The sequence below is a fragment of the Dyadobacter sp. BHUBP1 genome, assembly GCF_050587785.1.
In the GTDB taxonomy this organism is placed as follows: domain Bacteria; phylum Bacteroidota; class Bacteroidia; order Cytophagales; family Spirosomataceae; genus Dyadobacter.
In genome coordinates this window covers 230,687-346,029 of sequence record NZ_JBOBIH010000001.1, presented here as the reverse complement: position 1 = coordinate 346,029, position 115,343 = coordinate 230,687, and the positions used below count along the sequence as shown (strand labels likewise).

General features: G+C 49.6%; 93 protein-coding genes (2 of these 93 running past the window's edge). 33 read left to right on the top strand and 60 right to left on the bottom strand.

The window, feature by feature from the left end:
- From ACQ4MZ_RS01345 to ACQ4MZ_RS01320, 6 genes are all read right to left on the bottom strand, one after another.
- Window positions 1-1,044, bottom strand: partial view of a DUF3179 domain-containing (seleno)protein gene (locus ACQ4MZ_RS01345; protein ID WP_430842198.1) — the 5' portion only. Its footprint begins 99 nt before the window's first position; only the first 1,044 of its 1,143 coding nucleotides appear in the window; its start codon is at window positions 1,042-1,044; its stop codon lies off the left edge, out of view.
- A 229-nt stretch (window positions 1,045-1,273) separates the two neighbouring features.
- A complete protein-coding gene (locus ACQ4MZ_RS01340; RefSeq protein ID WP_430842196.1) occupies window positions 1,274-2,491 on the bottom strand; it encodes an MFS transporter in 1,218 nt (405 codons plus the stop codon).
- Between the two features lie 5 nt (window positions 2,492-2,496).
- Window positions 2,497-5,283: a TonB-dependent receptor gene (locus ACQ4MZ_RS01335; protein ID WP_430842194.1), complete on the bottom strand. Its 2,787-nt coding sequence runs from the start codon at window positions 5,281-5,283 to the stop codon at window positions 2,497-2,499.
- Between the two features lie 36 nt (window positions 5,284-5,319).
- Window positions 5,320-5,892: a carboxymuconolactone decarboxylase family protein gene (locus ACQ4MZ_RS01330; RefSeq protein WP_430842192.1), complete on the bottom strand. Its 573-nt coding sequence runs from the start codon at window positions 5,890-5,892 to the stop codon at window positions 5,320-5,322.
- Window positions 5,893-6,075: 183 nt separating this feature from the next.
- Window positions 6,076-6,696: a carboxymuconolactone decarboxylase family protein gene (locus tag ACQ4MZ_RS01325; RefSeq protein ID WP_430842190.1), complete on the bottom strand. Its 621-nt coding sequence runs from the start codon at window positions 6,694-6,696 to the stop codon at window positions 6,076-6,078.
- 97 nt (window positions 6,697-6,793) lie between these two features.
- A complete protein-coding gene (locus ACQ4MZ_RS01320) occupies window positions 6,794-7,351 on the bottom strand; it encodes a hypothetical protein (RefSeq protein WP_430842188.1) in 558 nt (185 codons plus the stop codon).
- Between the two features lie 510 nt (window positions 7,352-7,861).
- On the opposite strand from ACQ4MZ_RS01320, the gene ACQ4MZ_RS01315 reads away from it, so the two are divergent.
- From ACQ4MZ_RS01315 to ACQ4MZ_RS01285, 7 genes are all read left to right on the top strand, one after another.
- Window positions 7,862-8,296, top strand: coding sequence for a hypothetical protein (locus ACQ4MZ_RS01315; protein WP_430842186.1), 435 nt, complete (start codon window positions 7,862-7,864; stop codon window positions 8,294-8,296).
- A gap of 14 nt (window positions 8,297-8,310) precedes the next feature.
- Window positions 8,311-8,739, top strand: coding sequence for a hypothetical protein (locus ACQ4MZ_RS01310; protein WP_430842184.1), 429 nt, complete (start codon window positions 8,311-8,313; stop codon window positions 8,737-8,739).
- 14 nt (window positions 8,740-8,753) lie between these two features.
- Window positions 8,754-9,185: a hypothetical protein gene (locus tag ACQ4MZ_RS01305; RefSeq protein ID WP_430842182.1), complete on the top strand. Its 432-nt coding sequence runs from the start codon at window positions 8,754-8,756 to the stop codon at window positions 9,183-9,185.
- Window positions 9,186-9,199: 14 nt separating this feature from the next.
- Window positions 9,200-9,628 carry a hypothetical protein gene (locus tag ACQ4MZ_RS01300; protein WP_430842180.1) on the top strand — a complete coding sequence of 143 codons (429 nt, stop codon included), beginning with the start codon at window positions 9,200-9,202 and terminating at the stop codon, window positions 9,626-9,628.
- A 14-nt stretch (window positions 9,629-9,642) separates the two neighbouring features.
- Window positions 9,643-13,197, top strand: coding sequence for a M4 family metallopeptidase (locus ACQ4MZ_RS01295; RefSeq protein ID WP_430842178.1), 3,555 nt, complete (start codon window positions 9,643-9,645; stop codon window positions 13,195-13,197).
- A gap of 119 nt (window positions 13,198-13,316) precedes the next feature.
- Window positions 13,317-14,015, top strand: a complete 699-nt coding sequence (locus ACQ4MZ_RS01290) for a hypothetical protein (protein ID WP_430842176.1) — start codon at window positions 13,317-13,319, stop codon at window positions 14,013-14,015.
- A gap of 19 nt (window positions 14,016-14,034) precedes the next feature.
- Window positions 14,035-14,373: a cupin domain-containing protein gene (locus ACQ4MZ_RS01285; RefSeq protein WP_309989571.1), complete on the top strand. Its 339-nt coding sequence runs from the start codon at window positions 14,035-14,037 to the stop codon at window positions 14,371-14,373.
- 1 nt (window position 14,374) lies between these two features.
- Here the strand turns inward: ACQ4MZ_RS01285 and ACQ4MZ_RS01280 are convergent, their stop codons facing one another.
- The 13 genes from ACQ4MZ_RS01280 to ACQ4MZ_RS01220 form a co-directional block, all read right to left on the bottom strand.
- The gene (locus ACQ4MZ_RS01280; protein ID WP_430842174.1) at window positions 14,375-15,763 is read right to left on the bottom strand and encodes a Gfo/Idh/MocA family protein; all 1,389 of its coding nucleotides are present in this window, start codon (window positions 15,761-15,763) and stop codon (window positions 14,375-14,377) included.
- A 12-nt stretch (window positions 15,764-15,775) separates the two neighbouring features.
- Window positions 15,776-16,849, bottom strand: a complete 1,074-nt coding sequence (locus ACQ4MZ_RS01275) for a hypothetical protein (protein WP_430842172.1) — start codon at window positions 16,847-16,849, stop codon at window positions 15,776-15,778.
- A gap of 75 nt (window positions 16,850-16,924) precedes the next feature.
- Window positions 16,925-17,668, bottom strand: a complete 744-nt coding sequence (locus ACQ4MZ_RS01270; protein ID WP_430842170.1) for an SDR family NAD(P)-dependent oxidoreductase — start codon at window positions 17,666-17,668, stop codon at window positions 16,925-16,927.
- Between the two features lie 68 nt (window positions 17,669-17,736).
- Window positions 17,737-18,693, bottom strand: a complete 957-nt coding sequence (locus tag ACQ4MZ_RS01265; protein ID WP_430842168.1) for a dihydrodipicolinate synthase family protein — start codon at window positions 18,691-18,693, stop codon at window positions 17,737-17,739.
- 12 nt (window positions 18,694-18,705) lie between these two features.
- Complete coding sequence (locus ACQ4MZ_RS01260; protein WP_430842166.1) at window positions 18,706-19,644, bottom strand: DMT family transporter; 939 nt, start codon at window positions 19,642-19,644, stop codon at window positions 18,706-18,708.
- The gene (locus ACQ4MZ_RS01255; protein ID WP_430842164.1) at window positions 19,641-20,774 is read right to left on the bottom strand and encodes a mandelate racemase/muconate lactonizing enzyme family protein; all 1,134 of its coding nucleotides are present in this window, start codon (window positions 20,772-20,774) and stop codon (window positions 19,641-19,643) included. The genes ACQ4MZ_RS01260 and ACQ4MZ_RS01255 overlap by 4 nt, the downstream gene beginning before the upstream one ends.
- Window positions 20,771-21,715, bottom strand: a complete 945-nt coding sequence (locus ACQ4MZ_RS01250) for a 3-hydroxyacyl-CoA dehydrogenase family protein (protein ID WP_430842162.1) — start codon at window positions 21,713-21,715, stop codon at window positions 20,771-20,773. The genes ACQ4MZ_RS01255 and ACQ4MZ_RS01250 overlap by 4 nt, the downstream gene beginning before the upstream one ends.
- A gap of 29 nt (window positions 21,716-21,744) precedes the next feature.
- Window positions 21,745-22,125, bottom strand: coding sequence for a RidA family protein (locus tag ACQ4MZ_RS01245; protein ID WP_430842160.1), 381 nt, complete (start codon window positions 22,123-22,125; stop codon window positions 21,745-21,747).
- 107 nt (window positions 22,126-22,232) lie between these two features.
- On the bottom strand, window positions 22,233-23,018 hold the full coding sequence (locus tag ACQ4MZ_RS01240) for a creatininase family protein (protein ID WP_430842159.1): 786 nt from the start codon (window positions 23,016-23,018) through the stop codon (window positions 22,233-22,235).
- A 169-nt stretch (window positions 23,019-23,187) separates the two neighbouring features.
- On the bottom strand, window positions 23,188-25,251 hold the full coding sequence (locus ACQ4MZ_RS01235) for a glycoside hydrolase family 20 zincin-like fold domain-containing protein (RefSeq protein ID WP_430842158.1): 2,064 nt from the start codon (window positions 25,249-25,251) through the stop codon (window positions 23,188-23,190).
- A gap of 213 nt (window positions 25,252-25,464) precedes the next feature.
- The gene (locus ACQ4MZ_RS01230; protein WP_430842156.1) at window positions 25,465-27,009 is read right to left on the bottom strand and encodes a SusD/RagB family nutrient-binding outer membrane lipoprotein; all 1,545 of its coding nucleotides are present in this window, start codon (window positions 27,007-27,009) and stop codon (window positions 25,465-25,467) included.
- Between the two features lie 54 nt (window positions 27,010-27,063).
- Window positions 27,064-30,246 (bottom strand): SusC/RagA family TonB-linked outer membrane protein, encoded by a 3,183-nt coding sequence (locus tag ACQ4MZ_RS01225; RefSeq protein WP_430842154.1) that lies wholly within the window; start codon window positions 30,244-30,246, stop codon window positions 27,064-27,066.
- Between the two features lie 303 nt (window positions 30,247-30,549).
- Complete coding sequence (locus ACQ4MZ_RS01220) at window positions 30,550-31,188, bottom strand: GntR family transcriptional regulator (protein ID WP_430842152.1); 639 nt, start codon at window positions 31,186-31,188, stop codon at window positions 30,550-30,552.
- A 292-nt stretch (window positions 31,189-31,480) separates the two neighbouring features.
- On the opposite strand from ACQ4MZ_RS01220, the gene ACQ4MZ_RS01215 reads away from it, so the two are divergent.
- Window positions 31,481-32,698, top strand: coding sequence for a glycoside hydrolase family 2 TIM barrel-domain containing protein (locus ACQ4MZ_RS01215; RefSeq protein WP_430842150.1), 1,218 nt, complete (start codon window positions 31,481-31,483; stop codon window positions 32,696-32,698).
- On the top strand, window positions 32,695-35,643 hold the full coding sequence (locus ACQ4MZ_RS01210; RefSeq protein WP_430842148.1) for a glycosyltransferase family 2 protein: 2,949 nt from the start codon (window positions 32,695-32,697) through the stop codon (window positions 35,641-35,643). The genes ACQ4MZ_RS01215 and ACQ4MZ_RS01210 overlap by 4 nt, the downstream gene beginning before the upstream one ends.
- Here ACQ4MZ_RS01210 and ACQ4MZ_RS01205 read toward each other — a convergent pair.
- The 6 genes from ACQ4MZ_RS01205 to ACQ4MZ_RS01180 form a co-directional block, all read right to left on the bottom strand.
- The gene (locus tag ACQ4MZ_RS01205) at window positions 35,640-37,319 is read right to left on the bottom strand and encodes a glycosyl hydrolase (RefSeq protein WP_430842146.1); all 1,680 of its coding nucleotides are present in this window, start codon (window positions 37,317-37,319) and stop codon (window positions 35,640-35,642) included. The two genes, ACQ4MZ_RS01210 and ACQ4MZ_RS01205, sit on opposite strands and share 4 nt — an antisense overlap.
- 186 nt (window positions 37,320-37,505) lie before the next feature.
- Window positions 37,506-37,838 carry a hypothetical protein gene (locus ACQ4MZ_RS01200; RefSeq protein ID WP_430842144.1) on the bottom strand — a complete coding sequence of 111 codons (333 nt, stop codon included), beginning with the start codon at window positions 37,836-37,838 and terminating at the stop codon, window positions 37,506-37,508.
- Between the two features lie 215 nt (window positions 37,839-38,053).
- Window positions 38,054-39,226, bottom strand: a complete 1,173-nt coding sequence (locus ACQ4MZ_RS01195; RefSeq protein WP_430842142.1) for a glutathionylspermidine synthase family protein — start codon at window positions 39,224-39,226, stop codon at window positions 38,054-38,056.
- A 102-nt stretch (window positions 39,227-39,328) separates the two neighbouring features.
- On the bottom strand, window positions 39,329-39,940 hold the full coding sequence (locus ACQ4MZ_RS01190) for a hypothetical protein (protein ID WP_430842140.1): 612 nt from the start codon (window positions 39,938-39,940) through the stop codon (window positions 39,329-39,331).
- A 183-nt stretch (window positions 39,941-40,123) separates the two neighbouring features.
- Entirely contained in the window at window positions 40,124-41,410 is a 1,287-nt protein-coding gene (locus tag ACQ4MZ_RS01185) for an aminotransferase class V-fold PLP-dependent enzyme (RefSeq protein WP_430842138.1), read from the bottom strand.
- A gap of 66 nt (window positions 41,411-41,476) precedes the next feature.
- Window positions 41,477-42,241: a M23 family metallopeptidase gene (locus ACQ4MZ_RS01180; RefSeq protein ID WP_430842136.1), complete on the bottom strand. Its 765-nt coding sequence runs from the start codon at window positions 42,239-42,241 to the stop codon at window positions 41,477-41,479.
- A gap of 161 nt (window positions 42,242-42,402) precedes the next feature.
- Here ACQ4MZ_RS01180 and ACQ4MZ_RS01175 point away from each other — a divergent pair, with 161 nt between their 5' ends.
- The gene (locus ACQ4MZ_RS01175) at window positions 42,403-43,374 is read left to right on the top strand and encodes an aldo/keto reductase (RefSeq protein WP_430842134.1); all 972 of its coding nucleotides are present in this window, start codon (window positions 42,403-42,405) and stop codon (window positions 43,372-43,374) included.
- Between the two features lie 67 nt (window positions 43,375-43,441).
- On the opposite strand, the gene ACQ4MZ_RS01170 is transcribed toward ACQ4MZ_RS01175, so the two are convergent.
- Window positions 43,442-43,852, bottom strand: coding sequence for a DoxX family protein (locus ACQ4MZ_RS01170; RefSeq protein ID WP_430842132.1), 411 nt, complete (start codon window positions 43,850-43,852; stop codon window positions 43,442-43,444).
- A 177-nt stretch (window positions 43,853-44,029) separates the two neighbouring features.
- On the opposite strand from ACQ4MZ_RS01170, the gene ACQ4MZ_RS01165 reads away from it, so the two are divergent.
- The gene (locus ACQ4MZ_RS01165; RefSeq protein WP_430842130.1) at window positions 44,030-46,291 is read left to right on the top strand and encodes a TonB-dependent receptor; all 2,262 of its coding nucleotides are present in this window, start codon (window positions 44,030-44,032) and stop codon (window positions 46,289-46,291) included.
- A gap of 146 nt (window positions 46,292-46,437) precedes the next feature.
- Complete coding sequence (locus ACQ4MZ_RS01160) at window positions 46,438-46,746, top strand: isoamylase early set domain-containing protein (protein ID WP_430842128.1); 309 nt, start codon at window positions 46,438-46,440, stop codon at window positions 46,744-46,746.
- 175 nt (window positions 46,747-46,921) lie between these two features.
- Here ACQ4MZ_RS01160 and ACQ4MZ_RS01155 read toward each other — a convergent pair whose 3' ends face one another.
- Together ACQ4MZ_RS01155 and ACQ4MZ_RS01150 are read right to left on the bottom strand one after the other, a co-directional pair.
- Window positions 46,922-47,842: a hydroxypyruvate isomerase family protein gene (locus ACQ4MZ_RS01155; RefSeq protein ID WP_430842126.1), complete on the bottom strand. Its 921-nt coding sequence runs from the start codon at window positions 47,840-47,842 to the stop codon at window positions 46,922-46,924.
- A gap of 81 nt (window positions 47,843-47,923) precedes the next feature.
- Window positions 47,924-50,626 (bottom strand): PVC-type heme-binding CxxCH protein, encoded by a 2,703-nt coding sequence (locus ACQ4MZ_RS01150; RefSeq protein ID WP_430842124.1) that lies wholly within the window; start codon window positions 50,624-50,626, stop codon window positions 47,924-47,926.
- A gap of 175 nt (window positions 50,627-50,801) precedes the next feature.
- Between ACQ4MZ_RS01150 and ACQ4MZ_RS01145 the strand changes: the two genes are divergently transcribed.
- Window positions 50,802-50,993: a hypothetical protein gene (locus ACQ4MZ_RS01145; RefSeq protein ID WP_430842122.1), complete on the top strand. Its 192-nt coding sequence runs from the start codon at window positions 50,802-50,804 to the stop codon at window positions 50,991-50,993.
- A 10-nt stretch (window positions 50,994-51,003) separates the two neighbouring features.
- Complete coding sequence (locus ACQ4MZ_RS01140; protein ID WP_430842120.1) at window positions 51,004-51,249, top strand: hypothetical protein; 246 nt, start codon at window positions 51,004-51,006, stop codon at window positions 51,247-51,249.
- Between the two features lie 38 nt (window positions 51,250-51,287).
- Here ACQ4MZ_RS01140 and ACQ4MZ_RS01135 read toward each other — a convergent pair whose 3' ends face one another.
- On the bottom strand, window positions 51,288-54,371 hold the full coding sequence (locus ACQ4MZ_RS01135) for a PVC-type heme-binding CxxCH protein (RefSeq protein ID WP_430842118.1): 3,084 nt from the start codon (window positions 54,369-54,371) through the stop codon (window positions 51,288-51,290).
- Between the two features lie 126 nt (window positions 54,372-54,497).
- On the opposite strand from ACQ4MZ_RS01135, the gene ACQ4MZ_RS01130 reads away from it, so the two are divergent.
- The 5 genes from ACQ4MZ_RS01130 to ACQ4MZ_RS01110 all read left to right on the top strand — a co-directional run bounded on the left by ACQ4MZ_RS01130 (window position 54,498) and on the right by ACQ4MZ_RS01110 (window position 61,281).
- Complete coding sequence (locus ACQ4MZ_RS01130; RefSeq protein ID WP_430842116.1) at window positions 54,498-55,085, top strand: hypothetical protein; 588 nt, start codon at window positions 54,498-54,500, stop codon at window positions 55,083-55,085.
- Window positions 55,086-55,212: 127 nt separating this feature from the next.
- On the top strand, window positions 55,213-57,756 hold the full coding sequence (locus ACQ4MZ_RS01125) for an XrtN system VIT domain-containing protein (RefSeq protein WP_430842114.1): 2,544 nt from the start codon (window positions 55,213-55,215) through the stop codon (window positions 57,754-57,756).
- A complete protein-coding gene (gene xrtN / locus ACQ4MZ_RS01120; RefSeq protein WP_430842112.1) occupies window positions 57,746-59,050 on the top strand; it encodes an exosortase N in 1,305 nt (434 codons plus the stop codon). The genes ACQ4MZ_RS01125 and xrtN overlap by 11 nt, the downstream gene beginning before the upstream one ends.
- Before the next feature lie 52 nt (window positions 59,051-59,102).
- Complete coding sequence (locus ACQ4MZ_RS01115) at window positions 59,103-60,032, top strand: alpha/beta hydrolase (protein WP_430842110.1); 930 nt, start codon at window positions 59,103-59,105, stop codon at window positions 60,030-60,032.
- A 61-nt stretch (window positions 60,033-60,093) separates the two neighbouring features.
- The gene (locus ACQ4MZ_RS01110) at window positions 60,094-61,281 is read left to right on the top strand and encodes a glycosyltransferase family 87 protein (protein ID WP_430842108.1); all 1,188 of its coding nucleotides are present in this window, start codon (window positions 60,094-60,096) and stop codon (window positions 61,279-61,281) included.
- A 71-nt stretch (window positions 61,282-61,352) separates the two neighbouring features.
- Here the strand turns inward: ACQ4MZ_RS01110 and ACQ4MZ_RS01105 are convergent, their stop codons facing one another.
- Entirely contained in the window at window positions 61,353-61,769 is a 417-nt protein-coding gene (locus ACQ4MZ_RS01105) for a hypothetical protein (RefSeq protein ID WP_430842106.1), read from the bottom strand.
- A 221-nt stretch (window positions 61,770-61,990) separates the two neighbouring features.
- On the opposite strand from ACQ4MZ_RS01105, the gene ACQ4MZ_RS01100 reads away from it, so the two are divergent.
- The gene (locus ACQ4MZ_RS01100; protein ID WP_430842104.1) at window positions 61,991-62,212 is read left to right on the top strand and encodes an addiction module protein; all 222 of its coding nucleotides are present in this window, start codon (window positions 61,991-61,993) and stop codon (window positions 62,210-62,212) included.
- A complete protein-coding gene (locus ACQ4MZ_RS01095) occupies window positions 62,213-62,524 on the top strand; it encodes a type II toxin-antitoxin system RelE/ParE family toxin (protein WP_430842102.1) in 312 nt (103 codons plus the stop codon). It abuts the gene before it with no gap.
- On the opposite strand, the gene moaA is transcribed toward ACQ4MZ_RS01095, so the two are convergent.
- From moaA to ACQ4MZ_RS01070, 5 genes are all read right to left on the bottom strand, one after another.
- A complete protein-coding gene (moaA, locus tag ACQ4MZ_RS01090) occupies window positions 62,521-63,513 on the bottom strand; it encodes a GTP 3',8-cyclase MoaA (protein ID WP_430842100.1) in 993 nt (330 codons plus the stop codon). The two genes, ACQ4MZ_RS01095 and moaA, sit on opposite strands and share 4 nt — an antisense overlap.
- A 9-nt stretch (window positions 63,514-63,522) precedes the next feature.
- Window positions 63,523-64,431 (bottom strand): bifunctional molybdenum cofactor biosynthesis protein MoaC/MoaB, encoded by a 909-nt coding sequence (gene moaCB / locus ACQ4MZ_RS01085; RefSeq protein WP_430842098.1) that lies wholly within the window; start codon window positions 64,429-64,431, stop codon window positions 63,523-63,525.
- An 86-nt stretch (window positions 64,432-64,517) separates the two neighbouring features.
- Window positions 64,518-64,967: a molybdenum cofactor biosynthesis protein MoaE gene (locus ACQ4MZ_RS01080; RefSeq protein WP_430842096.1), complete on the bottom strand. Its 450-nt coding sequence runs from the start codon at window positions 64,965-64,967 to the stop codon at window positions 64,518-64,520.
- Between the two features lie 9 nt (window positions 64,968-64,976).
- Entirely contained in the window at window positions 64,977-65,216 is a 240-nt protein-coding gene (locus ACQ4MZ_RS01075; protein ID WP_430842094.1) for a MoaD/ThiS family protein, read from the bottom strand.
- A 50-nt stretch (window positions 65,217-65,266) separates the two neighbouring features.
- The gene (locus ACQ4MZ_RS01070) at window positions 65,267-66,457 is read right to left on the bottom strand and encodes a molybdopterin molybdotransferase MoeA (RefSeq protein WP_430842092.1); all 1,191 of its coding nucleotides are present in this window, start codon (window positions 66,455-66,457) and stop codon (window positions 65,267-65,269) included.
- Window positions 66,458-66,928: 471 nt separating this feature from the next.
- On the opposite strand from ACQ4MZ_RS01070, the gene ACQ4MZ_RS01065 reads away from it, so the two are divergent.
- Together ACQ4MZ_RS01065 and ACQ4MZ_RS01060 are read left to right on the top strand one after the other, a co-directional pair.
- Complete coding sequence (locus tag ACQ4MZ_RS01065) at window positions 66,929-67,708, top strand: lytic transglycosylase domain-containing protein (protein ID WP_430842090.1); 780 nt, start codon at window positions 66,929-66,931, stop codon at window positions 67,706-67,708.
- Between the two features lie 127 nt (window positions 67,709-67,835).
- Window positions 67,836-68,276: a peptidylprolyl isomerase gene (locus ACQ4MZ_RS01060; protein ID WP_430842088.1), complete on the top strand. Its 441-nt coding sequence runs from the start codon at window positions 67,836-67,838 to the stop codon at window positions 68,274-68,276.
- A 73-nt stretch (window positions 68,277-68,349) separates the two neighbouring features.
- On the opposite strand, the gene ACQ4MZ_RS01055 is transcribed toward ACQ4MZ_RS01060, so the two are convergent.
- The 3 genes from ACQ4MZ_RS01055 to purH all read right to left on the bottom strand — a co-directional run bounded on the left by ACQ4MZ_RS01055 (window position 68,350) and on the right by purH (window position 72,565).
- On the bottom strand, window positions 68,350-69,969 hold the full coding sequence (locus ACQ4MZ_RS01055) for a sodium:solute symporter family transporter (RefSeq protein WP_430842085.1): 1,620 nt from the start codon (window positions 69,967-69,969) through the stop codon (window positions 68,350-68,352).
- Between the two features lie 162 nt (window positions 69,970-70,131).
- Window positions 70,132-70,944, bottom strand: a complete 813-nt coding sequence (locus ACQ4MZ_RS01050) for a hypothetical protein (protein WP_430842082.1) — start codon at window positions 70,942-70,944, stop codon at window positions 70,132-70,134.
- Between the two features lie 85 nt (window positions 70,945-71,029).
- A complete protein-coding gene (purH, locus tag ACQ4MZ_RS01045) occupies window positions 71,030-72,565 on the bottom strand; it encodes a bifunctional phosphoribosylaminoimidazolecarboxamide formyltransferase/IMP cyclohydrolase (RefSeq protein WP_430842080.1) in 1,536 nt (511 codons plus the stop codon).
- Between the two features lie 177 nt (window positions 72,566-72,742).
- On the opposite strand from purH, the gene ACQ4MZ_RS01040 reads away from it, so the two are divergent.
- Together ACQ4MZ_RS01040 and ACQ4MZ_RS01035 are read left to right on the top strand one after the other, a co-directional pair.
- A complete protein-coding gene (locus tag ACQ4MZ_RS01040; protein WP_430842078.1) occupies window positions 72,743-73,531 on the top strand; it encodes an SDR family oxidoreductase in 789 nt (262 codons plus the stop codon).
- A 95-nt stretch (window positions 73,532-73,626) separates the two neighbouring features.
- Window positions 73,627-74,892, top strand: a complete 1,266-nt coding sequence (locus tag ACQ4MZ_RS01035) for a hypothetical protein (RefSeq protein ID WP_430842076.1) — start codon at window positions 73,627-73,629, stop codon at window positions 74,890-74,892.
- A gap of 3 nt (window positions 74,893-74,895) precedes the next feature.
- On the opposite strand, the gene ACQ4MZ_RS01030 is transcribed toward ACQ4MZ_RS01035, so the two are convergent.
- From ACQ4MZ_RS01030 to ACQ4MZ_RS01010, 5 genes are all read right to left on the bottom strand, one after another.
- Entirely contained in the window at window positions 74,896-78,198 is a 3,303-nt protein-coding gene (locus tag ACQ4MZ_RS01030) for a VCBS repeat-containing protein (RefSeq protein ID WP_430842074.1), read from the bottom strand.
- Between the two features lie 51 nt (window positions 78,199-78,249).
- On the bottom strand, window positions 78,250-81,588 hold the full coding sequence (locus tag ACQ4MZ_RS01025) for a VCBS repeat-containing protein (RefSeq protein ID WP_430842072.1): 3,339 nt from the start codon (window positions 81,586-81,588) through the stop codon (window positions 78,250-78,252).
- A complete protein-coding gene (locus tag ACQ4MZ_RS01020; RefSeq protein WP_430842070.1) occupies window positions 81,588-82,172 on the bottom strand; it encodes a hypothetical protein in 585 nt (194 codons plus the stop codon). Before ACQ4MZ_RS01020 ends, ACQ4MZ_RS01025 begins: the two co-directional genes overlap by 1 nt.
- Before the next feature lie 68 nt (window positions 82,173-82,240).
- The gene (locus ACQ4MZ_RS01015) at window positions 82,241-83,731 is read right to left on the bottom strand and encodes a RagB/SusD family nutrient uptake outer membrane protein (protein ID WP_430842068.1); all 1,491 of its coding nucleotides are present in this window, start codon (window positions 83,729-83,731) and stop codon (window positions 82,241-82,243) included.
- A gap of 12 nt (window positions 83,732-83,743) precedes the next feature.
- Window positions 83,744-86,812 carry a SusC/RagA family TonB-linked outer membrane protein gene (locus tag ACQ4MZ_RS01010; RefSeq protein ID WP_430842066.1) on the bottom strand — a complete coding sequence of 1,023 codons (3,069 nt, stop codon included), beginning with the start codon at window positions 86,810-86,812 and terminating at the stop codon, window positions 83,744-83,746.
- 410 nt (window positions 86,813-87,222) lie between these two features.
- Between ACQ4MZ_RS01010 and ACQ4MZ_RS01005 the strand changes: the two genes are divergently transcribed.
- A complete protein-coding gene (locus ACQ4MZ_RS01005) occupies window positions 87,223-90,198 on the top strand; it encodes an FAD-binding and (Fe-S)-binding domain-containing protein (RefSeq protein WP_430842064.1) in 2,976 nt (991 codons plus the stop codon).
- Window positions 90,199-90,255: 57 nt separating this feature from the next.
- On the opposite strand, the gene ACQ4MZ_RS01000 is transcribed toward ACQ4MZ_RS01005, so the two are convergent.
- Window positions 90,256-90,888 (bottom strand): NAD(P)-dependent oxidoreductase, encoded by a 633-nt coding sequence (locus ACQ4MZ_RS01000; RefSeq protein ID WP_430842062.1) that lies wholly within the window; start codon window positions 90,886-90,888, stop codon window positions 90,256-90,258.
- Window positions 90,889-91,156: 268 nt separating this feature from the next.
- Between ACQ4MZ_RS01000 and ACQ4MZ_RS00995 the strand changes: the two genes are divergently transcribed.
- Window positions 91,157-92,278, top strand: coding sequence for an ATP-binding protein (locus ACQ4MZ_RS00995; protein ID WP_430842060.1), 1,122 nt, complete (start codon window positions 91,157-91,159; stop codon window positions 92,276-92,278).
- Here ACQ4MZ_RS00995 and ACQ4MZ_RS00990 read toward each other — a convergent pair.
- The 5 genes from ACQ4MZ_RS00990 to ACQ4MZ_RS00970 form a co-directional block, all read right to left on the bottom strand.
- The gene (locus ACQ4MZ_RS00990) at window positions 92,268-95,039 is read right to left on the bottom strand and encodes a DUF5686 and carboxypeptidase regulatory-like domain-containing protein (RefSeq protein ID WP_430842058.1); all 2,772 of its coding nucleotides are present in this window, start codon (window positions 95,037-95,039) and stop codon (window positions 92,268-92,270) included. The genes ACQ4MZ_RS00995 and ACQ4MZ_RS00990 overlap by 11 nt on opposite strands.
- A 96-nt stretch (window positions 95,040-95,135) precedes the next feature.
- Window positions 95,136-97,046: an AAA domain-containing protein gene (locus tag ACQ4MZ_RS00985; protein WP_430842056.1), complete on the bottom strand. Its 1,911-nt coding sequence runs from the start codon at window positions 97,044-97,046 to the stop codon at window positions 95,136-95,138.
- Window positions 97,047-97,070: 24 nt separating this feature from the next.
- Window positions 97,071-98,300 (bottom strand): multidrug effflux MFS transporter, encoded by a 1,230-nt coding sequence (locus ACQ4MZ_RS00980; protein WP_430842054.1) that lies wholly within the window; start codon window positions 98,298-98,300, stop codon window positions 97,071-97,073.
- Window positions 98,301-98,434: 134 nt separating this feature from the next.
- Window positions 98,435-98,629 carry a hypothetical protein gene (locus tag ACQ4MZ_RS00975; protein ID WP_430842052.1) on the bottom strand — a complete coding sequence of 65 codons (195 nt, stop codon included), beginning with the start codon at window positions 98,627-98,629 and terminating at the stop codon, window positions 98,435-98,437.
- Between the two features lie 27 nt (window positions 98,630-98,656).
- Entirely contained in the window at window positions 98,657-98,869 is a 213-nt protein-coding gene (locus ACQ4MZ_RS00970; RefSeq protein ID WP_430842050.1) for a hypothetical protein, read from the bottom strand.
- A 585-nt stretch (window positions 98,870-99,454) separates the two neighbouring features.
- On the opposite strand from ACQ4MZ_RS00970, the gene ACQ4MZ_RS00965 reads away from it, so the two are divergent.
- The 3 genes from ACQ4MZ_RS00965 to ACQ4MZ_RS00955 are packed head-to-tail and all read left to right on the top strand — an operon-like array spanning window position 99,455 to window position 102,343.
- Window positions 99,455-100,228 carry a Ku protein gene (locus ACQ4MZ_RS00965; RefSeq protein WP_430842048.1) on the top strand — a complete coding sequence of 258 codons (774 nt, stop codon included), beginning with the start codon at window positions 99,455-99,457 and terminating at the stop codon, window positions 100,226-100,228.
- Complete coding sequence (gene ligD / locus ACQ4MZ_RS00960) at window positions 100,225-101,124, top strand: non-homologous end-joining DNA ligase (RefSeq protein ID WP_430842046.1); 900 nt, start codon at window positions 100,225-100,227, stop codon at window positions 101,122-101,124. Before ACQ4MZ_RS00965 ends, ligD begins: the two co-directional genes overlap by 4 nt.
- Window positions 101,125-101,176: 52 nt before the next feature.
- Complete coding sequence (locus ACQ4MZ_RS00955; RefSeq protein ID WP_430842044.1) at window positions 101,177-102,343, top strand: glycoside hydrolase family 18 protein; 1,167 nt, start codon at window positions 101,177-101,179, stop codon at window positions 102,341-102,343.
- Between the two features lie 174 nt (window positions 102,344-102,517).
- Here ACQ4MZ_RS00955 and nfi read toward each other — a convergent pair whose 3' ends face one another.
- The gene (gene nfi / locus ACQ4MZ_RS00950; protein WP_430842042.1) at window positions 102,518-103,258 is read right to left on the bottom strand and encodes a deoxyribonuclease V; all 741 of its coding nucleotides are present in this window, start codon (window positions 103,256-103,258) and stop codon (window positions 102,518-102,520) included.
- A gap of 82 nt (window positions 103,259-103,340) precedes the next feature.
- Window positions 103,341-104,519 carry a Na+/H+ antiporter NhaA gene (gene nhaA / locus ACQ4MZ_RS00945; RefSeq protein WP_430842040.1) on the bottom strand — a complete coding sequence of 393 codons (1,179 nt, stop codon included), beginning with the start codon at window positions 104,517-104,519 and terminating at the stop codon, window positions 103,341-103,343.
- 269 nt (window positions 104,520-104,788) lie between these two features.
- Between nhaA and ACQ4MZ_RS00940 the strand changes: the two genes are divergently transcribed.
- On the top strand, window positions 104,789-105,010 hold the full coding sequence (locus tag ACQ4MZ_RS00940; protein ID WP_430842038.1) for a hypothetical protein: 222 nt from the start codon (window positions 104,789-104,791) through the stop codon (window positions 105,008-105,010).
- 86 nt (window positions 105,011-105,096) lie between these two features.
- Here the strand turns inward: ACQ4MZ_RS00940 and ACQ4MZ_RS00935 are convergent, their stop codons facing one another.
- The 8 genes from ACQ4MZ_RS00935 to ACQ4MZ_RS00900 form a co-directional block, all read right to left on the bottom strand.
- A complete protein-coding gene (locus ACQ4MZ_RS00935; RefSeq protein WP_430842036.1) occupies window positions 105,097-106,398 on the bottom strand; it encodes a DUF5690 family protein in 1,302 nt (433 codons plus the stop codon).
- A gap of 20 nt (window positions 106,399-106,418) precedes the next feature.
- Entirely contained in the window at window positions 106,419-107,777 is a 1,359-nt protein-coding gene (locus ACQ4MZ_RS00930) for an aspartate aminotransferase family protein (RefSeq protein WP_430842034.1), read from the bottom strand.
- 34 nt (window positions 107,778-107,811) lie between these two features.
- Window positions 107,812-108,786, bottom strand: coding sequence for an alkaline phosphatase family protein (locus ACQ4MZ_RS00925; RefSeq protein WP_430842032.1), 975 nt, complete (start codon window positions 108,784-108,786; stop codon window positions 107,812-107,814).
- 10 nt (window positions 108,787-108,796) lie between these two features.
- Window positions 108,797-109,939: a TIGR03364 family FAD-dependent oxidoreductase gene (locus ACQ4MZ_RS00920; RefSeq protein WP_430843793.1), complete on the bottom strand. Its 1,143-nt coding sequence runs from the start codon at window positions 109,937-109,939 to the stop codon at window positions 108,797-108,799.
- 21 nt (window positions 109,940-109,960) lie between these two features.
- On the bottom strand, window positions 109,961-110,659 hold the full coding sequence (locus tag ACQ4MZ_RS00915; RefSeq protein ID WP_430842030.1) for an HAD-IA family hydrolase: 699 nt from the start codon (window positions 110,657-110,659) through the stop codon (window positions 109,961-109,963).
- Between the two features lie 305 nt (window positions 110,660-110,964).
- Entirely contained in the window at window positions 110,965-111,543 is a 579-nt protein-coding gene (locus tag ACQ4MZ_RS00910; RefSeq protein WP_430842028.1) for a helix-turn-helix domain-containing protein, read from the bottom strand.
- 137 nt (window positions 111,544-111,680) lie between these two features.
- Entirely contained in the window at window positions 111,681-112,505 is an 825-nt protein-coding gene (locus ACQ4MZ_RS00905; RefSeq protein ID WP_430842026.1) for an isocitrate lyase/PEP mutase family protein, read from the bottom strand.
- Complete coding sequence (locus tag ACQ4MZ_RS00900) at window positions 112,498-112,950, bottom strand: carboxymuconolactone decarboxylase family protein (protein ID WP_430842024.1); 453 nt, start codon at window positions 112,948-112,950, stop codon at window positions 112,498-112,500. Before ACQ4MZ_RS00900 ends, ACQ4MZ_RS00905 begins: the two co-directional genes overlap by 8 nt.
- 254 nt (window positions 112,951-113,204) lie before the next feature.
- On the opposite strand from ACQ4MZ_RS00900, the gene ACQ4MZ_RS00895 reads away from it, so the two are divergent.
- Both ACQ4MZ_RS00895 and ACQ4MZ_RS00890 read left to right on the top strand, forming a co-directional pair.
- Window positions 113,205-114,113, top strand: coding sequence for a helix-turn-helix domain-containing protein (locus ACQ4MZ_RS00895; protein WP_430842022.1), 909 nt, complete (start codon window positions 113,205-113,207; stop codon window positions 114,111-114,113).
- Between the two features lie 125 nt (window positions 114,114-114,238).
- The gene (locus tag ACQ4MZ_RS00890) at window positions 114,239-115,240 is read left to right on the top strand and encodes an aldo/keto reductase (RefSeq protein WP_430842020.1); all 1,002 of its coding nucleotides are present in this window, start codon (window positions 114,239-114,241) and stop codon (window positions 115,238-115,240) included.
- Here the strand turns inward: ACQ4MZ_RS00890 and ACQ4MZ_RS00885 are convergent.
- Window positions 115,237-115,343, bottom strand: partial view of a hypothetical protein gene (locus tag ACQ4MZ_RS00885; protein WP_309989783.1) — the end only. The gene runs 262 nt beyond the window's last position; 107 of the gene's 369 nt are visible here — the last part of the coding sequence; the start codon falls outside the window, past its right edge; its stop codon occupies window positions 115,237-115,239. The two genes, ACQ4MZ_RS00890 and ACQ4MZ_RS00885, sit on opposite strands and share 4 nt — an antisense overlap.

Below are 115,343 nucleotides of genomic sequence, written 5' to 3'. Positions count from 1 at the left end.
TTTGCCCAGTAGATTGTAAGTACTGGTTGGAGTGATAATGGTGTCGTTTCTTAGGGTGAACGGCTCGTTAATTCCCTTATCGAATGCGAAAAAGCTGTTGTTGTCGGCGCCGAGCACCAATGCTACCGGCACATTACCGACCTGGTTATTGATGATCCGCTCTTTTTTGAGACGATTCCAATCAAATGCCTTGGCCTTGCCACCCGCCTGAATACCTACTATCCAGGATTTGTCTTTCCAGGATAATGTATCGGTCTTGGTGAGCGCAGATTTTCCGCGGCCGGATTCGTAACGGCTCATGGAGTCGTATTTGACCTGGTACACAGGATCCGGCTGCATGACTTTACTATTTGGGTGCAGTTTCAGCCATTGGCTCAATGAAGTTTGCGTGCTGGCGAGTTCGGGAAGCATTTTGCCTTTCAGCGGACCCGCAATCGCTTCGCCATTAGCTTGCCGCCACCAGCTGCCTGTTTGACTATCTTCGAACATCGCATTGAAGTGGTCCATTCCTACCAGGCGGAACACCTCCGGTTTGCCATCCACCGTGGGCTCGAAAACCCGACCTGTGCGGCATACCGTACAATAAGTAACCATAATAGGTTTTCCCCCAAGGACATCCCGCACCTGGTGATGGTAACCAATATATTGGATCGGATACGCTTTGGCTTCACCATTGGCCTCCACGCCGATCACCAACCGATCCATAGCCACTTTGTTGGTAGCGGCATTGTGCTGGATTACCTGCGAGGGCTGGTAAAACATCGTATCTGCGGCCATTTCAAAGTTGGTCGCGTAGACAATACCTGCGGCAAGCAGCACCATAATGGCAGGCAGCCATTTCCTTTTACCTGAAAACACTGCGAACCCACCGGCGACGATCATCGCCCAGAACAATATCCGCAACGGCCAGCGCCAGGTATGCAGGATATAAGCGGCGTCGATACTATTCATCCGTTGGCTGCCCGGCATAGGCATGATAAAATATACCTTCGCTATCTCATAAAGGATAATGCCAACAATACCTAAATAGAAAAGCTTCTTCATATATAATACCCCAAATAATAGTCAGATCACAAAAAGGTGCAGAGCACCGCAAGATTTGTAGGTGCAAAGCACCGCAAGATTTGTAGGTGCAAAGCACCGCAAGATTTGTAGGTGCAGCGCACCGCAAGATTTGTAGGTGCAGAGCACCGAAAGATTGAAGAAATGGGTTCGCCAGGCGGCGAACCCGTTTGCCTAATATATTAACCTATGATAATACGCATAATCCAACTCATTTGCTTCTGAATGTGACAAACAAGGCCACCAGAAAAGGCAGTGAGAACACCAGCAACGCATTCCCAAAACCTCCGAGTACCGTCACAAGAGAGCCAATGAAAAACACCGCCGTAGCGGTAAAAAACCGGCCGACGTTAAAACAAAAACCGGTAGCCGTGCCACGCACCGCAAATGGGAACAGCTCGGGAATATAACTCGACAAAGCTCCCTGGCTGATCCCGAAACAGAATGCCAGCACGGCTGTTTCGATGTAGATAATATTGGAAAATGAGCGGTTAGTGATAAACAGCACTCCGCACATCACCACGCAGGTGGCAAATGTGGCCAGCAAGGTATTTTTCTTACCGAACCGGTTCATCAGAATCCCCGAAAACACCCCGCCGGTAATACCGCCCATTCCGAGCAGGATCATCAGCATGCCCCGCTCTTTCTGCCCGTCCTCCCCGCTTGCGAGCAACGACTGTGCCCACGTAGGAAGCCAGGAGAATATCCCCCAAAGCCCGATCAGTACAGCACCGAAAATCAGCGACCCGCGGATCACATTCGGTAGATTTTGAGCATCGAAGATTCCTTCCTGACCATTTCTGACTGTCCTGACACCTTTCCACCGGTCCGACTCCGGCAAAAGCAGGAAGATCAGCAATGCAGCGGCAACCGGGATGAAGCCAATGCCGAATGCCGTGCGCCAGTTTGAAAACAACAGATTAAGACTCCCGGTAGTAACAATACCGATGGGAAAGCAAACGGCCAGAACGCCCAGGACCACCGCGCGGCTGCGGTCCTCCCATATTTCGGAAATGTAAACCGTCGTGATCAGCAGAACGCCGCCCACGCCCATGCCGGCAGTGAAACGGATAGCCAACAATGAGTACCAGTCGGGAACAATGGTAACGAGGCAGGTCGAAATGCCATACAGCGCGGTAACGAGCGTCAGGGATTTCTTCCGGCCGATGCGGTCGCTTACCACACCGAACAGCAACCCGCCGCACATCCAGCCGTAGAGGTAAACTGCATTCACATAAGCACCTATTTCGCCCAGCTCCGCCTCGCTCACTGCCGAACCTTTCAGCTCCGGAATAGCCACCGGCAGGTACACCGACATCAGCGTCGATACCGTGCCGCTCAGCGTGTAGGCCACCACGCACAGGATGAACGCAAGCCATTTCTGGCTGACGCTGATCGGTTCCACACGTTGTATTTCCAAAGTTTCCATAGCCATTAGCGGAATAGTTCGTCGAAATTCAGACTTACATAATACAGTCCACCCACTGCCGGCGAGCCGTAAGCTTGCACGATGTATTTGTTGGTAATATTGGAACCACCCAGTTTTACAATCGTTTTCAGGCTGGGAATGCGGTAGCTTACCTGTGCATCGAGTAAATTATAGGCATTCACACGACCCGGACGCATTTCGGTGAACGTGCCGTACCAGTCGAAAGCCTCCTGCCAGTGCCACGCCACATTGAAACCGAGCCGGTCGGTCAGGCGCGCATTGCCGAACATGACGTTGGTTTTCCATTTCGGCGTATTAAAAGCCGGGATATTGTTCGGATCAGCATCGCCCATGTTGAAATCGATCCAGGTCGCATTGGCCGATACTTTGTAATTTTTAGGTAAAGAGTAAGTCAAACCGGCGCTGACACCCTGAATGGAGACTTTATCTTTGGCATTAGTATACAACTGGTACAACTGCCTCCCCGCCCCCAGCAATTCCATCGCAGCCGCCTGGTTCACCGAGCCGTCCGCCGCCAGGATATTCGAAGGGGCTGCCGCAACTACGGTATTGATAATGAAGTCGGTATACTGGCTGTAATAGTAATTGACATCGAATAGTAATTGCTTAGCGATCAAACCCTTGTAACCTACTTCATAACTTTTCACCTTTTCGGATTTGATATAAGGCACATCCGATTTTACCAGTTTGCTTTTGTTGTTGGCCACGGCCTGCGGGAACGGAATACCCTTTGCCATATCCGCTCCGAATGCCGAAGCAAATTGCGAAAACGAAGCGATCGTCACCGAATTGGTATACGCATTCATACCCTCCGAATTCACGGGCGCGCCGCCGAGGATGATGATCGGGCCGACATTCAGCTTAATATACTGATCGCCGATGGTCGGGTTACGGAACCCCGTCTGGTAAGATGCGCGGAAATGGTGGTTTTCATTGGGTGAGAAAACAGCGGATGCGCGCGGCGTGAACCGTCCGTCAAAGTTCTCATTCTTGTCGTAACGGCCCGAAACGGTCAGTTTCAAACGATCTTTCCAAAGGGATTTCGAAGCTTGGGCAAATACGCCGTACTCCTCGTTGGTGAGGTTTTTATCCTTATCGTCGAAAAGAGTCCCGCCCGTGTTGAGGAAATACTTCCGGTAGTTACCGCCGACCTGCAAATTGATCACTTTCAGCAGCGAACTGAAATCATACATTCCTTCTATGTGATTCAGGCTGCATTGGCTGAGAATGCCAGCACCAGCCAATCCGCGTGTTTTGATCAACTGATCCTTGGCCGAATCGAAAGCTTCGGCCCCTGGAACGATACGCCCCTCGTCGGCGAATGCGCGCGCTGCAGCGTGGTTCTGTTGCGTCACTCCGCCGACCGCGCCGGTGTAAGCAGCCGCATACCTTGCAAACCAGGTCGAATCGGCCTTGTTCGGCGCCACGGTGTTACCCGCCAAATCCTTCACCCACGTGCGGTTGATCTGTTGCCCCAATGCACGGGTGTTGTAAGAATTGGTCGAATACTCATGGTTCGTGTAGGCACGCACGTAGAAATTACTTCCGCGGAGTTCCAACCGGTGCTGGACGAATTTGAAATCGTTGATCACAAACCGGTTCGAGCCGGTGTATTGTGCCGTACCCTGATTGAAGTTACCCTGATAAATGGCTTCCAGCTTGTCGGTAAAGCGGTAATGCAATGCGCCGCTCAGTTTCAGGCTGTAAACACCGTAAGTAGCCAGGTCCTTTTCCTCATAACCCGTGCGCGACACACGACCGATGTTCGGCAATGTCTGCGCCACCTCGTCGCCATAAATGTTCAATGCGTTGCGTCCAGGGTTGTTCGGACCGCGGTTTTCAGGATTGGTGTTAGGGTCAATGTCGGTGTAATCATTGGCATACCAGTCGGTGCCTTTGAGGTACGATGCATTGACTTTGAATGCGAGTTTGTTGTTGAAGGCTTTCGCGTATCGGATGGCCAGGTCATAAAGCGGTTTCGCGCCAAGGCCGGTACCATCGCCGATGTGGTTGATGCCGAACTTGGTCTGTACGCTCACTCCCTGGTATTCAAATGGATTTTTGGTGCGTGTATTGAGCATTCCGTTGAATGCGATCGGGCCGTATAATGCGGAGGCCGCGCCGGGGATCAGTTCCGCGCTTTCGACGTCGACGTCGTGCGGACCGAACAGGTTACCCATCGCGAAGCCCAAACCGGAAGGTTGGTTATCCACGCCGTCCACCAATTGCAAAAAGCGGCTGTTGCCCGTCGTGTTGAACCCGCGGGTATTGATTTGTTTGTATGTCAGACTGCTTGTCACCATATCGAGCGATTTCAGATTGACCAAACCATCGTAAAAATTGGCGGAGGGCGTCTGCTGGATAGCGCGGGAATCCATTTTTTCGATGCTCACCGGCGACCGCAGAATGCTTTCTTCCACCCTTGAAGCCGTTACCACCACCTGGTTCAGCTCTTCGATGGCCGGTACCAGATTCACCCGCAGCCCCTCCGAAGAAGCCACTTCTTTTTCCTGCCTTGCGTAGCCCACGAGCGAGATGATCAGCGTGGTTGGTGTATTGGTTTTTAGTTCAAAATAACCTTCGGCATTGGTAATGGTACCGGTATTCCTGCCCTTGACAGAAACCGACACCCCCGAAAGCGGTTTCTGCGAATCGTTGTCAAAAATATGTCCCGATACTTTCGTCGCCTGCGCCAGCGCGCTCGGTGTCGCCATGCCCGCCGCGAAACACAGGTTCATGATGAGGTAGAGGATGGGTAAAATTCTCTTCATAGGTTAGGTTTTATAGAAGTTCGATTCAATAGGTCACTAAGGTTGGGTTTGCTTTTTCAAATGATCATAGCCGTTCGGCAATCGGTTGTAACCGTGGTCCACTAAACGTTGGCCCAGGCCGGTGTAAAATTGCGGGTCGGCCGGCGCGACGGTCGCCATACCATCGACATAGCGGTTGTAAAGACAAAAAAGTCCGGCAATCAGCACTGTGTCGTGAATTTCCGTATCCGAGGCGCCTTGTGCTTTCGCATTCGCAACCGATTCCGCCGTTACCGCTTTGCCGCTCACCTGTACCTGCTTCGCGATTTTCAGTAATGCTTTCATTTTATCAGACACCGGCGCGGCGTCGATATCCTGTTTCATGATCTCGCAGGTTTCGTTTTCTCCCAACAGCAAATCGGCCGCAGCCGTGTGCGCAGCGGTACAAAACCGGCATTCATTGTTATGCGACACAATGGTAGCGATCAGCTCGCGTTCCGCGGGCGACAGCGAATTCTCGCCCCGCAAAATGAATTGCGTCAGGTGGCGTATAGGCTCAGCCGTTACGCGGCTGTATTCCAGCAAGCCCGTAATCCCGGGCAAATGCTCCGGAAGTGGTATATGTGGCATGGTACATTGCTCCTTTTGTGTAAACGATCTGGTAGTTTTTTGTCAGGGATGGTCAGGGATGGTCAAGGATGGTCATGAGTTGTCAGGAATAGTCAATACATGACTACACATGACTATACTTGACTATACTTGACTACATTTGACTACACTTGACAACGCATGACTAAAAATGACCACACGCACCTACACTTCAACTGCATCTTGCTTGACCGGAAACCGCACATACCCCGTAAACGCCATGCGTTGCCCCATTTCGCGGTACGCCTCGTTTTCTTGCGGCGCCCAGGTACCGAGCCCATCCACATAGCGGTTGAACATGCAGAACGCCGCGGCGATCAGCACCGTATCGTGAATTTCCTTGTCACCGGCGCCCTCCGCACGGGCCGCTGCGATGTCCTCGTCGGTCACAGCCTTGCCGCTTTTCTGCACTTTGGCGGCGATGTTCAGCAATGCGCGCAGTTTGGATGAAATTTCGATTTGCTGAAAGCCGTTTTTGATGTCGTCGATCAGGCTCAGATCATAACCGAGGTGTGCCATCGCTGCCGAACCATGCGAAGTATGACAGAAATGCGTATCGTTGAGCAGCGACACATAGGAAGCGATCAGTTCGCGCTCGCCGCTTGTGAGCGGCGATTCGCCGCGCAGCAGCGTTTCCGCCAGCCATTGCAGCGGGCCAGCCGTTTCGGGCCGGAAGTTAAAGAGGCCGACGATGCCGGGCAGCGATTCATCGGGTAGAGCAATATGCGCCATTAGAAAGAAGATTTCTGGGTTAGTAAATCGGTCTTTCCTCCTGGATACGGGCATTCACGTATGCAACGGCATACATACACACATCACATCGACGCGCGTAACGTACACACATGAACGTTCTGCATTTTCAGGAAGAATAAAGAAAGATGAACTAAGCCAGGTCTGGCGGCGGAGATGGTATGGAGTAATATCTTTCAGGCAAAATAGATCTGACAGGAGATTGCAGAGCCAAATGTTTCGATGGCTCCCATTCCAGCACATAAAATACATACTGGCGACCGGCGGTCATATATTCTTTGAGGAAATTCTTCAAAATGGTCGAATGCGCATCGCTTTGCGAACCGGTTGCATGGCCCGTCACCTGATCGTTGATCTTCGAAGCGAGATCCGAAAAGCGGTCGCGGGCAGTCTGGTCGAACTCGCAATGCACGTACAATGTATCGTTGATCAGTTGCTGACTTTTCATTTGATAGAACTGCCCCTCATGCTCGATCTGCCCCTGGACAGGCTCCGGCGCGTCCCAGTTGGTCTGGTACGGCACTGCCACTGGCACTTTAATCACAATATCCGCAGAACCGGCCGCCTGCTCCACCAGGTCCTTCCCTGCCGCACTGATGGTATGCCGCTCCTCCGACAGATAGACTATCGAATAGCCCACCATGTTGTAAAGCAACAGCCCCAGCAGCAATATGGAAATGATCCTGCGCAATGTTGAAATATTAAAATTTTGTGCGGTTTGTACAAATGTAGGAAAACAAGTGAAAAAATCATCGGACCGCTATTTAAAAGTTTCAGCAATAACGGTTTCGGGCGTACCACTCATCTTCTGACGGAATTGCCGTATCCGGTTCAAGGAAGCAGGGATTACAGGAGGTACGCAGGAAGACGAATACCTATATGCACAACCGTTACATAACACCTCATTTCCTACCACTTGATAATCAGTCATGTACCTATGATCATTTCTCCGATTTTCATATTCAATTATTCAAATATCTCCTTGATATTGTCCCAAATATCGCACTCCAACACACCCGTCTGGGAAAAATAAACACAGGAATAAGGGGCAAAAACCACTGCCTTGTACGGTCATGTCTTGTCTGATATCAATGCCCGTCCGCGGGTGCTGATATCGGTGAATAGGACGGAAGAAAAGATGCAGGTCTTCCAAGCCTTACGTTGTGCATTGCTCGAAATTTTAACCAAACACACATTAACCATGAAAAGAAACATTATTTCCTGCGCCAGTGCATTGTTCTTCCTGGCTGTTTTCAGTTGCGAGCGTGATAAGCCTGATCCGGAATGCAGGGATGCTTCGTGCTGCGGACCAACTTACAACCAATATGTGGAAAGTATAAAGGATGTTTCGGTACATCTGATAGGATCCCCAAATGGTTCATCCGGGGCACTTCGGGCAGCCATAGCATATCCGTCCGACCCCAAAAACCCGTACAGATCAAGGTACTTGCAAGTTTGTCCAAATTCGAGGGGCAAAGTGAAAGGGTTCAGCCCGGACGCCGAATTTAAGGATACCACTGCCACGGAGTACATCTACCGGGTTTCAGGAAAGGTATTCGCCGACGTCGTAAATCCAAGGTTAACAGCCACCCCGGTCTTGTCCATTTACATCGACACATTTGAAAAAATCAACTAAAACACGCCTAACTCATGAAAAGAAAAGTGATTTCCTGCGCCAGTGCATTGTTCTTCCTGGCTGTTTTCAGTTGCGAGCGTGATAAGCCTGATCCGGAATGCAGGGATGCTTCGTGCTGCGGATATCCCTGGGAGTATGCACGATACATTCAGGATGAGCCGGTGTCATTAACTGGCCCTCCTTATTCCCTCTTTTATTCCGCTCGATTTACAAAACAATTGCCTAGTAAGGAGGCCGGTGCACCGTTTCCTACCAGTGAAGCTAGCATTTGTCCAAAGTCGCTTTACAGAATTGAAGGATTCCCATTGACACATCGAAGCAAGGCCACTCCAGATTCATTTCCTTACCGTGTGTCAGGTAAACTCCTGATACTTAACAACAGAGGACCTTTCTACAACCCAAGTTTTGCTCTCTACATAGACAAAATCGAAAAAATCAATTAAAACACACCTAACACATGAAAAGAAAAATGATTTCCTGCGCCAGTGCATTGTTCTTCCTGGCTGTTTTCAATTGCAAGCGCGATGAGCCAGATCCGGAATGTAGGGACGCTTCGTGCTGTCTTCCCTTTTTCAATGCGTATGTGGAATACATCCGAGACGAACCCGCGTCGTTGACAGGCCCGCCTTATTTTTCCAATTACGGTTTTCAATTTTCCAGAAAGTTCCCTAGTCGACCTCTACGCAAGGGTTATGTCACTGATCTATCTGACATCTGTAACAAGTCTCTTTATAAAATCCAGGGACTTCCATTAACGCACAAGAATGTGTTCCCAGCGGACTCGTTTCCGTATCGCGTTTCAGGCAAGCTTGTGGATTGGACTCAGGAAAAACTTGTCGATCTGCCAATCTTCACTTTATACATCGATAAAATCGAAAAAATCAACTAAAACACACCTAACACATGAAAAGAAAAATGATTTCCTGCGCCAGTACATTGTTCTTCCTGGCTGTTTTCAGTTGCGAGCGCGATAAGCCTGATCCGGAGTGTAGGGATGCTTCGTGCTGCAATCCCTATTCGTTTGATTACGTCGAATACATCGTAGATGAGCCGGTAGCATTGACAGGGCCTCCGTATTACGCCTTCTATTCATTCCGATTTACTCGAAAATTCCCTACTATAAGGCGCGAGCACTATTGGACTTACACTGCTCGCGTTTGCGAAAAATCTCTCAACAAACTCGCCGGGTTTCCGCTAACATACGGGGAGGTGAATGAATCCAATTTATCTCCATATAAGATTTCCGGCAAACTGTTGGATTGGAATAGCGAAAAACTCGTTGATCGTCCAATTCTCGCCCTCTACATAGACAAAATCGAAAAAATCAACTAAAACACATACTGAACATGAAAACATTTTTTAACACTATCCTATGCATAATGCTGGCGGCACTTGCCGGTACTACTTTGGCCCAACCCCAATACAACCCCTACTATCGGAGCAACCGGAATGCTTCATTTGACTCACTTTTTAGTAGGATGACAGATTATGGCTGGCTTTTTTTGAAAGACAACCCGGCATCACACATTGCGCCGGACACCTTCATTGTTCGTTATGCAAGCAACCTTGGCCTGTCGGAAGGATATGAACTGAGAGCGATTCAGGACGAGACAGAAACACCGGAAAGAACCACGGTGGCGATGCGACATCAGCTTTTTCAACTGTACTATAAGGACATACCTGTGGAGGGCAATGAGTTCAGCCTACATTCCATAGAAAATGTATTGAAAACTGCTCACGGAAGAATCGTGGCTGGGCTGGATATGACCTTATCGGGACTGATCGATATGGCCATTGCCCGACAAACCGCGCTGAACGAACAGAGACTTACACAGGATAATTTTGAGGGCAATATCCTACCGACCGGCTCATTGATCCTCGCACGGGAGAATGAGCATTTTTTGAAAGAAAACTACCGGCTGGCCTGGGTTTTTGACTTGGAATCGGGAAACATTCACGAGCCTTACCGGATATATGTGGATGCCCGGACGGGGGATATTCTGAAAAAGGTCCCGCTGTTCATGAACTGTTTAATAGACTCGCATAGGAAAATCCCCCAAGCGAATTTCCCCAAGGCTGGATTGACTGCCTACACTCCATTGGTAGCATCAATCATGATACCCAATTACAACCGCTACCTAAATGGTCAACCCAATATCACATTCGAAACCGAACAAGTGGGTGCTCAATATCGATTGAGTGCTTATAACAACCTGTTGAATACAAGAATCGCCACTTTTACGGTAGTGGTGAGTAATAATGCAACATTCCCTTGGCTTGTATATCCCGATGTCTTTAATCCCACGAATAACTGGAGCAATGCAAACCGAAATGCAACAACCGCACATTGGCTTGCGCAGAAAATGCACGAGATGTGCTGGCTGTTATTTCTACGTAATGGATATAACGGAAACGGCTCGCATCCGAAAGTTGTTGTTGGGACTGACGAAGTGAATGCAGGATGGATTAACGACCAAGTCCAGTTTGGAAGAGCCCCAAATTTCAATAGTCTAGTCACTATGGATGTTTTCGGGCATGAATATACCCATGGAATGATTGAGACTAGCGCAAAGCTTGTATACCAGGGCGAATCTGGCGCCTTAAATGAATCCATCTCTGATATCATGGGAGCCACACTCGAATTTCATCTCCTCGGCCCAAATGGAAATTATGGGATTGGCGAGGATGCCGATCAATTAAGGAGCATGTCGAATCCGCAGCAGCCCTTCCCAAACTGGGACAACGACCCTCAGCCGGATACCTACCTGGGCCCCAACTGGCTGCCAACAAATGATCTCTCGAATGACAACGGTGGAGTCCACACCAACAGCGGCGTCATGAACAAATGGTACTGGTACATGCGGACAGGCGGCCCCACCGGCACGCCTCTGGATTACGCGAAACCGGCCAAGGTGGTTTACCGGGCGTTGAAGTTCTATTTGCAATCCAACTCCACGTATTATGACGCGGTGGAGGCAACCATACAAGGAGCGATCGATACGTATGGTGCCTGCTCCGATGTCGCCCGCCAGGCGGCGTATGCGTGGACGCAGGTAGGGATTTCGCAGGTTACGCCTTGTACCGACTGCAACTTTACGATCACAACCAGCGCCTCACCGGCTGCGCCTGCGTGCGGGGCTCCGGTAACGCTCGCCGCCAACTGTTCGGGCTCAGGGTGCTCACACATCAACAGCTTTCAATGGACCGGCAATGGGTTGGTGCAGACCGGGAAATCGGTCACCATCAATGCACCTGCGGCACCGGGGTCGTACACCTACAATGTGAGTACAATCAAAACCGGCTGCCTGTTGAATGTCGTCCCGCTCAATCTCACCACCCAGAACAACTGCAACTTTAATGTGTCGGCATCGAATAGCAATGGCAACCCCGCTCCCGGCCAGGGTTTGCAATTACTTTACAGCTGCACAGGCGGCGATTGCGGCGGCGTCTCCTACGCATGGAGCGGGAATGGGGTCAATGGCAGTACCTCCCCGCTTAATATCAATGCGCCCGGTGCGACGGGCAGCTATACCTACACCGTTACCGCCACAAGAAACGGATGTGGTACCAAAACTGCCACAACCAGCATCAATGTCAGCAGCGGAGGTGCCCTGAATGCCTGCATCGAGTCGGAAAATGCCAATGGCAATGGCCCGGTAAGCAGCGACCCGAATGCCTCAAACGGACAGACGCGCGGCGCCGAGAATAACTACAACCATTACGTCGACTATGTGGTTACCGGTGTTCCCTCCAACGGGGTTTACGCCGTCAAACTCCGTTACTATTCATCCAGTGCACCGGTGGTGAGTGTGAGTGTCAATGGAGGTGGCGGGCAAACGGTCAATCTGCCCCATTCCGGGTCCTGGAACATCGTCTGGACTGAACAGTCTTTCAATGTCAATCTCAGCGCAGGCACCAATACCATCAAGATTCAGGGTATCGGAGGCGGAAGCTGCCGGCAAGACAAGATTTGCGTAACCGGCGGAGGCGGGTGTAACCCACCGAACCCGCCTTCCGTAAGCGCCAATCCTTCGACCATTAATGCCGGGTCGTCCAGCACGCTTTCCGCATCTAATTGCAATGGGACAATTACCTGGACCAATGGCCTCGGAAATAATAGTTCCGTGAATGTAGCCCCGGCGTCAACCACCACGTATTACGCGACCTGCACCGTTAACGGCTGTACGAGCAACCAGGCGGCGGTGACGGTAACTGTGAACGGCTCTCCCAACTTCAGTCAATGTAAAGAATCCGAATTGTCGGCAGGTACGGGCGCCATCACCAGCGACCCGAATGCGTCCAACGGGCAAACACGCGGCGAGGAAAACAACAATAATCATTATGTCGATTACGCGATTACAAGTGTTCCTGCGGCTGGCACGTACTATGTGAAGCTACGCTACTACTCTTCCTCCGCTCCCACGGTAACCGTGCAGGTAAATGGGGGCAGCGCCCAGACCGTCAACTTACCCCACTCCGGTTCCTGGAACATTGTGTGGGCGGAGCAGACGATCAGCGTTAACCTGGCCGCGGGCAACAATACCATCCGCATTCAGGGGGCAGGCGGCGGAAGTTGTCGGCAGGACCGCATCTGTGTCAATAGTAATGCCAATGCGAGGGTTGGTACAGAAGATCAGGAAGCCACACCAGCAATTGGTCTTTTTATTTCGCCCAATCCAAACTCGGGACAGTTCGAAGTTTCCTGTTATCTGAAAAAAGGAGAAAAGACCGAGCTCTCGGTGCTGGATATGCGCGGCAATGTGCTTTTCCGGCAGACGCTTTCCGGCGAAGGCATTCACCGTCAAAAGGTTTCGTTGTCCAATATCCCCTCCGGCACCTACCTGGTGCAATTAAAAGGAGAAAGCGGCAGCACGTCAACCAGGACGGTTATTCTAAAATAATAAGGCTGTCTGATTTGAACGGTTGGGGCACTTGCGCCAGCCGTTCAAACCTGCTATTCAAGCCGAATAAATCATAACGAAGTTGTTATCTGCAACCATCCATTTTAAACCCGTAAGCTATGAAAACGCTGCTGACAATCATTACAATGATTTTTATGTCCTGCCTATCCGAAAAGCTGGCCGCACAGAGCACTCCCAAGTGGGAATTTGGAATATCGGCTGATCTTGGACGCACTTATTATCACCGAAATTACTATGAAGATTCCCGAAAATTTAAAGACGACGGCGGCGGTTATATTTCCCACTTCAAGTCCAATTACGTATGGGGTGCGGGTGTTTGGCTCGAAAGGCATATCAATCCGAGATTTTCCGGGCTCGCGCAGCTGGCCTATCACCAAACGGACATTTTACCGGATCTTTTCAGCCAGTGGTACAGCTCAGGCTTTTGGTATGCGCGCGAAACCCATCACCATGTACGGGCAGAGGGCGGAATAAGGTGGTACATCAATCCACGGTCAAGATTCTTATTTTTCATGGAAGCAAGAGCAGGAGTTGAAAAGTTTTTATCCATCACGGAACATCCTTTCAATGAAGAAAAACTAGTAATCCACGACGCATTCGGCTATGATCGCATTTTGCCGGTTGCTTCGGCGACGGCTGGAATCAAATGGAGGAGGTTTGCACTCATGGCAGACTATGGGCGTGACCTTCTGGGCGCTCGTCGCGACGTTCCTGAAAAACTGGGTTTCATGCCAGAAAAAGCAAAAATTACGGCACAACGTATTGCTGCAAAAGCTACTTTTACCATTTTCAAATAGCATTCAAATTCATTTCACAATGCCTTTCGTCAATTTCAAAACCAATAAAGTAGTCAAAATCTGGGACGGTATTTATGGCACGCTGGGCCATTCGGAGCAGCAGACGTTCGGGCATTTTACGATCGTTGCCGGTACCGTGCTGCCGGAGCACAGCCATTTCCATGAGCAATGGTGCCACGTGCTGGAAGGAGAGCTGGAATTCACTGTCGATGGCGAGACAATGCTGCTCACGCCGGGTATGACGGCCCACATTCCCCCGCATGCGCCGCATTCCGCAATCGCGCACACGCAATGCAGGGTAATCGACTGTTTCACTCCTGCGCGGCAGGATTTTATCGAACTCGAAAAGGAATCCTGATTCAAAGCCTTACGCCCGTTGTACCTCCTTTTTCCATGGAAAGGTCAATGGGCGCATTGGTTTTCCAGCTATCGCGGGTGAAATCGGGGACATTGATGGAATTGGAACGGTGCGCTACCGACCACTCGCTGAGCGGGCCGATGGAACTCCACAACGCGGCATCATACACATCCTGATCGAGGGGCAGGCCGTTACGGAGGCAGTCGATGGTACGCCAGTCCATGAGGAAATCCATGCCGCCGTGCCCGCCGACCTGTTTGGCCGCCTCTCCTATTTTCTTTACAATAGGCGGCGTATGCTCGATTTCGAGCGCCTTGTATTCTTCCGGTGAAAGCCATTCGTGCCCTTTCGCAATGCGGGCCGGCTCGGGATATTTCAATGCGGCGCCTTTGGTACCGCTCACCAACTGAATACGAGAGTACGGGCGTGGCGACGCGACGTCGAACTGCACCATGATCGTCTTACCCTTTTTGGTACGGATAGTGGACGTGTTCATCATCCCGTTGAACGGCTTCCCAACAAACGGCTTAAAATCAGGATCACTAACGGCCAGATTCCTGGCGGTAGCAGCCATGACAAAATCACTGTTCGACATCGACACCAGGTAATCCATCGCGTCCCCGCGGTTGATATTCATTACCTGGCAAATGGGCCCGAGGCCATGCGTCGGATAGAGATTACCGGTCCGCTGCGAGAGCTCTTTCAGCTCCCACATCTGGTAAAAGCGCTCTTTATCAAACACATATTCCTGTAAATTGTGGATATAGGCGCCTTCCGCGTGGGTGATTTCGCCGAAGAAACCTTGTCGTGCCAGGTTTAACGTAAGCAGTTCCGTGAAGTCATAGCAGCAGTTTTCGGTCATCATGCAGTGCTTCCGCGTCTTTTCCGATGTTTCTACAAGCTCCCAGCATTCATCGATGGTTTTGGCCGCAGGTACTTCCACGCACACGTGCTTGCTGTGGTTCATCGAGAATACCGCCATCGGCGTATGCAATGCCCAGGGCGTCACGATGTACACCAGGTCTAGGTCGCCGCGTTCGCACAGTTTCTTCCAGGCGTCGGGATGGGTATGGTACCCTTGCGGCTTATGCCCGTTGCCTGCCACCAGTTGAACGACCTCGTTAACTTTTCCCTCCCGTAAATCGCATACCGCCTTGATTTCCACGCCTGCGATCTTGTTCATGCGTTCCACGGCCGCCATGCCGCGGTTCCCCAGCCCGATAAAGCCTATACGCACCGTTTCCAGCTTTGGCGCGGCGTAATTGCACATATTGAATTGCTGCGGACCGGCCGCGTGTACTGGCGGCACGCCGGAAGTGCCCTGTGATAATGCCGCCGAAGCGAGCCCCAGGCCCGCTATTTTGATAAAATCCCTGCGGTGCTGATCCATTGGAGGAGCGGGTTATGCATTTGATACAGATTCACTCAAAAACTGCGGCGTATAGCCATTCTCGCCCGCCCACTGCACGGCTGCGCGGATCTTGTCCCGGAAATCGGGCTGGTAGTTGAAATAGGACGGATAGAAATATTGCTCGTGCACCAACAGATCGAGGTAGGGCGGTTTGAGGCCGTTCTTTTCGTGCGAATCGAGGTGCGGTTTAATGTCTTCCAGTTTTTTAGTGTCTATGACAATGCTGGCCCTTACAAACGTGATATCCTGGGCTGTATCCTGCCATACGAAGCGCTTTTTGAGGTGCCTCCGCTGCGGCACGGTGAGGTAATAGGAAGCCGAAGGCAGGTTATCATCCACATTGAAATAGCCTACCTGTGTCACGTAACCCGCATCGCGCATCGCACGCGAGCCCTCGGAAGTAGCCTCTCCCCAATGTATCGTGGTGACCGAATGCATCACTTCCTCTCCGGCAAACCGCCGGATCTCGTTCATAATAAGATCGCAATCCCGCTTCACTTCGTCATAACCGGCATTCACATACGGCATATCGGGGAACTCCTGCAATGCATGGAAACTCAACCGGAGCCAGTCGGCATTGGCTTTCCACTCATTTTTGTATTGATCCGTGAAATCGGAAAGATTGAAACCGTCGGTTTGGTAAAACAGGTTCAGGTGGATTTTGGTACCGTATTCGGCATTGATTTGTTTCAAAAAACCGAGGTAAGGGTTATCGAAAAGCGAGGTATAACGGTCCCTATTTTGCTGAATATCCCTCAAAAACCAGATATTATCGTCGATCGACAGCCTGTAATGCCCGGCGAAATTTTTAAGCAGGAAGACACGGATGGCGGTCTTTTCGCCTGTTTTCGTATTTACCGCTTCCAGTTTGTTTTCGTATCCTTCGAGTAAAACCTCTGTCTCGAAATGATCGCCCACGCGCTTGGCCGACACACCATTTACTGCTATTTGAGCGCCTTCCGGCGCTGCTATTCTCACGATAATTTTCAATTTATCCTCCGCAAAAACGCCGTCATAAGCATGGTGGACGTCCCCTTCAATAGGATTAAGAAAGTTGATATTCATGATAATTAAGATTTTTTGACAACAAATCATTGCCAAAAGTTAAGAGCGCCATTCAGCAGTCCGGCCGCTCGTGGCCTAATACGTCGCCCTACCCCCGGAAAGATCAAATGTAAACCCGGTAGTAAAGCTATTCTCCGGAGAAACGATGAATGCAGCCATATTGGCGGCTTCTTCGAGCGTGCCGCAGCGTTTCATGGGGATCTTGTCGGTCATGTATTTCACTTGTGCCTCGGGCATCGCGTCCACGAGCGGCGTCTGGATCACCGCGGGCGCCAGTGCATTCACGGTAATGCCGGTCTCGGCATACTCTTTCCCCTGCACTTTGGCCATCCCGATCACGGCTGCTTTCGAAGCCGAATAGGCCAGCATACCCGCATTTCCTTCCTTTCCGGCAATAGATGCAACGTGCAAAATCCGGCCATAGTTGTTCTGGAGCATATAAGGCAGCACTGCCTTGGCCGTATAAAAGCTCGCCATAAAATTGATATTGAACACTTTCTGCAAATTGGCCGTATCCACCTCGTGGCTTTTGATATTGGTGGCACCCGTAATTCCTGCGCAGTTAATCAGGATATCGATTTTACCAAAACGCTCCACCACGCGTGCTACCGCTTGTGCCACCCGCTGTTCGTCCGTGACATCCACGCCGATGAGCTCTTCACGCTCAGGATTCCCGACAAATTCGTCGTTCAGGGCCTGCTCATTCAGATCGAGTAACCCAATTCTGGCGCCTTCGTTCAGCAGTTTATGGGCGATCACCAGCCCCAAACCCGAAGCGGCACCGGTTATAATGGCAACCTGATTCTCGAAAGTGTTCATTTTACCAGCGCGTTTTGGATTGTATTTAGATTTGCCGGTTTTAAAAATACTTTTTTCTCCGTTCTTACTCACGCTTTCGAGAAGGTTGTTTCCAGTGACTTTATTTCCCAAGTTTCATCATTAATTACATCCAAAACCCTTTGATTCAATTCCTTAATATAGGCAACAGACGAAGGATCCGGAATATAGGCGGCCTTGCGGGCAATGCTGTTTTTGAGGATTCCCCGGGCCATCAGCAACTCTTTTTCGGCATAATGGAATAGCTCCATGTTTTGCAGCGAGAAGAATATCTGCGGCATCACTTTTTCGAATAAATCGAATGCCTTTTGATGCGCCCCCTGATTACGGAGGGTGAATACTTTCTGCAAAATATCCGACACTGCCAGCCCCGGCATAACGCCACGAATGCCCAGCGGGATGAGTTCCAGCATATACAAGCCTCCCCATCCTTCGAAAAGCCCGATTTCCCCGCCAGTTTCTTTGATGATGCTTTCAAACTTCGGCGCGCAAAGCGGCTCTTCGAGTTTGAGGTATTTGAAATTCGGATGGAGCCCCATCAGCTCGCGAATGAAGCTGACGCTGATCGACGGGCCGCCCGGGTTGAAGTCCTGGATCAGGACCGGTGTGTCGGGAACCGATTCCAAAAACCCCGACAGGTAAGCCTTCAGCGAATCTTCCGGCAGGCTAAAAATCCGGGGCACCGCCAGCGACACCACATCCGCGCCCGCAGCCACATTGGCTTGTGCCAGCCGGATCGCCTGCTTCAACGACGGGTGGTTGGATTGCGCGACGATCTTCACGCGCCCGGCCGCCTGCGACACGGCCACCCGCACGACCTGCAACTTCTCGTCGTCGGTCAGTTTGTAAAATTCGCTGGCGTAAGCGGGGAGGCAAACCGCCTCGATGCCGCTCGCCACGGCAAAATCGATCAGGTCGCGAAGGGCTGCTTCGTCTATCTCCTCATCTTCTGTGAATGGCGTCGGAATAATAGGCACGACGCCCGACAGTTCGTTTTCTGCATTCATACTCTCAGGGTTTTATGGATTAGCATTCACCAGTTCTTCCGGTTTCTTTTCCCGCGCCGCCTTGCTGTCTACGATCGTGAGTATCAGCGTCGACGCGAGTACCAGGACGCCACCGATAATGGCTTGTGTTTTCAAAGTTTCGCCCAGAACGAAAGCCGCAATAGGCAATCCCATGAACGTAATGAGGTAGTTGGACAAGGCAACCTGTGTGGCGTCGAGGTATTTGAGTACCTTGAAAAACAGCAGCATTGACAGGAAGTTGTGAAAAAGCGTCAGGGCGATCATTCCAGTCCATGTCTGGGTGGTATAATGCGGTATTACCGAAAACATTTCCGGCTCATAATACCACACCAGCGGCGCAAGCAGAATCACCATGACCAGGTAGGTGTAAAAAACCATTTCCATCTCGGTGTATTGCTCCGCGACTTTCTTGCAGCCTACATTGTAATAGCCGTTACCAAGTATCGCGAGAAATATCAGCAGGTTACCGATCGCATATTGTGAACCCATATCCATGTTCCGGATATCGTCGGTCGAACAGAGCAGCACGCCCACGATTGCAATCGCGAAGCTGATCCACCGGATTCGGTTCATCTTTTCTTTCAATATAAAAAATGCAAAAACCGCTGTCACGACCGGCAATGCGAGGATCAGGATGGCGGCATTGCTCGCCAGGGAATACTGCGTGCCCCAGGTCATGAGTACCTGCGACGGGAAGGCGCCAATGGCCGCCAGTTGCACAAAGATGAGTACATCTTTCAGTTTCTTATTTCCCTTCTTAAAATCCCGCCAGGCATAGGGAGCCAGGAAAACCGTAGCTAGCAGCATGGGCAGCCACACGGTGAAATAAGGCCCTACCTGATCCTGCGTGAGCTTAATACACGTAAAATGGAACGACCAGATCAGGTTGCACAAGAAGAGAATGGACCACGAAAAGAATGCCTTCTTCATGAATGCGCCGTTAGGATTTTTCCGGTTTGATATTTTTGGAGTGCCTGCTGATCAAGCCTAATGCCCAGCCCATGGCCCTGCGGTACTTTCGCCGCTCCGTTTTCAAATACAATCGGGTCAGTCAACAGGTCATCCACCCGCACCAGCTCTCCGAAAATATCTGACGGGATCGTGCAGTTAATGCTCGCCGCCGCAATATGCAGGCCCACGGTTTCCGATATGCCCAAATCAACTTCCGACCCCCGCCAGCATGGCTTGCCTTCCAGGTAGGCGATCTCCGCCAGCAACACGCAGTTGTATGCAGAACCATTGAAGTTGTAGCCATCGGCCGCATCCGCGCGCACGAACGTGATCATGTCGCGGATGTCCTGCGTGTACGGGAGCGAAATATGGCGGTAGAGTGGTATCCCAAGGTGTTTTTTGAGGTATTTAAAACCTTCCACATCCGCATGCCGGATCGGGTCTTCGAGGCCCAGCATCACGTCCATTTCCACCTCTTCCATCAGTTTCATAGTCGTTTCCACATCATTCCAGCGCTGGTTGGGATCGAGCAGGACCTTAATGCCGTCGCCGCATTGCTTTTTGATCTCTTCTGTCCAAAGGCGCACCGGGTCCTCGTCGGAGCATTTGAATTTGAATACCTTATGGCCTTTCTGCATCGCTTCGAATGCTTTCTGTGCCGCGTCCTCCGGCGTTCGTCGTCCCGTCCAACCCATGCAATCGACCGTATCGCGGTAGCTTCCGCCGAGCAATTGGTACACTGGCACATGCAGCAGCTTTCCCACGAGGTCGAGCACGCAACTTTCGAATGCCTCATAAATGCGCTGGTCGGTTACGGGCAGCCGCCGCCAGTTCAATTTCAACACATCTTTCCCCAGAAACTCGCGCAAAGCTTCGCGGATAAGCTCGCCGGCAGCGCTCCGGTAGGTCTCGCCTACGCCCGTGAGCCCGTTCGCGAGGGTCATTTCGATGATCCATTTGGGCTGGTTCGCAAACTCCGTCCAACTTTCACCCGTCAGGAATTTTTGGGCAAATGCGGTATCCTTATCCAGTACGGTTTCAGAATTAAGACTTCCGGGTTTCGCCGGTACGATTACTTCCGTAGCACGGACCGATACAATTGTTGTCATTTCTGCGCGTATTTTTCAGCCAGTTTCCGGATATCGTAACTGAAATCGATAAATGCTTTTTCCCAGGCTTCGGCGCTCTCCGGCGTATAAGGGTAAAATCCGTGCGCATTGCTCACGCCTTTCGCACCCGCAGCTACGAGTCGCTCCATCATTTCGGGGGGCGTCTGCCGGTTGTCGAGATCCGGGAACAGATCCTTCATCACGGTCAGATAGGCGGGAATGCCGGTCAGGTCCATAAAGCGAAACGGGCCGGCGAATGTGATCCAGTAACCCAGGTCATTGCGCAGCGAACGGTCGACATCCTCGACCGTCGCATAGCCGTTTTCCACCAGATTGAATGCCTCCCGAAGCATGGCGTACATGATACGGTTGGTGATAAACCCGCGGATATCCTTCCGCAGCAGCGATGGCTCCTTGCCCCAGCTTTCGGCCAGTTCCACGATTCGCGCTGCATATTTCAGGTCCGAGTCTTTCCCGCAAATCACCTCCATAAACCGGGTAATGTGGGCCGGCTCAGCCCAGTGAATGCCCAGGAGCCTTTCGGGATGCCACAAGCCGGCCTGCAAAACCGACACCGGTATCGCCGACGTATTGCTGCCGATAATGGCGGTGTTGGAAAGTACAGTTTCCAATGCATTATAAACGGCCTTTTTTGCCTCCACATCCTCGGTAATCGACTCGATCACCACCTCATGGCCGACCAGTTCCGCGATATTGGTCGTAATAATGATGCGCCCGGCTACCGTTTCAGGCGATTCTTTCAACATGCCTTCATCGTGAAGTTCCCTGAGATAGGCCAGAATCCGTTCGCGGGCAGGTTTGGCCTCACTTGCATCTTTTACCAGCGCAGTAACCTCGTGTCCGGCCGCCAGCACGCAGGTAGCGATGCTGCATCCCATCAAACCAAGACCAACGGTACCGATACGTTCTTTTAATGTCATTGTTATGGTGCAAAAACCGGGTGCTTAAATTAACCTATCAATGCAATGGCGTCGATCTCGATCTTGATGCCGTCCGACAATACCGATTGCACGGTGGTGCGGGCTGGCAGAGTGCCTTTGAAAAACAAAGCATAAGCCGCATTGTAGCGGTCAAAATCATGGATATCCGCCAAATGCACCGTGCATTTCATAATATCGTCAATGGTTCCGCCCGCCGCTTCCACAACCTTCTTTACGTGGTCGAGCGTGAGCAATGTCTCTTCTTCGATGGTACCATGCTTCACCTCGCCCGTAGCGAGGTCCAGTGGCCCCTGTCCGCTCACGAACAATAAGCCGTTCTTCAAAACACCGGCAGAATAGGCGCCTGTGCTCACACTTTTATCGGGATGCTTGATTTCCTGTTTGGGCATATGGAATGGAGCAATAAGCAATAAGCTTTAAGCATTAGGCTTTAAGCAACTGATTATAATAATTGAACAATTCTATTTCTAGAGACTTAATGCTTATAGCTTATAGCCTAAAGCCTCTTGCCAATCCCCCACCCCGCAAATGCATCCAGGAACGCTACCAACGCCTCCGTCGCTTTACCGATCAAATGCGCTCCTTTTTCGGCGGTTGCCTTTTGCGGCTCGCCGCTGCTACCGTTGCTGGAAATGTAGGCTGTCTGTTTAAAAAGCGTTACGCCGCGACTGGGCTCGTCATCTTCCCAGGGGATGTAGCCGTTGCTGGCCGGGCGTTTGGCGCGTGCTGCTTTTTCCAGCCAAACCTTTTCCGGGAAAAGGTGAAGCATCATACTCGTTTCGTACTCGCAGGCGTGGCTCAGCGCGGGGCTTTCCATGGGCGCTTCGCCTGCAAACGGCTTTCCACCTAGCTCCCAATAGGTTACCAGTGCTATATTGGCCGCATTAGCCCGATCAAGATCACTACTGAGCACCGCTAGCGCCTGCTTCACCGGCGTGATGTTACCCCCATGGCCATTTAGCAGTACGATCCGCCGAAAACCGTTTTGCAGCAACGAGTCGACCACATCCACAATGACCTGTGTGTATAATGCCGGTTTGATACTGATAGTCCCGCCGAATGACAGATGGTGATGACTTGAACCGAATGGCAACGTCGGGCACAATAGCACCCGCCCGGACAGGGATGCCTCCGCGGCGCCCGCGAGGTGCTTCACAATATCCGTATCCGTCGACACTGCCAGATGCGGCCCGTGCTGTTCCGTCGCACCGAGCGGGAGTACCGCTACTGCGTCTTGTGCGGATGCACAGATCGATGGATAGTTCAAATTGGCGAATAACATAGCTGGGTTTGGAACAGGTATTGATCAAAAGTATTGATTAATTTTTTGTTTACAAAATTTAAAGAAAATAGTTTACAAAATTCGAGGCAATAATTTTTTTATACTAACTGTTCTCAAAAAGATCTTAGAACGAATTCCGGAAGCGGCTGCTTTTTTCTGCCAAAAAGATTTAAAAATCCGGCTTAAACAACGCTTCAAACGACTGATCAGCCACATGATCGGACTTGTTTTCAATGCGGTAACCGATCACTTTCAACGAGAGCTTCTGCCAAAGCCCATTCTCGACATCGAACCTGCCCAGCATGGTATTGAGCCTATAAGACATATGTTCCGAACGCCAGGCTTCCGAATAAGCGGTTTTCAGTTCACCGGCCTCGTCCATAACATCCACGAGCAGGCCGTGGCATGGATAAACGAGGTCATAAGCCACAAAATCGTTTTTCTTCCTGCCCAACATCGACTCGTTCCAGCGGTCGCAAATGGTTTTTGCCCACAAAAAGCGGGTCGCCGAATAATGCATTAACCTCGCGGTAACGATCATCGAATGGATGAATGCAGTATCCTTCGGACTGCATTTGACCAATGCGTTGATCAGCTCAGCCTGAGCAGATTCGCTCAGCCTGCGCGCATTCCGGAACTCGGCCGCATGTTCATCGGTATTTTTGAGATAATAAGGCAAAAAAGGATTCGACCAGCTTTCGATAATCGTTCCGCGCGGCATACCATTGGTATTCCTGCCAAGACATTTATCCAGGGCCTCATTGGAAGCCGCCAGGTCATCGAATGCTTTTTGCATTTCTCCCGCCACCTGCGGGTACATCACACGGCTGTACATCTCCGTAAAACGCTTTTTATCAGGCACCTGTCCCTGCCAGGCCCCAATGCAGCCATAAGCCATAAAAAGCCACGACGCCCGCACAAACGGCTCCACGGGATCCGTCCATACCGAATGTATGAATCCCAGAGCCCTATGCTTCACACCGGCTTGGAGGCAGAGGTCGATATTATTGTAGGTATAATCGGCGTCAGGGTAAATGTGGCCCCAGCCCGATACGGCTGGTTGTATGAAAAACGGCTTCTGTTCCTTTAAAATCGGATTTAAATATCTATTAATCTCTACCGTATCAGGCTTATACTCCCACAAAACCGGGATTACTTCCGCAGGGATCTTTTGGATGATATCGGGATAATAATTGTTCATATCGGTCCAGGCCAGCACAGTTTTACCGTACTTTTTCAGTTCCGCCTGAACGAAACCAAGCTGCTGCACCCAAAGCTCTTCCGAGTTAATGCGGGCATCCTTCTCATCTGCAATGCGCTTGGTCTCCCAGGTTTCATCAAAACCAACATGGATGAACGGACCATGAAAAAGGCTCGCATACTGGCTAATCCAATCTTTCAGCAGAGCATTCGTCTCCGGCTTGCGCGGATCGAGCTCGTGGCCATATTGCCCGATCGCCAGACCAGCATATTGCTCATTCCGCAGCAGTTCATGCAAATGCCCGTACAAATTCAGGAACGGCACCACATCCATGTGGCGTTGTTTGCCATATGCGATAATCTCCCGCACCTGCGCCTGCGTGTAACCCGAGCGGTACGCGATGTTTGGAAAACCCTTCAGCTGAATACTAACTTCATTATAAAAGTAATACTGATTGGTTTTCCACCGGGCCAGGAAGTCGATCTGCCGTTTGATTTCCGCGACGGTCGGCAAGCCTCCGTGTGCGAAATCCATCATCACGCCGCGATAGGTCAATGCGGGCTTGTCTTCAACAATTACTCCCGGAATAAATGCAGTTTTACCCTGCCCCGTTATCAGTTGCCGCAATGTCTGCACGGCATAATACAATCCTGCGGACGTCTCCGCTTCCACGCGCACACCGTTGCCCGAGACCGTCAGCTTGTAATGCTCGCGGTTGCTCTTGCCATCCCGCTCAGAAACTTCCGGCAATGCCCCTCCTTCCTTTCGTACCACCCATTGAAAGGTCGCCGAAGCGGAAGGAGATGCATTTTTAATACCTATTCCCGTACGCTCGAACACGATGCTTTTTAATTCCTGTAATGCAAACCGCACCTCCGCATTGGCCGCCGTCGGCACCGCGACGGTCAGCAACGATACCGGAAATTTATCTTCCGAATAGCGCACCATTTGCGGCTGCGGAAACAACACAGGCACATTTTGAGCAAAGACAGATGTCGCAAACAGGCAGGCAATCAGCAGGCGAAGAAGCATCTTTCTAAATTTTTGAACAATGAGTAAACTAGTCAGGACGTCAGGGAGTCAGGTATTGTGATGCTTTCCTCCAAATAACTACAAATGACTGCCCTCGACTACAAATGACCACTCCTGACCACAATGACCACAAATAACCAACCTTGACCACAAATGACCATTCCTGACTACAAATGACCATCTCCTGACCACAAATGAATACACCTGACAATATTAATTCTTGTCCCACCAAAGCGGCGTAGCGGCATTATCAGGCCCGCCAAGCATTTTCACAGCCTTCGCCACCTCGTCGGCATTGGTTTGCTTTTCGGTATCCAGGAAAGGCATCCGGCGAATGAATGTACCTTCCGGCAGGTCAGGATTTTCGCTGTGGACAATCGGATAGAGCTTTGGAAGGCCCGTTCTGCGCACCTCAGCCCAACCTTCCATACCATCCGGGAATAATGCGAGCCATTTCTGCTGCGCCACCTGCTTACGCTGCATGCTTTCAGAACCACTCCATTTTACAGGATAATCGTTTACCGCAGGCGAATTCATACCATCTTTTGGCGCTATTGGAACCGCAGTATTGGCAATATATTTAGCGATAGCCGCCTGGTCGGTCACGCCCCACTGGGCCATCGAAGCCTGAATGCCTTTCTTATAGAAATCCTCGGCAGTACCACCCATATTCCAGCCATTGAGCGCACCTTCCGCACGGAGGAAATAGGCCTCTGCCGCATGGAGGATATTCTGGGGCACATTATAAGTGGTTTTCCAATCGCTCCCTACCCAGGTAGCCCAGCGTGTGCCCATATTGGAATTGAACAACCTGGAATTGATGTCGATGATTTTTTCCGAAGTGAACAACCCATTCCGCACGCCCTCGTAAGTACCTGTCGAGACCGACGGCTGGAAGTAAATCGGCAGCCGCGGGTCTTCATAACCCTTCAAAATCGACTCCATGGAAGCACTCATGCGTACATCGTCCCAGCCCGCCGTCACAGCCAGTCCGTTGTATTCGGCATAGGTTGTGGTTGATTTCGGCATATAGGCATCGTCGGCAATGTCGGTAATCACCCCTGCCGCCACCGCCGCCTCGGCCTGCTGCTTCGCCATCTCCGGGTTCACTTTGGATATCCGCAATGCCAGGCGCAGGCGGAGGGTATTGGCAAACTTCATCCAGGCCGTTGCGGGTGCTGCATTCTTGTTATAAACCAGGTCATAAGTACCAAACGGTTTTTCGCCGGAATGTGATTTAAGGACCGTCGAGGCCGCATCGAGCCGTTTGAAAAAATCATAATAAATAGAATCCTGGGGCGTGTAGGAAATATACCGTTTGCCCGAAGCTGCGTCGGAATACGGGATCGGGCCGAAATAATCGGTGATCCGGTGGAACATCCACACCCACCAGATATTCGCCAATGCATTCTCGGCACTTTGTGTTTCGGTACCAGCCATGATCGTTTTCAGTTGTGGTGCGGCAGCGGTGTACACCGGGTTCCAGCAGGCAGGCATCCAGTCCTGCCGGATCACGTACCGGTCTGTCGGAAAGGAGTGCGCGGCTTGCGATAAAAACTGGGAGTATACCGATGCAATTGTACCTTCCCCGACCTCGAAATTGTCGGGGCTGAGTGTAGGCGTCATCAGCGCATAGGCGAACATGAACGGGTATTCCTTGCTGCCGACACTGCTGATCTTGGTCGCATCGGTGTTTAGCGAATCGAAATTGTCGGTACAGCTTGTGAGAATGGCCGCTACTAGGACCAGCGACAACATTTTCGTTAGTACTGTGCTTATATTTTTTATCCTCGTCAACATAATAAGTTCTTTTTAGAATGATAGTTTGAGGTTCAATCCGATGTTTCGGGTCGATGGCAAATTGAAATACTCGATCCCCTGGTAATTGCTGTTACCGAGGCTCATTTCAGGGTCGAAATCCATTTTCCGCTTTCCTATCCCGGGGATGTCGAGGATCGCATTGCCGCGGTACAGGAAGAAAAGGTTGCGCGCAACGACCGACAGCCGCGCCGCACTCAGGAAACCAGGCAGATTTTTGAAATCATAACCCAGGGACACCTCGCGCACACGCACATTTGTAGCATGATAGGTAAAAAACTCACCCCATGAATAATCACCCTGTGCCACGGTTTGCCAGAATGTCTCGGCGTTGATCGCCTTGGTATTCGGCGCTCCTTCGGCAGTCACACCCTCTACCACCCATGAGCCTGCGTCACGGTATTTTTCAGTGTCGATACCGGTACCATTGTAGGCCATTTGGGCAGCTGTACCGGAGGTGATCACACCTCCGAACTTACCATCCACAAGGATATTCAATGCCCAGTTTTTGTAATTGAAGTTATTGCTGAAACCGGCCGAGAATTTCGGGTTATAGTTTCCCAGCTTTTCATCGCTTTCCGTTTTCACGGGGACACCTTTATCACTGACTACATACTTACCATTTAGCGTCTTCCATTTATATCCATACAAATCCCCGAAAGAACCACCTTCCACTATCAGTGGGGTCGCTGTCCGAAGGCTTGTAGTCGAACCAAGATACAGTCGCTTAACTCCGTCGTACAACGCAACCACTTTACTTTTATTCAATGCATAATTAAGCCCTACGTTCCAGGTAAAATTCTTCGCAGCAACCGGCTTTACACTCAATACCGCTTCAAATCCCTGATTCTGAATATTTCCGGCGTTCACATTCAATGTGGAGTAGCCAGACGACGCCGGCGATGCGACCCTGATCAGCTGGTTTTTAGAATTGGTTTTGTAGTAGGTCAAATCAACACCCAAACGGTTGTTATAAAACCGCCATTCTGTGCCAAATTCTACGGATTGGGTCAATTCGGGCTTCAAATCCGCAATCGCTTTGGTACTACTGCTCGCGATATAACCCCCGAAACCGCCACGGATATAAGTATACGTCTGACCCAACAGGTAAGGATCGGCGTCATTACCCACTTTCGTGAACGACCCACGCACTTTACCCAGATTTACCCACTGCGGCAATTTGACCATCTCGGAAATCACCGCCGACAAACCGACGGAGGGGTAAAAATACGAATACGGCGACGGCAGCGTACTCGACCAGTCGTTCCGTGCAGTGAGATCGAGGAAGAGGTAGTCGCGGTAGCCGAACTGCACCGTTCCATAGACCGACTGCAATTGTCGTTTCGCCGTCGCAGTTTCGGTTTTGAGCGTTGTGGCGTAACTCAGGTCGTATTTGTTAGCAAAACCGAGCCCGTCGGCCGCATTGATCCGGTGCCGCATGCTGCGGTTCAGTATTGAACCACCCAGGTTATACGTCACCTTCAAATCCGGCGCAATATTGTTCGTACCGGTCAGCAACAGGTCCGCATTTCGTTCGGCGATGTAGTCATTTCCCTCCGAATAATACCCACCGGGTTGACGGGCGTAGTTGACGGTATTATTGGCATACTTCTGTGTGATAAAATCATTATAGCTATCCGAGCTCACCCTTCCCTGAATGTTCAGCCAGTCGGTCAGTTTGTATCTCAAAACAAACAATCCGGTAACGCGGCTGCGGTTTTCGTCGCGATGCGTATTGTTGATCGTCCAGTAAGGGTTCATGTACACGGCATCAGGACTTGTCCAGAAAGTGGGCGTTTCCACGCCTGTAACGTCCACTTTCTTATACGATTTAAGTGTTTCAGGATCAACACTCCGCGGCATTCGGTAAGCATTTGCAACCACCATGCCATCGCCTCCCACACCCGGCTTGTTGAAAATATTCTGCAACATATAAGTCACCTTCGCATCCGCTGATAGCCGGCTGGTAATGTCATAGCTGAGCCGCGCATTGAAGGTGTTCCGCGACAGCCGGTTATGCGGCACAATACCGTTGATGTAGCTGTTGGCATAGGAAAAATACGACTGGACCTTTTCCGAGCCGCCACTTACGCCTACGGAGTTGTTGGTCGAAATCGCAGTCTTGAAGAAATCCTTGATATTGTCGGGATAAGCTTTGAGTGAAACCGTATTACCCGTCCAGTCCTTCACACTCTGGCCAGCAATGTGGGCACCCCAGCTTCCGTTGGTGAGCGTGGAATAAGTACCGTCGGACCCCTGGCTGTAAGTATTCTGCAACGACGGCGTCACCAGCGCTTTATCAAACGTGACACCCGAATTCACATTCACATTGATTTTACCGCTTTTCCCTTTTTTGGTCGTGATCATAATGACGCCATTGGCAGCGCGGCTGCCGTAAAGTGCCGCGCCCGCCGCGCCTTTCAGCACGTTAATCGACTCGATATCATCGGGATTGACACTCGACGCACCATCGCTCCCGCTGTGCCCGCCCGCGTCGTAGCGTACCTGGCCCGCGGGCGTGGAATTATCGATCGCCACGCCGTCTACGACGATCAGCGCATTGTTTGAGCCCTGGATCGAGCGATTACCCCGCAAAACAATCCTGGTGGCACCACCGGGACCATTCGCGGACGGCGTGATGGTAAGACCGGCGATTTTCCCGGAAAGTGTATTCGTAAAATTTGCGTCACGGACCTCATTTACCTGGTCGCCGCCTATTTTCTGGGTCGCATACGTGAGTGTTTTCGCAGCCCGTTCGATTCCGAGCGCAGTCACGACGACTTCCTGCAAGCCCATTGCGTCGTCCAGCAATGTAATCTCTCCCAATGCGCTCTGGTTACCGATAAGCAGTTCCTGCGTCTTCATTCCGATGTACGAAATAACAATCGCCACAGCACTTTCAGGCACGGCTATATCGAAATTCCCGTCTTTATCAGCGATAGCTCCTAATGTAGAATGCTTTACCACGATAGATGCTCCGGGAACCGGTGCACCTTTCTGATCGATGACTTTCCCTGTAATCTTCTTACTCTGTTGCGCAAAGGTCTGACTGAAATGCGCTGCCAGACACAGCATGCATATCATCAGCGAAAGGGTCTGCAAGCGGTTACGTAAACGAAACCGCAGTAAAGGAATCTCCGAAGGGAGGGATTCCGGGAATTTTAGAGATTTTTTCATAAACAAAGATTTCGGAACAGTAATGGGTTTAATAGGGCAACAGAAACCACCCATCCCGGACGGGATAAGTACACAAGCAGTATTCGAAATAATGTTAACAAATATATTATTTTTTTGTCAACAAAAAAATTTAGAAAAAATTATTGTTCTGCGTTTTCAGCAAATGATCTATCGCAAATGCAGTGACCCGCCGAATGCCTGCCGACAACCACCCTTTTCAGCAGAAAATCCTATGGCGCAAAAAAAGCCGGTCTCCTGTAAAGGAAACCGGCCTAAAGAACTACAATATGCTTTTTGAAGCAACTAGGTCAGGTCGATTGATGCCACTTCGCCACGTATAAGATGTTTCAAAAGCGCCTCTTCCGCACGTTTGATATCGCGATCTTTAATGCCCGCCACAATTTCACGATGCTCCTGATCGGTAAGTTCGTAATCGTCCATATGCGTCTGGGTTTTACCCAGCTTTTGATGAAACAAGGGGATATTACTAGCCTGATATAGCTCCATGAGCCTTTCATTACCAGCACATTCTATCAAAGTTTCATGAAACTTCACATCCGCCTCGCACGCCCCTCCGAAATACCCGCGCTCAACCATGGACGAAAAGTCATCACAAATACGACCCAGTTCTGCAACCTGTTCCGTTGTGACTTTCTGAATGAGCAGCCTCAATGCACCTATCTCCAGTATCTCGCGGAGTTCCCGGATCTTGTGGCTGTCTTCAAGGGTAAGGGTCTTCACAAAAAAGCCCCCCTTTTCCCCTTGCACGATCAGTTGCTCACCAAGCAGCCTGGTCAGGGCCTCTCGAATGGCCATCCTATTGACATCCAGCTTTTTAGACCATTCATCCTCTTTCAGTCGCGTCCCTGATGTGAGCTGATTGGAGAGTATCTTCTTCCGCAGTTCCGTATATGCCCTGTTCGAGAGTGAGTCTTCCTTCATTTTAATGTAAACAAAAATTCAAAATTTAGTAAACTAAAACATTTATATAAAGGTAAGCAATATTCATAACTTCTATGTGTGCATACAATCTATGTACTTCTATATAGATTTTAAAAACTATTTCTGTTTTAAGCCATTTTTATCGTATTTTACTCATTCAGAACTCAGCCTCAGGTTACAACTAAGCCCGACCTTGTCCATCCGTATCCACTCACTATTGCTGTTAGCTTTGACGCTTTCCATGATCTTATCTGGGTGTCTGCGTGAAAAACGACCAAACAGGTCGGCGAAAGTGTACATCGAGCACAAGAACGGCAGGTACACCGTTATAAGAAACGGAAAACCTTACAACATCAGGGGCGCCGGGGGGGAATCCCATTTCCGCGAACTCCATGAAGCGGGTGGAAATACCCTACGAACCTGGGACACCACGCATCTCGCTCAGATTCTCGACAGTGCACAGGCACATGGCCTGGCGGTTATCGTAGGGCTTCCGCTTCCCAATAGCGGCGACATTTCTTTTTACAACAATCCTGAAATTACTAAAACCAGATATCGGGCATTGCAATCGGTTATCAAACGGTTCAGAAACCATCCTGCGGTACTGATGTGGTGCCTGGGTAACGAGCTCGACTTTCCTTATAAATGGACTTATGGGGACTTTTACGACTCGTTTAACGCGCTTACGGACATGATCCATCGCGAGGATCCGGACCATCCCGTCACCACTACGATCCTGAATTTCAACCCGAAATATATTTTCAACATCGGGCTGCGCTGCCATATCGACGTGATCTCGTTTAATATTTTCAGCAATCTTCCATTGCTTCGTGAAGATCTCGCCGATATGGCCTGGTTCTGGAAAGGTCCGTATATGCTGCTCGAATGGGGGATCAACGGTCCCTGGGAGGGCACCGAACAAACGGCCTGGGGCGCTTACATCGAGGATACCAGCAAAAAGAAAGCTGACATTTACCAGCAACGTTACCGGCAACATATGCCGGTGGAAGATCCCCGGTTTTTGGGAGCCTGCGTCTTCTTTTGGGGAAACAAACAGGAAACTACACACACGTGGTTCAGCATATTCGACGAAGACGGCCATGCTTCAGAGGCGGTCGGTACGATGCAAGGGATCTGGACAGGCCAACCCTCGCCGGTTATTTATCCCGAAATAAAATACATGCTGCTGAACAACCGGGGCGCACGTGACAACATATTGCTCAACCCGTCGGCCTCCGCATCTGCGGAAGTGCTTCTCTTCAAAGGGCACAATCGTATACGGTCGATCCGTTGGCAAGTATTCAGAGAAGACTGGTATCGCGAAAATCGGATCAACAGCACCCGAAAACTGGAACCCATCGCGACGGCCGAGAACTCCGGCCAAAACTTACGGCTTTCGTTTGCAGTCCCGCAGGAGGAAGGCCCGTACCGGCTTTTTGCCACGATTTACGACCACGCCGGAAACTTCGCTTCATGTAACACTCCTTTTTACGTCGTAAGTCCTCCATGAAGCAAGCATTATATGTAAAGCCCCCCACCCGCAAGCAACTGATCATGCTCCGGCTGATGATTTTCTTCGGACTAGTGTCGATGGGATTTTTCCTATCCAGTGTCCTCTCCGAGGCCGTCAGGGGCTACGCGCCATTGTACTGGATGCTCGTGATCACATTTGTTTTCACCTGCCTGAAAGTATTGCATGAATGGTACCATTACCTGTTCATTACCGTACCGCCCACGCCGCCGCTGACGCGCCGGTATACGGTCGATATTTTCACCACTTTCTGTGCCGGCGAGCCGTATGAAATGATCGTCGAGACACTGACCGCGATCCAGGCCATTACCTACCCGCATGAAACCTATCTGTGCGACGAAGCCGACGACCCTTACCTGCGCGATATATGCGTACGGCTGGGCGTACATCATGTGACGCGCACCGACAAGCGGAACGCCAAGGCAGGAAACATCAATAATGCATTGAGTATTTCAAAAGGAGAACTTTGTGTCGTCCTCGACCCCGATCACGTCCCGTTTCCCGATTTCCTGGACCCGATCGTCTCCCATTTCGACAACCCCGAAATCGGTTATGTACAAATTGTGCAGGCCTACAAAAACCACGATGAAGGATTGATTGCCAAAGGTGCAGCGCAGCAGACCTACCAGTTTTACGGCCCGATGATGATGACCATGAACCACTATGGAACCGTGCTTGCGATTGGTGCCAACTGCACTTTCCGACGAACGGCGCTGGATTCCATAGGCGGGCATGCGGCCGGGCTCGCCGAAGACATGCACACATCCATGCAGCTGCATGCAAAGGGCTGGAAATCGGTGTACGTTCCGGCGGTGCTCGCGCGGGGATTGGTACCTTCCACACTCTCGGCCTATTATAAACAACAACTCAAATGGTCCCGCGGGGTATTTGACTTGTTTGTCCACGTATATCCGAAACTGTTTTCAAAGTTCACGTGGGCTCAGCGCATTCATTACGGCACCATTCCGCTGCATTACTTGTCGGGCTTCATTTTCCTGATCAACTTCCTGATCCCCATTCTGGCACTGGTGCTGGACGTGAGCCCGATGCATTTCGATCTTACGGATTTCCTTCTGGTCAGTCTGCCGATGGTCTCCTGTGTCATTCTGATCCGGCATTTCGTGCAATGGTGGGTTATGGAGGACGGAGAACGGGGATTCCACGTAGTAGGCGGGCTATTGATGATAGGAACCTGGTGGATATTCATCCTGGGCGTGCTGTATACGATTTCAGGCAAGAAAATCCCTTACGTACCCACACCTAAAGACGGCAATGAGGCCAATAACTGGCCACTGAACGTTCCTAACTTAGCTGTCTTGGGTGTCTCGCTGCTGGCAATCGTATACGGTCTCTATCAGGACCTGAATCCCTACAACCTCATTATGGCCGGCTTCGCAGGCCTGAATTGCTTCTTCATGTGCTTCACGATCGCGGCAAGCCGGCAACAGCAGATCCGCGCATTTTCGGGCTCCTCACCCTCATTGAACACCATGACCAAAGCTATTAAGGAGTTGAAAGGCAATTTCTGGATCCTGCGGCGTCGCATTTACAGCGGCGTCCGAACCTCTGCATTCCTGATCACGGTGCTGCTTATCAGCGTCATCATTTATTTCCGGCGCTTTAATCCCAAACTGGAATATAGTCTGGCGGCAGCCAGGGAAAATCAGGCATATGCACTCAGCCTCACGAAGCAAAAGCCTGGGCGGCTTCCGGATTTACCTGCCCTCTTTCGTGCCATGGGCGTGCGTGAGCCTGATACAAGCGGCACACACTCGCATAAGCCGGTTTTGTTTTTTGAAGGAACGCGGGGTGTGAACTATACCAAAGGACACAATTGGTCGCGGAGATACCCTGCATTTACGAAACATGAACTCCAAGCCGATCTAAGGCAAATGCAGAAAGCGGGTATCCACGCGATCCGGCATTTTGGACCTGGTATTTATGATTACAATGTCCTTATGGCAACTTCCCGCGCGGGGATCGGGGTACACTACACTTTCTGGGTGCCCGAAACGCTCGATTTCGTAGACGATCCCGGTGGTGCCGACGATCTGGCGAATGAAATATTAATGACGGTAAGCCGGCTTCAAAGTCAAAAACACATTGTTTCCTGGAACATCGGCAATGCGGCTATCCAGCGCCACCGGCGCTCGGAGCATACCGGGGAGCAGAAACAGTATTTATATTGGTTAAAAAAGGTCAGTGCTGGGATCAAAAAGATCGACGGCTCGCGCCCTGTGACGGTAGATCTCGAACTGAATCCCGAAACGCAAAATCTGGCATATCTCGTCAAACGGGTTGCCCCGGCCATCGATGCTGTCGGACTTGTTTTGACGGACGTTGAAAAAAAGCCGGATGAGTCCGCATTCCGGGAACTTACAGTGCCATTCTATTTCAGCTACATAGGTGCGAATGCATTTGCTGGTGCCGGAGAACGGCGTGCAGGAACATTCATTTCCAATTGGCAGGATGAGAAGATATCTGAACAAGTAAGTTTTGATGGCCTGCACGACTATGCGGGACGGCCAAAGCGCTCACTTCATGTGCTGGAAGCAATTTGGGGCAACCAAAATATGCCGCAGCCCGCCCCTCATTTCAAAATCCTGAAGCCCGCATTGGGCACCTTCGAGGGCTCCGCACTGGATTACCACGCAATCACCCTGCAAAATGATCAATGGAAAGTCGTCCAGGAGCCTGCAAAGGGCACGCAGTTCGAATGGAAACTTGCCAGAACGGACGGCTTCAATAACCCGGTCGAAATCATGGACGTGGGGAATGGCCCGCGGTTGACCTTGACTATACCTAAGCACCCGTCACTTTACCGGTTGTATTTGTACGTAGTTCAGGCTGGAACTGTCAATGCGATTATTGAATCTCAGCTCAATACGCCATTAGAACCAAAACAAGGGCCTCGGAATCCTTAGCGATTCGAATCCAATGCCTCAACAAAACGATTGAATGTAGATAGGCTGATTCCCCAATCCGGTGCTGGAATATCACCCCATACTTTCGGATTATCAGCGAGATTGAAGTAACATACACCGACCACTTCCTTGTGGTCTGCTAACACGGCCGCGGCTTTTTCCAGCCATTCGGATTGAAAATCTTCCGGCCCTTTCACGCCGAATTCCGTGATAAAGATCGGCTTTGATGCCAGACGCACACGCCATACCTTACGGTTGAAAATCGCTTCAAAGGGCTCCTGTTTCGTAGGGTCAGTAATATTCTTATCCGGCAGGCCGTAAATAGCGATGCTTACCAAATCGACTACGTCGTTACCAGGGTACCACTCCATGGAGCCCCGGTCACCGGCGGGTCCCCACACTTTCTTCACATTTTTAATACCTTTTCCGAATTCCATAAAATACCGGAATGCCCGGATATACAAAGCCGGATCCTGACTTTGCCATGCATACCGATGGATAGGGATTTCCATTTCATGCGCAAAACGAACGTAAACCGGACGGTTAGTCTTTGAAATTGTATTAAACAGTGATTTGAATTCCTCATCATAGACTCCCGAAATCGTATTTTTCAACACCGAAGGATCCTTCCTGACCTTGCCATCCCGCCAGGGCTCCACGCTGACGATCACCTCATGCCCGCGCCCTATAACTGCTTCAAAGTCCCTGGCAAAAGCACCCGTTTGGATGTTACCCAAATCCACAAACAAATGCTCGACATGCACGTCCTTGGACCCCGTAAGTGCCAGCCGGGGATCGTATACCCCCAAAAGCGGCATGGCATTCGCTGGCCTCCCCGCCGGCTCCTTTGTCACGTACTTCTGAAAAAGAAATCCGGAATCTGGCTTAATCCCCTTTACAGCTTCTCTCAAATCAACTCGCAACGCATTCACAAGGCTGTCGTCGCCGGAAGCAAAAACCCAAACCGGTTTGCTCATAAACCGGGTCCGGATCAGTTTCCTCCTGAGTGCAGTCCGGCGGTCGGGGTCCGGCGGAAAGGCGGTCGCCGAAAGCTCACTCTCCCCATTGACGGAGATTCCGACGGCATCTATTACGTCATCTCCCGGCCAGTATTCTTCCGTCCCGGGATAACCGGCCGGCGACCACATAACCAGGAGCCCGGGCTTTACATTCCGACAAATCTCGGACACATGCCTAAACGCCTTGATATAGTCAGCCGGAGATTGGTATTGCCAGGAGTGCCTTTGAACCGGCACTTCCATATCCGGATCCCAACGCAGATAAATGCGTTTCTTGTCGGGCAACAGGCTGCATAGCGAACGCAGGGCGTCGTCGAAGTCCCCGTCCCTGACCATACGTAGCGCAGCTTTCTGCCCGGCCACGACAGTCAATAGCAAATCTTTGTCCGCAGCGAGGTCTTTTAATGCGGCTGCCAGTGCCGTATCTGCCGTATTCGGATAGAGCTGAATTGAAATGTGTTGAAGCTCCGGCGTGGTTACACCCAGTGAGTCGGTCCGGTTGATATAACCTACCGGCTGCTCTGCAAAAGCAGCATTCAATACATCCGAGGAGTATTTGCCGGATTTTGAAAACGGAGAAAATCGCATCCAATAAAACACGAATGCCCCGATCAATACCAGTCCTGCGGCTGGTAGGAGAACGCCTTTTGCCTTCATGAAACCCTGAAAAAATGCTGCGGGCTTAAGTTAGCAAATTCGCCGGATCGTAAAGCATAAGATAGAGGTAAGTACATAAAAAAGAACCGGACGATGGTCAGCCCCTAGTGATTCTGACCATGCCCGGTTATCAGTGTGTGTTACTTATTCCCTACTTAGTGCTTTGCATGAAAGCTTAACCGTTTCCTAAACCAGCTCACTTTCATATTGAAAGCCGATGTGTGTTGGCGGATGGCTCAGGATGCGGTTAAATTCGGCAATGGCCTGGTTGATCTGACGTTGGGTGATGCCGCTGTATTCCATCAGAAGAACTTTGGCCTGTTGTGCGCTGGACCGCTTCATTTTCCAGTATTGAGGGTGATTGACCCCGATGGGAGTGCGGAAGTATTTTTCTTTGGGTTCGCGGATTAAAATCTCGCAATCGGTATCACGCTGTGGATTGTCGTGGAGGAAGTAACTTTTTACAACGACTTTGACCTCCCTGCCGCTTTTTAGTTGGAAAATTTTCTCGTGAATCATGACTTGTCTTTTAAGTATTAAGGATCGATGAATATTGCTGAACTGCTGACGATGTTTGCGGGGCTTCCTTAAAACTTTCATACCAGCATCGCCTGTAAAACTTTCACAAACTTCGCCGTAGCCTGGGATATTTCAGTAAAATGATTAGTAAACGGTCAATTCAATGATCCTCCGGTAACAACCTGATTAAGAGGCAAGTAAATTTACGTATTTCACTAATCCACAATATGCCCCACAAACTGTGCCGTATTGTCCAGAATCTTCCCGCCCCGCCTGAAGCCGAGTGCGCACGCCTCACCGGCATAGAACACTCCAGCCTGGTAGGTGTAGCCGCCTGCGTCCATCGGAAGAGTGACATATTCCTGGTAAATGCGTGACTGATCGTCGTATTCGCCCGCAGCGGTTTCCAGCACGCCGCCGTTTTCATCATGGATAACCACATTCGCACCCTCACGGCCCAGCAATACCTTGCTCACCGATTTTTTATGCAGCAGCACCTCGCGTTCCGTTTGTAGCAGCAATGGATGGTATGGGTAAAGGTCCCACAGGATTTTCAGAATATATTTAGACTGGAACAGCAATGTATAGGCAGGATTCAGCACCACTGCCTTCCTGTTTTCGACGATTTCCGTCAGCATTGCGGCCAATTCCGGTTCATCTGTGCCGATGTGCTCCCAAGGCACCAGTTTGAACCAGAAATCAAACCGTACGAAATGTCCGTGTTGCGGCTCCTGGCAGAATATTCCCTCGCCATTCGAAAACTCCACGTCGTCGATATAGGCGAATTCTACATCGAAGCCGGCTTCTTTCGCCGCTTCCATCAGCACGGCCACATTGGTATCGTCCTCGGGATAGCCGCGCATCGCGGAAAAGAGCATCGATGGCGTCAGATCGCTGTTTTCCTCCTTTAAATAAACAAACTGCCCCATCAGGGTTTCAAACAGCGTGTTAAATTGCTTGGATTCATCCATTCCGTTCATCCGCAAATGCGCCCATTGCACGACGGCCGTTTCGGGAATGCAAGTAGCCGTATCCGCATTGAATTCGATCAGTTTAACCGGTTCGTCGTCAAATCCGCCAGCCAGATCGAAACGGCCATACAGATGTATCTGCCGGTCGTCGCTCCACGAGAATTTGATTAGTTCGACCAGGTTTTCGGGAATACCCATTTCGCGGAAAAGGTTGTGATCAATGGCATATTGGCCCGCTTCGATCAGCATATCATATAAGGTACCCGCAGCTTCGTAGTAGCTTTCCGCTTGTTGCTCGGCTACGACCACCATGTCGTTCACTACGTACGGAGCTGTATCCGTGCCAAGCGCCCAATCCCAACCGGCTTTCTGTAACGCAGCTTGCGGCGGATTGGACAATGATTTCAACTTCACCATATTTTAAGTTTAAAGTTTAGAAGTTCATTAGTCTACGAGTAGGATATAAAAGCTCATAAAATTCAATCTCATGAACTTTAAACTCATAAACTCTGAACTCTCCTAGGCGCCACTTCTTCCCGACGACCTTCCGAAGAAACCTTTACGGCCTCCCGAGGGCCTTGTTGTCACTGTCCGTACCGACCGGGAACTTTCGACACCCAACGTCGCGCTGCGGGAGCTTGCCCACGCGCCCGGGTTGGCGTAAAACGACCTGCTCCGCTCCATATCCATTCTGTCGCGGTAGTTGTTCATATAAGAATAGGACGAGTTACGACCCAGCAAATAACCCATTCCCCCATACAGCAACATGCTCGAAAGTCCGCTGTGATAGCCCATATGCGGGTTCGAGCGGATTTCCTGGTCGATCAACGCCTTGGCTGCCATCGGGTTCAGCGTGTCTTTATGGCCATCGAGGTACGAGACGATCGCCACGGAACTGTCGGCCGGGACGTTTTCTTCACTGATAATCTTAAATTCTCCCGGGCTTACCTCCCTGATATGCGACCGGATGCCTTTACTGTAAGTTGTTTCTTCATAACTATATTCCGATTCATCATCATTCGAAGAACAGGAAACGAGCGCCGTCCCCGACAGCAGCGCCAGCGCCAATGCGCCGCCCATGCCGATGTCTTTTACCTTTTTGATAAAAGAACCCTTTCGTAACTGTGTCATAATGTTGATTTTCTATTGAGGATTTCTCAAAAGTAATGCATGAAAACGGCCGTTGGCTTATGATTCGTGCCAGTGGCGTTTCCGGTGGATATCCTACCCTGTGGACTTACAGGCGGCAAAAAAATGGGAGCATAACCGGCAGCTAACCCAGCTATGCTCCATGCATATTAATGATTAAAAATATCAGGCCTTCTTCGCGATTTTCTCGATAGCGCCTACCAACTTATCCAGGTCGCTGGTTTTTGTGTACACGTGCGGCGTCACGCGCACGCAATGGATGTTTTCCCAATTGATCCCGACGGTATGTATTTGATAGTCCTTCATCAACTTGCCATCGAGTTCCTCGGGTTTCATGCCCTCGATGCTGACGCCGGCGATCGCACAGGAAAATTCCGGTTTCAAAGAGGTGTGGATTTTCACTCCAGGGATTTGCGCAGCTTTCTCAGCCCAATATTTTTTGAGATAATGAATGCGATCCTGCTTACGCTTGTTACCAATGCCTTCCTGGAAGTTAATCGCCTCGCCGATCGCCTGTTCGATCGGGAAGCTGCGCGTGCCGAGCGTTTCAAACTTGCGGATATTACCGCTTTTTGGCTCGCTGTTACAAAGCAGCGGCCATATTTTCTCGATTTTATCCTTTTTGATCCACATCATCCCGCTTCCCACGGGTGCACTGAGGAATTTATGCAGACTGGTGCCGAAGTAGTCGCATTCCAGGTCGGGAATTTTATAATCCAGCAATCCGAATGTATGCGCACCATCGCAAACCACTTCGATCCCCTTGGCATGTGCCATTTGGGAAATCTCCCTGACCGGCATAATCTGCCCGACCCAGTTGATGATATGCGTTACGTGGATGATCTTAGTCCTTGGAGTAATAGCGTCGGCATACGCTTTCACGATCTGCTCCTTGCTTTCAATAGGAAAATCAAAAGAAAGCTGCTTGTACACGATGCCGTCCCGCATCTGGCGCTGTTTCCAGGCTTGTACCATATTCGGATAATCCTGCAAAGTACCGATCACCTCGTCGCCCTTTTCCAGTGGTAGTCCGAAAATAATGGTATTCAATGCCTCCGTGGCATTGCGGTTGATCGCGATTTCCTCGGCATCGGTCCCGGCCAGCTTGGCCAGGCGCTGGCGAAGCGGCTCGCGGCCCTTGTCCATAATGCGCCACATATAATATGATGGCCCCTGCGCAGCGGCTCGGTTGTATTTGTCTAAAGCTTCCTGCACTACAATCGGCGAGGGAGACACTCCGCCGTTGTTGAGGATAATGATTTCGCTTTTGCTGGCGGTGTAAGCGTCCTGGATCACCGACCAGTATTCTTCATTGCTTTCACTGGCGGGGTTCCAGAGTTGTTCTGCTTCGAGGAATTGCTCGGCGTGGAGCTGATTGAAAAGGCTGTTGATCCCGAAAGCGCCCATACCCAAGGCAGCACTCTTCCGGAAAAAGGAACGGCGGTTGTTCATACAATTTTGTTTAAGGAATAGTAATGGAGTGAAGTACAATATATTGAATATCTACTTCAATCCCAATTACTCAGCCCCTAAACCGTCCCTCACAGCCGCTTCTTTCAGCCATTCGTAGGTATTGGCAGGCATGGGCAGCCCGTCGACGTCGAGTTGCAGGAACATCAGATGCAGATGGGTGGGTGAGCGCTTCTGGTAGGCATTATAGCCGGTGCGCCCCATTTCTGAAATCTTGTCACCGGCATTTACCCATTGCCCCGGCTGGACCTCTACGATATTGTTATGGGCATAATAGAAAAGGCCGTCAAGGCAGGGATCGTAAATCCATATCCAGTTGCCGCCACGGTATTCGCTGTCGTATTTCCAGCTGGTTTCGGTAGCCAGTACGAGGCCCGACGTGAATGCAAGCACGTCGATGGGCTGCCAGGTTCGGTCGTCGAGCACGTCCTGGTCCTTGTCGCGCACAAACAAATCGTGGGCAGGATGGCTGCCGGTCACATTCATATCGAAAAGATCAAAGCCGTTGGGCCGGTAACCACGTCCTCTCGAACCCACCGACTCCCTGGCCGTATAGCCTTTAATCGGATAGACGAAATAAGACGAGTCGATGGACCGGCAGGTATCTCTTCTGAATTCCGCCCGCAGATTGCGCATAACCGCCCCGAATGCTGCGCGTGCCGAATCGGGTGTGATCACATTATCGCGGATATCCATCTGGATCTGATGGAAAGTCCGGCAGTATTCTGCAATTTTATCGGAAGATTCACTCTGGTTCGTCAAACCGGCCACACAAATCACCAACACAATCCCGGCAATTCTTTTAAATGTCATCAACAATGCGTTAATCAACCCCTTTTTTTTCACTTAAACCCTGTTTTTGAGGAACGATAGCGAGAAGGCTCACTAATAAAAAAGCGCTGCAAAGGTATCCGTTCTATGTTAAATAAATGCAGAGAAGTTCTTTATTGGTCAAACACTAAAATCAGATTACAATGCAAAAACGTCGTTTTGGACGAACTGGCTGGGAAATCAGCGAAGTAGGCTACGGTATGTGGGGACTGGCGGGCTGGACAGGCTCCGACCGCAAGGAGACAGACGATTCCCTCGACCTGGCCGTCGAATCGGGTGTCAATTTCTTCGATACTGCGTGGGGTTACGGCGAAGGCCTGAGCGAGCGTATCCTCGGTGAACTGATCAAACGCAATCCCGACAAAAAGCTTTATGCCGCCACCAAGATACCGCCCAAAAATCGCCAATGGCCGTCGCGCCCCGAATTCGCGTTGAAAGACGTATTTCCGGCCGATTACATTGTGGAATACACCGAAAAAAGCCTTCAAAACCTGGGCACCGAACAAATTGACCTGCTGCAATTCCACGTCTGGGAAGACGCCTGGGCGGAAGAGGACGAATGGAAAGAAGCCATTCAAAAACTAACCAAAGCAGGAAAAGTAGCGGCCTGGGGTATCAGTATCAACCGCTGGGAGCCGGACAATGCTTTGAAAACGCTCGAAACCGGCCTTATAGATGCCGTACAGGTGATTTACAACATTTTTGACCAGGCGCCGGAGGATAACCTCTTCCCGCTTTGCCGCAAGCTCGATATCGGCGTGATCGCCCGTGTGCCTTTCGATGAAGGAACGCTCACTGGCCTGCTGACCAAGGAAACCAAATTCCCGGCCGACGACTGGCGCTCCACCTATTTTGTCCCCGAAAACCTGAATGCCAGTGTGGACCACGCCGAAGCATTACGCGCCGATATTCCAGCAGGCATGACGATGCCCGAACTCGCATTGCGTTTCATCCTCAATAATCCGGATGTGCACACGACGATTCCGGGCATGCGCAAGCTCCCGCACGTACGCTCGAACGTGGCCGTGAGCGACGGCGTACGGCTCGATGCCGCGGTGGCCGAAAAAATGAAAGCCCACCGCTGGGACCGCCAGCCTACCAAATGGTCGCAATAGTTATTTAAGCAAAAATGCCTTCCCCCTAGCAGGAAGGCATTTTTGCTTTTTAATACTTTGAAGATCCTTACCGATACAATTTCGCGTCCACCGAGAACCGCCCCGGACCTGTCAGGAACAATGTAACATAAGGAAAGAGATACAACAATGCGTGTTCTTTCATATCAAACGGGTCTTTGGCATGCACAATTGTAGCCACCACCACCATCGTAATGATCAGCGGAATGAGCGCCGCGCGGGTCCCCAGCCCGAGGATAATGAGGATCGAGCAGCCGAACTCGGCACAGATTGTCAGGACATAAGACAGTTCCTCGCCTATCCCGATCGGGTCGGCAAATGAATGATCGCCTCCAAGGAAGGTAGTGAGCTTGGCGTAACCATGCGTAAGCATGAGGCACGACACCCCTACCCGCAGGATCAGCACCGCCCAATCCACCGAAGCCGGCAGTTTAGTCGGTTTCAGAAATCGTTTGAGCATAGTGAGTCAAATTGGTTTATAAAGGTTTCCGCAAAGGCAACAACCAATGCCGTGCCGAAGATAGTTTCCCGAACGATTCCCTGTAACCGAATTTTTAATTTTTATATATCAAGTTTTATTTTTAGGTTTGTCTAAATTTATATTCAGATATAAGTAAATTAATAATTCGGCCATACTATGAAGCTACGCTTACTCCTGTTGTTCAGCTGTTTGCCATTCGGTGCCTGGGCGCAGTTTTCGCTTTCGGGGACGATTTCACTCGAAGGCCAGGCCGATCCCGCATTCGGAGCGTCGATTTACATTCAGGAATTAAAAACCGGCACCACGGCTGATACCGCAGGCTATTTCAGGCTTACCGGCATTCCGAAGGGAACTTATACCGTTCGTGTCAGCTACGTTTCATTGCCAACAATCACCGAAAAAAACATTCGGATCGACCGGGACGTGAGAAAGGATTTTATCATGAAATCGGGCGCTAATGCGTTGGAAGAGGTGGTTGTTACCGGTACTATGAAAGAGGTTTCAAAGCTCGACAGCCCGGTGCCGGTCGACATCATTACTTCTAAATTCATCTATAAAAACCCGGTTCCAAGCATTTTTGAAGGGTTAAGCTATGTCAACGGTGTGCGGCCGCAGCTAAACTGTAACGTCTGCAACACGGGCGATATTCACATTAATGGCCTGGAAGGGCCTTACACCATGGTACTCATCGACGGCATGCCGATGGTGAGCGGGCTTTCCACTGTTTACGGGCTTTCGGGGATTCCCAACAGCCTGATTGAGCGCGTGGAGATTGTGAAAGGGCCTGCGTCTACGCTATACGGTTCAGAAGCTGTGGGCGGTTTGATCAATATTATTACAAAAAACCCGTCCAAAGCGCCGGTATTCTCCGCCGACGCTTTCAGTACCACCTGGCGAGACTACAATGTGGACCTTGGCGTAAAGTTCACTCCCGGCGCTAAAAGCAGCTCTTTGCTGGGTATCAACTATTTCAATTACCAAAATCCGGTCGATAACAACAAGGACGGCTTCACCGATCTCACCCTTCAGAACCGCATTTCGATCTTCAACAAATGGTCGTTCGACCTGAAAAACAACAGGCAGGCTAATGTAGCTGCTCGCTATTATTACGAAGACCGCTGGGGTGGGCAAATGCAATGGAACCGTTCCTACCGCGGCGGCGATGAAGTTTATGGTGAAAGCATTTACACCAAACGCTTCGAGCTTTTGGGGAACTACCAGCTTCCTTTCAGCGAGAAAATCACGCTCCAGTATTCTTTCAGCTCCCATAACCAGAACTCGGCGTATGGCCACGTGCCGTTTAATGCCGACCAGAAGATCGCATTCGCGCAGTTTTTGTGGGATAAGGAGATCGGAAAGCACAGTCTGCTGATGGGAACGCCGTTCCGCTACACCTTTTATAATGACAATACCCCCGCGACCCGTTACTCCGACGGCCAGGACCACGCCGATAAAATATACCTACCGGGCATTTTTATTCAGGACGAGTTCAAAAGCGGCCCGCATTCCATTCTTTTGGGTGCGCGGTACGATTACAACAGCCGGCACGGAAGCATTTTCACGCCAAGGGCTGCTTACAAGTACAAATTCAACCAAACGGACGTAATTCGGTTGAATATCGGCCGTGGTTTCCGGATCGTGAACCTGTTTACCGAAGACCACGCCGCATTAACGGGCTCTCGTGAAGTCGTTTTAAAAGAGGCATTGAAACCCGAACAAAGCTGGAATGCGAACATCAACGTGGTCAAGAAGATCGTAACCGGCAATTCGTTCATCGGAATCGACGCTTCGGTATTCTATACCCATTTTACCAACCGCATCCTGCCTGACTACGACACCAATCCGAACGAAATTATTTATGACAACCTCGATGGCTACGCGGTTTCGAAGGGAATCAGTATGAACCTTGATTTCAATTTCCCTTTTCCACTGAAAATTATCGCCGGCGGTACTTATATGGATAACTTTCAGCAGGAAAACGGCGTGCGTTTCAGACCGGTACTGACCGAGAAGTTCACCGGAACGTGGTCGGTTTCCTACGAAATCCAGAAAGCAGGACTCTCATTCGATTACACCGGGAACATTTACGGCCCTATGCGCCTGCCGCTCCTAAGCGAAGACGATCCTCGCGCTGCAAATTCGCCGGTATGGTCTTTGCAGAATATCCAGGTAACCAAAAAGTTTGGCAACGGGCTAGAAATTTACGGGGGTATCAAGAACCTGCTCAACTTCACTCCGCCTGCCAATTCGATCGCACGCGCAAATGATCCGTTTGACAAAAATGTAAAATTTGACGAGCAAGGACAAGTAATTGCAACACCCGATAACCCCTACCAATTAACGTTCGATCCATCGTACGTATATGCGCCAAATCAGGGCATCAGAGCGTTTTTAGGGCTGAGATATACACTTAGATAGATTGATAGTATGACATTAAAAAATGTCGCATGAAATGTTATTATATAACTTTTCAAAGATTAAAAACATTTAGAATATTGATATTCATTGATTTGAATAATTTTTGATTGTATCTTTGAGCCATCAACCAATTAACACTACAAGTTATGGCATTAACAAAACAGTTTGTAAAAAGTAAGTCTGTTTACAAAGTGACGTTTACAGTTCCTGCGGAAGCAGCATCAGAAGCGAAGAATATTGCCCTAGTAGGCGAGTTCAATGGCTGGAACCCCGAAGAAGCGATCGCATTGAAAAAACAAAAAGACGGTTCATTCAAAACCAGCCTCGAACTGGGAGCCGGAGAATATCAGTTCCGCTACATCCTCGACGGCGAAAAGTGGGAAAACGACTGGGCAGCCGACAAATATGTTCCTGCCGGCGTAGATGCTACTGAGAATTCGGTGGTGGTACTTTAAAATTGGCTGTCGGCTGTCGGCTGTCGGCTGTCGGCTGTCGGCTGTCGGCTGTCGGCTGTCGGCTGTCGGCTGTCGGCTGAAAGCAAAAAACGCGACGAGTAGCTTCTACTTGCCGCGTTTTTTATTTTAGTGCTTAACATTAAGTCTGATAGCCGACGGCCGAAAGCCGAAGTCCCTATATCGCAAAACTATCACTCTCCACATAAGCCCTGATCAGCGCTTCCTCGCCTTCTTTTCCTTGCTTGGAGTTTCCGTGTTCCATACCCATAATGAACGACTTGCCTTCTTTCTTGCTGCGGTCATAGATGTATTTGAACACGTTTTTGTAGTTGATCTCACCGGTTGTCGGCTCTTTACGGCCAGGCTCGTCGCCGATCTGGAAGTAGTCGATTTCACTCCATGTGCGGTCGATGTTGTAAATCAGGCGACCTTCGTTTTTCTGCATGTGGTAAATATCGTACAGGATCTTGCACGACTTGCTGTTCACCCCGCGGCAGATTTCGTAAGTCTGGTCCGAAGTTCTCAGGAAGAGGTTGGGCGAATCGCTCAGCGGTTCGAGCACCATTACCAGCCCGTGTGGTTCCAGGATTTCCGCACCACGGCGCAATGCGTCGATAACGTTGCCTGTCTGCACGCCGATCGGCAGGTTTCTTTCAAAATCACCCGGAACGACCGTCATCCATTTCGCATTCACACGCTTTGCTACCTCTACCGCCTTTTTACAGCCATTGAGGAAGATGTCGATATATTCCTGCTTGCCTGCGGCCAGAGTATTGGCCCCATTCCCTCCTTTATCTACTACAAACACGCCCATTTCCATTCCCAGGCGGCTCATTTCTTTGGCAATGGCTTCCTGTTGCTCCACCGGGCGGCCCATCATACCGTTATCTTCCAATGCCATAAAACCCTGGTCTGCCATAAATTTAAGCTGGTCGATCAGGTCCTTTCCGGCGCTGTTCTGAAACATCCCGAAATGGGAAGCATATTTGAGCTTAAACTTGTTTTTGGCCGTAGGAGCGGCGCCCAATGCATCTCCTGCTGCGATTGCGGCACCAGCCAAACCAAGGGTAGATTTTACAAAATTTCTGCGGAGCATAAATGTTTCGATGTTTTTGTTACAGATTGTAAAGATGTACAGTCCGGAAATATACCCCAAAATCGCCTCTCAATCTTCGTTCTACTGGTTTTTTCTGCGTTTCCGTCGCTCCTTTTTACCACTTTTCGGCTCCTCCGCCGGGGCGGCTACCACTTCTTCCACAGGCGGTTTGGGTAAATAAGGGGCCAACTGCGCCTTGATCTCTTCCCGGAACGCATTCTTCACACCTTCCAATGCTGCTTCTTTCACCTCACCGTCGATCTGTTCGTTCCTCAGCAACTTTACTACCGCTTCCTCTCCCGGCCAGCTCGCGCCCAGGTAGCGCGCTGCATTCTTCCGCACGCTCATCGGTTCCCCGGCATTCAGCAATGTCGATCGTAACAGGTATACCGACTCCGAGCTACCGACCGTCTGTATCGAAGCCAATAATGCCGACTTCTTTTCGTCATTCATACCGGCCAACTTTTGGGTGACATACGAAATCCCGGCCTGTTCGAGTAACAGCGCGCCCGCATCACGGCCGATTACCTCATCGGATTTCGTCAAAGCCAGTTTCAGCAACCGGTCATTTTCCGACTCCAGCTCGTAGCGGGTCATGAGGTCAATGTAATGCTCGGTTCCGTAAGTTTCGTCGAGAAGCTTGTTCAGCGCGGTCAGTCCCTGTTGCGAGTTGGTTACAAATGATTTATCCAAATGCAGCAACGCCAGCTTACTCACTTCGATCCGATCGGAAGAGGGGACATTCAAAACACTGAGCAGGGCCTGCGTTTTCTCATAACCCGCGTGAAAAAAGTCGAACGAGCGGAAATAGCGCAGCCTGCTTTTGAAACTCACGGATGTATCGGCAGCCAGCTCGCTCAAATACGGAATAGCCTTGCGGGTACGTGCGAGCCAGATAATGTCCTTTCCAGCGTCGCTCAACCAGGGTTTCGCTCCCTGCCTTTCGAGCCAGGCGGGAAATATTCGTTCCCATTGATCGTAAGCACCAATGCTCAGCGCTTCCACGGTCCAGCGGTCGTTACCTTTATATTGCTTGGCCAGTTGAAGCCATACGTCCAATGCTTCGTAGGTGTGGTTATGGTTAATGGCCAATGCGCATTCACGGCGCACCTGCGGATCGCGGTCGGAGGTGAGACGCTTGATATACTCTGTCGGATCGCTGTTGCGCTGGCGTACGGCGCGTAATGCGGTAATGCGCAGGTTCGGGTTCAGCTCACGGAAAGCGATATCAAGGTTACGGTAGTTGAAACCTTCGATGCGGTTCAACACCCATAATGCGCGGGCCCGTAGCTTTGGATTACCATTATATAATCTAAAAAGTTCTTCCAGAAATGGTTCTGCCGCCCAGCCGTGCTTCACACAGGCATTCCAGGCCAGGTAACGCTGCGATAAGTTGGGGCTTTGCAATGCTTTTACCGCCTGCTCGGGGATCGACAAGTCGTATACCGGTATTTTGTAAGGTATGCCCGCCGGCGCCACACGGTAAATGCGCCCCCGGCTACGGTCTTTCATCTTGTTAGAACCCATTACCGGATCGTACCAGTCGGAAATGATCAGGGAGCCATCCGGAGCTACGCAGACGTCCGTAGGCCGGAACCATTTGTCACGCTTGCCTTCCAGCACGGGCAAGATGCCGGTCGATTTATAACCTGCCCCCTCATTCTGCACCGGAAACGCGCTCACGTAACCCTGACCGGCATCGGCAAGTAAAATCTGGTCCCAATAGCGCCGTGGCAGCAAATCGCCTTCATAAATCGTCATGCCCATTGGAAAACCCGAACCGGTTTCCAGCAAATCGGGCACTACGCCGGGATCATTCTGATGCCAGTGGCGGCGCGGGATTTCATCTTCGAGGTTGGTACGGTTAAGGCGCCAGCTTGCACCGGTCATTTCATCGATATACCCGAAATTACCATTCTCCATCACATAGGAGACCCTATCGGCCCCATTACCGGGTTCCTCCTGGTCCGACTGCCACATGGTACCGTAGCTGTCCACCGCCACTTCCCAGCCATTCCGGAAGTTTTCGGCCATGATCTCCACCTTGGTAAAATCCTGTTCGCAGCGGAAAACCACACCTTGTTTATATTGCCTGAAATCAATTGGCCTTTCGTATTTATCGAGCAGCGGGCGATCCTGCCCGTCTACCAGTTGCCGTCCTGCATTACCAAAGTTGAAATAGAACTTACCATCCGGGCCGAACACAAATGCATGCACACCCGCGTCATTTTGCGAGCCGCCAATGCCTTTGAAAAGAACCTCTTTCGTATCTGCCTTATCATCGCCGTTGGTATCCGTGAAAAGCCACACATAAGGACTTTGTGAAACAATCGCCTTATTGCCCATGACCCAAATTCCCAGCGGCGCATTGAGCTCCGGGCCCTGGTAAAAGACCTTGGTAACATCCGCTTTGCCATCGCCATCCTTATCCTCCAAAATCACAATCCGGTCGCCCTGCCCGAGTTCCGATTTGCCGTTTACGGCGGGGCGGTAATTGTACGCCTCGCAGGCCCACACACGCCCACGATGGTCGACGTCGATATTGATTGGATTAATCACATTAGGCTCCGAAGCAAAGAGTGTCGCTTCCAGCCCTTCGGCCGCTTGTACACCCGCAACCGCGTTACGCGAGAAGCGCCGCTCCGTCTCTGATAATGCCGCATAGGCACTATCGGGATTAACAACTACTAGTGAATCAGCAACTTGACTAAAACCTTGAAATGAAAGGGAGGTAAAAAGAACCGCAGCACACCACGCAGATCTCACGATAAGAAATTGTTTCAAAACGAATTTTTGATGATGCAGATAATTTCAAAAAACGTTATAAAAATACCTCCTATTTCGGGAAATAAGAAATGCAGTTTCGGAAAAATGTAACCTTTCGGCGATTTGAAGTAGCTTGATTTAAAACTGGAAGGTGAGTAAATTACGTTACGATTTACATGCACTATCAGTATTTATGAAAGAAAAAATCAGGCATTTGATTGCTGAGAAGCTTCTAAAAAAAGGCGAGGCTAAAATGTCACTTCGTCGCCTGATCCAGATCGATGGCGCCACGAACGAGAGAGTCAACCGGCTTCTGGATTATATTAGAAGCCTTGAAGAAGACATTGAAATTCTGGAAAAGATATTAAAGCAATTAAAACAATGACCGAAAAGCGATGAAAAAGGAACAGATTATACAGGCATTGTACGATGCAAACACACTGGACGCAATCGAAAAAGCAGGCGATGATTGGTCAGCTTTCTATCAAAATGCGTCCCCGGAAGACAAGGAGTATCTTGCCAATGGCATGAGGCAATTCGCCGACGATGTAATTGAAAAGTCAAAACAATCAAGCTTCGAGGTGCAAAAGGTCCTCGCCGAATTCGAAGCCATGAAACTGGCAGAATCCCAACACCAATAATTGAAAATAGGAGCCTTCCGGCTCCTATTTTCGATTTATCACTTCTTCTTTAAATTACTCAGATAATCTACCAAACTCACCAACTCTTCCGTACTCATCGCATCCTGCAAGCCGGACGGCATCATCGAATCTTTGAGCTGCTTGATTGACTTCACTTGCGACATTTTGTATTCCTGCGTCGAGCCGCCCGGGAATTTGAGGATCAGGTCGGTTTCGGTTTTACTGGAAATGATACCGGAAACAACGGTACCGTCTTTCAGCGTTACTTCAAAACCTTCATAGCCAAAGCCAATACCCGCACTCGGATCCAGAATAGCGGCATACTGAGCTTCTTTCGGGAGTTTGCTTCCGATTTCAGATAGCTTCGGCCCGAAATCCATCCCCTCACCATTCACCTGGTGGCATACCGAGCAATAGGATGTAAATACTTGCCTGCCTTTCGTCAGATCGCCTTTCATTGCTACCAGCTCTTTCACTTCCGGGTGTTTCTTGGCCGCTACGGCCGCGCCGTCCAGATATTTGGCGGCTTCCAGTTTGACGGATTTCCGCCAGGCACCGTTAAGGCCTTGTACGGCAGCAGTTTTTGCTTCGCCGGTCAGTTTTCCTTCTTTGAGCAACACCAGCACCTGGTCTTCACCGCTCATGGTACCGCCTAACGATTTCGCTGCAGTTATCTTTTGGTTTTCCGAAAAGCCGCCTTCGGTAGCTACCGTCCTGAGTATATCAAGCGCATCTTTACTTCCAACAGATTTCAATGCGGTCAAAACGGCGATACTTTTGGACTCGTCCTGCCCTTTTACCACCTTCCAAAGCATCGGCGTTCCGCCTTGCTTAATCAGCTGCGACGCCGCTGCCGATCCGGCACGGCTATTCGATTGCTCCTCGGTCATCGCCAAAAGCCGCTGATTTTCGGATGAAAGCTCATATTTCGCAACGAGTTCGAGGTAAGCTTGTGTTCCATAAGTAGCATCAAGCATTTTTTTCAATGCGGCCATTGCTTCCGGTGTCTGCTTCACAAAGGCGGGGTCGAGGTGGCGCATTACCAGCTCATTCACCTTGTCCTGATCTTTGCCGGTTCCATTCGTAAGTTTCAGCAGTGCCATCGACTTTTCGCGACCCGCCGAATTGAAGTCGAACGCACGGAAGTAGCGTAATCTGCTTTTCAAATCGACCGTAGGATCACCCGCCAGCGAAGCCAGCAGCTGCACAGATTCTTTCCCGCGCGAGCGCCATACGATATCCTTGCCCGCCTGCGTGGCGATCGGGTTAGCACCTGCTTTGCCGAGCCATGCCTTGAAAAACGAATCCCATTGCCCGTCGGCACCAATCCCGAGGGCTTCGAGGTACCAGCGGTCCTTTCCGTCATATTGCTGTGCAATGGTCGCCCACAATGCAGGGGCTTCTGGTGATGGGTTATGGTGCAAAAGCAATGCGCATTCGCGGCGAACCTGCGGTTCCGCGTCTTTTACCAATACCTTGATATATGGCAGCAAATCGAGATGCTTCGACTCGGAAGCGGCACGAAGGCCGGCAATACGGATATCGGCATTTGTATCCTTAATGGCCTTGTCGACGGCTTTCTTCGCGGTAAATGGCCATTTACTAAGCAACCACAACGCCCGCGCACGCATGCGGGGCTCCGCATCTTTGTCCGCAAAAAGTTTTTCCAATGTCGGCGCAGCCTTAACACCCATTCCATTCAAAGCTATCCATGCATGGTAGCGAACGGACAGGTTGGGGCTTTGCAATGCTTCCACGGCGCCTGCTATTGTCGTGAAATCGGATTTCGGGATACGGTAAGATGTATTCACGGGGGCAATCCGATAAATGCGGCCTTTACCCTGGTCACCCGCCTGGTGACCTCCTACCGCCGGATCGTACCAATCGGCAACGAGTAGGGAGCCGTCCGGCGCTACGCAAACATCCGACGGACGGAACCATTGGTCGCGCTTGCCGTCCACAATGTTCACGATTTTAGCCGAATAACCTGCTCCGGCCTTTTCAACAGGGTACGAACGGACTACATTATGCCCGGGCTCGCAGTGGATCATCTGACCCCAGAATTCCTTGGGAAGTAATTTTCCTTCATAGACGATCATACCCGTCGGCGAACCAGATCCGGTTTGCAGCAGGTTCGGCACCACGCCCGGGTCATTCAAATGCCAGTGACGGTAAGGAATCGAGTCTTCCATATTCGTGCGGTTGGCGCGCCAGCCTGCACCGGTCATTTCATCGGTATAGCCATAATTGCCGTATTGCATTACGTAGTTGATACGGACACCTTTGTTGCCGTCGTCGTCATTGTCCGACTGCCACATGGTACCGTAACTGTCGACCGCCACTTCGAAATTATTACGGAAGTTATTTCCGAGTACTTCAATATTGGTAAAATCAGGATCGCAGCGGAAAACCATTCCTTGTCTCAACTTCGAGAAATCAATCGGCTTGCCATCCTTGCCCACCACGGGATTACCCTTGCCGTCGAGCAAGTGGTCGCCTTCATTTCCAAAATTGAAATACAACTTACCATCCGGCCCGAATACAAACGCATGCATGCCGTGGTCGTGCTGGTCACCACCAATACCTTCGAAAATGACTTCTTTTTTATCAGCTTTCAAATCGCCGTCCTCATCGGTGAAAAGCCACACGTATGGGCTTTGCGAAACAATCACCTTGTTACCCATTACCCAAATACCCAGCGGCGCATTGATTTCCGCCCCCTGATAAAAGACCGTGGATTTATCGGACTTGCCATCGCCATTGGTATCTTCCAGCACCATAATGCGGTCGCCCTCATTTTTGGTGGGGTTACCATTGATCGCCGGACGATAGTTATACGCTTCACAAACCCAGACCCTCCCCAAGTGGTCTACATCGATATTCGTCGGATTCGTGATCGTCGGCTCTGATGTAAAAAGCGTTGCTTCCAGGCCATTTGCCGTCGTAAGCCCCGCTACGGCATATTTCGACGAACGCTTTTGGGCATCCGTAAGATCTTTGTAAAGCGTGTCGGCCGAAGCGGCGTCAATCGTACTGGGGTTCGAACGCTGATAAGAGGCGACCATCAGACCGGCCAGCAAGCAACCAGTTGGAAAGAGGATAAGCGATTTTTTGAAGTTCATAGGTAAATCAAGCACTTTCCGGCCTTGAATCAGAAAGCATTAGCCTGATCAAAACCTATACGTGTCATTTTTACAATAATAATTTTAATTACGTCTATAAGGGACCACCTACTTATATTTACTATCATGAAAACGACTTTTTTTTCCTGCCTGGCGCTGTGCGTCGCCGCTGAAATTTCAGCTCAGAATATCCTTCCTGCAGAAGTGCAAATCAAGACGGCCGTCATGGCTGCGCCGTCGGACAAGCAGGCAGGGGCTAAAGTGTACGGCTACGCGGCAGACGGCACATTTAAAATCCTGCGTGAAGGCAGCAACGACTTCGTTTGCCTGGCCGACGATCCCAAAAAAGAGGACATTAGCGTATCGTGCTACCTCGCCGACCTCGATCCTTTCATGGAGCGCGGGCGTGCACTGGCAAAAGAGGGTAAAAATCAGAAGGAAATTTTCGACATCCGCGAGAAGGAGGTGAAGGAAGGAAAACTGAAAATGCCGAAGCAATCGTCTACATTATACGTCTTATCCGGCTCAAAGGATAATTACGACGCAGCCGCCGGCACCCTCAAAAATGGTTACCTGCGATACGTGGTCTACATCCCGTTTGCGACCGCCGAAAGTACCGGCCTGCCACTGAAACCGGATGTTCCGGGTATGCCCTGGATTATGGACCCGGGCACACACAGGGCACACATTATGATCAATCCGCCAAAACCCTGAAACAGGGCTCGTGAGCACCGTTAAATAACCAGTTTCAAGAGATTGTTAATTAGCGGCACTGTAAGTGTTGTTTATATCGATATTTAAATTTACTTTGAAACACAAAGTACTTTTAAATATCGAAATAATGGAACCGTTTACAGTACATGACTCGCAGGGACCGAACCTGCCCGAAACGGCCGGCAATACCGGAACGCAAGGTATCCGCCGCTATGATCCTGACTACGGAATAGGGCTGGGCTGCCTGGTGCTGAACTTCCTGGTATTCTATTATACGGTCGTAGATTCCTTGCTGGATGGGGCCTTTATCATTCCATGGAGTGTGGCTGTGCTTTATTCAATTTGGCTCATGAATGCCGGAAAACTGCGTTGGTTCTGGAAAAAACAACGCATCGAATACCTGCATCACCGCCTGCTGCTGGGATATGTGTGGCTCGTTAGCTGTTTTGCCTTAAACCGGGTTATGCCCATTTTCAGCCCCTCGGCCACCTGGTTGATGTTCGCCATCGTCATTGCAGCGGCATCGGCTATCCTGCTTACCTGGGAAGAGTACCTGCCTCTCCGGCTCAAATTCGTGCTTTTCGCATTAGTGGGCTGTTCCACGGTAATTTGGGGGTATTATGCCTTCATCCTCACCCCCTACAATGTGCTGGGTGTACCCGGTTTGCTCCTGCTGGGAATATCCATACACTGCTTTGTACCGCTGCTGCTTGCAATCAGCTATCTCCGTCTAATTCGCCACCGATGGCAAACATTCAAGCCGGCAATATTAACCGGCATCATGATACCCATAGCTATTACCGTTTATTTCTCAATGCGCTGGCATCGGATCAGCATCTCACTTCAACACCAAGCTAATGTTGTAACCACACGACCAACGGGCGATCTGCCCGACTGGATAATACTTGCCCGGCACATACAGGATGACTGGATAACACGTCGGGTGGTCATGGGCAAAATGGTTTACCAAACCGCTCCGACCACCCTGTTCTCAGTGCGCCCTGCTACCGATATTCTGGTGAGACATGATCCGCTCGTCCTGATAGCCTCTTTGTTTACCCCGAATCTCGATTTAGGAAACGCCGAACGAGTAAACATCCTGAATGTGCTCTACGATACCCGCCACGAAACCCAGGAAAGATTATGGTCTGGTAGCGAACTCCGCACGGCCAATGTGCTCACGCAGGTACGCATTTACCCGCGCACGCGGGTCGCTTATACCGAAAAGACGATCAGCATAGTCAATCATTCCAGCTCATCGTTCCAACAGGAGGAAGCTTTGTATACATTTTATCTGCCGGAGGGGTCGGTGATCAGCTCTCTTTCATTGTGGATCAATGGTGTGGAGGAAAAAGGTTTGCTGGCCTCGCAAAGCAAAGCAGATTCCGCCTACAAAACGGTCGTTGGGGTGGAATCACGCGACCCATCGGTAGTTCACTGGCAGGAAGGCAATATGGTGAAAGTGAAGGTTTTTCCTTGCACGGCCAAAGAGCACCGTAAATTTAAAATTGGTATAACCACTCCCCTGAAAGTGGATGGATCACAGCTGGTTTATGACAATATCTGGTTCAAAGGTCCGGGCGCGGAAGATGCTACTGAAACCGTTCGGTTTGACTATCCAAAGGAAACACGTGTTCTTCGCCTTCCATTCGAGCCAAGCAGCACCTTTCCGGGCGTTGTCATTCATCAGGGGAAATACCAGCCGTCGTGGCGGGCCGGTTTCGAAATAACACCGGTTGCGAGGGAGAGTTTCGCATTCGGCGGGAAGACCTACACGGTGGAGCCACTTCATAAAACAATGGAAAAATTCAATGCAAAAGCTTACTATCTCGATATTAACCAGGCGTGGAGCAAGGAAGAACTGGACATGCTATGGGCGTTACTAAAAAAACGTCCTGTTTTTGTAGCCAATGAAAGTCTTATCAGGCTCTCCGAAGCGAATAAAGACGAGCAGTTTAAGGTATTATCCCAATTCAATTTTTCCTTATTCCCGGTGCAGGACATTCCCGATCCGGAAAATGCATTGCTGATCACCAAATCATCGGTGGTGTCGCCTACGCTGCGCGACCTCGCAAATACGCCATTTTCAAAAAAACTGAGCGAGTATGGCCCACGCGGCCTGCGCACTTTTGTTATCGGCGGCGATGCTTCTCTTTACATGAAATCGCTGAATGAACTGGGCATAATCCGTGCCGAACAAACCGATTGGAAAGCAGTGCAGCGGATGATTTCGCAAAACCAGTTCCCTTCCGATCCCGAATCAGATTCTTCGGTTGTTGCTATCGAACGATCCGGCATCCTGATCCGCGAAACTGATGGCCGGGCATTAGGCCAGGCTCCTGATCATTTACTCAGGCTCTTTGCCTATAACCACATCATGAAACAATTAGGCGGCCGATACCTCGACCATTCTTTTCAAACCGACTCTGTTTTCAATGCAAAACTGATCCGAGAGGCCGAAACTGCGCATATTGTAACCCCGGTTTCCAGTATGATTGTGCTTGAAACCCAACAGGATTACGACCGATTCGACATCCGGAAGAGCAAGAACAGTCTTGACAACGCTACCTTGAAAATGGCAGGAGCGGTGCCTGAGCCGCACGAATGGCTGCTCATCATTCTGTTCTGCACGATTGTCGGCTATTTTACATTCCGCCATTATGTTCACTAATCAATATACCAGGGCCGCTTTTCCAATGGCCTACCTGTGCATTTTCAGCACCTTCTTTATGCATGGCTATCTCAACGGGGATGCCACATTCTGGATGGGCTTTCTGCTTATTCTGCTGCTGTTGCGTAGCACTCCACCCGGCGAAAAGAGCTGGCGGCTTGCACCCCTGGTTGCCGTAATGGTTTTGATTTGCTGCATTCGACAGGAACTTTCATGGCGCTTTCTATTATTGGTTCTCGCATCGCTTTTTGCCATCGAAAGCCTCTTCGGAAAACTGAATGGGCAGTTCTTCATGGTCTTGCTCATTATCTCCCCGATTTTCAAATATGTGTCGGAGATTTTCACTTTTCCGATTCGTTTACAAATTTCCGCCCTGGCCGGCCGGATATTGAGGGCGGCACACTTCCCGGTCACGGTGGACGGAAACAGCATTCAGCTTAACGGCTCCGAGTTCACAGTCGATCCTGCCTGCATGGGCCTTCAAATGACGGGTTTCGCCTTGCTGGTGGTCATTTTCCTCACGGTTCATTATCAGACGCAGGTCCGCCGGTCCCTGCCTCCTCTATATCAGGTACTGCTAGTGCTCCTCGCATTTGTGTTGAACACCGCAGGTAACTTTATGCGCATCATCCTGCTTGTAGCATTGCACATTGCCCCAGCCAAAGCTCTTCATGACGTTACCGGTGTCGTTTGCCTGGCAGTTTATGTAGTAGTTCCGTTGGTCTTAATTGTCCGGCACACACACAGGCGCTGGGGTAAACCGGTTTTTGCAGAGCATACAACCAAGGAAAATCATTCGCGATTGCTGATACCAGGCCATTGGGCACTGCTGGTTATCTGTGCATTCTTTTGTTTTCAGAAACCAGTCGTGAATATCAGATCATCCAAAGCCTCCCAAGCAGTTGCCCGCGAGGGTTACGCGATGCAGCAACTCCAAACGGGCGTCACGCAGTTCAGAAACGAACACGCACTTGTTTACATTAAACCAATTCCTGCATTCTACTCCACAGAACACAGCCCTGTAACGTGTTGGACGGGTTCCGGCTACCATCTGAGCCGCATTTCCAAGAAACAGATCGCGGGCACGGTAGTGTATGTAGGTAGGTTGAAAAAAGGTAATGACGAGCTGCTTACCGCCTGGTGGCTATCCGACGGGCAATATGCAACAATCAGCCAGGTGGATTGGCGCTGGAAAAGCCTGACCGAAGACAGCCATTTTCAACTGGTCAATGTAACGGCTGACGATCCGACCCAACTCGATACGGAACTAAAACGATGGTTACCGGCGATTTGAGGGTATATTGACCCGAAAAACGTCTTTTCGAGAAAAAAAGTCAGGACAATCAATGAAAAAAACAGCACGCATCCTTACCGTTTTCAGCCTGCTCGCATTATCAGTTCCATCTATGGCGCAAACAGAAACCATGAATCTTTGGCCGGAAGGCAAAGTCCCCAATTTTAAAAAGAGTGATATAGAAGAGAAATCAGTTACCGACGCACAAGGTATCCTGCGCATCAGCGGCGTAACGGTCCCTACGATTGCAGCATACATTGCCCCCAAAGAGAAAGCGACGGGAGCAGCAGTGATGATCTGTCCCGGCGGCGGTTACGGCATACTGGCCGCTTCGCACGAAGGCAGTGATTTTGCCAAATGGTTCAATGAGCGCGGCATTTCGGCATTTGTGCTGAAATATCGTCTGCCCAATGAAAAAGCAATGGCCCACCAACACGAAGTCCCGTTGATGGACGCTATGCAGGGTATGAAACTGATCCGCCAGAATGCAGCCAAATGGGGCATCGACGTAAACAAGATCGGTGTAATGGGTTTCTCTGCGGGCGGTCACCTGGCAGCTACGCTTTCGACGCATCACAATATGGGCGAAAAAGCATCTGCGGATGGCAAACCAAACTTTTCGATATTGATTTACCCTGTGATCTCGCTCACACCCGCCCTCGCGCACGGAGGTTCGCGCGATAACCTGCTCGGACCTGAAAAATCGGACGAGCTAATCAAATATTACTCAAACGAATTGCAGGTTTCGGATCAGACACCGCCCGCGTTCCTCGTTCACGCCATGGACGATACGGGCGTACCGGTCGAAAACAGCATCGAATATTACCTGGCGCTGAAAAAGAAAAAGATTCCTGCCGAAATGCATTTGTACCCGAAAGGCGGCCACGGCTACGGCATGCGTACCGAAGGTAAAGGCTCTCTTGCCAACTGGCCTGCTGCCATGGAAGGCTGGCTGAAAGCGATGGGATACCAGAAAAATTGACCTCGGCGACGAATTAATCCCTAGTTTTGAAGAAAAATCAACGCTAGGGATTATTCAGTTTATGAATGCTTTCAACCGCCTGGTGATCAGCAAGCGATCACTCCTCTTTATTGTACTGGCCATTGCCGTCTTTGCTACGCTTCAATCGGTATTCTCCCATCCCAAAACCTTTGCGAACCAACCGCAACTTTACACTACCTACAACAACTACGTCATTTTCAAGCAGTCCTTCTTTCACTTGATCGAGGGAAAAAACCTGTACAGATGGCATGTCGACGAGCACTGGGACCTGTTCAAATACAGCCCGGCATTCGCACTCGTTTTTGGCATACTTTCTATTATGCCCACATTTGTCGGCCTGTTTTTCTGGAACCTGATCAATGTATCGGTGCTTTTCTTTTCGGTTTATTTTCTTCCCAAAATCGATTTACGGACAAAGGGACTGATGGTTTCTTTTATGCTCGTAGAACTCCTTACCGCCACGCAAAACGAACAAAGTAACGCCCTGATCGCCGGCTTGCTGCTTTTTGCATTCGGTTTTCTGGAAAGGGATAAATACTGGATGGCCTCGCTGTGCATCGTGTCGACGATCTTTATCAAACTATTCGGCATTGTTGCCCTGGCATTGTACCTGCTCTATCCGAACAAACTCAAACTGGCCTACACGACCGCCGCATGGGTTATTTTGCTTACCATATTACCGATCGTCGCTGTGACGCCCGAACAATTTGTGGTGCTGTATAAAACCTGGTGGAAGCTCCTCGCCGCCGACCGCGACTTTTCCGACGGCCTCTCCGTAATAGGCTGGTTAAAAATCTGGTTCTCGCTGAATGTGAATAAAACTTACGTCAATCTCGCCGGAATGGTTCTGTTCTGCCTGCCGCTACTCAAAATCAAATCATACGGCAACTTTGTTTTCCGCGCATTAATGTTGGCTTCGGTACTGGTGTGGGTAGTGATTTTCAACCACCGCGCCGAATCGCCGACATTTATCATTGCCATTGCGGGCGTGGCGGTATGGTACTACATGCAGGCGCCAACGAGACTAAACTATGCGCTGCTCGTGCTGGCATTTGTATTCACCACTTTATCGCCTACCGATCTGTTTCCACCATTTATCCGAAACACGTACTTCTGGCCGTATGTCGTGAAGGCCGTGCCCTGCATTCTTATCTGGGGAAAGATTATCTATGATCTGCTCTTTACCGAACTGCTTCCCCGGCCAATAGAAGCGGAGTTGACATCATGAGGTAATTACAAAAAAGCGTTACAGGAACGCTGCGGCGACATCCTGTAACGCAAAAACTAGGGTAACTTGAATTAATTCACACCCAAAAGTGTACGATTTACTTCGCGTACTTCTTTGGTAGACAGGTAAATGCTCTTGACGATCTTCTCGTTGTCATTGGAGATTTCGAGGGTATAAACGCCATCTCCCATTTCATCAAACTTTATTTTCCGGCCGGTTTTCGTAATATATTTCGGCACGAATTCCTCGTGAAGCAGATTTCCCTTGCTGTCCATCAGGCGAATCGCGACCTTTTCACCTTTCTCTTTTTCCATCATCACATTCATCGACATCGTGTCGCGCACGCGGTACATCCCTACGCGAAACTTTTCACAAGTGTTGTTTTTACATTCCGCTTTCGGCGAAACAATCGGATCGGCCTGCACCTGGGCAGCGACGGTAAATAATGCGAACGTAGCAGCAACGGCGGTTTTTAAGATGTTTGGCATGGCTCTTGAAGGTTGACAGATTGGTAAGTTGATTTCGAACCAATGAGGTAACCGATCAGGCCATTGTTGCATACAAAGTTTAGACGGTAAAATAGGAGGTTAAGCGGTACTATCCTCCAATTGCAGCGTCCCGGAGAATCATTGAGGAGTTCTTTGTGAAAATATCCGTTCCTATGGGTATTGGTTTTTAGTATATTTGGAAAAGCCAAACATTCCAGACCATGTCGATAACCTATCATATCAGGATCAAAAAGGAATATGCTGCTTCGGTCATCGAGGACTTGCAGAAGATGGACGCGGTTGAGATTATAAAAGAGACCGACAAAGAAATTGTCCAGGATTGGCAAAAGACCGAAGTAGAGCAACGCATTGAAAAGTATCGCAACAATCCCGAACTTCTGATTGATGAACAAGAAGTCTTTAAAATGTTGGACGCCGACTAAATGGCTTTTTACAGACTGAAATTTACCCCGGAAGCATTGCAAGACATTACCAACGCCTCGGAATATTACGAGAAACAAAAGACAGGCCTTGGAAAACGGTTCCGCATGCTCTTAAAAGACAAATTGATGATGATTAGAGAGTCGCCATTAATTTATGCATTGAGATATGCAGACGTGAGATTTGCCTTGGTTGACTTCTTCCCTTACAGCATTCATTTTAGCGTTAATCAGCGAAATAATATTGTCCAAGTTCACGCGGTATTGTGCCAGTATCGCGATCCTATGAAATTTTGGAAAGGATTTGGGGATTAGCCCCCAATCGCAATCATCTCCCTATTCTGCTCATATTCCGTCTTGGCTTGCTGTTCGGAGAAGCTGGCGTGGCCGCCGTGGGCGAAGTGTTTTTTGTGGAAATGCGCGTAAATGAGCGGACGCACGTCGTCGCCTTTGCGCAGTGGGGTGAGAAGGTCAACCTCAGAGGTATCAAAAAGGCAATTTTTGAGTTTTCCGTCGGCGGTGAGACGGATGCGGTTGCAACCTTCGCAGAATGGGTGGGTTACGGTGCCAATAATGCCGAAAGTACCGGCGCCGCCATTTGCCTGAAATCGACGGGCAGTATCGTGCAACTCACCAGCGACTGGCTGGAATTCAAACTCCTGACCAATACTGGCGAGCAGATCCGCATAAGAAACGATTTTGGACAAATCCCATTGATTACCCTTGAAAGGCATGAATTCGATAAAACGGACGTGCAGGTTAGGTTCCGTGAGTGTCATCCGCACAAAATCATTGACCTCATCATCATTCGTTCCCCGCATAACCACCATATTCAATTTCACCACAAAGCCTTCATCGAGGAGCAAGCGGATGTGGTCCAATGTTTTGCCAAAATGATCACGCTTGGTAATGGACCGAAATCGCTCTTCTTGCAGCGTATCCAGGCTCACGTTCAACGAAGTAGCCCCGGCTGCTTTCAATTCCGGTATGTACTGATCTATATAAACGGCGTTGGTAGTCAGCGTGAGTGAAGCAGGAAGCTTGCCGAGATCAGAAATGATTTCACCGGCATCCTTGCGGACCAGCGGCTCCCCCCCGGTAAGCCGGATTTTCTCTACGCCCATTTCCACAAACAGGCCTGCCAGATAAGCGATTTCATCAGCCTGCATGAGCCATTTGGAAGGCATGAATTGCATATCCTCCTGTGGCATACAATAGGTACAACGAAGATTGCACTTATCCGTCAGTGAAATGCGCAGATAAGTATGCTTGCGACCAAATGTATCTACAATAGGCAATGCCATCGGTTGTTGCTAATCGTGTTTTTTACCTTCTAAAACATTAAAAACGTGCAAAACATGCGGAAAGAGCGCATCAATGTATTCTGTTACGCCGCCTGTGCTGCCAGGCATGGTAATGACGAGCATTTCACCAATAAAACCAGCCGCTGACCGCGACAGCATCGAAGTCGGGACGCGCTCCTGCCCATACTGGCGTGCGGTTTCGGCAATACCCGGGATTTCCCGGTCAAGCAGCTCCGAAACTGCCTCCGGCGTTACATCGCGGGGCGACAAACCGGTACCACCGGTAATGAGTACCATATCATATCCTGCGCCTTGCAATGCATGTAATTTATTCTGAATGCCCGCTTTGTCGTCGGCGATGATGCTGTAATCGCTAACTTCCAGTTTGAAGGCTTTTAGTTTTTCGATAATCCTCTTGCCGGATCTGTCTTCGCCGATGCCATTTGAAATACTGTCGGAGCAAACTACCACCGCGGTTTTCAAGCCTTCCGGTGCGGGTTTGCGGTCGCTTTTCCCTCCTTTTTTTTCCAATAACCGGATATTCCGTATTTCCACACCTTTGTCAATCGGTTTGAGCATATCGTACATCGTGAGTGCCACTACCGACGCCCCGTGCATGGCTTCCACCTCAACGCCCGTTTTGTATATTGTTTTAACTGTCAATTCAATAACGATTGTCAAATCTTCAATCCGATATTGAACTCCGGCATATTCCACGGGAATCGGATGACAGTCAGGCAGCAAATCGGGCGTCTTCTTGACGGCCAAAAAGCCCGCCGCCTTGGCCATTTCAAAAACATCGCCTTTCGGAACAGTGCGGTTTTGAATCGCCTCCACAGTCTCCGGCTTACTCACCTGCACAATAGCTTGCGCTGTAGCAATGCGGAGTGTGTTGGTTTTATGGGTAATGTCGACCATTTATGATTTTGAATGATTGAATGATCGAATGATTGAATGATTAAATTCCTTTTATTCGGTCATTCAATCATTCAGTCATCCAATCATTAATTAGTATTCTCCTTCCAGACATGCTGCCCCTCGCCCACCAGCTCCTTCCCAAAAATGGGCACATTGGCTTTAATTTCTTCCACAATATATTCCGAAGCCTCGAATGCCGCCTTGCGGTGCGGGGATGATACGAACACAAAAAGGCTGATCTCGCCCGTGGGCACAAGGCCCAGGCTGTGGTATATGTGCATACACGTGAGCTCAAATCTGGCAAATGCTGCCTCACGGATGTCGTGGAATGCCTGCTCTGCCATTTCTTCGTAGGCCGTGTAGTCGATGCCCGTTACGGCACCGCCTTCCTTCTGGTCTGCGCGAATTTGCCCGAGAAAGATCGCGTGCGCACCAATACCCGTTTTGGACTGGTGGCTCGCTATCGACTTCGCGACAAAATCGGGGCTGATCGGCCCCTGAACAAAGACCTTTTTGGTTTTATGTGCTTTTTCCATGTCCTGCTGTTATCCTCCCGCAAACGGTGGGAGCAATGCGATCTCCGCCGGGGTTTCTATTAAAACAAAATCCCCCGAAATTTTCTGGTTGACCGCGATCTTGAATTTTTTATCGCGCATAGCGGGGTACTTGTCCAGCACTTGCGCACGGAATTGTCCTACCGTCAAACCGCCAGCCGTATTCCAGACTTCGTCCGAAAGCCCGGCAATCTCCGCCAGCATTCCGAAATATTTGACTTGAAAACTCATTGGTACCTTATATCCATTCGATTCAATAACCCGTATCCGGTTCGCAGGGTTCAGAGCGGAAGTAAATGTACCTCCACCAGCTCGTCCGCTTCGACCCTATTTTGTGACACAGGTAGGTAAATAATTGCATTCGCAACCGCAAACGAGCCTATTACGAATGATTCCTGCCCATCGAGCGATACCACTTCGCCACCTTCCACCCGCGCTTTCAAAAACTCATCACGCTCGCCGTCGAAACGGTAAGCGTGCCGTAAAGGCAGTCTTACCGACCTTAGGAACGGCTCTTTACTGCCCATTATTTTCTTCAATGCAGGTAATACATACTCATAATAACAAACCAGCGACGACGCAGGGTTACCGGGCAATGCAAAAATCAGTTTTTCACCTTTTCTGCCAAAAAGAAGCGGCTTACCGGGCTTTTGTCGCACTTTGTAAAAGATCGTTTCCGCTCCCAGTACTTCCAATGCTTTACCTACAAAATCGTAATCGCCAACCGAAATTCCTCCTGAGGCTAAAACGACGTCGTATTGTTGCAACAATGCACTCAATGCATCAATAGTTGCATCCAGGTCATCCGAAGCGTAGCTGACCGAAATCTCCGTGATGCCGGCCTGGATCAGTGCTGCTTGTAGCATTGCCGAATTGGATTCATATATCTTGCCGGGCTCCAACGCTTCGCCTGCCCTCAGTAGCTCATCGCCTGTGACCAGCAATCCCACCCGCGGTTTGGAATGAACCATTACTTCATTCACATTCATACCCCTCAAAAAGCCGACGGCACCTGGTGAAATGAGCGTGCCGACGCGCAATGCAACCGCTCCCTGAGCGATCTGCTGTCCCGCCCGGCGGACATTTTTGCCCTCCAAAACCGGAAATTCATGAATTTGTACGGAGCCATCTGTCACCGACGTATTTTCCTGCATCACCACCGCGGTTGCACCATCGGGTACGGGCGCCCCTGTGAATATGCGCACGGCAGTACCTGCGTTCACCGCCGGCAAATCGGCCTGACCAGCCTTCGATTCCCCCACGAGACGCAGCGATGTCCCGGCTTCGGTTACATCGGAATGCACAATTGCGTATCCGTCCATCGACGACTGCCTGAACGGCGGAAGCGCTATGGGCGAAACCACATCAGCCGCCAGATAACTGCCTATGGCCTGTTCCAATGGTATTTGCACCGCTGGCAGCGTTACGGTATTTGCAATAATTCTCTCTTTTGCCTCGTTGACTGTGACCATATTTCAAAAAATACCATACAGAAAATGCAAGTTAACACATTAGCGAGTGCAAATGGAACAGTTTGAAATTGTCGTCCGAAACGCGACTTTGCCTAACAATTGGCGACATTTTCTACAATAATACCATTATCCCCACAGAATGCAGCCTTGTAACCAGCTGATCATCAATAGTTAAAACTTATACTAAAAAGCCGCTCTCTTGCTATAATTACATTCAACGCAGAAGTTTGCGTTTTGTGCTAAGCGCCTTTTACCAATTAAAATTTTACGTTCTGTCCGCCTGGCGCAGTTTTTATTCAGGATCACTTGCCGGAGACAAAACGCGACGTTCTTATTTTTGTCCTAGAATTAATTTTATCAAACCCTTATAAATCAGTTTTTTACCCCAGATTAAAATTTTATTTATTCAATACCGTTATCTTTGCACTTCGGCCCAGTGCCTAAAATGATGTTTCACGAAATACAAAATGCATGATTAGACTTATCTTTATGGCCTTCTCAATCGCGATATTCGGCAAGGGTCCGGTGAGCGAGGTGGAGGTGGAAAAGAAGGAGCTGAAAGAAACGAACATTATTGATTCAGATCTTCTTGCTATTGACTTCTGTGGCGAAGCCGTTCCTTTATCAGAGCTTCGAATCGCCGAGCGATATCAAAACATGATCAGAAATTACGACAATCCCACTTTTCGTAAGCTGATGACCACAACGAAAAAGAGGATGCGGATCATCGAACCCATTCTCAAGAAGTACGGAGTACCAGCCGATTTTAAGTATATTCCTTTGATAGAGAGCGCTATGAAAGATGAGGTCACTTCTCATCGCGGCGCAGCCGGATACTGGCAACTGATGCCTTCTACGGCAAAGTCTCTCGGGCTGGTTGTAAACGAAACCAGGGACGACCGCAAACATTTGGTCAAATCGACCCACGCGGCAGGCAAATACCTCCGCGACCTGTACAAACAACTGGGTTCCTGGACATTGGTAGCTGCTGCTTACAACGCAGGCCCGACGCACATCCAAAACCGGATGGATTCGCAGAATAAAGATGATTATTTCAAACTCCGCCTCAATTCGGAGACTGCGCGGTACCTCTATAAAATCCTCGCTGTAAAAGAATGGTTCTCCAACCCCGAAAGAAGCCGCGAATGGGGCAGCGGTGATGTGGTCGACCGACTTTCTGCCTTCAAGATCGAGCAGAAAAAAGCGGCAGCATTGGCAAAGGCCGAAACTGAGCCCAAGGCAGGGTCATAACCTCCGTTATTTTATTTGAAAGTTCATAAGAAGAAAAGGATACATTATCCTTTTCTTTGTGTTAGTATAGCAAGGGCACAAAGCTGCCCTGCTTATTTTTCATACCTCTTTAATACTCACTTTTGACATGACAAAAGCGGAAATGATCACTGACAAGGGCACAATGCTCATCGAATTCTACGATGAAGATGCTCCTAACACGGTGAAAAACTTTGTTGATCTCTCTAAAAAAGGCTTTTATGACGGTGTTATTTTTCACCGTGTAATTCCTGACTTCGTGATCCAGGGCGGCGACCCTACCGGTACCGGCCGTGGAGGTCCTGGCTACAAAATCGATTGCGAACTCACCGGCGGCAACCAGTACCACGACCGTGGCGTGCTTTCCATGGCACACGCTGGCCGCAACACCGGCGGTTCACAATTCTTCATCTGCCACAGTCGCAATAACACTGCGCACCTCGACAGGAACCACACCTGCTTCGGTCGCGTGGTAGAAGGCATTGAAACGGTTGACCTGATCCGTCAGGGTGACAAGATCCAGAAAATCACGATCATCGAAGAGGCGTAAGCACTCGATGATTACTAACAAAAAGGGGGCGGAATTGACTTCCGGCCCCTTTTTATGCTACATGACGGCTATCTCACCAAAAATGGCCGTACAGGTAAGAAATAATCGCAATGACCACGATAGCACCGGTAACGAAGCCGCGATGCGGCATAAACATCGATGCATCGATAGCGAGCCCTTTTTTCTCGTCAGGCAGTAGCAGACCGAGAATAACCATTACCACTACACATATCAGGAATACAAGACCCATCCGGTCGAGGAACGGAACTTGCGTCCAGTCGGCAAACGGGAAATAGTTGTTGTGCATCGCGAGTGCGATCAGGAACCCGCCCACGATCGCGAACAATGCGCCCGCGGAATTGGTACGTTTCCAGAAGAAGCCCATAATGAACGATGCGAAAATCCCCGGCGACAGCAGACCTGTCATCTCCTGGATAAATTGGAAACCACCTTTTTTATCGATGCCCATATATGGCGACACGACGATCGCGAGGATCATCGAGATCACTACCACCGCACGACCAATGCGTACGAGGGTCTTCTCGTCGGCGTTTTTACCAATGTAGTTTTTGAAAATATCCAGGGTAAAAATCGTCGAAATGCTATTCGCTTTACCGGCCAGGGACGCCACTACGGCAGCTGTCAATGCGGCGAACGACAGACCTTTCAAACCGGTTGGAAGCAAGTTCAAGAGCACCGGATAAGCCTTGTCTGCATTAATCACGCCATCTTCACCGAGCATTTCCGCCTGGAACATGCCCTTGCTGTACAATGCATAAGCTGCAATACCGGGCAATACCACGATCACCGGCATCAACAATTTCAGGAAAGCAGCGAAAAGGATACCGTTACGGGCTGTTTTCAAATCTGCTCCCAGGGCGCGCTGGGTAATGTATTGGTTACAACCCCAGTAGTTCAGGTTCACGATCCACATCCCACCGAGCAATACTGCCAGGCCAGGCAGCTGCATATAGAATGGGCTGGATTTAGGAAAAATCATGTGAAAGTGATCGTCGTGATTTTCACGCATTACTTTGAAACCCTGCGCGATACCTTCCACACCTGCATTGTCAGACACCAGGTTAATCGCGAGATAGGTCGTAGCCAGACCACCGATCACAAGGAAGAAAACCTGAATTACGTCTGTAAAACCGATCACCTTCATCCCGCCGATTGTAATTATAATGGCGAAAACCGCGAGGGCGATCATACAAAACTGGAAATCAAGCCCCGAAATCCCTGAAACGGCCAACGCTCCCAAATACAGGATCGACGTGAGATTCACAAGGATGTATAATGCCAGCCAAAACACCGCCATAATCAAGCTCACCGATTGGTTATATCGCTGGCTAAGGAACTGGGGCATGGTGTAAATCTTGTTTTTGAGATAGATAGGCATAAAAAAGACGGCCACTATAATCAGTGTTGCCGCCGCCATCCATTCATAAGTCGAAATTCCAAGACCCATCGAAAAGCCGTTTCCTGACATCCCGATAAACTGCTCAGCCGAAATATTCGAAGCGATCAACGACGCGCCGATCGCCCACCAGGTGAGGGAGCCTTCTGCCAGAAAGAAGTCCTTTGTTGATTCAACCTTTGATTTTTTCCGCTGATAAATCCAATAACCGTAACCGGAGACTACAATGAAGTAAAAGAAGAAAACGACATAATCCAGTGTTTGTAATTGTTGCATTTCAAATAATAAAATAGATGAATGAATGAGATTGATCAGTTTAGATTGAAACGTACATTATTTTCAAAAAAAAGTGCAAAATCCGAACGGGCGTGCCAATATTCCATCCCGTTTTAAAAAGGAGCGCATAAATATAGCCTGTAAGCACCTATTCGTAATGCTTTACTCTGATATTTTCTTTGAATCTTTAAAATGGTGTGGACTCATCAGCCCGTATGCTTCTTCAAAAGGGGCTCCGTTTTGCATTTTTGTGATAAAACACTGCAAACCAGCTTCTCTGCGCAGCAACAGCCAGTAGGAAACTTCCATTCCGGCGGTCATGTAGGCACTCATGACGTGCTTTTGTCCTCCTCCAAAAAACTCCCGCATGGTGGAAATGTCTTTAAGTAAAAGCAGGTCGCGACCATTGCGCGTATAGTAACGCCACTCGTACCTATACGCGCGGTAACGATCACGCGGCTCAGTTTCGCTCACAAAGCGTCGGTCGAGCATCAATGCCAGGCCTTCGTTGAACCATTGGGGAATGTCGTTCGTCGTACGCCACCAGCCGATGCGTTTCAGCAATTCGATATGGCTCATTTCGTGGGCAATCACGTCGGTATTCATGCCCTGAGCACTCAGGATCACATAGGAACTGCCCCACGGTGTGCCGATGCTGCACCCGGCGCCTTCGGTGCTGCTGCAATATTTCTGGTATTGCTGCGGGGTTTGGCAAATGATGATTTTCGGACTGGACTTTCTGCCTTGATAAAAGGAATCAATGCGAGCTTCGGCGAGCGCGATAGTGCTTTTGAGAGTTTTGTGTTTTTTCGGATTGATATCCGGGCTGAAATAAACCTTTTTATCTGTTGACTTGAAGTTGGAAAATGCGATGAGCTCGCAGTGGAAGATTTGCGGATAGAGGAAAAAGAGGCTACCCAACAGGATGATGAATCCGGTCAGAAGGAATCTGATGAGTTTCCGGAGTGGGTTCAAGGGGTATGTTTTTTTGCCACGAAGAACACGAACCTACACGAAGGACAATTCGTGCCTTTTTCGTGCCTTCGTGGCAATTTAATTCTTAATGCTTAAAGTGACGAACCCCGGTAGTTACCATCGCAAGCCCATTCGCATTGCAATAATCCACCGAATCCTTGTCACGAATAGAACCGCCCGGCTGAACCACCGCAGTAATACCTGCATGATGCGCGATCTCCACGCAGTCTGCAAATGGGAAGAATGCGTCCGAAGCCATCACCGCCCCGTTCAGATCAAAGCCAAATGCCTTGGCCTTCTCGATCGCCTGGCGCAATGCGTCCACACGTGAAGTTTGGCCGGTACCGCTAGCGAGCAATTGGTTTTCTTTTGCCAGAACGATGGTATTCGACTTGGTGTGCTTGCAAACTTTCAATGCAAATTCAAGGGCAGTAACCTCGCTGGCAGTAGGCGCCTTCTCGGTAACCGTCGTAAACTGCGCCGCAACTTCGGTTGCAAGGTCTTTATCTTGTACCAACACCCCATTCAAAATAGTTTTGAACATAATTTGTGGCAATACCACATTATTACGCTTCAACAAAATGCGGTTCTTTTTCGATTTCAAAAGCGTTAATGCCTCTTCATCGTAAGCCGGGGCGATCAGGATTTCCATAAACAGCTTGTTCAGCTCCTCAGCAGTCGCCAGATCAACTTTTGTATTGGTAATAACCACACCACCAAATGCAGAAACCGGATCGCAGGCCAGCGCGTTGTCATAAGCTTCTTTCGCAGTTGGCGCGGTGGCGATACCACAGGCATTGGTATGCTTAATGATCGCGAATGTCGGCTGAGCGTCAGCGAACTCGTCGATCAGGCTTACGCACGCATCCACGTCCACGAGGTTGTTGTATGAAAGTTCTTTTCCGTGCAGTTTGTCGAAAATGCCTTCCAGGTCGCCATAGTACTTAGCGCTCTGGTGCGGGTTTTCGCCGTAACGGAGTGTTTGCGAAGTAAGTTTAGTGAAATCGAAGAGTTCCTTATCCATTGTTTCTTTTCCGGATGTGAAGAAGCTGTTGATCGCGCCATCGTAATGCGACGAAACTCCAAATGCCAGACCTGCATAGTAACGCCGGTCTTCGATATCGGTAGCGCCTGCTTTTGCATTCAAAAGCTCCACTACCTCCGCGTACTGACTGCGGGATGATACGATGAGTGTATCTTTAAAATTTTTCGCCGTTGCGCGGATCAGGGAGATACCGCCTATGTCAATCTTCTCGATAATGTCCTCCTCGCTCGCGCCGGATGCCACCGTTTCCTCGAAAGGATAGAGGTCCACCACCACCATGTCGATGGCAGGGATGTTGTATTGCGCTGCCTGTGCTACATCGCCTGCGTCGTCGCGGCGGTATAAAATACCACCCATAATAGCAGGGTGAAGCGTTTTAACACGCCCGCCGAAAATCGAGGGATAACCGGTCAGCTCTTCGGCAGCCGTCACGGGAATGTTGAGATTTTCAATGAAAGTCTGAGTTCCCCCGGTGGAGTACAGCTTTACGCCGTTATTATGCAGGAGGCGGACCAAAGGCTCAAGTCCGTCTTTGTAATAAACAGAAATAAGCGCGGATTGGATTTTTTTAGACATTGTGCAACGTTTGCTCTAAGATTACAAATTCGGGATTTTGCTTACATTCGGCATTTCGGCTCGTCCCATGTTGAAAAATAAACCGCAAAGATAGCCGAAAAATCATCGAAACCGGCAGCGGAACAGACGAAAATCAAAACGTTATCATTCTGAAACCAAGTTTAAAAAGCCAACACTATGAACCTCGACCTGACCGGAAAAACAGCACTGGTATGCGGGAGCACACAGGGCATCGGGCTCGCAGCCGCCGTTGAAATTGCATTACTGGGCGCAAATGTGACCCTCGTGGCCCGGAACGAAGAAAAACTGCGCGAAGCCGTCGAAGACCTGGACACCTCGCTCGGCCAGCTCCACCGGTATGTGGTAGCCGATTTCGCTGACCATGAGGCCGTGAAATCCGCCATCGAAAACTACCTCCGCCTCTGCCCGGATGTCCATATTCTCGTGAACAACACCGGTGGCCCCTCAGGCGGTCCAATCATTGAAGCGGAAGCCGACCAATTCCTGAAAACTTTTCAAATGCACGTGATCAACAACCAGTTTCTGGCACAATCGGTGGTGCCGTCGATGAAAAAGGAAGGTTTTGGCCGCATAGTCAACATCATCAGCACCTCGGTAAAGCAGCCAATCATCGGTCTCGGGGTCTCCAACACCATCCGAGGTGCCGTCGCGAGCTGGGCCAAAACGTTATCGCTCGAACTCGGGCAATATGGCATTACCGTCAACAATGTATTACCCGGCTACACTGAAACAGCACGGCTCGACTCGGTGCTGGAAATGCGAAGCAAAAATCAAGGCAAAACCAGAGAGCAAGTCGCCGAAGAACTGAAAGCCGGCATTCCGATCCGGCGGTTTAGTGAGGCTAAAGAAGTTGCCGCGGCTGTGGCGTTTCTGGCCAGTCCGGCAGCGGCGAGCATTAGCGGGGTGAGTCTGGCGGTGGATGGGGGAAGGACGGAAAGTTTGTAACTATCCAAGATGATTTAGTATTTAAGTATACTTTAATATATTTGAATGCTAAATCTCCCCTTATGACTCGACCTCTTCTCTTAATCTTAACTGTATTGCTGTCAATCAATGCTTTATGCCAGACAGATTCCGTATTTCTGCATGAAAATCCTGAACCTGTTTTAGGCAAAGTCTTAATTAACCATAAAAGCGGGAAAGCAAGTGTAAAAGGTGCCGGTCACACGACTGCTACATTTCTTTTCAATGAGATCCGCAGAATCGGGCTGGGCAATGGCGGAACCTATATAAGTGAGAACCTGAAATCCCAGGTGCAGCTGCTGCTATTGCTTGTTGAAGGAAAGTTCAGCCTGCTTTTTAACGAGAAGGAGCGGTTGTACTATGTGCGCACAAATGATTCGCTGCTTGTCATTTCACAGGCACATTTCAAGCGGGCATTACCGCTAATTTTTGGGAAGGAGCTAACCGACGGATATTACATCAAATCCAACACTGCGCCCAACTACACCGCTAAATATCTTAAAAAGTTGACTTCCTACGCGAACATGCTAAGCCATTCATCGGAAGTCATCCATGAACAAACCATCAATCAATTTAAGGTACGGGTGAGCTTAGGGCTCCTTGCCGGATTTGGCTACAACAGGACGGCATTTGATGTGAGGGCAGGCGACATCGGCGGCAGAGTAGTTTACAAAAAGTCTCCCTATATGTCTGGAACTTCAATGCCTCTCGGGCTGAGCCTGGATATTGCGCTGGCCAAAAGGATGAGCATTCGGTTCGACGGGTATCGGAACAATCTTTCGATCCAAAATCTGAATATCAACGACTTTGGAGATGCTCGAATCGCTTTTCCAAATTATCTGCTGCACCCCGAACTCTACGACCCCAGCCTGCAACTGACTGAGTTATCTTACAAAACCTGGCAGATTGATATTGCCGGAAGCTATACAATTATCCGCCCCGACAGAAGCAAATTAACACCATACTTGTTCGCAGGCCCAAGCATTGTCAGGCTGAAAAGTGCGGAAATGGGGCTTTCCACACGTTACCGCGAGACAGAAGATGCGCCGTATAACAGGATAACAGGTTATGTTTTACTCGACCGGCCTGTTCATATGATTGGATTCAACGCCGGCCTGGGTGCACAATACCATACGGGCAAACGATGGACATTCCGATTGGCGGTCAAATTCGTCGGCGGTATTTACACGAAGATTTCTCATACCAGAATGTCTCCAAAAGTCAAAAATGAGACTACCAAACCCGACAACACCTGGAACTTCGGGGGTAACGTTTTCTCGAATGTATATGATCAATACACCCGAAACCTCAGCGTCAACGGAGGCGCTTATTTCCGGTTATAGATATTATTTTTTCTCCTTAATCACCATCAACCTGTCATCGTTACGCGCGGCTACAACCGCCGTACCAGTTTTCAGTTGAATGCGCTTTGACCGCTTCACTTGCCCACGAACTTGCAGGCCATTAAGCGGCTCGGGGGCAAAGTTGCAGTTCCCTTTGTTGATAAGCACCGTGCCGTAGTCTGCATCGTAACGGCCCATTTGAATATTGCAGTCGTAAAAATTACCCATCAGCAGTACGTCCGGCAGTTTGTCGCCGTTGGCGTCGATGATCTGTGCATCGTAGAATGGCCCCCATTGCGCACGCCCGGGCAATGCGCTCATCGTGAAATTTCCTTTACCGTCGTTTACGAGAATCGCATTATGAAAATAATCGGCCGCGAGAATTTGGGATTTCTCAAGTTTATCAGCTCCGACAATATCAGCGAGACTGGCTTTTGCAAACTCGGTAGCATAAATGTACTTTTTCCGGATTACAGGCATTTGCTTCTCCATTTCCATTTTCGTGGGAAAAAGCGCCTCCTTACCATTCAGAAACGTGGTCAATAAAGGTTCCTTACGACCGTTGCCATCAAAATCATTGATGTACATTTTCACTGGTTCCTGTGCCGAGGCTTTCAAACGACTGTTAAGGCCCAGGTTACCCGCCAGAATATCCAGGTCGCCATCGCCGTCAAAGTCATAAGGCATCGCGAAATTCCACCAGCCTTTACGGTCGGTGAGCACTTTCTTCTCAAATGCATTACCGCTTCTTTCAAAAACACAAATGCAGTCCCATTCCAGTGCTAACACAATGTCCTGCTTACCATCTTTATTCATATCCGCGAGTCGCGCGCTGCGTACATAGCCGATTGTCGCCAATTCGGGTGCATACCGGGCAGTGACGTCAGAAAACTTACCGGTACCATCGTTTTGAAGCAGGTAGGAACGTGGTTTTTCTCCGTAATTAAGCGGGACAGCCCTCCCACCGATGAAAAGATCGACGCGACCGTCGCCCGTAAAATCAAAGGGGACAATGCAAGAGGCGGTCACGAAAATGTTGGTAAACGCATCCTCTTTCGGCGTGAGGTTCCCTTTACCATCGTTCAGGTAAATGCGCGGCCTCTGGTAGGGTGAGTTGTTGCTGAACTCGTTCCCCCCTGTTGCCACCACAAGGTCGGGGTGCCCGTCTTTATTCACATCGGCCCACTCTGCATCCACCTCCTCATAAGTGCTATCGCTGATGAATGCAGGCTGCTGCAATTCCGTGAACCTCCCGGCAACATTCTGGACAAACAAATGGCTCCGCAGCATTTTCGACGAGCCGACATAAATATCTTCGAGGCCGTCGTGATTAATATCTGCAATTGCTATCGCCGGGCCTTCGGCCGTTACTTCGAACGGGATCAGTGAATTCCGGTCAAACTCAATGAAATTATTCTCTTCGTGCCGGAAATCCAGTCCTAGCTTACCTGAAATGTCTTCAAATGCAAAAGCCTTGCTTTCCTTGCTCTGCCTGAATGCGGTGTAGTCAAAAACAGGCAATCCTTGTCTATAAGTAATGGATAACGAATCGGTCAAATCCTCTGTCTTAAGAACCTGATAACGATTATCCGGCCAGATCACTACCATGGAATCAATCTCCGCCTTCTCACCGAGCCCTATGTTCAAGGGCACTTCCATGCTCGACTGAAACCCGCGCACCGGAAATTTCTCGTAGCTCAGCACATTATCCTTTTTAAACACAAGACATTTCGCCCCGATCGCATTCAGATTTCCTTCTTTGCCTTTAAGATACAGGCGCAGAAAGTCGTGCTTCAACTTCTTGCTGTTCAGATTTTCGTAAACAAAAGCCTTCTCATTGATATTGTTCGTCACAATATCCAGATCGCCATCGTTGTCCAGGTCTGCATAAACAGCTCCGTTGGAATACGATATTTTATCATTTTTGATATTTGGGGCCAAATCGTCAAACGAAAGCGCTCCTTTGTTACGAAAGAACTTATTGGGCAGCTTGATTTCCGGCAACTTGTCGACCAGGCTGGGGTCGTTTTCATCGAAATTTTTGTTGCGGATCTTTTCCTGTACCACGTCGTCGGATACGAACTTGATGTAGTCTGTGTCGTTCATCCGCTTCGGAATGCCATTCGAAATGAATAGATCCTTCAAGCCATCATTGTCAAAATCCGCGAACAGCGCCGCCCATGACCAGTCCGTCGCATGCATGCCTGCGAAGGCACCAATTTCACTGAAAGTGCCGTTTCCGTTATTGAATTGCAGATTATTCCGCGCAAACTGGTAATTATAACCCTGCCGGATCTTATATTTGAAAATGCTGTAACTATCCTCTCCTTCTGATTTTTTCAGGATTTCGTAGTCTGAAGGGAGCATATCCAACGACACGATTTCCGGCAACGCATCATTATTCAGATCGCCAATATCGACGCCCATCGAAAACTGACTCGTGTGCATCAAAGCTGAATCCGTTTGATCGCTGAAACGACCATTTTTCTGATTGATATACAAATAGTCATTCTCGTGGAAATCGTTGCCAATGTACATATCCGGATAGCCATCAAAATTGATGTCGCCTACCCCGAGACCCAACCCATAGCCCAAAGCTGAGCTGTGAATGCCCGCCTCCTTCGTGATTTCTACGAACTTGCCGTTCTCGTTGCGGAACAATTTATCGCCCGCGAGCGGATGTACAGTGTCTTTGAATAGATCGCGCCGCCCGAACGTGCCGTTCTGATGGACCGAATGGTTGAGTTGGAACATATCCAGGTCGCCGTCCAGATCATAGTCGAAAAACAATGCCTGTGTGCCGAAAACAACCAGATCGAGGCCGTATTCCTTGGATCTTTCCTCGTAAACAGGAATGCCTTCCGGCGTGATTCTCTGGCATTCAAATAGCAGGTTATGGCCTTTCATATTCTCAAAATCGCCAACCTGACTAATGTAAATGTCCAGCAAACCGTCCTGGTTAATGTCCACCACGGAAACCCCGTTGGACCATCCCTTATCCGCCGAAAAATGGGCTTTTGCCGTTACATCCTCGAATTTCAAGCCCGAGCGGTTCAGGTAAATGCGGTTAGGCTCTTGATTGCCGGTAAAGCACAGGTCTATCAAGCCGTCGTTGTTCAGGTCACCGGCACCGACACCCCCTCCATTATAGAAGTACATATAATAGAAGATATTGAAATCCTTCGTCGGTTTGAGGGTGTTGGAAAAATCGATCCCCGTGCGCTCGGCAGTATGCAGCTCAAAATCATAATCAACCGGTTCCTCTTTTCCACCGCAGGCGAATGCTAGCGCCGCTAAAAAGACCATCCGGCACTTTTTCAATATCGAATCAAATGAATGAGGATTCAGCAAAACGAATTACAGTTTGTTGATTTTAAATAAAACCGGCGCGGCATTGTTGACAAGATTAATGAGGTAAGGCTGCCCCGCGATTCGGATCGGGCTGATTTGCTTCACTTCGCCATCCAGTGCGTAACCGCTCTGAACGGCCTGTAAAACCTCGAATTGCATATTGCCCTTGTTGATCAGCACATTGCCCCGGCATGCATCGAGACTTCCGAGCTGCGGAATAAAATGCGTGAAATTGCCCCCCACAATGAGGTCAGGCTTACCATCATGGTTTACATCTTCGCTTTGAATCGCATTCAGGCACGAAAACTGCGCCATATAAGGCAATGCAACGAGCTTAAACTGCCCCTTGCCATTATTCATTGCGACGGCAGATTGCAGGTAAGTCACCGATTTTTCCACCGCTGATTTCAGCAGATCTGCCGGGAAAAGTTCTTGCACAGTGAGCACTGCGTACTCCGAATGTTTAATGCTCTTCTTTTTCAGAAACGGAAACTGGGTAGTCATTTCACGTTTCAGTAACACAGGCAGGTCTTTGGAATCGACCGTTTTGGAAATGACTTTCTCGATCGTACCATTTTTGTTAAAGTCGTTAATCCAGATTTTCAGGGGCGCATCCGCGTTCGCTTTGAGTGAAAAGTTCTCACCTATGTTGCCCAGGACCAGATCCTGGTAACCATCGCCGTTGAAATCACCCGTTTTGAGCGCGCCCCAGAAGCCCGAATAACCTTCAAGGCCAGTGGCAATCTTCTTAAATGCACCGTTTGAAAACTTGAATGCCGCAGGCGCCATCCAGTCGCCTACTACCACCAGTTCCTTCTGTCCGTCTCCATCGACATCGACCCATGCTGCGTCGCGCACCATTCCCACTTTGGCCAGTTCAGGCGCGATCGCTTTTGCTACTTCTTTAAAAACACCATTCCCATCGTTCTGATAAATGTAGCTCCGGGGACTGGAACCATATTCACGCGGCACGCTCCGACTGCCGACAAACAAATCGATATCACCGTCGTGGTCGTAGTCTTCGGCGACGATTACCGCCGTGTTCATCGCATTAGGCGGTAATGCGCGGTTATTAAGCGTGAAATTACCTTTTCCGTCGTTCAGGTACAGGCGTGTGGGTAGGTCGGGGCTTGACACAAGGCTTTCATTGCCTCCGCTTCCGACCACGAGATCACGGTCGCCATCGCCATCCGCATCGAAAAACAACGCGGCAGTGTCCTCAAATCCGGCCAGGTCGCTGAATACCTTTTGCGGTGATTTTATAAACTGCCCCCCTTTTTGGAAATACAATTGCCCACCCTGGCCTTTACCACCGCACACATAAATATCATCCAGTCCGTCGCCATTCACATCACCAATTGCCGCCTTCGGGCCCTCCTGCGACAGCATAACGGGGATATTCCGCTCATTATAAAAATCCTCGTAGCGATTTTCCTGGTGAGCTCCCAGCCCCTTCGCGGATACATTCGTCAACATTTGTCCCTGCCGCGCTACGGGGCCACTGTATATAGCCGTAGCGTCAGCAATGGTGAGGGTCAGCAGCGTATCAGATTTTACATTCTTCAGGCTTGTCACTTTGCTGGTCGGCCACAACACACGTACAGAGTCAATTTTTGCGATTTTCCCTAAACCGATGGTTAACGGATATTCCGTACTCGACTGGAATCCTCGCGACGGATTAACTTGCCTGCTGAATACTTGTCCGCCCACATAGACCTCTACTTTGGAACCGATAGCACGGGTATTCATTCGCTCTCCCTTCAAGCTTAGTTTAATGTAATGGTTCTTTTCCGGTCGCGCGTCCGATTTATTTCTATACACAAAGCATGGCTCGTTCACATTATTGACAATCAGATCCAGGTCGCCGTCGTTATCGAGGTCACCGTACGCAGCACCGTTGGAAAACGAAGGCTTTCCGAAACCGAATTCTTTCGCCTTTTCCCTGAATTGGAGGTTTCCTTCATTATGAAAGAAATTGTTTGCAATAGGCGTCGAAGGCATCCGGTCAATGATATTTTGCATATTCTGCTTTTCGCCGGACATCACCATTCTTTGGGTCACTTCATTGGCAAAAAAATCGATAAAGTCCTGATCCAGGATATCGTGATAAATGCCATTGCTCACATAAATATCTGTTTTGGAGTCGTTATCGGCATCAAAAAGCAACGCCCCCCAGCTCCAATCGCTCGCCGCCACACCCGAATAGTTGGCAATCTCGCTGAATGTCCCATCCTGATTGTTGAATTGCAGGCTATTCTGCATATACTGGTTATAAAACCCCTTCTCCTTTTTCAGGTTAAAAAGATAGTGGTTTTCGAAGGAAGTCGTTGTTTTATAGCGGTACTCGTCGCGCGGAAGCATGTCCGTCACAAACAGTTCGGGATAGCCATCGTTATTAATGTCAGCAAGATCTGCACCCATCGATGCGAGGCTCGTATGCTTCATGCGCTTTTCGAGCTCCTCCGAGAATGTGCCGTCCTTTTGGTTGATGTACAAATAGTCTTTTTCGTAAAAGTCGTTGCAGACATAGATATCCGGGTACAGATCACCGTTGATATCCCCAACTGTCACACCAAGCCCAAAGCCGATCAGGCTGCCATAGATACCAGCCTCCTCACTCACATCCAGGAATTTACCTCCGTTATTGCGAAACAGCTTGGCACCACCGCCTTTGAGAAAATCCTTCACCGGCCAATCCTTCGCGCGCAGGTTTCGGTCGTTGGCATAATTAAGCGTATTAACCGGTATAAAGCTGTTATTCAACACGTAACAATCCAGATCGCCATCCAGGTCATAATCCAGGAATGCGGCATGCGTGGAGTAGCCCGCTTCGTCGAGACCGTATTTTTTGGCCGACTCAGTGAAAGTAAGGTCACCGTTATTGATGTAAAGTGAATTGCCCTGTTTGTTCAAAAACTTCTGATACCCTGCATTACACACATAAATATCGAGCAGGTTATCCCCATTCACATCGGCCATCACCACTCCCGTGCTCCATTTGTCTGGTTCGGCTACACCCGCTTTGGCGGTGATATCCTCAAATTTCCAGTTGCCTTTGTTCAGGTAAAGTTTGTTTTCACCCATGTTGGCCGTAAAGTATATGTCGGGCAATCCGTCATTATTAATATCGCCAATCGACACGCCGCCCCCATTGTAGAAGTTTCGGTAGTTGAATATATTGATATCTTCCCGGTCTTCGACTTTGTTTACGAAATCAATGCCGGTTTCGGTGGCGTCCATTTGCTGGAACAGGCCATCGGGCTGCTCGTCGGGATTATTGCAGGAAGTACATATCAGAAGAAAAAACACAATCGCCTGATGCAACTTGAAAAATCTTGTAGTCATTAGTTTGAATGCGTAGAACCAAATACTTCTTTTTCGCTAACGTCGCCAAAGCTTACAGCGGGTCTTTTACAAATTACGATCCCTTCCAACGGCAGCAGCTTATCGGGCGCTTGGAAGTCGCTGTATGGACCAGCTTCACCTTTTATCTCAAAAATCATTTTTTCCCTGTCTAATGTAACAAGCGAAATGGTACCGTTTGTCATCATATAGCCTTCGCCAATCAGCTTTTGTCTGTCGGTAAGCTTCCCGAATTTCAGGCTGGCAGCTCCCTGTCCTTCTGCTTTTATGGTAGCTTCCACCGGTTGTTTGGCGTACCACTCATTTTTGACGATACTGATCATCGTCCGGCCGTCAAACTGGTCGGTTAGCGTAAGGCTGAGCACATTGCTGGAAGCCAGCATCTGGCACGTAAAGACGCTTTGGCCGGGGTAAAACGGCTTTCCCCCGATCGTCAGCAGGGCCTTCGCCTGATTGTCATTCAAAGAGCCAAAATATTCTTCTGCTTGATCTGCTGCAGCATTCTTGCATCCCGCACCGATTGCCGCCAGCAGGCATATCAGCGCCATTCTCTTTACAATTCTCATTTACACATCAAAAAACAAAAATGCTCGAACTAATCGAGCATTTTTGACAATACTAAACTATGAATTTATCAATATCCCGGGTTCTGAACAAGATTGGGGTTGGACACCAATGCTGATGTCGGGATTGGATAGAGTACCGTGTAGGCATCCGATTTAGTCACACCTGGTCCGGTCAGGAATTTACCGAACCGAATCTCGATGGTACGTTTGTTCCCTTCCCAATAGAGCTCCCTTCCTATCTCCGCGAACAGATTTTCGGCATTAAGCGAAGCCAAAGTAGATGCCCCCCTAGTGGTTCGCAAAGTATTAATCTGCGTCAATGCAGCGGCGGCATTTCCACCACGCAGCAATGCTTCCGCTTTCATCAGGTAGGCTTCCGCGTATCGCATTAGGATATACTTTCCTGAGTTAGCCGGGTGATACTTGATAACCCGTATTCCTTTATCGGTTGCAGCGCCGACAAGTGGCACATCCTTGGTGAAAGCCAATGGACGTTTGGTCCGTGTATCTATGATTTGCTCGCCCTTATCATTGTATTGCTGACCCAGCAGAAACCCTAAGCCGATACCGGAATATTGAGATCCGTTCTTTTTGGCCGGCGCACCGATACGCGTATCTTTCGCCTCAAAAGTATCGTAGAACTCTGCCAGCGTAGTGAAGCCGTTCCAGCCGGACGGGTTCTGGTCATAGTGCAATGTCATAAACCAGCGGTTCTGCGCTGTTCCTTCCATTACCACCAGGATAGGCTCGGTTTTCGCCGCAGATGAGAACGCATTGAAATAGTCTTTCTCCAAAGAATAACCATCCGCAGTAATTGCATCTACATAAGCAACAACCTTGTCCATATCGGCCTTATCAAAGGTATACGGTCCTTCCGGCGTAGTCGACTTGTAAACGGCCTTATTCAGGTACAACTTTGCAAGGAGCCAGTTGGCAGCTGCTTTGGAAGCCGTTCCATTGGTCACCGACGGTCCTGTTTTGGGTAAATTGGGAAGTGCTTCTTCCAGATCTTTTACAATGAAATCAAATGCTTCTGACCGTTTCATAACCGATGGCAGATCATTGACACCCTGAGTAACCTCTCTGAATGGCACGACACCCCAATAATCCATCACCTGGAACATATTGAATGCGCGAAGAAATTGAGCTTGCGCTTTCTGCTGAGGATTCGGATCGGAAGCTATTATTTCGTTAGCGCGATACGCACGTTGATTCAAGGCATTCCACGCGCTCAGAACGTAGGAGTGCGAAGCATTCCAAGTGTGCGTATCCAGCGTTCTCCATACCCCATTATCGCCCCAGTCAGTTCCTCTTGTAGGTGGAATCATTTCTCCCGTTACATGCTCGCCAAGCGCGTAAATCCCGGCCTGATCGGAATACGTTGACAAATCCTTATAGGCCGACGCCAATGCTTCTGGAACGTCCTTGATCTTTACAAATCCTTCGTTCCCTACAGGCGTCACAATCGAGTCAACCTCATCGGTAACGAGGTCAGTACAGCCCGCAGATAGCGCAAGCAAACCGACAATATATAATTTATGAATGCTATATTTTTTCATTTCTGTAACCAATTAAAAAGATATGTTCGCACCAATTGTCCACGTCCTTGCCCTCGGGTATGCCGTGTAGTCTATACCGAATGATGGGATACCCTCTCTTTCTTTGTTGGTGTTAACTTCTGGATCCTGACCGCTGTAATTGGTGAATGTCAACAAGTTCTGTCCCGTGATGAAAACCCGTGCATTTGAAAAAATCTTGCTCTTAACCGGCACGCGGTAACCCAGCGTCAAATTTTGCAAACGTACAAAATCTCCCTTTTCGAGAAAACGTGACGAAACTTCCGGTGAGTACAATGAAGATTCTCCATTTCCGATCACATCTTTTGTTACGTTACGGCCATTTTCAAATGAACCGATTGTAAAGAAGGCGTTGCGAGTGTTGGAATAAATGTAATTGCCAAATACTCCGTTAAAAAACAGGCTAAGGTCAAAGTTGCCATACCTTAAATTGTTGGTCAAACCAGCCGTAACTTTTGGAAGCGGGCTTTTGCCGACAAACATCTGCACGTCGTCCCCAATTGCATACTTAGGCTTGCCGTTTTCGTCAAACCCCTGGAAATCCCGAACGTAATACGCAAACAATGGCTGACCAGCTTCCAATTGCTGCGCAAATGCACCTGAAAGACCTTGACCGTTAATTTCCCCTGTCTGATAGCTGCCTTGCAAATCTTTAATAAGGTTTTTATTGTAGGAAATATTAAAAAGTGCTTCCCAAGAGAATTTCTTGCCGTCGATAATAGCTGCATTAAGTCCCAACTCGATACCCTTATTTTGAATGTCCGTATCAAGGTTACGATAAACAAACGGATTGGGAGCGGGTTGAGCCGCGATCACTTTGAAAAGCAGATCACGCGTGCTCTTGTTGTACAAATCGATACTACCGCCAAGGCGTCCTTTGAAAAACGAGAAGTCAATACCGATGTTAGACGCTACTGTAGACTCCCATTTCAGGTCGGGATTGTTGAACGCCACCGCTCCGGAGCCTCCGCCAGAAATGTTGGTGCCTGTATCATTAATAGTGTAGTCGCTGTAACGATCACGGCGATCATACACGTTGTGCGGAATAGCTTGGTTACCAGTCAGACCGTAGCCAATACGTAGGGACAAGTCCGTAAACACATCCTTAGGAATGAAGTTTTCTTCTACCAGCTTCCATTTAAATGCACCCGACGGGAAGTATCCGTATTTGTTATTGCCTCCGAACTTGGAAGAACCATCCACACGCAATGTACCGGTAAACAAGTACTTGGAATTTGTTCCAAACCCGAGATTTACTCGACCAAAATAAGATTGCAGTTCATCTTTCACGAAGCTCGAATTTTGAATCACCGAACCCACGGTTGCCACAGCGGTCTCATCCTTTGGCGTTACCGTTCCGGCTATTGCCAAGTTGTTGATCATCAAGTCGAGGTCATTGGTACGGAAACGTGTTGCCGTTACATTTTTAGTACCAATTTCAAAGCTTTGGTAAGAGTATCCAAGCAATGCATTCAGTGTTACATTGCCAAACTCTTTGTCATATGTAAAATAGTTTTCCCAAAGCTGGTTATTCGTTTCTACGTCGCGGACATACACACGTCCCAGGTCCCGGATACCAGTCACATACAAATCTTTGGAATAGGCCTGTTTCCGGGAAGCCATAGATTTATCAAAGCCCAGTACGGTTTTAAACTTCAATCCTTTAAAGATTTCCAATTCCGCATTGATATTACCCAGCGCGCGGAGCGTGTTGTTCCGGTCCTTTGAAAGATTCACAAACGCCGCAGGGTTGGGCTCTGAGTTGGTTACCTGATTGTAGGTGCCATCGGCATTGAACACGGCGCGGGTTGGGTTCGCTTTCAGAATACTACCCATCAAGTCACCTTCAAAGCCAATGTTCTCCGAAATAGGTACACCCGCATCGATCGTGTTAGCGAAGTTCAGATTGCTCCCGATGGTTAGTCTGTCATTAATAAATTTCTTCTGGCCACTGAACCCGATACTATAACGCTTCATATTCGATGTCTGAACAATACCATCCTGATTCAGATAACCCAGCGAAAAACGGTAATTGCCCGAAGCGTCGCCGCCACCGTAAGAAAGGTTATGCTGGTGCGTAAGCGCAGTTCTAAAAAGCACGTCCTGCCAGTCAGTATTAGCTCCCTGATCCTGGCCGCCCGCTGCACGGTACTCGGCGGCATTGAGCAGGTCGTATTTCTTGGTAATATTACTGATCCCCAGTGAATATCCGTAGTCCAGTGACCCTTTGCCACGTCCCTTTTTGGTCGTGATCAATACCACACCGTTCGCACCCCTGGAACCGTAAATCGCGGTTGCTGACGCATCCTTCAAGATGTCCATGCTGGCAATATCGTCCGGGTTAAGGAAGTTCAACGGGTTTTTCGCAGGCTGACGGCCAACCCCCTGATTGTCGCCGCCGCTGGAAGTATTGTCGCCACTCAAAGGCACGCCATCGACCACAAACAACGGGTTGTTACCTCCCAAAACCGACGATGTACCCCTGATACGAACGTTGATTCCACCACCCGGCTCTCCGCTCGACTGGGTGATTTGTACCCCTGCCACACGCCCCTGCATCAGTTGCTCAGGCGAGGATACGATACCTTTCTGAAAGTCTTTCGAACCCAATGCCGAAACCGCACCGGTCGCATCTTTCTTCTTCACAGTTCCGTACCCAACCACCACAACTTCCTCCAACGCTTTCACGTCTTCCGAAAGCACCACGTCCACCACCGATTTGTTGCCTACCTGCACATCCTTCGTTTCGTAGCCAATAGCGCTGAAAGTGAGGGTTGCATTGCCGGGAACGCTGATCTGGTAGTTTCCTTCTACGTCAGTATTGGTACCTTTTGTGGTTCCCTTTACCGTAATTGTCACACCGGGAATACCTCCGGTTTTTGCGTCAGTAACTTTGCCGGACACATTTACGTCCTGTGCCAGCACTTTTCCGCCGATACCCACTATGGCGAACAGCAAGGCAAAAATTCCGACATTGAAATAGAATGGTCTTGTCTTGCCGCGGGGGATACGTCCACCCGGGAGCTCATGCTGACGAAGTACATGAAAGGATAAATTCATCATAGGTTAGATATTAATTAGGTCAGATTGCTAGCCGCTTTGTATTATTTTGACATCACTTCCATTTTTAGCTCGGTAAATCCTCTTAGAAGCCTCAAAAGGTACTTTTACTGAACTTTTGTTTGAAATAATATAAAATAAACATCGCCACTTGTACAAAATAATATAAAATGCTCGGATAATGCAATATAAACCAAGCAGATATCCATCCCGAAAATGATTTAATTTCGAACAATAGTTACATATCTGTTTTAAGTCCAAATTATGTATTTGAGAAGTACAAATACAGGCACATATGCAGCTATTTTTAATTCCGATTTAACCGCTTCACCCCACTTAGCCAACATTTTGCTGGACTTCCTTCACGGTTGTGCGTAACTTTGAGTCCGTTATTTTTCCAGTTAATTGCATTTATGACATCCCCGTCTCCAATATCAGATGCAGATCTGAGTTTGCTTGCACAACGCCTCGAGGGTGACCTCTTCTACGACAATACCATGCGGACGTTATATGCAACCGACGCATCTGCCTATCGTGAAATGCCGCTTGCCGTCGCAATCCCTCAATCGATCGGCGATCTCAAGACCCTCATCTCGTATGCCACGGAAAAGAAAGTTTCGCTGGTTCCCCGTACTGCAGGCACCTCGCTCGCGGGCCAGGTAGTAGGTAACGGTATAATAGTAGACGTTTCGAAAAATTTCAATAAGATCCTTGAAATAAACGCGGAGGAACGCTGGGTACGCGTGCAGCCGGGCGTCGTGCGCGACGAGCTGAACATGGCCCTCAAACCCTATGGACTGTATTTTGGGCCTGAAACCTCCACCGCCAACCGTGCGATGATCGGCGGGATGGTTGGAAACAATTCGTGCGGTTCTAACTCGATCGTATACGGAAGCACGCGCGAGCATTTGCTGGAAGTAAAGGCGATACTGGCTGACGGCAGCGATGCGGAGTTCAAGAAGCTGAGTAGCAGCGAATTGCAGTCACTCCTCAACAATGCCCGCCAGAAAAACGGCAGCGCTTCGCTCCTGGATAAAATATACCTCAAAACGGATGCCATCCTGAACTCGCCGGAAAACCAGGCCGAGATCCGGAAAAACTTCCCTAAGCCTTCGGTAGAGCGCCGTAATACAGGTTATGCCCTCGACATGCTCCTGAACATGGAGCCTTACACGACGGGCACAGGTGCCGACAAGCCATTTAATATGTGCAGTCTGATCGCCGGGTCGGAAGGTACACTGTGTTTTCTTACGGAAATTAAGGTGAACCTGGTGCCGCTGCCACCGAAAACGCAGGGCCTCGTGTGCGTGCATTGCGACACGATCGACGAGGCGTTACGGGCGACCATCCTAACACTCAAATACGGCCCGCAGGCAGTGGAACTGATCGATGAATATGTCCTGGAATGCGCCGCTACCAACGTGGAACAGCGGAAAAATGCATTCTTCGTCAAGAACAAGCCTGACGGAAAGTTTCCCGCGATCCTGGTCGTAGACCTTTCCCGCGAGACAAAGGAGGAAGTGGAACAGCTGGCTGCCGATCTGGAAAAAGAATTCAGAGCAGCAGGTATTGGCTTTCACTATCCGTTACTGTTCGGTGATGATACCAAAAAGATATGGACGCTGCGGAAAGCCGGGCTGGGCTTGCTGGGCAATATCCCCGGCGACGAAAAGGCGGTTGCCGTAATCGAAGACACGGCGATCGACGTCTACGATCAGCCCGAATATATCCGTGAATTCAACGAGATATTGAAAAAACACGGGATGTCGGCGGTGCATTATGCGCACGCAGGCTCGGGAGAACTGCATTTGAGGCCGATTATCAACCTCAAAACCAGTGAAGGACACCGCCAGTTCAGGATGATTGCGGAAGAGATTGCGGATTTGGTGAAGAAATATGATGGCTCGCTTTCCGGCGAACATGGCGACGGCCGCCTACGCGGGGAGTTTATCCCTAAAATGGTCGGCCAGCATAACTACCAGCTTTTCAAGGACATCAAGAAAACCTGGGACCCCAACAACATTTTCAATCCGGGCAAGATCGTCGACACAGCGCCGATGGACACGTTTCTCCGGTACGAGGCCGATCAAAAAACGCCCGCATTCAAAACGAACTTTCGTTTCTACGACCAGGATATCCTGCAACACGCCGAGCAATGTAATGGCTCTGGCGACTGCCGGAAAACGCATTTGAGCGGCGGCACCATGTGTCCGAGCTTCATGGCAACGCGCAACGAAAAGGACACCACCCGCGCCCGTGCGAACATCCTGCGTGAGATGCTCACGCGCTCACCTAAGGAGAACCGTTTCGACAACAAGGAGATCAAGGAAGTCTACGACCTCTGCCTCGCCTGCAAAGGCTGCAAAGGTGAATGTCCTTCGAATGTGGACGTTGCGAAACTGAAAATGGAGTTTTTACAGCAATATCATGACGCCAACGGTATCCCCGTGCGCTCATGGCTCGTTGGCAACTTCTCCAAAATGACCGGCCTCGCCAGCTACGTTCCATGGGCATACAACCTGATTTTCAAGAATGCGCCACTTCGTAAAATCGCGAATACGGTGGTAGGTTTCCACCCCGAACGCACCATGCCGCTGCTGCACAGCACGACATTGAAAAAATGGTATGACCAACGCAAGAAAACCGCCCCGAAATCGGAGCGGAAAGTTTACCTTTTCTGCGACGAGTTTACCAATTATAATGATGTGGAAATTGGCAAAACCGCTATTCTCGCATTGGAAAAGCTCGGTTATGAGGTAACTATCCCAAATCATGGGCCTTCCGGACGGCCGCAGCTATCCAAAGGCTTGCTTAGAGACGCAAAGAAAATCGCCGAAGAGAATATCCGCCTGCTGAAAGACCTTATCTCACACGACACGCCGCTGGTCGGCATCGAACCGTCGGCGATCCTCACATTCCGCGACGAATATCCCGATCTGGTCAGCGATGAACTGGTGGAAGACACGAAAAAGGTCGCTCAGAATGCATTGCAGTTCGACGAGTTCATAGCCCGTGAAATCGAGCTCAAAAACATTACGAAAAATCAATTCACAAAAGAAAAACGGCTCATCAAGCTGCATGGACATTGTCAGCAAAAAGCCATTTCGAGCGTAATACCGACAAAAAAAATGCTTTCGCTGCCCGAAAACTACACCGTACAACTCATTCCATCGGGATGCTGCGGTATGGCCGGCTCATTCGGATATGAAAAAGAGCATTTCGACATTTCCATGCAAATCGGTGAGCTCGTACTCTTCCCGACCGTGCGGCAGCAGCCGGAGGAAGTGATTATCGCCGCCCCCGGTACCAGCTGCCGCCACCAGATTCACGACGGAACCGGCCGCAAGGCACTGCACCCGGCGGAAATCCTTTGGAATGCATTGGTTTAACATATTTGGGATGCATATAGCAAATGGCCGGCAGACGTAATTTGCCGGCCATTGCTTTTAGTTGGAGATAAACGGCGCTTTCCGCAGCCAGGTATCATCTGCTAACTGATCGATCATAAAACCGGCAATATCCGCGGCGTCGATCCTGGATCCGGGTGAATCGGTTGCGCTTATCCTCACTTCTGTGCGGTTTCCATTGAATTCAATGTACGGCACCCGCACCATGATCCATTCGACGCTACTTTCCGCCAACACCGAATAGGATTTCTGGCGATCATTATGAATGGCCGGAAACGTAGTACGCATCCACTCGGTCGCTTTCGCCGTTTCTTTACTCTTCCGGTCTGTTGGCGTATCGACATTCAGTCCAGCCAGCACGATATACCGCACCGGTCGCGTGCCTATGGCATTCAGTACATTAATACTCGCCTGGCTCGCGACTAGCGGCTCGTCCTGTCGCTGCCCCGCTGTGTTCAAAACAGCACCGCAGCCTTCCAGCAGTGCGTCCACAGCCACCGGATTGAGTACGTCGCCGTGCACGATTTCAATCAAAGGACTCTGAATTGTAAATCGCTCAGGATGCCTGAGTAACAATTTCAGCGAATAACCCTTTTCAAGGAGTTGATTGACAAGACATTGACCTGTACGGCCTCCGCCGCCAATCACCGCTATTTTTTGTATTCTTTCCATTTCTCTCTGATAAAATTTGGATGTAGCAAACTACCCCGAACGAACAGCCCGGGAGGATCACAGAAGAGCGGGGCTCAATTCTGTGTTGAAGCGGTATTTTATCAGGAGATTTTAATGTGGCAAAGGTAAGTCACAGGCCGAAACAAGCTGAAAAATACAACTAGAACTTTTCAAAATACGACTTTTTAGGAATAGATTCCCAAAAAGTCGTATTTTTTTAGGAATACATTCCCAAAAAGTTGTAATTTTAAGAAAACACAATGCCGCTATGGTCACACGAAATCTTCAAACCATACTTGAAAAAAAGTTATATGACGGCAAAGCCATTATCCTGACAGGTGCCAGGCAGGTGGGCAAAACAACATTACTGCAAAGCCTTTTCGGCAACACCGACGACACACTTTGGCTAAACGGTGACGAAGCGGATGTACGGGCGTTGTTTGACAATGCTACCTCTACCCGACTTAAAAACCTGTTTGCCGGAAAGAAAAACATCGTCATCGACGAAGCTCAGCGTATTGCTGACATTGGTGTAAAATTAAAACTGATCACCGATAATATTCCCGGAGTTCAATTGGTGGCTACCGGAAGTTCTTCTTTTGAACTTGCCAATAAAATCAACGAACCGCTTACCGGTCGGAAATGGGAGTACCAAATGTTCCCGCTTTCGTTCGGTGAAATGGTAAATCACCACGGCCTGATTGATGAACGGAGGCTGCTGCCTCAACGGCTACTTTACGGGTACTATCCTGATATCGTCAATAACCCTGGCGAGGAAAAGGAGATTTTGAAACAACTCTCGGATAGCTATTTGTACAAAGACATATTGACTTGGGAGAACATTCAGAAACCCGAAAAGCTGTTGCGTCTGTTGCAAGCACTCGCATTCCAGGTAGGATCTCAGGTTTCTTACAATGAACTGGGAACAATGTGCGGTCTCGATAATAAGACAGTTGAAAAATACATTAACCTGCTCGAACAGGTTTTCATCATTTTTCGTCTCAGCTCATTCAGTCGAAATTTGCGTAACGAGCTCAAAAGCAGTCGAAAAATCTACTTTTATGACAACGGTATCAGAAATGCTCTGATCGCCAATTTCAGCCAGCCAGAGCTGAGAACCGACATTGGAGCGTTATGGGAAAACTTCATTATTTCGGAACGAATAAAGTTTGTCAACTACAATGGAATTTGGGCAAATCAATATTACTGGCGCACCAAGGAACAAAATGAAATCGATTATCTGGAAGATATCGATGGTAAGCTGCATGCCTACGAATTCAAGTGGAGCTCCAAAGCGAAGGCTTTTTTATCCAAAACATTCAGTAATGCCTATCCCGGCAGCGAGTTTAAAATTATCCATCCCGGCAACTTCGACGAATTTATTCTCTAATTCCTCCCCAATTAATATTCATCGTAGTCCCTATCCGAAAAGCAGTATGTTTATACTTAAACCCTTCAAAACTATTTACCACTTCCAAGCGAAGGGGAAAGCGGATGCCAATATCCAGCCCATACCCTAGCTCCCCATAATTATCGGAATCCGGCGTGGCGAGATAGTGCAGCAAGAAGTTCTCCTTCACGCCCAGAATGCGGAACCAGGGAATTTGGGTTAGCAGAAACTGACGCAGTTCGGTGAGTAGATGGGCTTCAAAAAAATTATGAGAGGTGCTGTATTTGTAATAATCCAGCATCCGGAATGTACCAACAGGATCGCCAAACTGGAAGAAAAAGCGGTTGCCGGCAAAATGCTGGTAATCGGGAAACTGCAGACTGTCCCGGTTGAGAAAACTCCCCGCGGCAAGCTTATAGCGCAGGCGGCTTCGGACACCGATGTCGAAGCCATGCTCAATGCCGATGCGGACAAAATCGAAATCGACATCACTGCCCAATACATTGCGGATACCCTTCCGGTAACCAACCGACAGTTTCGGCGAATCGTCGTCATAATACGAGGTCTTGCCACCGCGGGTGCGGTACTTTTGCCAGGGCTTGTAGGAAGCCGCAATGCCGACGGTCAATGCCTGGTGGGGACGCATGGGCGTAGGCAGAGTTTTCGCATCCATCTCCGTCTCGACGTTGTAGGGAGCGTTGGAAGTATATTCGCGCCGTTTCCAGTCGATCCACCGGTACGGCGACGTCTTTTCGAGGTTCGGTAAAGCCGAGCGGTCCGCGTACTCAACGCTCGCTTTTATTTCGAAATGCTCATTTTCCCGGCCGTTTTTGAAATCGATCCGCAAGAAATCCTTTTGATACTCTTTAATAAAATTTTGCTCCAGAAACAGCGTCGTGAATGTGTTCAGCAGCGGATGCATCGGGCTCTCTCCATTAAACTGCGCAATACCCCGGCCGCCTGAAACGCTGATAGTGTTACGGGCCCAGCTATAATCGCCCACTCCGGTCACGAGCAGCTTATTGCGCCCAAACGAATACCGAGTCAACCCTCCCAGTGACCATTCCTGATCACTCTTGACAACTTCTGACTTCCCACCACCATTACCACCAGTCTTGTTGCGCCCGCCCGAATGCCGCAGCTTCAGTCCTGCCCCATTCAGCACCAGTCCCTCTACCGTATTCACCTGCACACCCGGCAATGGCCCGATGTAATCCAGTCGGTAAGGACTCTCCTTTCCGAAGCGGAAATTATGCCCGGCAAGCAGATCCCCGACACCAAATTTACCCTCTTTCTTCGGTTTAAGCGTATCACCCTTGCTCGCTTTTAAGCTATCTTTCTGTTTTTCGGAACCTTCATTCACAATCACCAGACTATCCAGCCGTGTATAGCTCTTCACCTCCGATACGGTAAGCGGTACGGTCCGGAGGGAATCCCAAAAAGCCATACTCCGTTTATTAGCCATGGAATCCACCTGCGTAGAATCCTCGCGACTCATTTTCAAGTCTACATCCTGGCCTTTCTTCTTCTTTTCTTTGAGCTCCTGCTTTTCATATTCCTTCATCATTTTTCGCAGGTTTTTAGCCGAAAACTCCTTCTGCCTGCTCACTATCTGCTCCATATTCTGCGCTTTGATCTCCCGCCCGGTCAATCGCACCTTTCTTGCTTCCTCAGCATATTTCTTGTCGTCGATCACGACAATATCAGGCTTGAAGGTAGGGTTAATTTTGACATTCGTGAACGACTGCGAAATGACGAAATCACCTTTCCCCTTGAAACCATAAATACCTCCCTCCACATGAAACTGTTGGTTAACCGGCATCCAGACACCCTGCACGGGGCTGTATACCTGCTTTATATTGAGCCGAAAACCTGTATTCACCGTCTGCAAATCCAGACTGTAAATGCTCCATTCACCTTCGATGATCTGGATTGTGCCACGGTACACCCCCTCCCCCCAATTGCGGGGTGTCACTTTGATTTTATTCACTTCAATGCCATTCTCGCGGAATGCGCCCAGGTATTCGAATTTATAATAGGCAAATGCACGCGGCGAGAGCGGCGAAACAGCTTTCACCACTTCCGGCTGATAGAAGCTCGCCAGCAGGTACATATTCGGATCGGCGATGTTCTTATCCATGCTGCTGCGCGTGGCGATTACCCGCTGTTTGTACACGTTAGGCTGCCGGAACGTGACCTCTGAGACCGTCTCATTCAGCATCGGAACGCCCTTTTTGAAATTGGCCTCCTTCTCCATTTCCTTCAACTCCTTTTTATAGAGGAACTCCATGGGCAAATCCGTGACTACAAACGACGATTTGGAATACACTTTGGCCGTATAGGCATCCACTTGGAGGAAATGGTAACGGCTTTTAGCAATAGCGCTCCGCATAATCGTGTACGCCGGGTCCTCATCCCGGGCACCAATGCGCACTTCGCCCAGGCTGAGTGCCTGCTCCTCCATCGTGAGGTCGAAGGTTAGCATTTTATCCTCGACGGTAAAGCCCTTTTGCCCGGTTTTGTAACCCAGGTATTGAAAGATTACCTCATAATATCCGGGCTTCAAATCGAGCTGATAACGGCCTTCCTCATTCGAAATCGTGCTGATGCTCGTTCCTTTGACAATGATGGCAGCAAAGGGAAGCGGCTCCCCTTTTTTGGTTTTGATAATACCCTTCACCCCGCTGGCGGGCGCCTGTGCGAAAGCAGTAAGGGATGTTGTGATGACCAGATAAAACGTGAGCAGGTACTGTTTGAGCATACGGTTTTCAGCAAGTCGGATGAATGTCTTTGTATCGGCTAGATGCTTTTAAAGATAATCCGGTTGCTTTGAAAAGAAAATCCGCTCATCACATAGTTACAAATCCGAAAACTCCCAGGCGCTTTGGTAGGCGTTCAGCCCTTCGGCATAGGCGACGAAATCTTCGTAAAAAGGCAATACCGAAAGCGTTGCGCTATCGCCGATCACGACGAGTTTCTTACGTGCGCGGGTCATGGCCACGTTCATCCGGCGAATGTCCGCGAGGAAGCCGATCTGCCCTTCGGTATTGCTGCGGGTCATGCTGATGTACACCACATCCCGCTCCTGGCCCTGGAAGCTATCGATGGTATTGACGGCTATTTTATCCAAATAAGGTTTCAGATCGGGTGCGTGTGCGAGCTGGTCTTTGAGGATATTGATCTGCTCTTTGTAGGGCGAAATAATGGCTATACTGGGAAAATCCTCTGTTTTAGCATTACGCTGCACAAATTCCATCGCCAGTTGCGACAAATGCCTGAAAAGAAACGCAGCCTCTTCCGGATTCGTCGAGCTCGTACCTTCCATCTTTTCATCAAAACCACACCCGGCGGTATCGATAAACGCCAGCGGTGCCTCGCCGTCGAACAGCCCACGGCTCGCCACCGATTCGTGGGCTTTCAGTTGATTATTATAAAACACTTTGGAAGAATAACCCATGATCGCCTCGTTCATCCGGTACTGCTCTTCCAGTAGCACCACGGATTCGGGGTGCAAGGCGACGCATTTTTCAAGCAAAGTAGTGGCCAAACCTCCCTTCGCGGCATCTTCCGATTTAATGGTCGGAGGCAGCTGCAAATGGTCGCCAGCAAATACCACTTTCTCGGCTTTCAGGATCGGGATCCAGCAGGCAGGTTCCAAAGCCTGCCCGGCCTCGTCGATCACGACGGTTCGGTACTTCATATTCCGGACAGTGAAATGGTTCGATCCCACCAACGTCGCTGTCACCACCTGCGTTTTCGTCAGGAGGTCGTCGATGATGTATTGCTCCATGTTCGCGACGTCCTTCATAATGCGATGCGCCTCGTCGAACAATGCCTTCCGCTGGTCACGCTCGGCTTTCCCGAAATGGCGCTTGTACTTATGCGCCATGTTTTTGTATTCGTTGGCCTGCTTTTTCAATGCCTTAATATCCTTCACGCTCGCATGTGAGGACATTTTGTTATCCAAAGTCAGCGCCGATAACCGCTCCGAAACACGCACCGGATTTCCCACCCGAAGCACATTCAAGCCTTCCTCGCTCAACTTCTCACTCAGCAAATCCACCGCGGTATTGCTCGGCGCGACCACCAAAACAGGCCTGTTATCCTTTTTGACCAATGCCTTGACCGCCTGTACCAAAGTAGTGGTTTTCCCCGTGCCCGGGGGCCCGTGCACGATCGCGAGCTCCTGCGCGGAAAGGATATTCTGAACGGCGCGCTGCTGCGATGGGTTCAATTTCGGGAGGTGAACAGGGTAAATGTCCTTATCAAAGGCCGGAGCTTTCTCACCCGTCAATACTTTAATCAAATGCCCCTCTTTTTCCGACGAACCAATGGAATCTGCCGCCTTCAATGCGGCCTGCATTTCGTCATAACTATTATCATCGAAAAGCAGGTCGATCCCCAGCTTACCTTCGCGTGACCATTCGGGCAATTCGTCGGTTCGCAATGTGATTTTCAACCTGTTACCTCCCTGGTGCGAGATCACCCCCTCGACCCGGTCTTTTTTGGGCTCATGATTACTGAACAAAACGGCCGGCATTCCGAAACGCAGTTGGTGCGGCAAATCCTGGTGCGTAGTACGTTCCACTTCTACGGTGAGGTAATCGCCGCGGCTCATTTCCTGGCCGCGAATGGCAATCGGGTACCATGCCAACCCGGCGGCACGACGTTCGGAGACGGAAGAACGTTCGATCAATCGCTGGTACGATTGCTTGTCTTCTTCCCTTTCTATTTTGAGTAATTCGAGTAGTCGCTTGAAGTAATCCATTTACAAATTAAATAAACCGGCCGCTTAATGCATCACACCGGCATCTGCTCCTTGCTGCACGTCCACTTTGTTGGTGATAAACCGCCTGCCCACTACCAGCACGATCAGCGCCAGCGTAGCCGACCCGGCCATAGCACCAATCATCGGAATGATTGAAGGCTCCTCGAACAGACTGATCCCAATGGAAATCAATGTCCCTGCCCCCATTTGAAATGCACCCATCAATGCCGACGCACTGCCTGCATTACGTGTGAATGGTGCGAGCGAAAGCGCGGCTGCGTTCGGGTATGTATAGCCCACACAGCAAAGGAAAAGGAACAAAAATACGAGTGTGGAAGTAAGCGTCAATGCCCCGTTTAAAGCTGCGGCAAGAAAGGCAAATCCAATCACAGCCTGGCATATCAACGCCACATTGATAACCTGCTCGGAGGAAAATCTTCTCAACATGAGCGTATTAACCTGCCCCGAACCGATAAAACCAACAGACAGGAACGCGAAAATCCACCCATACACCTTGCCATCCACGTGAAATACCTCCATGAACACGATCGGCGAACCTGAAACATAGGCAAACAAACCTGCGAATGCTACTGCACCGGTAATAGAATAGGTGTAAAACTGCGGCTCCCGGAGCACTTCCAGGAAGTTCATAATAATCGGCCTCGGTTTGAGCGAAAGCGTTTTGTCGGGCTTGTAGCTATCGGGCAGCCATAATGCAGTGGCGGCGAAAATGGCTACGCCCATAACGGTCAATATCACAAACACGGCATGCCAGCCGAATGCGTCGGTAACATAACCCCCGACGGTCGGTGCGATCATCGGGGAAAAACCTACAACCAGCAGCAAGAGCGAGAACACCTTGGCATTTTCACTCACAGGGAAAAGGTCGCGTACCATGGCTACTGAAGCCACAGTCGCTGCACAACTGCCAATAGCCTGGATGATGCGTAAAACAATCAGTTGTTCTACACTCGTAGCGACCGCGCACCCGGCAGATGCCAGAATGTAAACGGCCAAACCGATAAACAGCGGCTTCTTCCGTCCAAACCGGTCAAGTAACGGCCCGTATAGCAGCTGCCCCAGCGATATTCCGACAAAATATCCCGACAATGTCTGCGAAACTTTGGCAGCGGTGGTATTGAGGTCACGCGCAATAGCCGGAAACCCCGGCAGGTACATATCGATTGAAAAAGGGCCAAGCGCAGTCAGGCTCCCCAGAATGAGGATCAGAAAAAAATAAGTCTTTTTGGACATGAAATTTTGTGGTGTGGAGAAATTCGGTGTCTGGGTAACACGTAACGGCGCGGGAGGGTTCGGCCACAGCCCACAAAAAAGGCCCCGGTATGTGCCGGGACCCTGCTTTTATTTTCATGGCAACAGACCGGAGATCATGCTGCGACCCAATTGAGTTTCTTCTGCACCTCTTTTTCGCTTTCGCTTACCGCATAGGGCACCTTGTTTTTCAGGTAAATGATGCAGCCTTGCCCTTTTTTATTGGGAGTAATTTTAAGAACGTCTTCTCTATGGATGATAATATTAATGAGCTTTTGCCCAAGCAATTTGAAAGTACCTTTCTGTACCATGTCCTTCTAAATGAAAAAAGTTAATGCTTATGCAATTCCACTAATCGAATCTCCCGATTTCAGATAGAGCAGGAAATAGTCCTTTGAAATAGGGAAATAGCCAAGGTCGGTTCGGTTACTTAATTGTAGAAAATCAGCCACTTCTCTCTGCGCTTCCGATTCAGATCTGGCACCTGTAACGGTAAGCACTGCGCCGGGTTTCAAGCTTTTCGCTGGGTTGTTACCTAGTGTCGCTACCATAGTTATATCCGATTTAAGAGTTAGTCTTGTTGTGAAATTGTTTCGGGAAGCAGCTATTAAAAAGACATGCCAGATTCCCGGGCACAACTAACGTATAAGGATAACTTGGAGAGGCCTGCGTGGTAACTTTCAAGGAATATAGAAATACAAACGATTGATTACAAGCATTTTGTAAATTTCTACAAAAAATTTATACAAGCTATCGAAATAGTCCCATCAAGAATGTGCCGGCTGTCCGTTTTTGAGGAAATGTTATCAATTTGATCGTACCCGTTATCGGCATTTCGCACCAGGCTTCGGAGAAGTTGCCTGATTATAGAATCGTTTCAGTTAGCACGCACCAGGCTTCGAAGAAGCCAACTGTTTATAGAATCATTGTAGGTCATGGCTCCCTCGGAGCCTCCTGCATACAACCACGGTATTGCGGACACTAAAGGAGGCTCCGATGGAGCCGGACAAATGCATTAAATCCAGATTTGCTATAAACAGGAGGCTTCTCCGAAGCGCGATTTCCGAATTGCCGGTACTTGCCACGCTGCCAAGGCACGGATTTTGCTCTTACCGCATTTTCAATCAGTAAGCATTATGAGAGCAATATGGTCCGGGGCCATCGGGTTCGGCCTGGTGAATATCCCCGTCAAACTTTTCAGCGCTGTCCAGGCTAGCGAACTCGATCTTGATATGCTCGACAAAAAAGATCATGCGAACATCCATTTCCAGCGCGTCAATGCCAATACAGGCCGTGAGGTGAAATGGGAAAACATCGTCCGTGGCTATAAGGTTGAGGACAACTATGTAGTGCTCGACGAATCTGATTTTGAAAAAGCGAGCCCTGAAAAATCCAAGATCATCGAAATCGCCGAGTTTGTTGAGGAAAAGGAGATCGACAGCATTTACTATGAAACACCCTATTATCTCCAACCCGAAAAATCGGGCGCGAAACCGTACGCATTGCTGCGCGATGCTTTAAAGAAAACGGGTAAATGCGGGTTGGGCACGTACGTCTTGCGGAACCGAGAGAGCCTCGTGCTCATCAAACCCCAGGACGATTTGCTGATCCTCAACAAAATCCGGTTCGCCGAAGAAATCCGCGACCCCGATGAGCTGAATATCCCCGACGTAAAGATCAAACCTGCCGAAATGAATATGGCTGTGCAACTCATTGAGCAGCTCACGACTGAATTCGACATTACACGCTACAAGGACACTTACAATGAAAAGCTGCTGAAACTGATTATGGCCAAAGCCAAAGGCAAAAAACCGGCTGCTACCAGAATGAAGGTCGTGCATTCGAAAAGCCGTGACCTGATGGCTCAGTTGAAGGAAAGCCTGGCCGCACCTAAAAGAAAAGCATCATGAAAAAGAAAGCGGAGATCACCCACCCCGAGAAAATTTACTGGCCCGACGAGCATATTACGAAAGGCGAACTCATCGACTACTACCGGAATATCGCGCCGTATATTCTACCTTATATGAAAAACCGACCGTTATCGCTGCGCCGGCAGCCCAATGGCATCAAGGATAACGGCTTTTTTCAGAAAGACGCCGGCGATTCGGTGCCGGATTGGATCAAAACGGTTGAAATACTGGCCGAGTCGACCGGAAAAATGGTGAATTACCACGTTGTGAACGACGTGGAAAGCCTACTGTACGTCGCCAATCTGGGCTGCATAGAAATGAACCCGTGGAACTCGACGGTCAACAAACTCGATAACCCGGATTGGGTGGTAATGGACATCGACCCATCGGACAAGAATACGTTCGACGACGTTATCGACGTGGCATTAACTATCAGGCAGATCCTCGACGAAATAGGTATCGAAGGCTTTTGCAAAACCTCCGGTGCCAGCGGAATGCACGTTTATATCCCATTCGGCAAGAAATACGATTACGACCAGGCGCGTGACTTTGCCGAAATGCTCGCGCACATGGTAATTGAGCGCCTGCCCCAAATTACCACGCTCGAAAGGTCGCTTTCGAAACGTAAAAAGAACCAGATTTACGTCGATTACCTGCAAAACCGCATCGGGCAGACGCTCGCCTGTGCGTACAGCGCCCGCCCGAAACCCGGAGCGACGGTCTCGGCACCACTGGAATGGAATGAGGTTCAGCCCGGTCTGAGCCCAAAGGACTTTACGATTAAGAACATCTTCGACCGGCTGGAACAAAAGGGTGACCTGTTCAAGGGAGTGCTGGGCAAGGGCGTCAACCTCAATAAGGTATTGCAAAAATTGTCGGTACCCGCGCAGGATTAGGAGATGATTTGAAGGTGTGCTTATTTTAACCCTTCAAATTAAAACCAATACCATGCGCCTAATCCCTACTCAAAAGAACCTCGGCACGGCGTTGCTGATTGTACTCCTCATTGCCCCATTGTTATTTCTGAATGGCTGCTCGTACGGAAAAAAGGACGGAGACGACGCCGACTCTACCAGACGGCCGGTCGTGATCGGCTATGTAGGCGGCTTCCACGGCTTGCTGAATACCAGTAATATCGAGGCCAAAATGCTGACGCATATCAATTATGCATTCATTGATATTAAAAATGGAAAGGCGTTTTTGAGCAATGAGAAAACCGACACGACCAATTTCCGGCAGCTTAACCTCCTCAAAGCCGACAATCCCGATCTGAAAATCCTGATCTCGATCGGCGGCTGGGCATGGAGCGAGAATTTCTCCGACGCTGTACTGACCGACTCCTCCCGCAAAGTATTTGCCAAAAGCAGTGTTGAAATCATCAAAAAATACAATCTCGACGGTGTGGATATCGACTGGGAATATCCTGGTCTGCCAGGTGAAGACGGCAACGTTTTCCGTCCCGAAGACAAGCAGAACTACACCGAAATGTTCCACGCGATCCGTAATGAGCTGGATCTGCTGGAAGAGGAAACAGGCAAGAAAAAGCTGCTTACCACTGCTGTGGCCGGTTGGGTGGAGTTCCTGAATGCTACCGAAATGGGTAAAGCCCAGCGTTACCTGGATTACGTAAACCTGATGACCTACGACCTCTTCCAGGGCGACACTGCTGTTCATCATGCGAGCTTGTACCCTTCCAAAATCTACAAAACGGCCAAATCGGTGGATAATGCTGTAAAAGGCTTCCATGCGGCGGGGGTTCCGATGGAAAAACTCGTGGTAGGTCTTCCATTCTACGGCAGGATGTTTACGGTTGCCAAGTTGGAAAAAGGACTGGGACAGAAACAGATCAAACAGCAATACATCGACGGCTATACCTACATCAAAGACAGCCTGGTTAACAAAAAAGGCTACAAAGAATACCGCGACACTGTGGCGAAAGCACCTTACCTGCTGAATGCGGAAACCGGCGATGTACTAAGCTACGATGACGAGGAGTCGGTAAGGGAAAAATGCAAATATGTGCTGGCCAACAAGTTGGGCGGGGTGATGTTCTGGGAGTATGATTCGGATCCCAAAAAGTACTTGCTTAACGAGATTGACAAGTCATTAAAGTAACATCTTGCACCTGGCTAGCTGAGCCGGCCAGTCAGGTGGCCATCTTGCCGCTTGGCTAGCTGAGCTGGCTAGTCAGGCGGCCATCTTGCCGCTTGGCCAGGGGTTGAAACCCCTGGTTGGAGGATATCGTGCGTGCCGCTGGCACTGCCTTTTTTGTGTTTGATGTTTTTTGTTCTAAAAGAGCGTCCAGCTGTTGATTTCGTGATATCCTTCGGTTAATGCGCCTATTCGGAACCGGTTCACATACTCATGTGCGTAGCGTGTGGGCTCGGGTAGGCGATGCTTTCTCATGCATTGGAGCGCGAGGGCGAGGCTGTCTTCGAGACTCATTTGATGGCCTGGCGAAATGAACACCGGCTTTACGTTATCTTTCGTCCTTACCGCGTAGCCGATCACATCTCCCTTATCGGTTACGGGCGTGTATTCGCCCTTGAAATTGCCCGGCTCGGCGTATTTCCCAGCGAGTTTTTTCTTGGCGCAGCCCATGGTGACTGCGCCAGTAATGACACCGAAATGCGAAGCGATACCCATTCTGCGGGCGTGGAGAATGCCGTTTCCGTCAAACATGATAACATCAGGTTTCACTGGAAGTTGCTCATAGGCTTTCAGAATCGACGGAATTTCCCGGAATGCGAGATAACCGGGTACATAGGGAAATATCGTGCTGCTTTTCACCAGCGAATAGGCAATGGGCCGAAGTTCAGGGTAGTTGAGCACTACTAATCCGGCGTAGACGGTTTCACTATAAAGTGCAAGGGAAATGTCAGCGCCTGCGATCGTTTTGATGTCTTTTCGAAATGGTTCCAGGTTTAATTGCCCGCGAAGCTGCTGCTGAACAAGCGTCGCTTCGGAAATAGTAAGCTGGTCGTAATTCAGCTCCGGCGTGATCACCATACGGTTCAGTGAGTCTGGCATGATGCTTCGTGGTTGTATCCAAAATCTATTTTCCATGGCGTTCAAAAACCACGCCACCTTCATTTGGAAACAGAACAGCCCATTATCGTGCCGACTTTTTGCTCACGCTGGTCAGCGTCAGATAACCCAGTACACCTGAGAGGATCGAACCGGTGAGGATCGAGAATTTCGCCTCCGCCAAAACCAGAGCCTCGCCAGGGAACGACAGCAAGGCGATAAACACCGACATCGTAAAGCCGATGCCGCCTAGCATTCCTACACCGATAATATGCGCCCACCCTGCCCGGCTCGGCATGCTGCTGATACCCAATTTCACCGTCAGCCAGGAAAGCAAACTGATACCCAACGGCTTACCCACTACCAATCCGAGAATAATCCCCAGCCCAAGTTTAGTAGTAAGCCCTTCAAGCATGCCCGATTCGAAGGTAATGTTGGTATTGGCCAATGCAAAAACCGGCATGATTACAAAATTCACCGGCTTCATCAGGGCATGCTCCAGTTTTTCGAGTGGCGACTCCTGGGCGTCGGGTGTGGTCGGAATTGCGAAGGCTGTGAGCACGCCAGCGATTGTGGCATGTACACCCGAGTGATGCACAAAATACCAGATAAACACGCCCGGAATAAGGTAGGCGGCCAGGCTCTTGACGCCTGCACGATTCATCACCAGCAATCCGCCGAAAATAGCCCCCGCGTAAAGCAGGTAGTTATAATGCAGCTCGGAGGAATAGAAAATGGCGATCACCAGAATGGCCATCAGGTCGTCGACAATAGCGAGAGCTGCGAGGAAAATTTTGAGCGAAGGCGGCACCTTGTTCCCCAGCATGGTGATAATCGCGATGGCAAAAGCAATGTCCGTCGCCATGGGAATACCCCAGCCGGCAGCGGTGGGCTCGCCCTGATTGGTTAAAAAGTAGATCGCCGCCGGAGCCAACACCCCTCCTAATGCCGCAAAAATGGGTAACGCCGCCTTTTTAAACGACGATAACTCGCCCTCGACGAGCTCCCGCTTGATCTCCAATCCCACAAGCAGAAAGAAAATGGCCATCAGCCCGTCGTTGATCCACAAAAGCGCGGGATAGCGCAAATGGATGCTTTCGGTATGAAAACCCAACTCCGTGTTGAGCAGGTTTCCGAGCGCGTCCGCAAGGGATGAATTGGCGATTATGAGCGATATGATCACGCAAATGATCAGTATCGCGCCACCCAGCGACTCGGACTGTACAAATTCTTTGAAAGGTTTGAGGTTGATGATTTTAGCCATACCGGCAATATAGCAAATTGCGGCAAAACGTAATTAAATAAAATATTGTACTTTTCAAATAAAAACCATCTTATTAACATGTTGAGTAATATTTGAATATTTCAAAATACAAGTAGACCACAAACGCCATTAAATCACTCATCAACAATAAAAACCATTCATATAACCGTTTGATCATTCATTGAATAAATATAGAGTCATTCATAAAATACCATTTATATTTGCATCATCAAATAAGACAAAGACAAGAATAAAAAATAAATAGAGCTATGAAAACTTTGATCACAACCTTCGTTAGCGTTGTCGCATTGACCAGTTCAGTTGCATTTGCAGACGACAATAAATCAGCTAATACAATCAAGAATGCGTTGCCAGCGTCAACCCCGGTTATAGAGACACCGGCACCACCGAAAGCGACTAAAGTGAACCCATATAATACGCAAACACCGGCTCAGAAAGCAGCCATCGTGGAGCTTAAAACGACAAAATAGGTTTTAGTAAAAATTGAAAGGTGAAATTGAGATGTTAAAAAGGAGGGCACTTGCACCTCCTTTTTTTTATGCCCTTTCAGCAATAATCAGGCCGCAGCAAACGGCGTACCGACTTTGGAAGCCGAACGCCCCGACCGGTATTTATCGAAGTAGATATTGCTGGCAGCGAGCAACAACAGCCCGAGACAGAATTGCAGGTATGAAAACTGCATCAACACCCGCGACCAGCTCAGGTCTTTCATGAAAAATTCCTTGTAAAGCAGCAGTCCTACGCTGCCCATATAGCCGATACTTTCGCAGATGTATACAAAATACCCTGCATTCGCTTTGATGCGATACAATGCAATCACCCGCTCGAAAACGACTGTCTGCAGCACAGTATAAGCCAGGAACAAGCCCAAACCCACCATCAGCATCCAGTCGAAACCACTAATCACCGACTTTTCGAACAGCAACGTCCCTACGCCGATCAGGGTAATCCCTGCAAAGAGAATGAGGTAGGTGAGCTTGAAGCCCGTGAGGTTGTCCCGCACAAATGCCAGTCCGCCAATGATTACCAGCACTACGATACCCGTGATCATTTCGGTGGTGGTGAGCACACTGCTACCCCAATGCGAATCGATCTCGTTCCAGATTTCGATGGTAAAATTGTCGCGGAAATCGCGCACAACTACCAGTGTGGCGTAGAAAATGACGAGACAAATAATCGGGAAGCCAAATTGCCGCATCACGAGCCGCTTGTCCGCGCTCGTCATAGGGACGCGCTCTGTACGCAAGGCAATGTCTTCGGCTGTCGGCTTGGGGATCACCGAAAGCATCCATACGAACATCAGAAACAGCGGCAGGAAAAGCAGTCCCATAAAAAACGGCATCCAGAACTCCGAGATACCGGGAAATAAGCCGTGGACTTCAATATAGGTCGTTTTGAGAATCCCCGACGCCACCACTACACTTATATTCAACCCCATTGCCAGCATTTCGGTAAACCGACGCCCCTCCAGAAAGCTGAACACCACGCCATAGACCATCCCGAGCGGCAAGCCATTCATGAACATAAAAACGAAATTGTAGGGATACGGGACCAACCCGAAACAGAGCAATGCAAGCTCGGCAATGAGGATCAGCCCGATCACCAGCTTGACCCGCGCATTATGCTTTAATTCAGAAATCACTTTAATCCCCGCAAATTTGGAAAGCGTGTACCCCGCCACTTGCGAAATGATCAGAATTGCCTTGTAACTCACCTCGCCGAGTTCGAGCCCCTGGTAAAGTCCCGCATTAAATGGCTTGCGAAAAGCGTACATGCAGAAATAAGCCCCAAAGGAAGCGACAACCGCCCAACTGACAAAAAACGTATTCGATCGCGTAAGTGCTTCTTTCAGGCGCATATGGTTAAGTGTTGAGTTTTCTATACCAAAACCGAAGCCGTTTCGATGGCTTTTTCCAGAATCTGCAATGCTTCTCTCAGTTGCTCGCGGGTGATAATGAGCGGCGGCGAAAGCTGCACCACATTCCCTTGCGACACCTTGAAGCTCAAACCGTTTTTCAGGCATTCGTACATCACCGTTTCGGCTTCCTGCACAGCCTTTTCCTTCGTCCCGCGGTCTTTCACCAGTTCTACGCCCCATAGTAGCCCGATACCGCGCACCTCGCCGATAAGCGGATATTTGTCTTTCAGTTTTTCCAGCTCCACACGCATAAATTCCGCATCGGCATTCACTTTGGCAAGCAGGTCGTTTTGCTCGATAAAATCCAGCATTGCCAATGCCGCCACGCTCCCCAGCGGGCTTTTCTCATGCGTGAAATGTCCCAACGAAACACTCTGCGCCACATTATAGCTATCACGCGCCACGATGGCGGCCATCGGCATCACACCACCTCCCAACCCTTTACCCAGGCACACAATATCCGGCTCAAAGCCGTAATGCTCGAAGGCAAACATCTTTCCCGTCCGCCCGAATGCGATCGGAATTTCGTCCAGAATCAGGAGCACTTTATGTCTGGTGCAAATCTCCCGTACACGCTGCCAATAGGCTTGCGAAGGGATCTGTACATCGGTATTACGGATAGTTTCAACCACAAAAGCACCGATATCACCTTCTTTTTCAATGACATATTCGAGATAGTCGGCATAAGGAACGTCGCCGTTTCCGGCCGCAGCAAACGGACCGCGGTAAGTCATTGGCGGCGGAATGCGCTCCACACCGGGCATCAGCGGCCCCATATCTTTCCGGAAATCGAGTTCGCCACCTGCAGAAATGGCATCCAGCGAAGCGCCATGAAACGAATCCCAGAGCGACACTACCTTATGCCTGCCCGTCACGATGCGGGCCAGTTTCAAAGCCATGCTGATCGCCGATGTGCCTCCCGGTGCAAAAAGTACTCGATTGAGATCTCCGGGCATGAGATTACCAAGCTTTTTGGCCAACTCAATGGCCGGAATATTGGTATACCTGCGCGGTGAAAACGGGAGGATATCCATTTGCGCTTTCAGCTTTTCGATCACATAAGGATGCCGGTAACCAAGCTGGTGCACATTGTTACCGTGAAAATCCATGTAGCGCTTGCCCTGTACGTCGGTCAGGTAAATGCCTTCGCAGGAAACGAGCACATCCAGGCAGGGCGTCGAAAGCGACTGATGGAGAAAATACTCCGCATCTTCGTGCAGGTAGCCCGACGTTTCGGAGTCGCTGATGACCGCATACCAGTCCTGACGCGCGGATGATAAATTAATGTCGCCTTCCGTTCGGTTGTGTACAGCTGCCATGCGCAGGGTTCAGGGTTTTATGCTTTGAGCCAATTTACGGTTTTTCGCCGAGCCAGAGGTTTTTAGGTTCATCAAACCCATTAAAACCCGGCTTCACCGGACGACCGATCCACGCGTAAGGCTGCTCTACGCCTAGTACAAATGCGATCGTCGAAGCAAGATCGTAAGTATAAACTTGCTGTTGGATGGAATAGCCTTTCTTTACACCGGCCCCATAAAACGCCCCCGCTATCTCCGCCTCCTGTGGTGTGGCACCGCCATGACCTTTGCCTATTCCGCCGTGGTCGGCCCAGAGGATTACCAGCGTCTTTTCGGCAATGCCGGCATCCTTAATGCCCGCCAGAATTTTACCGATCAATGAATCTGCCTTCGTAACGGACCGATAATACGGCACTGAACTATGGCCGTCGTGATGGCCGGCGTGGTCTACGTGATCGAAATGCACGAAACCCAATACCGGCTTTTTGTTTTTGATATACTGAATAAAATCGGTTGCAGTAGAATCTTCGGTTGAGAAGTGCTTGTCGTAATTCACCGCATTCTTCTGGAATAATCTCCCGAAACCACCCCAATGGTATACTGCACCAATTTCAGCATTGGGCTTTGCTTTGTGCAAAATGCTGAAAATCGTCGGGAAGCGGCCGTCGGCCTCCTGCACGATGGGCGGGAGCGTATGTTTGTCCAACTCCCAGTCATTATTGATAATCCCGTGCTGCTCCGGGCCTGCGCCCATGATCATCGACGCCCAGTTCTGGCTGCTTGCAGAGGTAAGCACCGTCCGCACGTTCCATTTCACCGCACCGTTGGCCACCATCCGGTCGATATTCGGCGTTTCCGCCTTTTTGATACCATTGGGACTCAATCCATCGACACCAATCACAATGACGTGTTCAATACTCGTCGGCTTTTCGTCAGGCCCGGCCTGTCCCGACGAAGCTTCTTCGAACCGGGGATGAAATGCAGTTAGCAGCAATGAGGCCGCCAGCGCACAGGAAATTTTTGCAAGCATATATCGGAATTTAGGATTGGTAAGTTCCACCAACAACTTCATCGCAAAGTCCAAACGAAAGGGTCATGCCGTTTCCACCGAGGCCATTGATGATCGTCACGCCGCTTTCCGGCTTTAAAACAATCTCCGTGGCACCATTCGTCATCTTAGGATAGATCCCGTGCCAGCTCTGGAACACTTTCGGCGATTTGAACTGCGCGAATGTACCCAGGTAGTCGAGGATCATAGTATTGATAAACTCCCGGTCGAAAGGATCGAAAGTGAGCGCATATTCATGCGAATCACCTACCGTGATCTCACCCAGACCGTTTTGCGACGCCATGACATGAATACCCCATTTGAGGTATTCGGCATACTCACTTTCATACCGGGCCTTCAGGCCGGGCAGTGACGCCGCCGCTTTAAACCCATGATAGTGAATGAAAGACAATCCTCCGCATAGCGCAGGACCGATGCGCCAGTCGTCAGGCTGCGCTTCAAGGCGCATCATCTGCAACTTGCATTTGGTCAGCGGTGCTGCCGAAAACTGCTCGGGGTAAAGTGTTTCAAAATCCTGGCCGCTGCAAACGAAGATCTCGTCCGCAGACCAGCTTTTCGAACCCGAAAACACAGCAGGATAGGTCACCTTCGAAATCGCTGTATTCCAGATAAATGTAACACCTAATGCGGCAGTAAGGTAACCGGGAATTGCCGCAATGGCTTCACGCGGGTCGACGATCATTTCATCCGCCGAATACAACGACCCCAGCAATCCGTCCGGATTCACAGCCGGCGATTTCGCGAGCGTTTGTTCTGCATTCAGGAAACTCACAGGACGATAAGGGCTAACCTCCACAAACTGCTGGATCACTTCCAGCTCATCCTGTTGGTAGGCCATATGCAGGCTTCCCGCTTCTTGTGACCAGCATTTCGCGCCTTCCAGCACCTCTTTCCAGATGCTTTTAGCGTGCAAGGCCCTCTCATATAATGTACCTTCCGGCTGGCCGATCGGCCATACCATCCCAAAATTGCGGATGGATGCCCCCACGGCCTGCGAAGAACGCTCGATAACTGTTACCTGGTAACCCCTTGTGGCCAAAGCCCTTGCCGTCGCCAACCCTACTATCCCCGCGCCGATGACAATCGCAGATTTGCTCATGCTTTTAAATCTGATATGAATGTGAGTGAATGAATCTTAGACAGCCATTTCGTGACTGGCCGAGATGATGCCCGGCACTTCGGCGATATCGTCAATGATATGTGTAGGCTTGTAAGGCAGCAGTTCCTCGCGGGTAAATGCGCCGGTCGTAACTCCGATCACATACTTGCAGCCTGCATTAATCCCTTCGTTGATATCTACTTCGGTATCACCTACTTTGGCAACACACTCGGCCGATGTAACTCCCAATTCAGCCATGATTTTACGGATCATGTCAGGGTAAGGGCGCCCGTAAGGCACTTCATCGCTGGCTACGAGGCAATCGATTTTATCTTTCCAACCTAGCCGGCTCACGATCACATCCGCAATGTCGCGGGAGAAACCGGTATTCAGTGCAATTTTAACACCTCGCCCGCGGAGCGCGGCAAAAGTCTCTTCCACATGCGGCAGCGGTGCAATTTCGGTGGTCGTTTGATAGAACGCGATCATCCCATTCACAAAATGGGTATGAATCGTATCCACCAGTTCCGCCGTAATCTTCGACTTGTCAGATTCGCGCACTTCGAGCATCATTTTAATTGCCAGCGGCTTCTCGTAACCCATCAGCGGGTTCACATGCTCGATCGCGATCTCATATCCCTGCGATCGCATCGCCTGCTGAAATGCAATCCCTACAAAATTTTTATCCTTGACAGTCGTACCTGCCATATCGAAAACTACCAGTTCTATCGACATCTTACTTGGTATAATTGGTGAACTAATACTAAACTTTGTCATAAGCCATGTCTGCCTTTTGGCGGGAAGGCTATTCAAGCCAAAATGTTTAGCAGAATTTAACTTTCATATTCCACCGACCCCAAAGCAACATTGGTTTACAGCTGAAAAATACCGCAAATCCCTTTAACGAACAAGCAAAAGTTAACTAATATTTAAAATTAGGCATAACAAAACCTCGAACACCGCAAAGCTAGTGAACTAACCCCGATTAAAAGTTAAGTAAATGTTAATTAATATTTAACAAGAAGAATATCCTGAAAAGGCTATTGAGCCTCGTTGAAGAAGTAAATAACGAGCAGTACCGCCTCGTCACAGTCACTGCATTTGAGGTTGTGCAGTTCGTTCGCATCAAAAAACATGGAATCGCCCTGATTCAGGATGTATTTATTTTTCCCAACGGTATATTCCACCGCGCCTGAAAGCACATACTTAAATTCGAATGCATTGGTACGCACCATCGGCCGCTTCGCGTCCTTTTCGAGGCGCAGCAGCACCACGTCGATATGATTATCCTTGAATTGCTTGCTGAAAATGCGCTGATAGAAGTACCCTTTTGCGTTTTCTTTAGTAAAAGGTTGGTACTCCTCCTTCCGTCGGACCAGCACATTTTCGCCCGGCGCAGTGGAAATGATATCCTTGAAAAACACGTTCAGGTCAATATCCAATGCCTTGATCAACCCCAGCATCACCGGTAGCGATGGAATCGTCCGGCTGTTTTCAATCTGGGACACAAGGCTTTTCGTCACGCCCGCTTCGTCGGCAATCTCCTGAAGGGTAACTCCCTTACTTTTCCTGATTTCCTTTAATTTGTTGCTGATCTGAAAAAGAATGTCCTCCTGCATAGTGCTGAGCGTGATAAGGGATTAAGTTCGTTGGATACAGGTACAAAGTAAATCCTAATTTTGATCTAAAAATAGAAAATCTCCCGGTTGCGGCCTCCGGGAGATTTCCATACTATACGTAAAAAGCCATCATCGCGTCACATGAGCAAGTCCGTAACCGGTTTATGGCTGAGACTTTCCTTTACCTCTTTCATCAACGCCTCCATCGACAACAGCGTCGCCCGATGCAAGTTCGGACCGAAGCTCACACGTGCTACACCGAGTGTTTGAAGCACATCCAAATCAGGCGCATCACTTTTGGCAATTACATTGATAGGTACCTTCAATGCATTCACCAACGTCTTGAGCGTCTCTTCCCCCGTCGCGAAGATCGGGTAAATGCCGTCAGCACCCGCTTCCACGTACGCCCGCCCGCGCTCGATCGCCAGTGCCAGCTTTTGGTCTTCCGACAATTCGGGATTCACGAGAAAAATATCCGTACGGGCATTGATAAACAGCCTCGTATTTTCCCTTTCTGCTAACCGCCCGATCACTTTCAGCTTCTCCACTTGCTCCCCCACCGGCAGCAGTTCATGCGTACGCACATCGGAATCCTCGATATTGATACCCGCGACACCAGCGGCGATGAGGCGACGAATATTCGACCTCAGCATTTCGTTGTCGGCTGCATAACCCGCTTCGATATCTACCGTAACCGGCACGTTTACCGTTTTTACGATTTGAGCTACAATGCCCAGCAGGAAATCAAACGGGATCCGCTCGCCATCCTCGTAGCCATGGGCACGCGCAATGGCGGCACTAGCCGTAGCCACTGCCGGATAGCCCAGTTTTTCGAGCAATACTGCGCCGGCAGCGTCCCAAATATTAGGCAGCACGAGCATTCTCCCACTATGATGCAGCTTTTTGAGCAAATCGGCTTTTTCCGACTGGCTGCTCATCTGGATAGGGCGACTGTTAAACATAACTCTCCTGAGGATTAACCGCCACCTGGTCGGTGATCATGATACGATTCCAGGCGCTGATCGCCACCACACCCATTACCACAGCTTTGGTATATTCTTCCCCGAGCAGGGCTACTGCCCGCCCATAGACCTCGTCGCTCACACCCTGGCTGATGAGCGTCACTTGTTCGGTGAGTGCCAGAATTGCCTTTTCTTCTTCCGTGTAAATATTCGCCTCTCGCCAGGCGCTTAACATATAGATACGCTGCTCGCTCACGCCCATTTCGCGGGCCTGACGTGCATGCATGTCCAGGCAAAACCCGCACCCATTAATCTGCGAGGCGCGGATTTTGATCAGTTTGTAATGCACTTTGTCGAGACTTGTGGAAGCCACGTACTTTTCAAGTTCCCGCACGGCCGCGAAGGCCTTTGGGGTTAGTTCACTGGTTGGTTTGCGGTGGGACATAGCTAATGTTGAATGAGTGAATGATTGGATGATTGAATGACTGAATGAGGGAGTATAATATTCAGTCATTCAGCCATTCAGTCATTCAAAATTAAAATCCACCCGGACTACCTCTGTGATCCATTCTAACATATTTTGAATAGTCCAATATATCCGTCAAAAGCCGGCCGCTTCGAAATTAAAAAGCGATTAATTCGAGCTCCCTGGAAACTTTCACCGTCGCATCTGTTATTTGAATTTTATAATATTACACTATGAGCCATACTGAATCAATCCAGGAATTCTACCGTCGCGTACCACAAGCCAATCCAACGGACTTGTCGCTGAACAATGCCGGCATCGGACATTTCAATGTATTTGAGAGGAATTCGTGCTATAAAAAGACGCCGTACAGCCGCCGCGACTTTTATAAAGTTTCGTTCATTATAGGCACGGGCCGCCTGCATTATGCCGACAAATGGATCGAGATAGACCGTCCCGCATTGCTTTTTTCGAACCCGATGGTGCCTTACTCGTGGGAAGCGATCTCGGAATCGCAGCTGGGCTGGTTTACCTTATTTACCGAAACGTTCGTCCATCCCACTGAGCGCAAAGACTTTTTACAGGATTCACCGCTATTCAAAATCGGAGCGAATCCGGTGTATTTTGTGAATGAACTGCAGCAAAAAGAGCTTTCCCTGATCTTCAAAAAGATGATGGCAGAAATCGAATCGGATTACCAGCATAAATACGGCATGCTGCGTAACTACCTGCACCTGATCATCCATGAAGCCATGAAAATGCAGCCGGCCGAGACATTTGAGCGACAAATCAATGCTTCGGCCAGGATCACTTCATTATTTATGGAGCTGCTCGAACGTCAATTCCCGATCGACACCCCCGAGAATGCATTGCGCCTGAAAACCGCCAATGATTATGCCCAAAGCCTCTCGATACATGCCAACCATTTGAACCGCTCGGTTAAGGAAATTACCGGAAAGACCACCACGGAGCACATTTCGGCACGCATTACCAAGGAAGCCCAGGCGCTGCTCAACCATACCAACTGGAACGTGTCGGAAATCGCTTACAGCCTGGGCTTCGAATACCCTGCCTATTTCAACATTTTCTTTAAAAAACAGACCGGCCTCACCCCTGGAAACGTACGCGCAAAGGCTGTGTGATTTTTATAAAGATCTGTTTGAAAACTATAAAGCGACACCCGCCGCTCAAGAGTAGCTTTGTACCATCAGGATTATCCTGAATACTGCATTATCCACCCGGCCATAAGCCGACAGCCAACAAACAAATGCAATACAGAAGCCTTGGAAAAACAGAAGAAAAATTATCAGCCATCGGATTAGGCTGCATGGGCATGAGCTTCGCTTATGGCCCCACCGACGACACCGAGAGCATTGCCACGCTGCACCGCGCCCTCGACCTCGGCATCAATTTTTGGGACACCGCCGACATGTACGCCGACGGTGAAAACGAGAAACTGATATCACAAGTGTTGGTACCGAACCGCGACAAGATTTTCATAGCCACCAAATTCGGGTTCCGCTACGGCGACAAGACTGGCACACCCCGCAACTCCGCCGGCGCCTACTTCGACGGTTCACCCGCCTGGATGAAGGTCGCCGTGGAAAACAGCCTGAAAAGGCTGAAAATTGACACCATCGACCTTTATTACGCCCACCGAGTTGATCCGAATGTGCCTGTGGAAGAAATGGTTGGTGCCATGGCCGAGCTGGTGAAGGAAGGCAAAGTCCGTTACCTGGGTCTGAGTGAAGCTTCCGCGGCATCCATTCGCAAAGCCCATGCCGTGCATCCGATCGCCGCATTGCAAAGCGAATATTCGGTCATTACCCGCGATGTGGAAGGAACGATCCTCGATACAATCCGCGAGTTGGGCATTTCGCTGGTCCCTTATTCACCATTGGCCAGAGGGCTCGTCACCAATACACTGAATACAGAAACACTTGCAGAAAGCGACTTCCGCCGCACCTTGCCACGGTACCAGGGAGATGTAGCCGATAATAATGCCAAACTTGTAAGCGGCTTTGCCGAAATCGCTGCGGACAAGCAATGCACGCCTGCGCAACTCGCGCTCGCATGGGTGCTCGCGCAAGGCGACGACATTATCCCCATCCCCGGTACCAAAAAACGCAAATACCTCGAAGAGAATGCCGGCGCACTCGAGGTAAGCCTTTCAGCCGAAGACCTGAAAACCATCGACGCCCTCATTGCCCGCTACCCCGACACCGGAGCAAGGTACAGTGAAGGCGCCCTGAAAATGGTTAATCATTAAATAGTTTTCAATGAAGGATCGTAAAAGGTTCTCCAAAGCGCTACGGCTTCCTCGACCGTCTCGGGCGGGGAAGCCAGGTAGCTTTTAATCTTAGTCAGGTTCT

What these genes read in the sequence shown, in the direction of transcription:
- ACQ4MZ_RS01340 (WP_430842196.1), bottom strand. Translation starts at nt 2,491, where the DNA reads ATGGAAACTTTGGAAATACAACGTGTGGAACCGATCAGCGTCAGCCAG.
- ACQ4MZ_RS01335 (WP_430842194.1), bottom strand. Translation starts at nt 5,283, where the DNA reads ATGAAGAGAATTTTACCCATCCTCTACCTCATCATGAACCTGTGTTTC.
- ACQ4MZ_RS01330 (WP_430842192.1), bottom strand. Translation starts at nt 5,892, where the DNA reads ATGCCACATATACCACTTCCGGAGCATTTGCCCGGGATTACGGGCTTG.
- ACQ4MZ_RS01325 (WP_430842190.1), bottom strand. Translation starts at nt 6,696, where the DNA reads ATGCCCGTATCCAGGAGGAAAGACCGATTTACTAACCCAGAAATCTTC.
- ACQ4MZ_RS01315 (WP_430842186.1), top strand. Translation starts at nt 7,862, where the DNA reads ATGAAAAGAAACATTATTTCCTGCGCCAGTGCATTGTTCTTCCTGGCT.
- ACQ4MZ_RS01310 (WP_430842184.1), top strand. Translation starts at nt 8,311, where the DNA reads ATGAAAAGAAAAGTGATTTCCTGCGCCAGTGCATTGTTCTTCCTGGCT.
- ACQ4MZ_RS01305 (WP_430842182.1), top strand. Translation starts at nt 8,754, where the DNA reads ATGAAAAGAAAAATGATTTCCTGCGCCAGTGCATTGTTCTTCCTGGCT.
- ACQ4MZ_RS01300 (WP_430842180.1), top strand. Translation starts at nt 9,200, where the DNA reads ATGAAAAGAAAAATGATTTCCTGCGCCAGTACATTGTTCTTCCTGGCT.
- ACQ4MZ_RS01295 (WP_430842178.1), top strand. Translation starts at nt 9,643, where the DNA reads ATGAAAACATTTTTTAACACTATCCTATGCATAATGCTGGCGGCACTT.
- ACQ4MZ_RS01290 (WP_430842176.1), top strand. Translation starts at nt 13,317, where the DNA reads ATGAAAACGCTGCTGACAATCATTACAATGATTTTTATGTCCTGCCTA.
- ACQ4MZ_RS01285 (WP_309989571.1), top strand. Translation starts at nt 14,035, where the DNA reads ATGCCTTTCGTCAATTTCAAAACCAATAAAGTAGTCAAAATCTGGGAC.
- ACQ4MZ_RS01280 (WP_430842174.1), bottom strand. Translation starts at nt 15,763, where the DNA reads ATGGATCAGCACCGCAGGGATTTTATCAAAATAGCGGGCCTGGGGCTC.
- ACQ4MZ_RS01275 (WP_430842172.1), bottom strand. Translation starts at nt 16,849, where the DNA reads ATGAATATCAACTTTCTTAATCCTATTGAAGGGGACGTCCACCATGCT.
- ACQ4MZ_RS01270 (WP_430842170.1), bottom strand. Translation starts at nt 17,668, where the DNA reads ATGAACACTTTCGAGAATCAGGTTGCCATTATAACCGGTGCCGCTTCG.
- ACQ4MZ_RS01265 (WP_430842168.1), bottom strand. Translation starts at nt 18,693, where the DNA reads ATGAATGCAGAAAACGAACTGTCGGGCGTCGTGCCTATTATTCCGACG.
- ACQ4MZ_RS01260 (WP_430842166.1), bottom strand. Translation starts at nt 19,644, where the DNA reads ATGAAGAAGGCATTCTTTTCGTGGTCCATTCTCTTCTTGTGCAACCTG.
- ACQ4MZ_RS01255 (WP_430842164.1), bottom strand. Translation starts at nt 20,774, where the DNA reads ATGACAACAATTGTATCGGTCCGTGCTACGGAAGTAATCGTACCGGCG.
- ACQ4MZ_RS01250 (WP_430842162.1), bottom strand. Translation starts at nt 21,715, where the DNA reads ATGACATTAAAAGAACGTATCGGTACCGTTGGTCTTGGTTTGATGGGA.
- ACQ4MZ_RS01245 (WP_430842160.1), bottom strand. Translation starts at nt 22,125, where the DNA reads ATGCCCAAACAGGAAATCAAGCATCCCGATAAAAGTGTGAGCACAGGC.
- ACQ4MZ_RS01240 (WP_430842159.1), bottom strand. Translation starts at nt 23,018, where the DNA reads ATGTTATTCGCCAATTTGAACTATCCATCGATCTGTGCATCCGCACAA.
- ACQ4MZ_RS01235 (WP_430842158.1), bottom strand. Translation starts at nt 25,251, where the DNA reads ATGCTTCTTCGCCTGCTGATTGCCTGCCTGTTTGCGACATCTGTCTTT.
- ACQ4MZ_RS01230 (WP_430842156.1), bottom strand. Translation starts at nt 27,009, where the DNA reads ATGTTGTCGCTGGTCCTAGTAGCGGCCATTCTCACAAGCTGTACCGAC.
- ACQ4MZ_RS01225 (WP_430842154.1), bottom strand. Translation starts at nt 30,246, where the DNA reads ATGAAAAAATCTCTAAAATTCCCGGAATCCCTCCCTTCGGAGATTCCT.
- ACQ4MZ_RS01220 (WP_430842152.1), bottom strand. Translation starts at nt 31,188, where the DNA reads ATGAAGGAAGACTCACTCTCGAACAGGGCATATACGGAACTGCGGAAG.
- ACQ4MZ_RS01210 (WP_430842148.1), top strand. Translation starts at nt 32,695, where the DNA reads ATGAAGCAAGCATTATATGTAAAGCCCCCCACCCGCAAGCAACTGATC.
- ACQ4MZ_RS01205 (WP_430842146.1), bottom strand. Translation starts at nt 37,319, where the DNA reads ATGAAGGCAAAAGGCGTTCTCCTACCAGCCGCAGGACTGGTATTGATC.
- ACQ4MZ_RS01200 (WP_430842144.1), bottom strand. Translation starts at nt 37,838, where the DNA reads ATGATTCACGAGAAAATTTTCCAACTAAAAAGCGGCAGGGAGGTCAAA.
- ACQ4MZ_RS01195 (WP_430842142.1), bottom strand. Translation starts at nt 39,226, where the DNA reads ATGGTGAAGTTGAAATCATTGTCCAATCCGCCGCAAGCTGCGTTACAG.
- ACQ4MZ_RS01190 (WP_430842140.1), bottom strand. Translation starts at nt 39,940, where the DNA reads ATGACACAGTTACGAAAGGGTTCTTTTATCAAAAAGGTAAAAGACATC.
- ACQ4MZ_RS01185 (WP_430842138.1), bottom strand. Translation starts at nt 41,410, where the DNA reads ATGAACAACCGCCGTTCCTTTTTCCGGAAGAGTGCTGCCTTGGGTATG.
- ACQ4MZ_RS01180 (WP_430842136.1), bottom strand. Translation starts at nt 42,241, where the DNA reads ATGACATTTAAAAGAATTGCCGGGATTGTGTTGGTGATTTGTGTGGCC.
- ACQ4MZ_RS01175 (WP_430842134.1), top strand. Translation starts at nt 42,403, where the DNA reads ATGCAAAAACGTCGTTTTGGACGAACTGGCTGGGAAATCAGCGAAGTA.
- ACQ4MZ_RS01170 (WP_430842132.1), bottom strand. Translation starts at nt 43,852, where the DNA reads ATGCTCAAACGATTTCTGAAACCGACTAAACTGCCGGCTTCGGTGGAT.
- ACQ4MZ_RS01165 (WP_430842130.1), top strand. Translation starts at nt 44,030, where the DNA reads ATGAAGCTACGCTTACTCCTGTTGTTCAGCTGTTTGCCATTCGGTGCC.
- ACQ4MZ_RS01160 (WP_430842128.1), top strand. Translation starts at nt 46,438, where the DNA reads ATGGCATTAACAAAACAGTTTGTAAAAAGTAAGTCTGTTTACAAAGTG.
- ACQ4MZ_RS01155 (WP_430842126.1), bottom strand. Translation starts at nt 47,842, where the DNA reads ATGCTCCGCAGAAATTTTGTAAAATCTACCCTTGGTTTGGCTGGTGCC.
- ACQ4MZ_RS01145 (WP_430842122.1), top strand. Translation starts at nt 50,802, where the DNA reads ATGAAAGAAAAAATCAGGCATTTGATTGCTGAGAAGCTTCTAAAAAAA.
- ACQ4MZ_RS01140 (WP_430842120.1), top strand. Translation starts at nt 51,004, where the DNA reads ATGAAAAAGGAACAGATTATACAGGCATTGTACGATGCAAACACACTG.
- ACQ4MZ_RS01135 (WP_430842118.1), bottom strand. Translation starts at nt 54,371, where the DNA reads ATGAACTTCAAAAAATCGCTTATCCTCTTTCCAACTGGTTGCTTGCTG.
- ACQ4MZ_RS01130 (WP_430842116.1), top strand. Translation starts at nt 54,498, where the DNA reads ATGAAAACGACTTTTTTTTCCTGCCTGGCGCTGTGCGTCGCCGCTGAA.
- ACQ4MZ_RS01125 (WP_430842114.1), top strand. Translation starts at nt 55,213, where the DNA reads ATGGAACCGTTTACAGTACATGACTCGCAGGGACCGAACCTGCCCGAA.
- xrtN (WP_430842112.1), top strand. Translation starts at nt 57,746, where the DNA reads ATGTTCACTAATCAATATACCAGGGCCGCTTTTCCAATGGCCTACCTG.
- ACQ4MZ_RS01115 (WP_430842110.1), top strand. Translation starts at nt 59,103, where the DNA reads ATGAAAAAAACAGCACGCATCCTTACCGTTTTCAGCCTGCTCGCATTA.
- ACQ4MZ_RS01110 (WP_430842108.1), top strand. Translation starts at nt 60,094, where the DNA reads ATGAATGCTTTCAACCGCCTGGTGATCAGCAAGCGATCACTCCTCTTT.
- ACQ4MZ_RS01105 (WP_430842106.1), bottom strand. Translation starts at nt 61,769, where the DNA reads ATGCCAAACATCTTAAAAACCGCCGTTGCTGCTACGTTCGCATTATTT.
- ACQ4MZ_RS01100 (WP_430842104.1), top strand. Translation starts at nt 61,991, where the DNA reads ATGTCGATAACCTATCATATCAGGATCAAAAAGGAATATGCTGCTTCG.
- ACQ4MZ_RS01095 (WP_430842102.1), top strand. Translation starts at nt 62,213, where the DNA reads ATGGCTTTTTACAGACTGAAATTTACCCCGGAAGCATTGCAAGACATT.
- moaA (WP_430842100.1), bottom strand. Translation starts at nt 63,513, where the DNA reads ATGGCATTGCCTATTGTAGATACATTTGGTCGCAAGCATACTTATCTG.
- moaCB (WP_430842098.1), bottom strand. Translation starts at nt 64,431, where the DNA reads ATGGTCGACATTACCCATAAAACCAACACACTCCGCATTGCTACAGCG.
- ACQ4MZ_RS01080 (WP_430842096.1), bottom strand. Translation starts at nt 64,967, where the DNA reads ATGGAAAAAGCACATAAAACCAAAAAGGTCTTTGTTCAGGGGCCGATC.
- ACQ4MZ_RS01075 (WP_430842094.1), bottom strand. Translation starts at nt 65,216, where the DNA reads ATGAGTTTTCAAGTCAAATATTTCGGAATGCTGGCGGAGATTGCCGGG.
- ACQ4MZ_RS01070 (WP_430842092.1), bottom strand. Translation starts at nt 66,457, where the DNA reads ATGGTCACAGTCAACGAGGCAAAAGAGAGAATTATTGCAAATACCGTA.
- ACQ4MZ_RS01065 (WP_430842090.1), top strand. Translation starts at nt 66,929, where the DNA reads ATGATTAGACTTATCTTTATGGCCTTCTCAATCGCGATATTCGGCAAG.
- ACQ4MZ_RS01060 (WP_430842088.1), top strand. Translation starts at nt 67,836, where the DNA reads ATGACAAAAGCGGAAATGATCACTGACAAGGGCACAATGCTCATCGAA.
- ACQ4MZ_RS01055 (WP_430842085.1), bottom strand. Translation starts at nt 69,969, where the DNA reads ATGCAACAATTACAAACACTGGATTATGTCGTTTTCTTCTTTTACTTC.
- purH (WP_430842080.1), bottom strand. Translation starts at nt 72,565, where the DNA reads ATGTCTAAAAAAATCCAATCCGCGCTTATTTCTGTTTATTACAAAGAC.
- ACQ4MZ_RS01040 (WP_430842078.1), top strand. Translation starts at nt 72,743, where the DNA reads ATGAACCTCGACCTGACCGGAAAAACAGCACTGGTATGCGGGAGCACA.
- ACQ4MZ_RS01030 (WP_430842074.1), bottom strand. Translation starts at nt 78,198, where the DNA reads ATGGTCTTTTTAGCGGCGCTAGCATTCGCCTGCGGTGGAAAAGAGGAA.
- ACQ4MZ_RS01025 (WP_430842072.1), bottom strand. Translation starts at nt 81,588, where the DNA reads ATGACTACAAGATTTTTCAAGTTGCATCAGGCGATTGTGTTTTTTCTT.
- ACQ4MZ_RS01020 (WP_430842070.1), bottom strand. Translation starts at nt 82,172, where the DNA reads ATGAGAATTGTAAAGAGAATGGCGCTGATATGCCTGCTGGCGGCAATC.
- ACQ4MZ_RS01015 (WP_430842068.1), bottom strand. Translation starts at nt 83,731, where the DNA reads ATGAAAAAATATAGCATTCATAAATTATATATTGTCGGTTTGCTTGCG.
- ACQ4MZ_RS01010 (WP_430842066.1), bottom strand. Translation starts at nt 86,812, where the DNA reads ATGATGAATTTATCCTTTCATGTACTTCGTCAGCATGAGCTCCCGGGT.
- ACQ4MZ_RS01005 (WP_430842064.1), top strand. Translation starts at nt 87,223, where the DNA reads ATGACATCCCCGTCTCCAATATCAGATGCAGATCTGAGTTTGCTTGCA.
- ACQ4MZ_RS01000 (WP_430842062.1), bottom strand. Translation starts at nt 90,888, where the DNA reads ATGGAAAGAATACAAAAAATAGCGGTGATTGGCGGCGGAGGCCGTACA.
- ACQ4MZ_RS00995 (WP_430842060.1), top strand. Translation starts at nt 91,157, where the DNA reads ATGGTCACACGAAATCTTCAAACCATACTTGAAAAAAAGTTATATGAC.
- ACQ4MZ_RS00990 (WP_430842058.1), bottom strand. Translation starts at nt 95,039, where the DNA reads ATGCTCAAACAGTACCTGCTCACGTTTTATCTGGTCATCACAACATCC.
- ACQ4MZ_RS00985 (WP_430842056.1), bottom strand. Translation starts at nt 97,046, where the DNA reads ATGGATTACTTCAAGCGACTACTCGAATTACTCAAAATAGAAAGGGAA.
- ACQ4MZ_RS00980 (WP_430842054.1), bottom strand. Translation starts at nt 98,300, where the DNA reads ATGTCCAAAAAGACTTATTTTTTTCTGATCCTCATTCTGGGGAGCCTG.
- ACQ4MZ_RS00975 (WP_430842052.1), bottom strand. Translation starts at nt 98,629, where the DNA reads ATGGTACAGAAAGGTACTTTCAAATTGCTTGGGCAAAAGCTCATTAAT.
- ACQ4MZ_RS00970 (WP_430842050.1), bottom strand. Translation starts at nt 98,869, where the DNA reads ATGGTAGCGACACTAGGTAACAACCCAGCGAAAAGCTTGAAACCCGGC.
- ACQ4MZ_RS00965 (WP_430842048.1), top strand. Translation starts at nt 99,455, where the DNA reads ATGAGAGCAATATGGTCCGGGGCCATCGGGTTCGGCCTGGTGAATATC.
- ligD (WP_430842046.1), top strand. Translation starts at nt 100,225, where the DNA reads ATGAAAAAGAAAGCGGAGATCACCCACCCCGAGAAAATTTACTGGCCC.
- ACQ4MZ_RS00955 (WP_430842044.1), top strand. Translation starts at nt 101,177, where the DNA reads ATGCGCCTAATCCCTACTCAAAAGAACCTCGGCACGGCGTTGCTGATT.
- nfi (WP_430842042.1), bottom strand. Translation starts at nt 103,258, where the DNA reads ATGCCAGACTCACTGAACCGTATGGTGATCACGCCGGAGCTGAATTAC.
- nhaA (WP_430842040.1), bottom strand. Translation starts at nt 104,519, where the DNA reads ATGGCTAAAATCATCAACCTCAAACCTTTCAAAGAATTTGTACAGTCC.
- ACQ4MZ_RS00940 (WP_430842038.1), top strand. Translation starts at nt 104,789, where the DNA reads ATGAAAACTTTGATCACAACCTTCGTTAGCGTTGTCGCATTGACCAGT.
- ACQ4MZ_RS00935 (WP_430842036.1), bottom strand. Translation starts at nt 106,398, where the DNA reads ATGCGCCTGAAAGAAGCACTTACGCGATCGAATACGTTTTTTGTCAGT.
- ACQ4MZ_RS00930 (WP_430842034.1), bottom strand. Translation starts at nt 107,777, where the DNA reads ATGGCAGCTGTACACAACCGAACGGAAGGCGACATTAATTTATCATCC.
- ACQ4MZ_RS00925 (WP_430842032.1), bottom strand. Translation starts at nt 108,786, where the DNA reads ATGCTTGCAAAAATTTCCTGTGCGCTGGCGGCCTCATTGCTGCTAACT.
- ACQ4MZ_RS00915 (WP_430842030.1), bottom strand. Translation starts at nt 110,659, where the DNA reads ATGTCGATAGAACTGGTAGTTTTCGATATGGCAGGTACGACTGTCAAG.
- ACQ4MZ_RS00910 (WP_430842028.1), bottom strand. Translation starts at nt 111,543, where the DNA reads ATGCAGGAGGACATTCTTTTTCAGATCAGCAACAAATTAAAGGAAATC.
- ACQ4MZ_RS00905 (WP_430842026.1), bottom strand. Translation starts at nt 112,505, where the DNA reads ATGTTTAACAGTCGCCCTATCCAGATGAGCAGCCAGTCGGAAAAAGCC.
- ACQ4MZ_RS00900 (WP_430842024.1), bottom strand. Translation starts at nt 112,950, where the DNA reads ATGTCCCACCGCAAACCAACCAGTGAACTAACCCCAAAGGCCTTCGCG.
- ACQ4MZ_RS00895 (WP_430842022.1), top strand. Translation starts at nt 113,205, where the DNA reads ATGAGCCATACTGAATCAATCCAGGAATTCTACCGTCGCGTACCACAA.
- ACQ4MZ_RS00890 (WP_430842020.1), top strand. Translation starts at nt 114,239, where the DNA reads ATGCAATACAGAAGCCTTGGAAAAACAGAAGAAAAATTATCAGCCATC.